This window comes from Adlercreutzia sp., assembly GCF_056795635.1.
On record NZ_JBQIIT010000012.1, the window covers coordinates 1 to 82,610 of the forward strand.

Annotated in this window: 53 protein-coding genes, 6 tRNA genes and 1 pseudogene; 14 read left to right on the forward strand and 46 right to left on the reverse strand. The window is 67.3% G+C overall.

What is annotated here, in order from left to right; all coding sequences use genetic code 11:
* Positions 1–108: 108 nt before the first annotated feature.
* The 3 genes from ACTOXK_RS08140 to ACTOXK_RS08150 all read right to left on the reverse strand — a co-directional run bounded on the left by ACTOXK_RS08140 (position 109) and on the right by ACTOXK_RS08150 (position 3,349).
* Positions 109–1,326, reverse strand: coding sequence for an LL-diaminopimelate aminotransferase (locus tag ACTOXK_RS08140; protein ID WP_482277757.1), 1,218 nt, complete (start codon positions 1,324–1,326; stop codon positions 109–111).
* Between the two features lie 279 nt (positions 1,327–1,605).
* Positions 1,606–1,682 (reverse strand) — tRNA-Pro (locus ACTOXK_RS08145).
* Positions 1,683–1,843: 161 nt separating this feature from the next.
* Entirely contained in the window at positions 1,844–3,349 is a 1,506-nt protein-coding gene (locus tag ACTOXK_RS08150; protein WP_482279893.1) for a helix-turn-helix transcriptional regulator, read from the reverse strand.
* A 310-nt stretch (positions 3,350–3,659) separates the two neighbouring features.
* On the opposite strand from ACTOXK_RS08150, the gene ACTOXK_RS08155 reads away from it, so the two are divergent.
* Positions 3,660–5,438 carry an FAD-dependent oxidoreductase gene (locus ACTOXK_RS08155; protein WP_482277759.1) on the forward strand — a complete coding sequence of 593 codons (1,779 nt, stop codon included), beginning with the start codon at positions 3,660–3,662 and terminating at the stop codon, positions 5,436–5,438.
* Between the two features lie 419 nt (positions 5,439–5,857).
* On the opposite strand, the gene ACTOXK_RS08160 is transcribed toward ACTOXK_RS08155, so the two are convergent.
* Both ACTOXK_RS08160 and ACTOXK_RS08165 read right to left on the reverse strand, forming a co-directional pair.
* Positions 5,858–7,183: a coproporphyrinogen III oxidase family protein gene (locus tag ACTOXK_RS08160; protein ID WP_482277760.1), complete on the reverse strand. Its 1,326-nt coding sequence runs from the start codon at positions 7,181–7,183 to the stop codon at positions 5,858–5,860.
* Between the two features lie 281 nt (positions 7,184–7,464).
* Positions 7,465–9,045, reverse strand: a complete 1,581-nt coding sequence (locus tag ACTOXK_RS08165; RefSeq protein WP_482277761.1) for an FAD-dependent oxidoreductase — start codon at positions 9,043–9,045, stop codon at positions 7,465–7,467.
* A gap of 287 nt (positions 9,046–9,332) precedes the next feature.
* Between ACTOXK_RS08165 and ACTOXK_RS08170 the strand changes: the two genes are divergently transcribed.
* Positions 9,333–10,274: a LysR family transcriptional regulator gene (locus tag ACTOXK_RS08170; protein ID WP_482277762.1), complete on the forward strand. Its 942-nt coding sequence runs from the start codon at positions 9,333–9,335 to the stop codon at positions 10,272–10,274.
* On the opposite strand, the gene hemH is transcribed toward ACTOXK_RS08170, so the two are convergent.
* The 4 genes from hemH to ileS are packed head-to-tail and all read right to left on the reverse strand — an operon-like array spanning position 10,232 to position 15,864.
* Entirely contained in the window at positions 10,232–11,440 is a 1,209-nt protein-coding gene (gene hemH / locus ACTOXK_RS08175; protein WP_482277763.1) for a ferrochelatase, read from the reverse strand. The two genes, ACTOXK_RS08170 and hemH, sit on opposite strands and share 43 nt — an antisense overlap.
* Positions 11,433–12,491: an RluA family pseudouridine synthase gene (locus tag ACTOXK_RS08180; RefSeq protein ID WP_482277764.1), complete on the reverse strand. Its 1,059-nt coding sequence runs from the start codon at positions 12,489–12,491 to the stop codon at positions 11,433–11,435. The genes hemH and ACTOXK_RS08180 overlap by 8 nt, the downstream gene beginning before the upstream one ends.
* A gap of 1 nt (position 12,492) precedes the next feature.
* A complete protein-coding gene (lspA, locus tag ACTOXK_RS08185) occupies positions 12,493–13,023 on the reverse strand; it encodes a signal peptidase II (RefSeq protein WP_482277765.1) in 531 nt (176 codons plus the stop codon).
* Complete coding sequence (gene ileS, locus ACTOXK_RS08190) at positions 13,024–15,864, reverse strand: isoleucine--tRNA ligase (protein WP_482279894.1); 2,841 nt, start codon at positions 15,862–15,864, stop codon at positions 13,024–13,026.
* 398 nt (positions 15,865–16,262) lie between these two features.
* Between ileS and ACTOXK_RS08195 the strand changes: the two genes are divergently transcribed.
* Positions 16,263–17,135 (forward strand): DegV family protein, encoded by an 873-nt coding sequence (locus ACTOXK_RS08195; protein ID WP_482278488.1) that lies wholly within the window; start codon positions 16,263–16,265, stop codon positions 17,133–17,135.
* A gap of 127 nt (positions 17,136–17,262) precedes the next feature.
* On the forward strand, positions 17,263–18,549 hold the full coding sequence (dinB, locus tag ACTOXK_RS08200; RefSeq protein ID WP_482278489.1) for a DNA polymerase IV: 1,287 nt from the start codon (positions 17,263–17,265) through the stop codon (positions 18,547–18,549).
* Between the two features lie 10 nt (positions 18,550–18,559).
* Here dinB and ACTOXK_RS08205 read toward each other — a convergent pair whose 3' ends face one another.
* From ACTOXK_RS08205 to glf, 3 genes are all read right to left on the reverse strand, one after another.
* Entirely contained in the window at positions 18,560–19,387 is an 828-nt protein-coding gene (locus ACTOXK_RS08205) for a type III pantothenate kinase (RefSeq protein ID WP_482278490.1), read from the reverse strand.
* 200 nt (positions 19,388–19,587) lie between these two features.
* Positions 19,588–20,607, reverse strand: a complete 1,020-nt coding sequence (locus ACTOXK_RS08210; RefSeq protein WP_482278491.1) for a glycosyltransferase family 2 protein — start codon at positions 20,605–20,607, stop codon at positions 19,588–19,590.
* A gap of 11 nt (positions 20,608–20,618) precedes the next feature.
* Positions 20,619–21,893, reverse strand: a complete 1,275-nt coding sequence (gene glf, locus ACTOXK_RS08215; protein WP_482278492.1) for a UDP-galactopyranose mutase — start codon at positions 21,891–21,893, stop codon at positions 20,619–20,621.
* A 224-nt stretch (positions 21,894–22,117) separates the two neighbouring features.
* Between glf and pta the strand changes: the two genes are divergently transcribed.
* The gene (gene pta / locus ACTOXK_RS08220) at positions 22,118–23,110 is read left to right on the forward strand and encodes a phosphate acetyltransferase (RefSeq protein WP_482278493.1); all 993 of its coding nucleotides are present in this window, start codon (positions 22,118–22,120) and stop codon (positions 23,108–23,110) included.
* 109 nt (positions 23,111–23,219) lie between these two features.
* Here the strand turns inward: pta and ACTOXK_RS08225 are convergent, their stop codons facing one another.
* Positions 23,220–24,668: a helix-turn-helix transcriptional regulator gene (locus tag ACTOXK_RS08225; RefSeq protein WP_482278494.1), complete on the reverse strand. Its 1,449-nt coding sequence runs from the start codon at positions 24,666–24,668 to the stop codon at positions 23,220–23,222.
* 256 nt (positions 24,669–24,924) lie between these two features.
* Between ACTOXK_RS08225 and ACTOXK_RS08230 the strand changes: the two genes are divergently transcribed.
* Positions 24,925–26,880, forward strand: coding sequence for an FAD-binding protein (locus tag ACTOXK_RS08230; protein WP_482278495.1), 1,956 nt, complete (start codon positions 24,925–24,927; stop codon positions 26,878–26,880).
* A gap of 297 nt (positions 26,881–27,177) precedes the next feature.
* Here ACTOXK_RS08230 and ACTOXK_RS08235 read toward each other — a convergent pair whose 3' ends face one another.
* The 5 genes from ACTOXK_RS08235 to rnd all read right to left on the reverse strand — a co-directional run bounded on the left by ACTOXK_RS08235 (position 27,178) and on the right by rnd (position 32,436).
* Positions 27,178–28,395: an acetate/propionate family kinase gene (locus tag ACTOXK_RS08235; protein ID WP_482278496.1), complete on the reverse strand. Its 1,218-nt coding sequence runs from the start codon at positions 28,393–28,395 to the stop codon at positions 27,178–27,180.
* Between the two features lie 108 nt (positions 28,396–28,503).
* Positions 28,504–28,779: an exodeoxyribonuclease VII small subunit gene (xseB, locus tag ACTOXK_RS08240; protein WP_482278497.1), complete on the reverse strand. Its 276-nt coding sequence runs from the start codon at positions 28,777–28,779 to the stop codon at positions 28,504–28,506.
* A gap of 81 nt (positions 28,780–28,860) precedes the next feature.
* Positions 28,861–30,297 carry an exodeoxyribonuclease VII large subunit gene (gene xseA / locus ACTOXK_RS08245; protein ID WP_482278498.1) on the reverse strand — a complete coding sequence of 479 codons (1,437 nt, stop codon included), beginning with the start codon at positions 30,295–30,297 and terminating at the stop codon, positions 28,861–28,863.
* 19 nt (positions 30,298–30,316) lie between these two features.
* Positions 30,317–31,000 (reverse strand): zinc metallopeptidase, encoded by a 684-nt coding sequence (locus tag ACTOXK_RS08250; protein ID WP_482278499.1) that lies wholly within the window; start codon positions 30,998–31,000, stop codon positions 30,317–30,319.
* A 284-nt stretch (positions 31,001–31,284) separates the two neighbouring features.
* On the reverse strand, positions 31,285–32,436 hold the full coding sequence (gene rnd, locus ACTOXK_RS08255) for a ribonuclease D (protein WP_482278500.1): 1,152 nt from the start codon (positions 32,434–32,436) through the stop codon (positions 31,285–31,287).
* 67 nt (positions 32,437–32,503) lie between these two features.
* Here rnd and ACTOXK_RS08260 point away from each other — a divergent pair, with 67 nt between their 5' ends.
* The gene (locus ACTOXK_RS08260) at positions 32,504–33,445 is read left to right on the forward strand and encodes a diacylglycerol/lipid kinase family protein (RefSeq protein ID WP_482278501.1); all 942 of its coding nucleotides are present in this window, start codon (positions 32,504–32,506) and stop codon (positions 33,443–33,445) included.
* Positions 33,446–33,591: 146 nt separating this feature from the next.
* On the opposite strand, the gene ACTOXK_RS08265 is transcribed toward ACTOXK_RS08260, so the two are convergent.
* The 7 genes from ACTOXK_RS08265 to ACTOXK_RS08295 form a co-directional block, all read right to left on the reverse strand.
* On the reverse strand, positions 33,592–35,088 hold the full coding sequence (locus ACTOXK_RS08265) for a basic amino acid/polyamine antiporter (protein ID WP_482278502.1): 1,497 nt from the start codon (positions 35,086–35,088) through the stop codon (positions 33,592–33,594).
* Positions 35,089–35,269: 181 nt separating this feature from the next.
* Positions 35,270–35,344: transfer RNA gene (locus ACTOXK_RS08270), tRNA-Val, on the reverse strand.
* Between the two features lie 88 nt (positions 35,345–35,432).
* Complete coding sequence (locus tag ACTOXK_RS08275) at positions 35,433–35,855, reverse strand: hypothetical protein (protein ID WP_482278503.1); 423 nt, start codon at positions 35,853–35,855, stop codon at positions 35,433–35,435.
* Between the two features lie 166 nt (positions 35,856–36,021).
* Positions 36,022–36,097 (reverse strand) — tRNA-Gly (locus ACTOXK_RS08280).
* 14 nt (positions 36,098–36,111) lie between these two features.
* Positions 36,112–36,185, reverse strand: a tRNA-Cys gene (locus ACTOXK_RS08285).
* 66 nt (positions 36,186–36,251) lie between these two features.
* A tRNA-Gly gene (locus ACTOXK_RS08290) sits at positions 36,252–36,327 on the reverse strand.
* 84 nt (positions 36,328–36,411) lie between these two features.
* Positions 36,412–37,320 (reverse strand): TerC family protein, encoded by a 909-nt coding sequence (locus ACTOXK_RS08295; protein WP_482278504.1) that lies wholly within the window; start codon positions 37,318–37,320, stop codon positions 36,412–36,414.
* Positions 37,321–37,639: 319 nt separating this feature from the next.
* Here ACTOXK_RS08295 and ACTOXK_RS08300 point away from each other — a divergent pair, with 319 nt between their 5' ends.
* Positions 37,640–38,575 carry a teichoic acid transporter gene (locus tag ACTOXK_RS08300; protein ID WP_482278505.1) on the forward strand — a complete coding sequence of 312 codons (936 nt, stop codon included), beginning with the start codon at positions 37,640–37,642 and terminating at the stop codon, positions 38,573–38,575.
* Between the two features lie 133 nt (positions 38,576–38,708).
* Here the strand turns inward: ACTOXK_RS08300 and ACTOXK_RS08305 are convergent, their stop codons facing one another.
* The 13 genes from ACTOXK_RS08305 to uvrC all read right to left on the reverse strand — a co-directional run bounded on the left by ACTOXK_RS08305 (position 38,709) and on the right by uvrC (position 52,031).
* Complete coding sequence (locus ACTOXK_RS08305) at positions 38,709–39,647, reverse strand: cation diffusion facilitator family transporter (protein WP_482279312.1); 939 nt, start codon at positions 39,645–39,647, stop codon at positions 38,709–38,711.
* A gap of 205 nt (positions 39,648–39,852) precedes the next feature.
* Positions 39,853–39,941, reverse strand: a tRNA-Leu gene (locus ACTOXK_RS08310).
* A gap of 63 nt (positions 39,942–40,004) precedes the next feature.
* Positions 40,005–40,259, reverse strand: coding sequence for a preprotein translocase subunit SecG (secG, locus tag ACTOXK_RS08315; protein WP_482278507.1), 255 nt, complete (start codon positions 40,257–40,259; stop codon positions 40,005–40,007).
* A 114-nt stretch (positions 40,260–40,373) separates the two neighbouring features.
* Positions 40,374–41,960, reverse strand: coding sequence for a 2,3-bisphosphoglycerate-independent phosphoglycerate mutase (gene gpmI, locus ACTOXK_RS08320; protein ID WP_482278508.1), 1,587 nt, complete (start codon positions 41,958–41,960; stop codon positions 40,374–40,376).
* Positions 41,961–42,731 (reverse strand): triose-phosphate isomerase, encoded by a 771-nt coding sequence (gene tpiA, locus ACTOXK_RS08325; RefSeq protein WP_482278509.1) that lies wholly within the window; start codon positions 42,729–42,731, stop codon positions 41,961–41,963.
* Positions 42,732–42,751: 20 nt separating this feature from the next.
* Positions 42,752–43,939 (reverse strand): phosphoglycerate kinase, encoded by a 1,188-nt coding sequence (locus tag ACTOXK_RS08330; protein WP_482278510.1) that lies wholly within the window; start codon positions 43,937–43,939, stop codon positions 42,752–42,754.
* 228 nt (positions 43,940–44,167) lie between these two features.
* Entirely contained in the window at positions 44,168–45,172 is a 1,005-nt protein-coding gene (gap, locus tag ACTOXK_RS08335) for a type I glyceraldehyde-3-phosphate dehydrogenase (protein ID WP_482278511.1), read from the reverse strand.
* 300 nt (positions 45,173–45,472) lie between these two features.
* Entirely contained in the window at positions 45,473–46,339 is an 867-nt protein-coding gene (locus tag ACTOXK_RS08340) for a nucleotidyl transferase AbiEii/AbiGii toxin family protein (protein ID WP_482278512.1), read from the reverse strand.
* Complete coding sequence (locus tag ACTOXK_RS08345; protein ID WP_482278513.1) at positions 46,332–46,925, reverse strand: type IV toxin-antitoxin system AbiEi family antitoxin domain-containing protein; 594 nt, start codon at positions 46,923–46,925, stop codon at positions 46,332–46,334. Before ACTOXK_RS08345 ends, ACTOXK_RS08340 begins: the two co-directional genes overlap by 8 nt.
* Positions 46,926–46,975: 50 nt before the next feature.
* Positions 46,976–47,917 (reverse strand): DNA-binding protein WhiA, encoded by a 942-nt coding sequence (gene whiA, locus ACTOXK_RS08350; protein WP_482278514.1) that lies wholly within the window; start codon positions 47,915–47,917, stop codon positions 46,976–46,978.
* Between the two features lie 9 nt (positions 47,918–47,926).
* Entirely contained in the window at positions 47,927–49,078 is a 1,152-nt protein-coding gene (locus ACTOXK_RS08355; protein WP_482278515.1) for a gluconeogenesis factor YvcK family protein, read from the reverse strand.
* A gap of 6 nt (positions 49,079–49,084) precedes the next feature.
* The gene (gene rapZ / locus ACTOXK_RS08360) at positions 49,085–50,026 is read right to left on the reverse strand and encodes an RNase adapter RapZ (RefSeq protein ID WP_482278516.1); all 942 of its coding nucleotides are present in this window, start codon (positions 50,024–50,026) and stop codon (positions 49,085–49,087) included.
* Positions 50,007–52,031 (reverse strand): excinuclease ABC subunit UvrC, encoded by a 2,025-nt coding sequence (uvrC, locus tag ACTOXK_RS08365; RefSeq protein ID WP_482278517.1) that lies wholly within the window; start codon positions 52,029–52,031, stop codon positions 50,007–50,009. The genes rapZ and uvrC overlap by 20 nt, the downstream gene beginning before the upstream one ends.
* A 264-nt stretch (positions 52,032–52,295) precedes the next feature.
* On the opposite strand from uvrC, the gene ACTOXK_RS08370 reads away from it, so the two are divergent.
* Positions 52,296–54,383, forward strand: a complete 2,088-nt coding sequence (locus ACTOXK_RS08370; RefSeq protein ID WP_482278518.1) for an LTA synthase family protein — start codon at positions 52,296–52,298, stop codon at positions 54,381–54,383.
* 98 nt (positions 54,384–54,481) lie between these two features.
* Here the strand turns inward: ACTOXK_RS08370 and ribF are convergent, their stop codons facing one another.
* From ribF to rimP, 8 genes are all read right to left on the reverse strand, one after another.
* The gene (gene ribF, locus ACTOXK_RS08375; RefSeq protein WP_482278519.1) at positions 54,482–55,408 is read right to left on the reverse strand and encodes a riboflavin biosynthesis protein RibF; all 927 of its coding nucleotides are present in this window, start codon (positions 55,406–55,408) and stop codon (positions 54,482–54,484) included.
* Positions 55,389–56,408 carry a tRNA pseudouridine(55) synthase TruB gene (gene truB, locus ACTOXK_RS08380; RefSeq protein ID WP_482278520.1) on the reverse strand — a complete coding sequence of 340 codons (1,020 nt, stop codon included), beginning with the start codon at positions 56,406–56,408 and terminating at the stop codon, positions 55,389–55,391. The genes ribF and truB overlap by 20 nt, the downstream gene beginning before the upstream one ends.
* Positions 56,409–57,422 carry a DHH family phosphoesterase gene (locus ACTOXK_RS08385; protein ID WP_482278521.1) on the reverse strand — a complete coding sequence of 338 codons (1,014 nt, stop codon included), beginning with the start codon at positions 57,420–57,422 and terminating at the stop codon, positions 56,409–56,411. It abuts the gene before it with no gap.
* A 4-nt stretch (positions 57,423–57,426) separates the two neighbouring features.
* On the reverse strand, positions 57,427–57,816 hold the full coding sequence (rbfA, locus tag ACTOXK_RS08390; protein ID WP_482278522.1) for a 30S ribosome-binding factor RbfA: 390 nt from the start codon (positions 57,814–57,816) through the stop codon (positions 57,427–57,429).
* Positions 57,817–58,047: 231 nt separating this feature from the next.
* The gene (gene infB, locus ACTOXK_RS08395) at positions 58,048–60,786 is read right to left on the reverse strand and encodes a translation initiation factor IF-2 (RefSeq protein WP_482279895.1); all 2,739 of its coding nucleotides are present in this window, start codon (positions 60,784–60,786) and stop codon (positions 58,048–58,050) included.
* A 3-nt stretch (positions 60,787–60,789) separates the two neighbouring features.
* Entirely contained in the window at positions 60,790–61,080 is a 291-nt protein-coding gene (rnpM, locus tag ACTOXK_RS08400; protein WP_482278305.1) for an RNase P modulator RnpM, read from the reverse strand.
* Between the two features lie 26 nt (positions 61,081–61,106).
* Positions 61,107–62,306, reverse strand: coding sequence for a transcription termination factor NusA (gene nusA, locus ACTOXK_RS08405; protein WP_482278304.1), 1,200 nt, complete (start codon positions 62,304–62,306; stop codon positions 61,107–61,109).
* Between the two features lie 19 nt (positions 62,307–62,325).
* The gene (gene rimP, locus ACTOXK_RS08410) at positions 62,326–62,796 is read right to left on the reverse strand and encodes a ribosome maturation factor RimP (RefSeq protein WP_135971719.1); all 471 of its coding nucleotides are present in this window, start codon (positions 62,794–62,796) and stop codon (positions 62,326–62,328) included.
* A 567-nt stretch (positions 62,797–63,363) separates the two neighbouring features.
* On the opposite strand from rimP, the gene ACTOXK_RS08415 reads away from it, so the two are divergent.
* From ACTOXK_RS08415 to ACTOXK_RS08435, 5 genes and pseudogenes are all read left to right on the forward strand, one after another.
* Positions 63,364–68,475 carry a hypothetical protein gene (locus ACTOXK_RS08415; protein WP_482278303.1) on the forward strand — a complete coding sequence of 1,704 codons (5,112 nt, stop codon included), beginning with the start codon at positions 63,364–63,366 and terminating at the stop codon, positions 68,473–68,475.
* A 75-nt stretch (positions 68,476–68,550) separates the two neighbouring features.
* Complete coding sequence (locus ACTOXK_RS08420) at positions 68,551–73,263, forward strand: hypothetical protein (protein ID WP_482278302.1); 4,713 nt, start codon at positions 68,551–68,553, stop codon at positions 73,261–73,263.
* 54 nt (positions 73,264–73,317) lie between these two features.
* On the forward strand, positions 73,318–78,213 hold the full coding sequence (locus ACTOXK_RS08425; protein WP_482278301.1) for an isopeptide-forming domain-containing fimbrial protein: 4,896 nt from the start codon (positions 73,318–73,320) through the stop codon (positions 78,211–78,213).
* 202 nt (positions 78,214–78,415) lie between these two features.
* Positions 78,416–78,745: a nucleotidyltransferase domain-containing protein gene (locus ACTOXK_RS08430; RefSeq protein WP_482278300.1), complete on the forward strand. Its 330-nt coding sequence runs from the start codon at positions 78,416–78,418 to the stop codon at positions 78,743–78,745.
* A 236-nt stretch (positions 78,746–78,981) separates the two neighbouring features.
* Positions 78,982–82,610 (forward strand): annotated as a pseudogene (locus ACTOXK_RS08435) (isopeptide-forming domain-containing fimbrial protein); the annotation flags it as partial.

Consider the following 82,610-nt stretch of genomic DNA (forward strand, 5'->3'; position numbering starts at 1 on the left):
GCAATCATGGCGAAAGCCACGGTTGCGGGGCCGCTTCAGGATACCGGGCCAACCTTGAGGGGACGAGCCGGGACAGGGCGTGCGCCCGAAGGGTTGCCGCCGGCACCCCTATCCCAGGGCGCCAATCCGCTCCATAGCGCGCTCGGCATCGGCCCGCTCGCCGAAGGCGGTCAGGCGCACGTACCCCTCGCCGGCCGGGCCGAATCCGGCCCCGGGCGTGGTGACGATGGCCGCCTCGCTCAAAAGCCGGTCGAAGAACTCCCACGAACCCATGCCCTCAGGGGTCTTGCACCATATATAGGGGCTGTTCACCGCCCCGTACACCGTGTAGCCCGCCGCCTCCAGGCCCGCTTTGACAAGGCGCGCGTTGGCCCGGTAGTAGGCGATGGTCTCGTCCACCTGGCGAGCGCCCTCGGGCGTGTAAATCGCCTCGGCTCCCCGTTGGATAACATAGGAGGCGCCGTTGAACTTGGTGCACTGGCGGCGGTTCCACATATCGCGAAGGCTCGCCCCCTCGCGCACGAGCGCGCGGGGCACGACGGTGTAGCCGCAGCGGGCCCCGGTGAAGCCGGCGGTCTTCGAGAAGGAGCGGAACTCGATGGCGCAGGTTTCGGCGCCGGGCACCTCGAAGATGGAGTGCGGCACATCCGCGTCCACGATGAAGCGCTCGTAGGCCGCATCGAACATGATAACGGCATCGCAGCCGTTGGCGTAGTCCACCCAGGCCTTAAGCTGGTCGCGGGTGAGCACTGTGCCGGTGGGGTTGTTCGGGCTGCACAGGTAGATGATGTCGACGGGCGTCTCGGGCAGCGCAGGGCAGAAGCCGTTCTCGGCCGTGGTGGGCATGTAGACGATGCGATCCCAGCGCTGGGCATCTCCGTCGTAATCGCCGGCGCGCCCGGCCATGGCGTTGGCGTCCACGTACACCGGGTACACCGGATCGCACACGGCGATGACGTTGCCGGCGGAGAAGATGTCGCCGATGTTGCCGCAATCCGACTTGGCGCCGTCTGAGATGAAGATCTCGTCGGTGCTGATATCCACGCCCCGCGCTGCGAAGTCGCCTCGGGCGATGGCCTCGCGCAGGAAGGCGTAGCCCTGCTCGGGCCCATATCCGCGAAACGTCTCGGATGCGGCCAGATCGTCGACGGCGCGGTGCATGGCCTCGGTGACGGCGGGCACGAGCGGCTGCGTCACATCGCCGATTCCCATGCGGATCAGCTCGGCGTCGGGATGCTCGGCGACAAACGCCGCCGTGCGCCGCGCGATCTCCGAGAAGAGATAGCTTCCCGGCAATTTAGCGTAGTTCTCGTTGACATGGGCCATGGCCGTACCTTTCTCGCGGTTTCGCCCATTGTAGGCGCGCCATGTTACCCGCAGGTTTCGATCATCTGGAACAGGTCGGAGACTGTCCCCGCGAGCAGCCCGCCGGGCAATGCGAGGTGACGCGGCCGCGGTGGGCACCAACGGGGCCGGCCCGCACGCAGCCAAGCGGCAGCGAGGCTCCTGCCAGGCCGCAGCGTGCAGCCTCCCCGCGCGGCCAAGGAGAAGCTGTAAAAGCAAACAGGCTCCGACATCATGCGATGTCGGAGCCTGATTCCAAGCTGGTCGGGTTGACAGGATTTGAACCTGCGGCCCCTTGACCCCCAGTCAAGTGCGCTACCAAACTGCGCCACAACCCGTTGGTGCTTTTGGGCTCGTGCCCAAACAGCTTGATTATAATAACCTTACCCCTTGAAGTTTGCAAGAAGAATTTTTCAAATTTGTCCCAACGGCGCATCCGGCGCGCATGACGCCGGGAGTCCCCTCACAGCCCCAGCCGTTCAGCCAAAGCGCGAAGGGCCTACGCCCCCGATTGGTTCACCAGGTCGATGAGCTCGCCGCGGGTGTGGATGTCCAGCTTCTGGTAGATGCGCTTGGCATGGGACTTCACCGTGTTCTCCGAGACGAACAGACGCTCCGAGATGGCGGGCATGGTATGGCCCTGGGCCAGCAGCAGGAAAATGTCGCGCTCCCGCAGGGTGAAGCCGTAGCGCTCGGCCACGGCGGCGCACCGGGCCGCGAGGGCCTCCTCGGGACTTGTTCCCGCGCCGGCGCCGCCCTCCCCCGCCGACCCGCTCGCCGGCGCTTCCCCGTCCCGCGCCGCGCCGTCACGGTTGCGGAACAGCAGGAGGGCGGCCAGGAGCAGCAGGTACACCGACACGAGGGCCACCGTGGTCAGAGTCAGGTCCCCGGGGCGGATGCTCGCGGCGTTGGCGAAGCCCACGAGCGTGCCCCCGAGGGAGGCGGCCGTGGTGATGATCTGGGCCAGGGAGAACAGCAGCACCGGCGAGATGCGGGTGCACCGAGCCCCGTCGGCCATCATGCACCAGAGGATCAGGGCCGCCACCATGGAGCCCACCTGGGCGAAGGCGTTCACGATGCCGCCGGCGGCGTTCCAGATGAGGGGCAGCAGCAGAAAGCCCGCGGCCGACAGGGGCAGGGCCACCGCGTACAGGCGCCCGAGGTTCAGCGGCTTGCGCACCAGAAGGGCCGGCACGAGCAAACAGCCGATGGCCACCGCGCTCGCCCCCAGCGACGTCTGTTGGAACGCCCCGAGCGAGAGGTCCTGCTGGCCGGATATCTGGAGCATGAGGCCGCCCATGAAACAGAGGATGGCCGTACCGAGAAGCGGGTGCCACAGGCTGCGCCCGAGATCGCGGAAGGCCGGGGCCGAAAAGCCGAAGTCCTCCTCGGCCGCGCGCCCGTCCAGGGCCCGCTTGGCGCAGAGGACGGCCACGAGGAAGATGAGGGCCGACAGGGGCAGCACCGCTGCCGGTGCCACAAAGGTGAACACCCCGTAGAGCACCAGACTCGCCCCATTGCAGACCGTCACGTATATGTAGACGGCCCGCAGGCTCAGCGTCGCCGAGAAACGGGCCCACAGAAGCAGCGCCATCAGATCGGCCGCACCGAGCAGCGCTCCGGCCAGGGCGAGCCAGGGGCCCGTGGTGGCGGCGGCCACCGCGCCGGCCACTTGGAAGACCATGGCCAGCACGAGAAAGCCCACAAGAGCCAAGATCGCGCAGGTGCCCACGAGCACCCAGGTCACAGCCTGTGCGCCCAGAGAGCGGCCGCGGCGCAGCATCCCGTAGACGACCGGGGCCGCCACGGCAGCTGCGGCCATGCGCCCGCCCATGGCGGCACCGGAGAACAGCACGCCCCCGTCGTGGCCGATGGCAACCGCCGGCGACAGCAGCGTGGCGGAGTGGAAGGCCACGAAGCTGAACACGAGGTACAGCCCGTAGCCCGCGGCGAACAGCGCCTCGCGGCCGGAAAGGCCGCCTACCATGTCTCTGATTCGTTGCACAAGTATTTCCTCCCGGGGCCAGTATAGAGGTTTCGCGGGAACGGCCCGGCGGAAACATCGCAGTTTCCGATGATTTTCCCCGAGGCCGCGCGAGAGGCGCCGACACATCTGTTCGGCACTATCGTCCCTGTTCAAGACTATGTTTCATCCCCGCTTCACCTGAATCGTGTGAGGCCTGCGCCACCAGTTCGCGCCAGATTTCACCCGCTGCCTGGTGAAGATGGGCGCCCCGTTTTCCCGTAGAGTGCCTCTCGTCAACGGACGCGGAGAGGCCGCGTCCCCCACGAGACCCTTAAGGGAGGGAATCATCATGGATCAGAATCTCAGCCGTCGCGCTTTTTTGGGACTGGGCGCCACCGCCGCTGCCGCGGCCGGCGCCATGGGGCTTGCCGGGTGCAGCCAGCCGCAGGGCGCCACATCGACGCCCGCCACGGGGGAAGCCGCCACGGCCCCTACGGCCCCGGCCGATTTCGTGCCCAACTTCATGACCGCGCCGGCCGTACCCGAGAACATCGCTGAGACGAAGGACTGCGACGTGCTCGTCATCGGATTGGGCCTGTCGGGCTGCGCGGCCGCCAAGGCTGCGGCCGAGGCCGGCGCGAAGGTCATCGCCGTGGAGAAGTCCCCGGAGCTGGCCGCCGTGTCCATGGCCGGCGACTTCGGCGTCGTGGGCTCGCAGATCCAGAAGGATCTGGGTATCGAGTGGGCCGGCAAGGACGTCATCGTCAACCAGCTCATGAAGGACATGTGCTACCGCCCCACCCCCGACTTCCTCGGCTACTGGTACGACCATTCCGGCGAGGACTTCGACTGGTTCGTGGAGGGGGCCGACTTCGAGGTGCTGAAGAGCACGGCCGCCAACCAGGAGACCGACAAGCCCTGCTACATCCGCCCGAAGTGCTTCCCGGCCCTGGAAGGCTACGACTACACCACTGAGTACTACCCCTACTTCCACGGCACCATCACCACCAACCCCAACATGCAGTGGACCCTCGAGGCCGCCGTGGCCGCAGCCGAGGCCATGGGCGCCGAGATGATCTACGGCACCTGGGGCGAGCAGCTCATCACCGATGAGAGCGGCAAGGTCACCGGCGCCTACGTGCACGACGCCGACGGCGCCTACACCCAGATCAACGCCAACGCCGTGGTGCTCGCTACCGGCGACTGGGGCAACAACCAGGATATGCGCGACTACTACATCCCCTGGGCCAACGAGTTCATGAGCTTCTACACCACCATGGACGCGGCCGGCCAGGTGGGCAACACCGGCGACGGGCACCTCATGGGCCTGTGGGCCGGCGCCCACATGGAGCTGGGGCCCCACGCGCCGATGACCCACCACATGGGCGGCCCCCTGGGCGTGGATGGCTACCTCCAGCTCAATATCAACGGTGAGCGCTTCATGAACGAGGACATCCCCGGCCAGAACATCGCCGACCAGCTCTCCCGCGTGCCGGCCGGCCCGAACCCCATGAGCGGCGCCAACGACCTGCGCTCCTGGCAGATCTTCGATGCCAAGTGGCCCACCGAGATCGACAAGATGCCCGACGGCCACGGCTACGTGAACCACTTCATTCCCGCCGAGGAGGTGGACGCCTACGCCACCGTGCTCTCCGGTTTCGGCCTGGGCTACACCACTAAGGCCATGGTGGAGGGCACCGAGGGCCTCATCGTGGCCGACACCATCGAGGAACTCGCCGAGAAGTGCGGGCTGCCCGTCGAGACCGTCGTGGCCTCCGTCAACCGCTACAACGAACTGTGCGCCGCCGGCCACGATGCCGACTTCGGCAAGGATCCGCGCCGTCTGTTCCCCGTGAGCGAGGCCCCCTTCTACGCCTACCCCTTCGGCAGCGCCGGCATGCTCGTGCTCATGGGCGGCCTGGAAGTGAACAAGAAGCTCCAGCCCCTGAACGCCGAGGGCGCCCCCATCGAGGGCCTGTATGCCACCGGCAACGTCCAGGGCGGCCGCTACCTCGTGGAGTACCCGGTCACCGTGGCCGGCATCTCGCTGGGCACCGCCCTGTCCTTCGGGCGTTTGGCCGGCATGAACGCCGCCGGCGCCGACATCGAGGCGAAGAGCCAGGCTTAGGGCCCTGCCGCAGGCGGGAGCGCGCAACCGCCCCACTCGCCCCAAAGCGCCATCCCCGCAAGCGCCCGCTGCTCCCCTCCCGCAGCGGGCACTTTTCCGTTTCCCAATGGCAGTAGCCGAATGCCCCTATTTGAGTACGTTCCAAAAAAGTGGACAAAAACGGCTCGAGTGAGCTCTGCGCCGACGCTTTTCTCGCTATGAATGCGATCTGGGATGGCCTTCTGGCTACGCGAGGCGCATTTTTTACTGAAAAACTAGGTGAGGCAGCCCTCTGCGAGCTCACTCGAGCCGTTTTTGTCCACAATATCGAAAAATGCTCGCATTGAACCGCCGGCCCCTTGCAAACGAGGGCGCACCCGGGCGCCCTCGTACAACATCAGTTATGAATAGCGCGAGGCCGTACCGCCCGCGCCCGCCGCCTAGCGCTCAGTGCCGTCGCCGAACAGCAGGTCGTGCTCCAGGCCCGTGAGCTCGCTGCGCGCCTGCTCCCGCAGGTTGTTCAGGCCGGCCAGGTACTGGCGGTAGAGCACCACGGTAAGGTAGCGCCCCTCCCGGGTGAGCGTCAGCTCGTCAGCGTTGTCGGTGGCAAAGGCGCCGTTGGCCCGCATGAAGGCCATCTCCACGGGCAGGCCCCGCTCCACCGATACGCCGAAGTCGCGCTTGAACTCGTGCTTATCGAAGCGCAGGCTGTACAGCTGCAGCAGGAACTTGTAGCGCATGAGATCGCGGCGCGGCAGGTCGGTGCAGCCCATGAGCGGCAGGCGCCCCTCCCCTACGATCTGCGCGTACTCCTCTAGGTTGAAGGTGTTCACGAACAGGTTGTCGCCCAAATGGGTGATGGAGCCGCTTCCCACGCCCACGCACTCCTCGTAGGCCACAGCGTACTCGTCCACCTCCAGGTTCTGACGGCGGCGCAGGTTCTCGTCGAGCCGGTTGAAGGTCCACAGGGTGCGGCGCTCGAAGAAGGGCGCCTCGCCCTCGTTCAGAATCTCGTCCAGAATATAGTAGAAGCGGCGCTCCTTGTCGTAGTCCATCTTGCCGAGGACGTTCTCCATCTTCCGCGTGGTGGCGTTGGACTGGTACAGGGGCGAGAAGGTGGTCTGGTGGCACCCGCAGGTGGCGATCTTCTCGCAGTCGTTGATGAGGATGTCCTCGGTCTGGGACGGGAAGTTGAAGATCATGTCCACATTGAGCGACTCGAAGTACGGGGCCGCCTCGCCGATGCGCTCGAAGATCTCCTCGGCGCTACCGTACTTCTCGTAGCGGTCCATCTGGCGCAAGAGCTCGTTGTCGAAGGACTGCACGCCCACCGACAAACGCTGGATGCGACCCTTGAGCTTATCTAGATACGAGGGGATGAGGTGGTTCGGATTCGTCTCGGAGTTCACCTCGCGGATGGAGAACAGGTCGCGGGCGTAGTCGATGGTCTCGCACAGCTCGTCGATATCCACCGTGGGCGTGCCGCCGCCGATGTACGCGCTCTCGAAGTCGTACCCCTTCTCTTTCAGAAGGCGCATCTCCTCCCGCAGGGCCTTGAAGTAGGCCCGGGCCCGCTCCTCCCGGTAGGGGAAGCGGTTGAAGGAGCAGTAGGGGCACAAACGCTCGCAGAAGGGCACGTGCACGTAGAGCGTGTAGGCACGGCCGGGCACCGGATCGGGCAAGGTGCCCGAAGGCACCGGGTGCAGCGCCAGGGTCTTGTCGGTCATGGAACGAACCACCGTGGTGAGCAAGCGCTCTGAGAGCATGGGGAAACCTCCTGGTTGGTACAAGCGTAAGGGGCATTGTAGCACGACCGGGAAGGTAAGGCTTGACCTGGCGGGAGAGGTTGTAGGGAATGTCCACGGGCAGCGCGCGACAGTCAGGGCGGCCGCGGGGCGCACGGGGACGCACCGTACCGCCGGCAGTCGGCGCGGGCGGGGCGCAATGGGGCGGGAGGATTCCAACAAGGGCTCCGGGAAAAGCCGCCGGCCCTCTTTCCGGGGAAGGGCCGAGGGCCGGCGGCAGAACGGGGAGGCTCGAGGGGTGCCTAGAGGTAGGCGTCGACGTCGGTCTTCTCCCAGGTGGCCAGCACTGCCTCGCCCCGGGTCTCGGTGGCAGCCGCCGCGCCGGCGATCTTGCCGAACACGAGGGCCTGGATGAGGCCGTTGCCGCTCATGTAGGCCGCGCCACCGCGGGAGGAGAAGCCCTCGGTGCAGCCGCCGGCGGCGTAGAGCCCCTCGATGAGGCTCTTGTCGGCCCGCAGCACATGGCCGGCGACGTCGGTGGCCATGCCGCCCTGGGTGTGGCGGATCTCGCCGGTGAGCTTCACCGCATAGAAGGGGGGCTCGAAGGCAGCGGGCAGATGGGAGCGGTTGAACTTGTCCATGCCCGCGGGAATGGCCTCTTGGTAGGCGGCAATCGTCCGCTCCAGCTTGGCGGGATCGGCGCCGATGGCCGCGGCCAGTTCGACGGCCGAGGCGGCCGTGGCCACGATGCCCTCCTCTTCCCATTCCGCGAACTTCGCGCTCTTCTCGCGCTGGATGTCGGTGAAGACAAGGTACCCGATACCGTCGGGCTGGGCGAGCACGTGGGGCGACAGCTCGGAGTAGCCGCCGTACTCGTTCATGAAGCGGTTGCCGTCCCGGTTCACGATGATGCCGCCGTTGTTGGCCACGCCCTGTTCCAGGGTCTTGTCGTTGTCCACCCCGTGGAAGGCGTGGCCCTGGTAGGCACCCATGTTCTGCAAGTCGGCGCCGAGCTCGGCGGCCCAGAGGATGCCCTCGCCGGTGGCGCCGGGGGCGACCACCTTCACGGCGGGAACGGCCTCGGGGCAGTACTGCTCGAGCATGTCCGGGTTGTTGGCGAAGCCGCTCGTGGCGAGCACGGTGTTGCCGGCGAAGATGGCCACGGCCTCGCTTCCCCGCTTGCCCCAGGCGCCCACGACCGCATCGCTCTCGTCGTCGAGCACGAGCCCCTGCATCTCACAGGAGAGCAGCGTCTCGATGGCGCTCTCGGCCTCCATGCTGGCAATGAGCGCGTCGGTCAGCCCCGCGCCGGCGCCCTCGGTGGTGTGCATGCGGTAGGCGGTCTGGCCGAAGTAGAGCGCGTCGTCCACGGACCAGACGGCCCCATGGCCCTCGGTCCATTCCACGATGTCGCGGGACTGCTCCACCACGGTGTACACCAAATCGGGACGGACGCTGTAGTTGCTCGGCCGCATGATGTCCATGACGCAGGCGCCGATGCTGTCGCCATCCTCCTTCGCGAGCTGCTGGGCGGTGCCCACGGCCGGAATCTTGCCGCTGGAAAGCGTCGTCGCGCCCCCGAGGGCGGAGGTCTTCTCGCACAGGATGACGCCCGCCCCCTGCTCGGCCGCGGCCAGGGCCGCGCACAGCCCCGCCCCGCCGCCGCCGATGACGAGCACATCGGTCTCCAGGGCGGTGCGGTCGGCCACCTCCGCCGCGCGCTTGGCGTAGCGCAGCGCCAGGGCTTCCCCCGCCGGTGCGCCCTCGGCGGGGGCGGCTCCCCCGGCGGCCGGAGCGCAAGCGGCCAGGGCGCCGCCCGAGGCCAGTGCCATCGATCCGAATGCCAGGCCCTTCAGTACGTCTCTACGGGTGAAGTTTCCCATTGTCTCCCCTTCTCTTCCAAGCCGGGCCCTCTGCCCGGCGACGGAGAAGACTATACGGGGCAATCCCTGGCGGCGAAAAGAAACACTTTCGGGCCGTCATGCGCAACGCCGCCCATTGCGCTTCCCCATCTTCCCTGGTCAAGGCCCTGCTGCCCTTCCGTCTTCCCGGGCCTGGCCGCCCGAGAGAACGGGCAATCGCTTGCGCAGCCGGGACACTTCTCCTATATTTGGGCCCCGAGGGGACCCGCATGGGCCCGGCATCCGCCATGAGCCGAGGGAGGAAGACCATGGCACTGTTTCGCCTGAGCGCCGAGCAGCGGCGCTACTTCTACGCACTGTGCGCGACGCGCAACATCACCAAGGCCGCTGAGAGCCTCTATCTGTCGCGCCAAGGACTCTCCCGCAGCATGCGCGGGCTCGAGCGAGCCGTGGGGGTGACGCTCTTCGCCCGGGGCAAGCACGGCGTGGAGCTGACCCCGGCCGGCCAGATGCTCCTGCGCCACTTGCAAGAGGAGGACCGGGCCTGGGAGGCGTGCCTGGAGACCATCCGCGCCCTGGAGGGCGACGGGTGCGAGACGGTGCGGGTGGGGCTGCTCAGCATGTTCGTTGGCTACGATCAGAAGCGGCTGCTGCTCTCGCGCTTCGAGGAGGACGAGGGGCTGCGCCTCGAGATCGTCGACGGGGACCACGACGCCTTCTGGGAGGCCATCGCCGTGGGGGACCTGGAGTGCGCCATCACCATCCGGCCGCCGGACCATCTGGGACTGCCCTCCATCAAGCTCGCCGACGACACGCTCTCGGTGCTGCTGAGCTGCGACGACCCCCTCGCCCGCAAGACGGCGGTGGACTTCGCCCGCGACCTGCGCGGCAAGACCGTCGTGCAGACGAGCCCCTACAAGGGGCGGCTCTACGAGACCATCTTCCGGAACCACGGCATCTTGAGCGAGTCCATCCTCCATGACCGCAATCTCATGCTGGCCCAGGTGTCCTGCCGCCACCAGTGCTTCATCATCCAGACCGCCTACGCCCGCGAGCTGACGACCGACGAGGTGTGCCGCCGGCCCCTCGTGAACGCGCCGCTGGCCATGGCGTCCCACTTCGTCTTCCGGCCCGACCTGTCCGAGCGGGCCCTGCGGGTGGCCCGGGAGCTGCTCAGCGGCTTCTCCAAGGCGGAGGAGCTCGATGCCTACCTGGCCGCCCGCTCCCCCGCCGAGCCGTCGCCCACGTAGGGGGCGAGCACCGAGGCCAGCACCTTCAGATGGGCTCGGGACTTGTTGAGGCAGGGCACGTAGACGAAGGCCTCGTCCTCGCCGATCTGACGGTGAGCCCCCCGACGGAAGCCCTCGGCCGCTCGCTTCATCGACGCAGTCCGGGCAACGTCGCGGTGCGCCTCCAAGTGCGCGTCGCAGTGGGCGGCGCGCTTGCCGGTGTTCTCCAGAGCGCCGGGTTCCTCGTCGGCATCCACGATCTCGCCAGCCAGGGCCGCGCGGTAGATCGGCTCCAACTCGTGAGGCACGTCATAGAGGGTCTCCAGACAGTCCACGGCGAAGTTCGGGCACACCATGAACAGGCGCCCGTCCCCTTCGGCGGCCTGGGCCAGACGCACGAGGGTCGGCCGCGTGAAGGGGGAAAGCCAGGTGCGGCCCTTGTCGAAGCGGCTCTGGTAGCTGATGGTCCAGCTGCGACGATCGAGCCCCAGCTCGCCGGCGACGGCCAGGGAAGTGGCCCCGGTCTGCAGCTCGTAGGTATCCCCCGCCTCGATATCCTTCAGCGGAATGGAGTGGTAGGAGAACAGCAGTCGGTCGCCCCGCTCCTCGGAAAAGCCCGCGTTGCGGATGGAGGCGGCAATGGCCCGCACATAGACGGGATTCTCACCATAGTTGTCGACGAAGTCCACCTCGCCCTTGAAGTGGGCGCGGCGCACGGCCCGGGCCAACCCGTCGGCTACCGAGGCCGTAGTGGACAGGGCCGACTGCGGGTACATGGGCAGGGCCACGATGCGGGTGCACCCGGCCTCCTTCAACTCGCGCACCGCCTGCTTCAAGGTGGGCTTCCCGTAGCTCATGGCCGCGCGCACCTCCACGGGCATACCCTGCTCGCCGTAGTAGTCGGCCAGGCCCTGTTCCAGGGCCCCGTAGGCCACGGCCATGGGCGATCCGGCGGCCGTCCAGATGGCGCGGTACTTCTCCGCTGAGGCCCGGGAGCGCTTGCCCAGGATGACCGTGTGCAGCAGCAGCCACCACACGGGCCGCGGCATGGGGCAGATGCGCGGGTCCATGAGGAACTGCCCCAGGTACTTGCGCACCGCCTTGGGGGTGGGGGCGGCGGGGGTGCCCGTGTTCGCGATGATGACGCCCACCTTGGGGGTGGCCGGAACGGCCTTCTTCTTAGGCACGGGGCACCTCTCCTTCCACCGAGGGTACGGGCGCCGCCTCCATGAGGGCGGCCACCTCCCGCCCGGCCTCGGTCTTGCCGAGGGAGCGGGGCGCGAGCGCATCCAGAGCCTCCCGCAGATCGCGGGGCAGCTGGTCCGCGAAGGCGAGGGGCTCGCCGGTCACGGGATGCTCGAAGCCGATGCTGTAGGAATGGAGGAACTGGCGGCGCAAGCCCAGCTGGGCCCGCTCATCGCGGGGCCCGTGGGCGTTGTAGACCGGATCCCCCACGATGGGGTGGCGCGTGTACTGCATGTGCACGCGGATCTGGTGGGTGCGGCCCGTGAACAGCTTGCACTCGATAAGGCTGTAGCCGTCGTCCTTGGGCCCGTGCTCGAAGCGCTCCAGCACACGGAACGTGGTGATGGCCTCCCGAGCGCTCGGCACGTCCCGCACGGCCATGCGGCAGCGCTCGTCGGCCGACCGGGCGATGGGGGCGTCGATCATGCCCGTGTCGTGGGCCATGATGCCGTGGACGAGGGCGAGGTAGTGGCGGTCCACGGCGCGGTCCTGGATCTGGGCCATGAGCTCACGGCCGGCCTCGTCGCTCTTGGCCGCCAGCATGAGCCCGCTCGTATCGCGGTCGAGACGGTGCACGATGCCGAGGCGGTCGGCCTCCTCCCCTTGCACGTTGCAGAGGTTCTCCTCTCCGCAGTGCCAGATAAGGGCGTTCACCAGAGTGCCGTGGCTATGATCCACCGAGGGGTGGCACACGAGCCCCACCTGCTTGGACAGCACAAGCATGTCATCATCCTCGTAGCGGATGTCCAGATCGATGGGCTCGCCGTAGACCACGACGGACTCCGGCTCGTCGTCGGCCTCGTAGACGACGGTGTCGCCGGCGGCCACGGCGTGCTTCTTGGAAACCGTCGCGCCGTTCACGAAGACCCGGCCGTCCTCGATGGCCCGGGCCGCAGCCGAGCGAGAGCCGTAGAGCCCCCGGGCGGCGCAGAGCGCGTCCAGACGCGAGCCCGCGTCGTCAGCGCCGACGATATGGCAGAGGGAACGGGCCATGTCACTCACCATCCTCGGGGCGGGCGGGAGCCGGGCCACCCTCGCGGCGCGCAGACCACAGCATGCCGCCGAAGAACAGGACGAAACCGCAGGTGACGCCGATGTCGGCCACGTTGAAGGTAGGGAAGCTAATGAAGGTGGTGTCGATGAAGTCCACCACATAGCCCAAGGTGAAGCGATCGAGGGCGTTGCCGAGGCCGCCGGCCACGATGAGAGCGCAGCCCAGCACCTCGGCCCCGTTCGCCCGCCGGGCCACGAGAACAAGGTAGGCGGTCAGGGCCGCGCACACCGCCAGGGAGAGCACTCCCAGAGCGAAGGTGGAGTCGCCGAACATGCCCCAGGCGGCGCCGGTGTTGTGGGCCACGCGGAACTGGACGAGCCCCAGGAAGGGCCCGGCCACGACCGAGCCCACGGGAAAGCCGTTGAAGTAGGCCTTGGTGGCGATGTCGGTGCCGAGCCACAGCACCGCCACCGCGGCGAACAGTATCAGGTTGCGGCCCCGCAGCGACCGCTTGTCCGTGCCGACCGCCACTTACTCGACCCCGTAGCCCAGAACGTCCAGGGCATCGCCGCAGCGCTCGCACACGTCGGGGTGCACCGGGTTGCCGCCCAGGGTGCGGATGTTCCAGCAGCGCGGGCACTTCTCGCCCGCGGCCACGGTCACCGTGGCGGACACCTCGTCGTCGGCGCCTTCCTCGAAGGCCACCGAGGCCACGATGAACAGCTCCTCGAACACGGCGGCATCGAAGGTGCGGGCCGTGGCCACCACAGCAGCCGGAGCGCACACCACGACGGCGGCCTCCTGGCTCTTGCCGATGATCTTCGCCGCGCGCGCGTCCTCCAGGGCCTTGGTGACCACCTCGCGCACGGCCATCATCTCCTCGAAGGCGGCCACAGTCGCAGCGGCCCCGCCGGGCACGGCCGGCGTGAAGTCGGTCGGGCGCGGCCAGCCGGCCAGCTGCACGGAGGCGGGACGGCCCTCCTCGGCGCGGAACGCCGGCGGGAAGTGGTCCCACACCTCGTCGGTGGTAAACGACAGGATGGGGCTCATCACGCGCACGAGCACCTCGAGGATGTTCATGAGCACGGTCTGCACGGCGCGGCGGCGCACCGACGCGGGCGCCTCGGCGTAGAGGCGGTCCTTGGTCACGTCCATGTACACGGCCGACAGGTCGTTCACGTAGTCGTAGAGCGCACGGTATACGCCGTTGAACTTCAGGGCCTCGTAGGACGCCTCCACGTCGGCCAGCAGCTGCACGGTGCGCACCATCTGCCACTGGTCGATGGGCTCAAGCTCGTCCCAGGCCACGAAGTCGGCGGGACCGAAGTCGTCCAGGTTGCCCAGCAGGAAGCGGAAGGTGTTGCGGAAGCGGCGGTAGGCATCGGACACCTGCTTCAGGATGCTGTCGGAGATGGACACGTCCTGGGAGTAGTCGCAGGAGGACACCCACAGACGCAGCACATCGGCGCCGAACTTGTCGCAGACCTCGGCCGGGTCGATGCCGTTACCGAGCGACTTCGACATCTTGCGGCCCTCTTCATCTACCGTGAAGCCGCAGTGCATGACCGAGCGGTAGGGCGGCACGCCGTAGGCGCCGATGGAGGTGAGCAGCGACGACTGGAACCAGCCGCGGTGCTGGTCGGAGCCCTCCAGGTACAGATCGGCCGGGAAGCGCAGGCCCTCACTCTCGCGGTGGCGGCACACGCTCGTGTGGGACACGCCGGACTCCCACCACACGTCCAGGATGTCCTTCTCGGGCACCAGCTCGGTGCAGCCGCAGGCCTCGCATTTGGTGCCCCGGGGCAGGTACTCGGACGGCTCCATGGTGAACCAGGCATCGGCCCCCTTGGTGTTGAACAGCTCGATGACCGCGTCGAAGGTGGCCTCGGTGGCTACCGTGCTGTTGCACTTGGCGCACTTGAACACGGGGATGGGCACGCCCCAGCTGCGCTGGCGGGAGATGCACCAGTCGGGACGCTCGGCCACCATGGACCCGATGCGGTTCTTCGCCCAGGCGGGCACCCAGTTCACCTCGGAGTTGATGGCCCGCAGGGCGTCCTCGCGCAGGGCGTTCTTGTCCATGGACACGAACCACTGGTCCGTGGCGCGGAAGATGACCGGCTGGTGGCAGCGCCAGCAGTGCGGGTAGGAGTGGTTGATCTTCTTCTCGGCCACGAGGGTACCCTGCTCGCGCAGCCAGTCGATGATGACCGGGTTGGCCTCGTCAGTGGACAGGCCCGCGAACTGGCCGGCCTCGTCGGTGAACACGCCGTTGTCGTCCACGGGCATGAGCAGCGGGATGTCGAACTCCAGGGCCACCAGGTAGTCGTCCTGGCCGTGGCCGGGGGCCGTGTGCACCGCACCGGTGCCGGTGTCCAGAGTGACGTGGTCGCCGTAGATGACCGTGCCCTGAATGTCGTGGCGCACCGGCGCCGTGTAGGTGAGGCCGAACAGCTGCTTGCCCTTCAGGGCCACGGGCTCGCCCGCGCTATCGCGCACGAAGTCGTAGCCCTCCCAGCCGGCCACCTCGGCCACGGTCTCCACCAGCTCCCGGGCCATGATGAGGTTGCCGTCGGGGGTGGTCACCATGACGTAGTCGGCCTCGGGGGCCAAGGACACGGCGGTGTTGGCCGGCAGCGTCCAGGGGGTGGTGGTCCAGATGAGGAGGAAGGCGTCGCCGGCGGCCCCGTTGGCCTCGAAGATGCCGGGCATGGCGTCCAGCTTGAACTTCACGTAGATGGAGGGGGACACCTCATCACCGTACTCGATCTCGGCCTCGGCCAGAGCGGTGTGGCAATTCGTGCACCAGTGGATGGGCTTGCGGCCGCGGTAGACCGAGCCTTTCAGGTACAGGTCCTTGAACACCTCCACGTTGCCGGCCTCGTAGTTCGGGATGAAGGTGAGGTAGGGGTGCTCCCAATCGGCGTTCACGCCGAGGCGCTTGAAGCCCTCGCGCTGGATGTCCACGTACTTCTCGGCCCACTCGCGGCAGAGCTGGCGCAGCTCGGGCTGGCTGATCTCGGCCATGCGCTCGGGGCCGATGGTCACCTCCACCATGTGCTCGATGGGCTGGCCGTGGCAGTCCCAACCGGGGATGTAGGGAGTGAAGTACCCGCGCTGGGCATGGCTCTTCACCACGAAGTCCTTGAGGATCTTGTTGAAGGCGTGGCCGATGTGGATGGGGCCGTTGGCGTAGGGCGGCCCGTCGTGAAGGATGAAGGGCTTGCCGTCGGCGTTCTTCTCGAGCACGCGGCGGTAGATGTCCATCTCGCGCCAGGTTTCCAGGCGCTTGGGCTCCTTCTCGGGCAGATTGCCGCGCATGGCGAAATCAGTCTGCGGCAGGTTCATCGTGTCCTTGTAGTTGTTTGCCACCTTGACTCCCTATCCTTCTCGTCCGGGTTCCAGCGTATCGGTCAGGGCCCGCACGCAGGGCCCGTATGGGTAACTGGTCAAGTATACGGCAACGAGACGCGCCCGTGAACAGCCGCGTCCCTCCCCTGCGCGGAAAAACCGCGGGCGGGGCCGGGACGCAGCCGATCCGAGCACCGGCCGAGCGGGGCCGCACCCCCCGATCCGGGAAGGCGGCGGGCCGCGCCGCGCGCCCACGGCCGCAGACCGGCCGTGCGCCCCAACAAGGAGCAGGAAGGTTACCGTTTCAATTCCCGCCTCTTTCCCCTATCACGACAGGGTATCCATGGGCTAGAATAGCGCCAGCGACAAAACGGGCCGCGCAGGAGACAGCGGAACCGAAACCCCTGATAGGAGCATCCATGAGCTTTGCCATCGTCACCGACTCGTCGAGTAATCTCACCGAGGAGATCATCGACCGGTTCGACCTGTCCGTCCTGCCCCTCACCTTCATGGTGGACGGCGAGGAGTACCGCAGCTACCTCAAGGGCGAGAAGACCGACCTCGCCCAGTTCTACACCATGATGCGCGAGGGGAAGGTCATCACCACGTCGCTGCCGAACCTGCAGGAGTCCCGCGAGACCATCGAGGCCCTGCTGAAGGCGGGCACCGACGTGCTCTATCTCGGCTTCTCCAGCGGACTTTCCGGTACCTACCAGGCCATCGAGCTGCTCCTGTCGGAGCTGGCCGGGCTCTACCCCGAGCGCACCGTGGCCTCGGTGGACACCCTGGCGGCCTCCGGCGGCCAGGGACTGCTCGTCACCTACGCCGCGAAGATGCGCGAGCAGGGCGCTTCCCTGACCGCGGTGCGCGACTGGGTGGAGGATCACAAGCTGCACCTGGCCCACTGGTTCACCGTGGACGATCTCATGTTCCTGTTCCGCGGCGGGCGGGTGTCCCGCACGGCGGCCTGGGCCGGCACCATGCTCAACATCAAGCCGGTCATGCACGTCGACGACGAGGGGCACCTCATTCCCCTGGAGAAGGTGCGCGGCCGTAGGAAGTCCCTCAAGGCCCTCGTGGACCACATGGAGCAGACCGCCGATGCGCCCGTGGCCGGCCAGACCGTCTACATCACCCACGGCGACTGCCTGGAGGACGCCGAGTACGTGGCCGGCCTGGTGCGCGAGCGCTTCGGGGTGACCGACATCATGATCAACTGGGTGGACCCGGTCATCGGCGCCCATTCGGGCCCGGGCACCATGGCCCTGTTCTTCCTGGCCAGTGAGCGCTAGCCTCCCCTCCCCCCCGCTCGCTTTCGCCGGCCCCGATTCGCCTCCCCCCCCCGGAGCCGCGGATCGGAGCCGTTTCTTTTTCGCCGTCCCCTTCACTAGAACGGTTGTTCGATGCTACAATGGGGCCATGGAAGATTTCGACGACATTCCCCTGCCGCCCTGGGAGGGCCCGGCCATCCTGCTCGTGGATCTGGACGCCTTCTTCGCCTCGGTGGAGCAGCTCGACCATCCCGGCTGGCGGGGCAAGCCCGTCATCGTGGGCGGTGATCCGCACGCCCACGGGGTGGTGTCCACCTGCTCCTACGAGGCCCGGGCCTTCGGCGTGCGCTCGGCCATGGCCGCCTCGCTCGCGCGGTCGCTGTGCCCCGACGCCATCTGGACCCACGGCAGCTTCCACCGCTACCGGGAGGTGTCGGCGGCCATCATGGCCATCCTGCGCGACGAGACGCCCCACGTGCAGCAGGTGTCCATCGACGAGGCCTTCATGGACGTCTCCCCCACCGCCGTGAACACCGAGCATCCCGTCGCCATCGCCCGCCGCATCCAAAAGCGGGTGGCGGCCCTCGGGGTCACCTGCTCCATCGGGGTGGGGGCCACCAAGTCCGTGGCGAAGATCGCCTCGGACCGCGACAAGCCCCGGGGACTCACCGTGGTGTACCCGGGCACCGAACGGGCTTTCCTGGGGCCCTTGCCCGTGCGCACCATGAGCGGCGTGGGGGCCGCGGCCGAGCAGGCCCTCCTCGCCGCCGGCGTGCGCACCCTGGAGGAGATGGGAGCCGCCGAGGCGGCCCTGCTGCGGCGGGTGTTCGGGAAGAACGGCGAGATGATGCGCGATCGGGCCCTCGGGCGCGACCGCTCGGCCGTGGAAGAGGACGACACGGTGAAGTCGGTCTCCAACGAGGTCACCTTCGCCGAGGATCTCACCGAGCGCGCCGATATCGAGGCGGCCCTGTCCACCATCGCCGCCAAGGTGGGGCGCCGTCTGCGGCGCAAGGGGCTCGCCGGGCGCACCGTGGCCATCAAGGTGCGCTTCTCCGACCGCACCACCCACTCGGTGCACCGGTCGCTGGCCGCCCCCACCGACGACGACATCGCCCTCATCCCCCTGCTCCACGCCATGATCGACGACCTCTGGCTGCCCGGGGCCCGGGTGCGGCTGCTCGGCGTGGCCGTGAGCAACTTCCGCGAGGACGCGGTGGTGCAGGAGAGCCTCTTCGACGGGGGCGCCTTCGAGGAGGACCGGGCCGAGGCCGCGCCGCTCATCGGGGACGCGGCCAAGCGCCGCGATCTTCTGCGGGCCACCGATGCCCTGCGCGACCGCTTCGGGGACGACACGGTGCGCTTCGGCTTCGAGCTGCGCAACGCCGGCAACACCACGGGCAGCTCGTCGAAGAACGTGGAAGATTACAAGTAGCGAGGGCTCCCTAGGAGCGGTTCAGACCGTAGAGCTCCACGAGGCCGCGCAGGCCCAGGCTCTGATCCACGGCCGCCTCGTGGGTCATGAGGGCGGCGATGGCCTCGGCACCCCGCCCCGTGAGCACCACCGACGTTGAGTAGCCGACCTCGGCCCAGATCATGGCGATGAGCCTGTCGATGCGGGCCACCTCCCCCATGACGATGCCCGACCGCATGGCCGTCTCGGTGGTGCGGCCCAGCAGGGTGCGGGGCGCGCGCAGCCCCACAGCGGGCAGTTGGGCCGCCCCCTCGGCCAGGGCCGCGGCCCCCAGGCCCATGCCCGGCGCGATGATGCCGCCCTTGAAGGACCCCTCCCGGTCGAGCAGCTCGAAGGTGGTGGCGGTGCCCATATCCACCACGAGCACCGGCGCGCCCCAGGTGGACTTCGCGGCCACCATCTCGGCCACGCGGTCGGCCCCCACCGAGGCCGGATCGGCGAAATCCATCTTCAGGCCGCTCTTCAGCCCCGGTCCCACGGTAAGCGGGCGTGTGCCCGTCAGGCGCCGGGCCGCCTCCACCCATACCTCGGTGAGGGCCGGGAACACCGAGGCGATGATGGCGCCCTCGGCCAGGGGCGCCCGCTGCGGCAGGGCCGTTCCATCGAGAACTGCCCCCGGCTCCACGGTCGCCAGGCCACGGGTCGCGGCATCGTAGAAGGTCATCACGGCGGCCACGGCCTCATCGGGTGTGCAGCCCGCATCGGTGCCGACCGACCACTGGGCCGCCAGCACGCCATCCACGGCCAGACCGAGCCGCGTGCGAGTGTTGCGAATGTCGATGGCCAAGAGCAAACTCATCTTTTCCCCTATCCCCCATGTTCCGATATCACTGGTTCGCCCCAGGAAGTCAGCGAGGTTCCGACAGGTGCCTGGAATTGTGCTGAACCGCGGCTGAGCGGCCTTCGGGCCGTGAGGGAAAGCGGTGAAGCGCAAGGCCGGGTGCCTGTCGGAACCGCAGCGTCGGCGTTCCCGTCGTTGCGTCAGCAACGACGGAACAATTAGTTGAATTTGAAAATCTTCTGGGCGATCTGGTAGCCCTTGAGTCCAATCTCCTCGCCGGCCTTCGTGGGCAGGTTCGTGGCCAGGTTCAGAGCGTTGGAGCGCACCCGCCGGTACAGCGAGGGGTTCTGCTCCTTCAGGTAGGCCCAAATGCCCTTCAGATCCTCCTCGTCCTGCTCGCCGCCGCGCATGCGCAGAAACACCGAGCAGATGCACATCATCATGGACAGGTAGTTGCGCAGGTAGTGGCGCAGATGGCGCTCGCGCACGGCCTGGGGATCCACGTTGTCGATCATCTGGCGCGTGACGCGCAGCTGCTGGTCCATGCGGCCCATCATCACTTTCTCGTTGACCGACTGGTCCTCGCGCCCGATGAAGTAGCGATAGGCGTCCACGTTGAAGTAGCGGATGGTGCGCACGTGCACGAGGGGCTCGTAGACGAAGATGTTGTCCACGTAGAACGTGTGCTCGGGCAGGGTGAGGCCCATCTTGCGCAGCATGTCGGCGCGGTAGTACACCGAGTGCATGAGCAGGTACTGGGAGGGCAGGAAGGTGCCCACCTCGTGCCAGCCGAACTCATAGCCCTCGGGCAGCACGTTGGCGTAGCCCATGACCTTCTGCACGCCCTCATCCACCTTCTCGTAGACGTAGTTGGCCACCACCATGTCGCAGGGCACCGGCGCCTCCACCTGGCTGCGCATGTACTCCATGAGCGGCTGCATGGCGGCCTCATCGAGCCAGTCGTCGGAATCCACCACCTTGAAGTAGAACCCCGTGGCGTTGGCAAGGCCCGTGTTCACCGCGCCGCCGTGGCCCTTGTTGGGCTGGTGGATGGCCCGCACGATGCCGGGGTGCTCCGCCTCCCAGCGATCGGCGATCTGGGCGGTGTCGTCCTTCGTGGAGCCGTCGTCCACCAGCAGAATCTCGATGTCCTCGCCGCAGGTCAGAAGCGTTTCCACGCAATGGTCCATGTAGGCGGCGGAGTTGTAGCAGGGAACGGCGAAGGTGATGGTCTTCACGGCGAAACCTCCTAGAGGGCGGGCGTGGCGGACGAGACGGCGTCGGGAGCGGCCGCATCGGGATGATCGAGGGACCACAGGATGCGGTCGGCGGCGGCCAGGGCGTCCACGACCACCTTGTCCATGTTGAAGTAGCGGTACTCGGCCAGACGGCCCAGCGGGTAGAAGTTCGGCAGGGCGTCGGTCAGGCGGCGGTAGCGCTCGTAGAGGTCGGCGTTGTCGCTGTTAATGATAGCGTAATAGGGAATCTGAGTCGCGGGATCCTCGTAGGCCCGGGAGTACTCCTTCATGATGGTGGTCTTCGAGCCCTTCTGCTCGGTGAGCCACTTGAACTCCGTGACCCGGGTGTAGTCCTCGGTCACCGTGTAGTTCACGGTGCCGGCGGGCAGATGGTAGTCCTCCTCAAAGGTCTCGTAGACGAAGTCCAGGGAGCGGTAGGGCAACCGGCCGAAGCGGGCCAGGAACAGCTCGTCGAGCGGCCCGGTGTACACGATGGGGCCCTCGAAGGCCTCGCCCTTGATGCGGATGGCGGTCAGGGGCGCGTCTTCCGCCCCGCTCTCGAACACGAGCTCGAACACGGACTCGGCCTCGGTACCCAAGCACACAGTAATGAGATCGTGGCCGAGCATCGCCTCGAACAGGCGCGTGTAGCCGTCCACGGGCATGCCCTGGTAGGTGTCCTGGAAGTAGCGGTCGTCCCGGGAGATGAACACGGGCACCCGCGCCGTCACCGACGGATCCACTTCCTCGGGGGTGAGGCCCCACTGCTTCTGGGTGTAGTAGAGGAACACGTTCTCGTACACGAAGTCGGCCACTTCCGCCAGCTCCGGGTCCTCTTGCGCCCGCAGCTCGTTGATGGTCACCTTCCGCTCGTCGCCGAAGGTGGCGATGAGCTTCTCGATGAGGCGGGCGGCCTTCTCGGCGCCGAAGGCGATCTCCATGGAGTTCTTGTTGAAGGGCACCGGCATGTAGGTGCCAAACCAGTCGGCGAGCACCTTGTGCTGGTAGCCCGACCACTCCGTGAAGCGGGCCAGGTACTCGTAGGCCTCTTGGCTGTTGGTATGGAAGATATGCGGCCCATAGCGGTGCACGAGGATGCCGGCCTGGTCGTACTCGTCGTAGGCGTTGCCGGCGATGTGATCGCGCTTCTCGATGACGAGCACCCGCAGCCCCCCTTGCTCGGCCAGCTGACGGGCCGTCACGGCTCCGGCGAACCCGGAACCGACGACCACCGCGTCGAAGTCGGCGATGTCGATGGCGCGAAAATCGGCGTAGGTCACTGCCATGGGGGTAACTCCTCGCTCTGGATCGGTGGATGATGGCGCACCCGGCGCCCCATAGATTAGTTCGCCCGTTATTGTACTCAACCCCCCGCCATCGGCGGAAAGGTTCACATACAAACCGAATATATGAACCTCACGCCGGCCGGGCCGGGCCGCGGGCCCAGGCGCGGGGCCGGCGGTGCCCTATGATGGGAGCCGTCACATTCCCCGGGGAGAAAGGACCCGCCGTGAGCGCATTCCTCGATACCATGATCGCCCAGGCCAAATCCGACAAGAAGACCATCGTGCTGCCCGAGGGCAACGATATCCGCACCCTGAAGGCCGCCGAGGCCATCCTCGCCGACGATATCGCCGCCGTGGTCATCCTCGGGGACCCGGCCGAGATCGCCGCGGCCGGCTGCGCCCTCGACGGCGCCCGCATCGTGGACTTCCGCACCTCCGAGCTGCGGGCCCCCTACGCCGAGAAGCTCGCCGAGCTGCGGGCCAAGAAGGGCATGACCGTGGAGCAGGCTCTCGAGCTCATGGACAACGAGCTGTACTTCGGCATGATGATGGTGAAGACGGGCGAGGCCGACGGGCTGGTGTCCGGCGCCTGCCACTCCACCGGCGACGTGCTGCGCCCGGCCCTCCAGATCCTGAAGACCGCCCCCGGGGCGCAGATGGTCAGCTCGTTCTTCATCATGAACGTGCCCGACTGCGATTTGGGCCACGAGGGCACCTTCCTGTTCTCCGACTGCGGCCTGGAGGTGCAGCCCGATGCCGAGCGCCTCGCCCAGATCGCCATCAACGCTGAGGCCGCCTGGCGTTCGCTCATCGACGGCGCCGAGCCGGTGGTGGCCATGCTCTCCCACTCCTCCTACGGGTCGGCCAAGAACGACGACGCCGACAAAGTGGTGCGGGCCACGGCGCTCGTGAAGGAGCTGGCACCGGAGCTGGCCGTGGACGGCGAGCTGCAGCTGGACGCCGCCATCGTTCCCGAGATCGGTGCGGCGAAGGCCCCCGCCTCGCCCGTGGCCGGCCGCGCCAACGTGCTCGTCTTCCCCGACATCGACGCCGGCAACATCGGTTACAAGCTCGTGCAGCGCCTGGCCAAGGCCGAGGCCTACGGCCCCATCCTCCAGGGCATCGCCGCCCCGGTGAACGACCTGTCCCGCGGGTGCTCCGCCGAGGACATCGTGGGCGTGGTGGCCATCACCGCCGTCCAGGCCCAGGGCCGCTAGCCGCTGCCCCCCACCCCGCCGCCGTTCCGACATCGGAAGGTGCCTGGCTTTCTTGCGCCCCTTTTCTGCGCTGCGCCCGGTCAAAGCGTAAAAAAGGGGCGCCTCGCCTCTAGCGGCCCCCATCCGCGTCAATGCCGAACAGGGTGAACAGCTCGGCGCGGCTGTGGACGTCGAGCTTCTTGTAGACGTGGCGGATATGGGACTTCGCCGTGCCGTTGGCAATGACGAGCTCGGCGGCCACGGCGCTGGCCGACTTGCGCTGGAGCAGCAGGACGAGCACCTCCTTCTCCCGCTCCCCCAAGTTCCGCGCAGCTGCCATGGCATCCACAGCATCGCGGTAGGAGGCCCCCGGATCCCCGTCGGGACACCCCTCGTCACCGGTTCCGAACAGCTCCTCGGAGCGGCGGGGCGTTGCGCCCCGGCGCATGAGGATGACCGCAGCGCCATTGGCCACGAGAACGGCGGCCAGCACGAGGGCGTCGGACGTGAAGCCATCGATGAGCGAGCAGGCAGCCATGACGCACCGTCCCACGATGCAACCGGCGGCGAAGGCAACCATGAGTCGCAGGAAGGCCAGGGCCCCGGCCCGATCGTCTCTCGGGGTGGCGGCGCAAAGCAGCACTACAGCATAGGCTAGGAACAGAAACATGCCCAGGGCCGCCAGATCGAAGGACAGCGCCGGATCCACCTGCAGCGACGATGCCGTAATGGTGGCCATGACGATGGCAGGCACCGCGATATTGGTGAGCGGGAAGGCCGCGACGTTCACGAGGAGCACGATGGCGCATACGAGCAGCAGCGGCGCCAGAAAGGCGCCGGCGGCAAAAGAGGCATCCGCACCGCCCTTCCCAGCAAAGGAGATAGCGATAATAAAGGCGAGGCTGAACAGGAACACCGCCGACACCGGATAGCGAAAAGGCACCGTCGAGGGCGATGGGGCGCCTCCTTCGGGGTCCGCGACCGGGCTGTTGCCAAGGTCTCGCAAACGCCGGCTCAGCACAAGGGTAGCAACAAGGAGCAGCACCCCCATGCAAACGCAGATCTTGACGCCGGCCAGCCCCGTGAACACCCAGATGACAAACGACGCAAAGGCCGCCGCTAGCATAATGTTCCACACCACGGCCGAGGGCGGCAGACCCGCATGCGCCCGCAGCCAGGAGACCATGGACAACGGCAGGTAGATACCAAAGATGGCCCCGCAGACCCAGTCCATCACCGCCGGCGATTGAAATCCCAGACCGAATATGACGCAGTAGAGCACGAGGGTGACCTGCACGAGGAGGGCCAGCACCCCCAGGGCCCGGGGGCCGGGAAGCGACCCCCGCCGCCGCAGCCGGAAAAGGAGCAAGACAGCCGTGAGCAGCTCGGCGCCGTAGGCGGCATCGGTGTAGGAGACCATGAGGGCCGAGGTGTGCCACATCGCCGGCCAGAAGTACACCTGCCCCACAAAGGCCAGGTTGCAGGCTAGACCCACGAACAGGCCCACGGCGCTCACCGTCTGAAATTGCTGCTCGAATCCCCGGCGCAGGGCCGCGCCCGTCTTTCGCAATGGTCCCATCGCTCCCCTCCTCAATCAGCGCTCCCATGAAACCACAAGACGCCCGTTCGCACCAGCGGCAAATCGCTAACCCACCGGTGGGTTAGTAGGGTGGGTTAGCGACCCGGGCCAGCAAGTTCCACCCTCGCTGACCCCCTCTTTACCCATCACGGTAACCCCGATAAAGCCGCTATGGTAGCACTGCGGCTCGGGGAACGGCTCCCCTGGCCATCGGAATCCCCAAGAGTCCTAAGCCGAAAAGTAAGGGAGTGGAAATATGGGAAAGTTCACCCGTAGGCAATTCATCACCGGTGCCGGCATGGCTGCCATCGCTGGCCTCGGTCTGGCCGGCTGCGCGCCCCAAGGCAAGGGCGGCTCGGCCATGACCGCCACCGGCGAGGGCACCACCTTCGCCGACACCATCGCCTGGGACGGCGAGTACGACGTCGTGGTCATCGGCTTCGGCGGTGCCGGTGCCGTATCCGCCTGCTACGCCGCTGATGCCGGCGCGAAGGTGCTGCTCGTGGAGAAGGCCCCACTCGGCATGGAGGGCGGCAACACGCGCTTCTGCGGGCAGATCATCCTGAGCTCCGACAACAAGGAGGCCATGGTCGCCTACAATAAAGCCATGGCCGGCGACTTCGCCGTGGACGAGGAGCTCCTGGACGTCTACGCCGAGGGCCTCACCCGCACCCACGACATGCTGCGCGACTTCTTCGGCGTGCCCGAGGAGAACTTCCTCGATTGGAAGTACGACTCCTCCGCCCAGCCCCTCATCGGCATGTTCGCCCCCGAGTACCCCGAGTTCGAGGGCGGCGACGACCTGCACGTGCTGACCGTGAGCGACAACGTGTGCAACTCCGCCCTGTGGAAGACCTACCGCAACAAGGTCATGGCCATGGGCGACAGCATCGACGTGTGGTACGCTTCGCCGGCCGTGAGCCTGTTCCAGGATCCGGTCAGCAAGGCCGTCATCGGCGTCGAGGTCGACAAGAACGGCGAGACCGTGAACGTGCGCGCCAAGAACGGCGTCGTCATGACCATGGGTGGCTTCGAGAACAACCCGCAGATGGTCGAGGACTTCCTGGGCCTGACCAAGAGCGCCCCGGCCGGCACCTTGTTCAACACCGGCGACGGCGTGAAGATGGCCATGGGTGTCGGCGCCGATTTGTGGCACATGGAGGCCTTCGAGGGCAACTGCTTCGCCTTGGGCGGCATCTCCTTCGCCGTGGAGCGCGACCACCATGCCAAGACCTTCAACGACCTGCGCAACCTCTCGGGCAGCATCATCGTGGTGGGCAACGGCGGCGAGCGCTACCTGCGCGAGGACGTGTACAACCGCCATGGCCACGTGCCGAGCAACGGTGACTGGGTGAGCGTGAAGCGCCCCCGCAACACCTACATGGTGTGGGACGCGGCCCAGAACAAGGCCATCACCGAGGAGTACCACGGCATTCCCGCCGAGTTCGCCGACCAGGTGGTGAGCGCGAACACCCTGGCGGAGCTGGCCGAGGCCCTGAGCATCCCCGCCGACAAGCTCGAACAGACCGTGGCCGACTTCAACAAGATGGCCATCGACGGCTACGATCCGGCCTTCTACCGCGCCGCCGAGACCATGCGCGCCTTCTCCGAATCGGGCCCCTACTATGCCATCGAGATGATACAGGCCTTCCTGAACACCCAGGGCGGCGCTCGCCGCAACGCCGCGGCCGAAGTCGTCGGCACCGACGGCGAGCCCATTCCGCACCTGTACTCGGCCGGCGAGTTCGGCGGCATGACCCCCTACCAGTACAACGGCGGCGGCAATATGGCCGAGTGCCTCATCTTCGGCCAACTGGCCGGCGTGAACGCCGCGGCCGAGAAGGATCCGCTGCCCGCCCTGCCCATGGGCGTGGCCTCCGAGATCGTCTACACCGCCGGTTCCGGCAGCCACGAGACAGATCCCGATCTGACCCAGACCGTGACCCTCGGCGAGGGCGAGTACCTGGGCACCTCCACCCTGTGCATGGGCAACGAGCTGGGCGTCAAGGTGAAGATGGACGGCGGCAAGATCGCGGCCATCGACGTGGTGCACCAGCAGGAGACCGCCGGCGTCGGCAGCAAGGCCATCGAGGCCCTGCCGGCCCAGATCATCGAGGCCCAGTCCACCGAGGTGGACGCCGTGGCCGGCGCCACGGTGACGAGCACGGCCATCAAGGACGCCGTGCAGAAGGCTATCGACCAGGCGAAGTAGCCTGAGACGATACGGTGCGGCGCGGGGCCTCGAACATCACCGCGTCGCACCTCAATCCCTCCCCGCGGAAAGGACCCTGCCACTGGCGGGGTCCTTTCCCGTTGACGGCCCGGCGACGGCCAGCGAAACGGCCCCGCGCTCCTCGCTGCCGTCGAGCGCCCGGTTCGGCGGTTGGCGCCGCGAACGGGCACCGTGGTCGATCGGGGCGCCCCCGCGAAAGAATTCGCGCCCACGAAAACGCCCCGCCAAGCCTGGGCCTGACGGGGCGCGGGGGTCGAGCTTCTAGATGGCACCGAACTACATCTCGGTGATCTCGAGGGAGCCTTCCTTCACGAGCTGGTAGGTATCGCGCGCGATCATGTACTCCTCGTTGGTGGGGATGACCACGATGCGCACGGCCGAGTCGTCGGTGGAGATCTCGCGCTCGTGGCCGCGCAGCTTGTTCTTCTCCGGGTCGATCTTGATGCCGAGCGGCTGCAGCCCCGCGAAGATCATGCGGCGCATCTTCTCGCAATTCTCCCCCACACCGGCCGTGAGCACGATGGCATCCACGCCGCCCATGACGGCGATGTACTGGCCGATGTACTTCTTCGCGGAGTTCGAATACATCTCGTAGGCCAGCTGGGCCCGCTCGTCGCCGGCCTCGGAGGCCTCCTTCACGCTGCGCAGGTCGTTGGAAATGCCCGAGATGCCCAACAGCCCGCTCTTCTTGTTCATGAGGTCGTTCACCTCTTGGGTGGAAAGACCCTCCTTCTCCATGATGAAGGGCACGATGGCCGGGTCGATGGCGCCGCAGCGGGTGCCCATCATAAGGCCGTCCAGGGGGGTGAGCCCCATGGAGGTATCCACGGCCACGCCGTGGTCGATGGCGGAAATGGAGCAGCCGTTGCCAAGGTGGCAGGTGATGAGCTTCAAATCCTCGATGGGCTCGTCCATGAAGGCGGCGGCCCGCTCGGAGATGTAGCGGTGGGAGGTGCCGTGGGCCCCGTACTTGCGGATGGCGTACTTCTCGTACAGCTCGTAGGGCAAGGGGTACATGTAGGCCTTCGGCGGGATGGACTGGAAGAACGAGGTGTCGAACACGGCCACCATGGGCTTGCCGGGCATCTGGGTGCGGCAGGCCTCGATGCCCATGAGGGCCGCCTTGTTGTGCAGGGGCGCCAGCTCGGCCAGCTCGTCGATCTTGGCGATGACGTCGTCGTCGATAACGACGGAGCGATCGAAGTACTTGCCGCCCTGCACCACGCGGTGCCCGATGGCGTCGATGTCGTCGAGGGAGTCGATGGCCGCATTGGGGCCCGTGGTGAGGGCCTGAAGGACCACCGCCATGGCGGCGTTGTGGTCGTCCATGGGCTCGTCGATGACGAGCTCGTTGTCATCGATGCCGTGCTTGTGGAAGGCCTCGGCGGAGCCGACCCGCTCGCAGATGCCCTTGGCGAGCACCTCTTGGGTCTCGACATTGACGAGCTGGTACTTCAGCGATGAGGAACCAGCGTTGATAACGAGGACGTTCAAGACTTACCTCCTAATCAATGGGTATTGACCTATTCTAGGAGTACGGAAAGGGCGGCCCGAGCGCGGGCGGAACCTCATCGGCGAGCGGGCTGCCGCTGACCGATTGCCCTAGGACAGGGTGGTGTCGCGCTCCTCGTCGGTGGGAGCGGCCACAAGCTCGCCCATGAGCACCTCCACCTGCTGCTCGGCCCCGGCCAAGCGCTTCTGGAGCGATCCCAAGAGCGCCACGCCGCGCTCGTAGGCGGCCAGGCTGTCCTCCAATTCCAGGGTGTTGCTCTCCAGCACGGCCACGATGGACTCCAGCTCCGCCAAGGCCTCGCGGAACGTCAGCGCCTCGACGGCGCGGGGAGCGCCCTCCTCGGCGATCTTCTCGGTATCGGTCATCGTTCTTCCTTTCTGAGCGAAGGTTCTCGTCTCATCGCGGCCCCGGGGCGCGGCCCGGGGCCGGCGCGTCGGCACCGGGTATCAGCGGGTGCCCTCCACCACGCAGTCGATGGCGCCGTCGGCCACGGTCACCGTGAGGGGGGCTCCGGGCTCCACCTGGGCCGTCGAGCGCACGACGGCCCCCTCCCCGTCCCGGGCGATGGCGTAGCCGCGGGCGAGCACCGTGAGCGGCGACAGGTCGTGCAGACGGGCGGCGTTCACCGACAGGGCGCTGCGGAAGGGGTCGGCCATGTGCTCGGCTGCCCCCAGCAGGCGCTGGCGATCCGCCGCGATCTGCCCGGCGAAGCGGTCGGTCAGGGTGGCGCCCCGCACGGCGAGACGGTCGCGGGAAGCGGCCACCGCGGCCGCAGGGCCGGCCAGGGCGCCGGGGAGCATGCGCCCAAGCCCCGCGGCCAGAAGGCCCACCCGGTGGCGGTCCTCCCGCAGCATCGCGGGCAGCGCCCGGGAGAGGCGGCCGGCCAGGTCGTCCAAGGCCAGGGCCTCGCCGTCGAACAGCCGCTCCGGCTCGCGGAACAGCGACAGGGCGGCGATGCGCTCCACCGAGCGGGCGGCACCGGTCAGCCGCAGCTCCATGCTGCGGCCGAGGCGCTGGCCGAGGCTCGCGAGCCGGCCATCGGTCTCCTGACGGGTGGGGGCCACGGCCTCGGCCGCTGCCGTGGGCGTGCTCGCCCGCACGTCGGCCACCAAGTCGGCGATGGTGGTATCCGGCTCATGGCCGATGCCCGTGACCACGGGCACGGGACAGGCGGCGATGGTGCGGGCGAGGCGGCGGTCGTTGAAGGGCATGAGATCCTCGAAGGAGCCACCGCCGCGGCCCAGAAGCACCACCTCGGCGCCTCCGAACACCACCTTCGCCAGGCCGTCCACCATGGCATCGGCGGCACCGGGCCCCTCCACGGGCACGCCGGCCACGAGCACCTTCGCCAGCGGGTAGCGGCGGCGCAGGGTGCGCAGCATGTCGTGGATGACGCTGCCCCGTGGCGAGGTGACGATGCCCACGGTCTGGGGATAGGGCGGCAGCGGCCGCTTGCGCTCGGCGGCCATGAGCCCCATGGCCTCCAGCTCCCGGGCCAAGTTCGCCACCTGGAGGCGCAGCTGCCCCTCCCCGGCCAGGGCGATGGTGAACACGTCGAAGTTCATGCGCCCCTTGGCCGCGTACAGCGAGAAGCGCCCCGTCATCTCCACGAGCGAGCCCACGGCCAGGGGCACACCGGCGGCCTGGTAGCGATTCATCCACATCATGCAGGGCAGCGAGGCCTTCTCGTCCTTCACCGTGAAGTAGACGGCCTTGTAGCCGGGCTTGTCGCTCAGCTCGGAGACCTCGCCCACCAGGCGCACGACGACCGACTCCAGGGCACCCTTGGCAAGCCCCATGGCCGCCGATACCGACAGGGCGGCCGGAGCCTCCTCGTCCGGGCCCTCGGAGCCCTCGGAGCCCGTCATATTCCGCTCGCCCATGACGACTCCCCCAGGCCCGCTAGTCCTCGCGCTGGTTCAGCAGCCACAGCAGCTGGAGCACCGAGGTGAGGGCGGCGGCCAGGTAGGTGAAGGCGCAGGCGCGCAGCACGTCGAAGGCACCCTTGCGCTCTTGCGCCGGCAGGCCGATCTGGCCCATGTACACCATGGCCCGCTGAGAGGCGTTGAACTCCACCGGCAGCGTGACCAGCTGGAAGAGCACCACCACGGCGTACATGATGATGGCGGCCGTGGTGAGCCCCGCGATGTTCAAGAAGATGCCGGCCATGAGCAGGAATATCCACGCGTTGGAGGCCAGGTTCACTGCCGGCACGATGGCGCCGCGGATCTTCATGGGGGTGTAGTCCTGGGCGAACTGGCAGGCATGGCCCACCTCGTGGCAGGCCGTGGCCGTGGCCGTGATGGTGCGGCCGTCGTAGGCCTCCGGCGACAGGGTCACGGAATTGCTGCGCGGGTCGAAGTAGTCCTGGCCCGGGCCGCCGCGGAACACCTGCACATTGCTGATGCCGTAGTAGGCGAGCATCTGCCGGGCCGCTTCAGAGCCCGTGAGCCCCGTGGAATTGGCCACGTGACTGTAGGTTTTCAGCTTGTGGTTCACGTACCACTGGGCCCCCAGGCCGATGATGAGGGTGACCACCACCAGCATAAGGTAGCTGCTGTTCATGGGCATCATAGGTACCATCATAGTTCTCTCACTCCTTGGGAACATGTGTCCGAATTATTTGGAGGCTATTATAGGGAAGGAAGCGGCGGCCGGGGCCCCTCGCGCCGAAATATGTGAAACCTTCGTAACCGATGGCGCAAGTGGGAAGCCCCGTCCGGGAGCGGCGGGGAGACCCCGTGCTCAAACAAGTCCTCGCTTTCGGAAAAAGGGTGTGGGGATTTTACACCCCTTTTTTCCGAGACTGCGGAATCTGCGCGCGGGGCCTCCCCGCCGCTCCCCTCGCCAGTCACTGCCGCGAAGCGCCCCTACTCCCCTACGCGAGTCACGATGAGGCCGTCGGGGCCCAGGGAGAGGGCGAGCTTGCCAGCAAGCAGATCGAGCAGCTCCTCCCCGATGATGGCCCGGCGCCAGCCCTTGAGCACGTCGATGTCGGTCCGGTAGCCCCGGGCCACGCGGGCGAGCTCGCCGTGGCTCGCCAGGGTCTGCATGGCTATGTCGTTCTCGCGGGCCCGCAGGCGCACGAGGGCCTCCATGAGATCCAGCTCGGCATCCACATTGGGCTCGCTCTTCAGGGACTTGTCCAGCTCGGGCCACTGCTCGGGCGGCGCGTCCAGGCCGCGCACGAGGGCGGCCACCACGGCCCGGGCATCGCGGGTGCACAGCTTCTCGCGCATGCCGCGCACCATGAACAGCTCGTCGATGGTGCGGGCCTCGCGGCGGCAGGCCTCCACCACCTGCTCATCGGTGAGCACCCACTTGCGGGGCAGATCGCGGGCCTGAGCCGTCAGCTCGCGCCAGGAGGCCACCTCCCGGGCGGCCGACAACTGGCGGCGGTTGAGCTGCCCCACCCGCTTGAGCCGCTTGAAGCGGGAGGCGACATCGCAGACGTAGTTGGCTGGGTCGGACAGGGCGGCGAAATCGTTGTCGAGCCAATCGAGGCGCCCCTTCGCCTCGAGGCGCTCCCGCATGATGCGGTACATCTTCGGCAGGTAGATCACGTCATCGGCCGCGTAATCCAGCTGGGAGTCGGACAGGGGCCGGCGCGACCAGTCGGTGAACGAGTCGCTCTTCTTCAGGCTCACCCCGCACACACTGTGCACGAGGGGCCCGTAGCCGATCTGCTGGGTGTGGCCGAGCAGCGCCGCGGCCACCTGGGTGTCGAACACGGGGCTCGGCAGCACGCCGAGCTCGCGGTAGATGATCTCCAGATCCTGGCCGGCTGCATGGAAGAGCTTCACGATGGAGGGATCCTCCATGAGGGGCACGAGCACCGAGAGGTCCTCGATGGCGAAGGGGTCCACCACGGCCACCTCGGTGTCGGTGGCCAGCTGCAGTAGGCACAGGTTCGCGTAGTAGGTCTTCTCGCGCAAGAATTCCGTATCGACGGCCAGCACCGCCGAGGAGCGGGCGCGGCGGACGAAGGCCTCGAGGTTTTCTTGGTTCGCAATGTATTCCACGTCGGTCCTTGTTCCTTGGGGTCTGCGTTGTAGTACCATCCCATGATAGCAAAGGGAAAGGAATTGTGTGAAACTGCTCATCGTTAACAATCTGTCCTCGGGCTTCCGCGACGGTGCCATCTACGACTTCATGCGCGCCTTCAGCGAGGACGGCGACGAGATCTGCGTGCGCTGCACGAGCGGCTGCACCGATCTGGCCGGGTTCCTCCACGATGCCGAGGACTTCGACGCCGTCGTGGCCGCCGGCGGCGATGGCACCGTGGCCACCGCTGCCTACCTCTTGGCCGAGACGGGCATTCCCCTTCTGCCCTTCCCCGCCGGCACCGCGAACCTGCTGGCGCTGAACCTCGCCTCGCCGGCCGAGCCCCATGCCCTGGCGAAGCTCATGCGCGAGAGCCTGCTCATGGACTTCGACATCGGCGAGATCGAGCTGGCCGACGGCGAGCACTTCGGCTTCACCATGATCGCCGGGGCCGGCTACGACGCCACCATCATGCAGGGGGCCGAGGCCTCCAAGAAGCTCTTGGGACCCATGGCCTACTTCACCTCGGCCGTCGCCAACCCGGCCCCGCAATTCTCCCAAATCACGCTGACTATCGACGGCGAGACTGTCGAGACCCAGGGCGTGGGCGTGCTCGTGGTGAACTTCTCGAAGCTCCAGTTCGACATCTCCCTTATCCATGAGAACAAGCCCCGGGACGGCATGTTCGACATCGTGGTCATGAACACCCACGATGCCGTAGGGCTCATCCCCGCCCTGCTCAGCTGCATGCTCGACCGCGGCGGCGAGTTCCCCGCCCGGCCCGGGAGCCTGGAGGTGCACCGCGGGCGTGAGGTGACCGTGGTCGCCGACCCTCCCCTGGCCGTGCAGTTCGACGGCGAGGTGACCGGCACCACAACCCCCTTCACCGCCCGGATGCTTCCCGAGGCCGCCCGCTTCGTCGTGAGCGAAGAGTGCCTCGCCCTCTACGGAGAGGAGAGTGCCGAGCCCCTGCGCCTGGACGACTAGGATCGGCGGCCCCGGCCTCCCGGACCCCGCGGCCGCGCCACCGCCCGACCCCCGCAACCCCCTTCCGCAACCGATACCGAACGCAGAAGCGGCCCCGACAAACGTCGGGGCCGCTGTTCGTTGCGCGCTGGAAGATGAATCGGAGGCTACACGAGGCCCGGCGTGGTCACGAGCAGGTAGATGGACAGGCAGGCGGCCAGCACCATGATGGCGAGCACCACCTTGTCGAGCGTGCTCTGGAAGTACTTCTCGCCGCGCTCCCGCTTCCCCCAGATGTACATGACAACGCCGGGAACGTAGAGCAGGCACATGAGGATGACGCCGAGCACGCCGGCGGCCCAGGAGAGGAACAGGCTATAGACCACGCCCACGCATCCCAGGATGCGCCACAGGAGCAAAGGACCGCTCAGACGACCGCGGAAGGCCTCGGGCTCCTTGAAGGCCACCTTCGCGAAGTAGGCCGCCGACAGCAGATACGGCAGAAGAATCATGCCGGCCGAGAGCGTGTAGAAGAACTGGTAGGTGGAATCGGTGAACAGCCAGGTGATGAGGAAGAGCTCGATGATGATGTTCGTCACCACGAGGGTCACCACCGGGGCGCCCTTCTTGTTGGTCTTGGTGAAGGCCTTGATGAACACGCCCTCCTCGGCCGCCTCGAAGGGCGACTCGCTGGCCAGCACGGTATAGCCGAGCATGGCGCCGATGAGCGACAGGGACACAGCGAAGTTGATGAGGATGGCGCCCCAGTCGCCCACAGCCGCCTGCATCACGTAGGCCAGGGCCGGGTTCTCCAGCGTGGCCAGCTCCGAGAGGGGCATGACGCCCATGGAGAGGATGGAGACGGTCAGGTACAGGGCGAGCACGCAGCAGAAGGCGATGATGGTGGCCTTGCCCACGTCCTTGGCCTTCTTGGCGCGGCCGGAGATGGCCACGGCGCCCTCGATGCCGATGAACACCCAGATGGTGACCATCATGGCCGTCTGCACCTGATCGACGAAGGCCAGCGACGGGTCGGCGCCGGTCGTGAGGTTCGCGATGAAGATATCGGGGTTGAAGGCGCCGATGAAGATGATGGCGACGATGCCCACCAGCAGCGGCACGAACTTCGAGATGGTGATGACCGCGTTGATGAGGGTCACCTCGCTGATGCCGCGGCTCACGAGGAAGGCGTAGAACCAGATGATGCACGAGGCGCCGATGACGGCGTAGATGTTCGTGCCGTTGCCGAAGATGGGGAAGAAGTAGGACAGGGCCCCGAACAGCAGGGCCGAGAAGCTCACGGTGCACAGCAGAGCCGAGATCCAGTAGCCCCAGGCGCTGCTGAAGCCGAGGAAGTCGCCGAATCCCGTGGCAGCGTAGGTGTAGATGCCGCCCTTCAGATCGGGCTTCACGCGGGACAGCGCGAAGAACGTGAGGACGAGGCAGAGCACGCCGACGGCGGAGATGCCCCAGGCCGTGAGAATGGCCCAGCCGCTCGCGCCACCGGCCGCCGCATCGCCGGACAGCGAGAACACGCCGGCGCCGACGATGAGGGTGATAACGGTGGTGACCATGCGGAACAGGCCGATGCCGTTCGGATTGGTCACGCCATCCTGGGATTGGGGCGCCTCGGCCCCGGCGGATACCACTGCTTCCTTGCTCATGGTGATGCAGCTCCTTGATAGGGGTAATCAGCATTGCCATCCATAATACCCGACCCCTCTCGCCAAACGGCGGGGAATTTCCCTCCGAAACAGCTGCGTTACAAATTAGGCAGCGAAAGGTGCCCACGAGCCCATCCGAACAAAAAAGCCGGAGGCGCTGTGCCTCCGGCTTCTACATACATGGTGCGCGATACAAGATTTGAACTTGTGACCCCTACCGTGTCAAGGTAGTGCTCTCCCCCTGAGCTAATCGCGCATTCAGGGTGTGCTGCCCGTCTCCGTTGCAGCGAGTTAGTAGTTTAACAGAAATCACTGGGCTGTCAAAGGAAATTTGCGGCGAATTCTCAGCGGCCGTCCGTCTCCACAACTTCCCCAGCTTCCTCCCCCTCCTCCAACGCGGGGGCGGAAGGAGCGATCTTGTCGTAGTTCCACCCCTTCAGGTACGACGGCATCTTCCCCACATTGTAGCGGGCCCCGCAATGGGAACACGCTGCCACCGTGCCCTGCTTGGGGCGGAACATCCACACGAGCAGCCCGATGGTGGCCGCCGTGACGAGAACCGCCACCACGAGCAGCAGGTCCATCATGCCCGCCTCTGCCGGATCGCTCACGGCCATGGCGGCCAGGCCGCTGAGCACCCAGATGCCCGCCACGTAGATGGCGATGCCGGCCAACAGCACCGTGGCCACTCCCCGCGTCGGGAGCAAGCCCGTATACTGCGTGGCCTTCCGACCGCACTCGCGGCACTTCACCTGCTTCGTCTCCATGGGCCCTCCTCGCCCTCGGGCGCACTGCGCGTTGGATGATGGCAGCATAGCACAGCACGCCCCATCGCACAGCGTCATTTGTGCACCCGCACAACATGAGAACTGCGCGAGCGGGAACAGGACCTCCGGGCAAAAGAAAAGCTCCCCGCAGGGAGCTTGGAAGTTCTGGAGCGGACAACGGGATTCGAACCCGCGACCCTCACCTTGGCAAGGTGATGCTCTACCAGCTGAGCCATGTCCGCATTTGGTGCAAGGTTGGAGGCGACGCCCGGATTCGAACCGGGGGTGAAGGCTTTGCAGGCCTCTGCCTTACCACTTGGCCACGTCGCCATTTCCTTGGCGGCTGTCATTGAAAAGGCCGGTCAAACAAGTGCCTGACCGGCCTTCTGATGACAATGGAGCGGACAACGGGATTCGAACCCGCGACCCTCACCTTGGCAAGGTGATGCTCTACCAGCTGAGCCATGTCCGCATCGCGAGGAGATACTATACGGTATCGCGCCAAAGGATGCAAGCCCTTTTTTGAAAAAAATTTCAAGCGGGGCTCAGAAGGCGCCTATTCCACGCGCTCTCCCGTCTCGATGGCGGCATCCACGCAGCGCTTCGCCCGCTCGCCCACCTCGGCCGGGGCCTCTCCGGCCTCGGCTCGGGCCACGGCCGTATCGATGGCGGCGTCGGCGAGCTCCCTCTTCCAGCGGTTCAGGTTGGAATTGAACCGCATTTGAATGAACTCCAGCGCGACGGCGAAGATCATGGCGAAGTACACCATGAGCTTCTCCATGTGCATGTCGAGCACCTCGATGCTCGTGTGGATGCCGGCGGAATCGAGGACGAGCAGCACGCCGATGGCGCAGATGAACACCAGGGCGAGGATCTTCATCTCGGGATGGGCGTTGATGAAGTTGGAGATGGGGTCGATGAACACCATCATGATGATGACGGCGATCATCACGGCCAGGATCATGATGATGAGGTGCTCGGCCAGACCCACGGCGGTGATGACCGAGTCGATGGAGAAGACGAGATCCATGACCATGATGGTGCCCACGGCCTGGGGCAGCGAGATGAGGTGGCGCGCCTTGTGCTCCTCGGACGTCTCGGCCTTGATCTCGGTGAGGGCGAGCACGTCGACGAGCTCGCGGATGCCCTTGTAGATGAGATAGGCGCCGCCGACGAGCATCACGATGTCGCGCACGGAGAAGCCGTGGCTGAAGAAGCCCCAATCCACGGTGAACAGCGGCGTGGTCATGTGCACGAGGTACGAGGCGAAGCAGAGGAACAGGATGCGCATCACCAGAGCGCCGGCCAAACCGAGCTTGCGGCCGATATGGCGCTTCTCCTCGGGCAGGCGGTTCGTGGTGATGGAGATGAACACCAGGTTGTCCACTCCCAGCACGATCTCCAGAAAGATCAGGGTCAGAAGGCTGATCCAAGCCTCCGGGGTGGCGAAAATCGACAGGTCCACAGACACTCTCCTCGTCTCGTCGGGGCCGCAGGGCCCGCTCTCGTCTCGGCGGGGAGCGCAAGGCGGCAACAAAAAAGACTCATGGTGCAGCCGACTCCCTAACGGGCCAGTCTGCACCATGAGTCTCGCTATTTAAGGCTCGCCAGGCCACCGTTGCCGCCTGCGCGTAAAACTGTGACCACGATGTTGAACGAGCCGCGCACCGCGCCAGCTACTCCCCCATGGGGTTTCCCTATCCTATCAAAGGGCACAGGGCAGGGCAATGGTATAATCGGCAACGATACCGTGACTGCTCAGAAGCACCATAGGAGTACCATTCATGACTCGTGAATCCGCGAACCACGCGCTGCCCCCCGCCGATGGGCCCGAACAGGCCCCTCGCCCCAGCTCGCCAGGCACCGGCCGTCGCTCCCACGCCCGCGCCGACGCGAGCCACTCGCGCTTGAATGCGGAAGACGTGTGGGAGAGCATCAAAAGCTCGCTGTTCCACCGCGAGAAGAGCACCGTGCGCATCGGGGATGTGCGCTACCACGATGGCGCCGAGCTCTCGCGCCCCCTGGAGATGCCGGCGCGCGTGAAGGCGGTCATGCTCGCGGCCATGGCCGTGGCGGCCGTGGCCGGCGGCCTGTTCCTGTCGAAGTACTTCGACCAGGTGATGAACGAGCCTCTACGCCAGCAGGAGGCCCTCCAAGAGAACCTCACCCGCGAGGTGTCCTACGATCTGCCCTCCCTGGCCGCGCTCATGCCGCTAGACGACGAGGCCATGATGGCGTCCCTCACCGAAGCCGGCTACACCCTCTACGAGCGCACTCCCGTGGGCACCAACCCCGAGGGCGGCTTCGAGGTCATCAAGCTGCCGGCCGACCTCACCGTGGAGGAAGCGGGCCTTATGTACATGACCGGCATCGACAAGCTGTCGGCCGCCGACGCCGTGCGCTTGCTCAAGGGCGCCTGGACCTTGGACGTGTCGCGCAAGGCCGGCGAGAGCATCCGTTTGCGCTACGCCGATTTCGATTCCGGCACCATCGAAAAGGCCATTCAGGGCGCCATGCAGGCCGAGGGCCTCGAGAGCGCCGAGATCACCGACAACGGCGTGGACGATTCCGGCAACACCTACCAGGCCGGCACCGTGACCACCGACAACGGCACCTACAACTGGCGCGTGTCGGCCATCGAGCTGTCCGAGATGTACGACATCTCGGGCCTGCCCAACACCGCCTTCTTCGTCGGCATCCGCTTCGGCGCCTCAGCCTGAGCCAGCGTCCAGCCCCTCGAACGACCAGGGACGCCCGCAGGCGTCCCTTTCTTTTACGGGGAAGGCATCGCTGGAAGGCGCGAAAACCGGAGCTCGGAAGCGCCTGAGAGATGACCCGCCAGGGCCCCGGACCCTAGGAGGCCTCGGGCTCCTCCCCTGCCGCGCTCTGTTCCCCCGCCGCGCTTTCATCGGCCCCGGCGGGCTCGATGTGCACGAGCATTTCCTTCAGCTCCGGGAAGGCCTCCCGAAGGCGACGCTCGATCTCATCCCCGAGGCGATGGGCCTGAAGCACCGTCATGGCCGGGTCCACGAGGGCGTGCATGTCGCCGTACACCTCCCCCTCGGTACCGCGGGTGCGCACGCAGTGCACCTCCACGATGCCGGGAACCGCCTCGGCCACGGCCACGATATCGGCGACCGGGATGCGGGCGTGGTCGGACAGGGTGCGCAGCCCCGTGCGGAAGACCCCGGCGGCCGAGGCCAGAATGGCCACGGTCACGAGCAGGGCCATGATGGGATCGGCCATGGGGAAACCCGCGGCCACCAGGCCAAGACCGATAATGACGCCGATGGACACGAAGGCGTCCGACAGGGTATGAGCGGCATCGGCGGCCAAAATCTCGCTCTTGAGGCGCCGGGCGGCACGGCGCTCGTAGAGGGTCACGCCGAGGTTCACCATCAACGTGCCCACCATGACCACGAAGGAGACGGGTGTGACCTGAGCGGTGTAGTGCTGGCTCGCGAGTTTCTCCACGGCCCCGGAGCCCACCTCGAAGGCGGCCAAAAGCAGCAGCACCCCGATGGCGAGCGACCCGTAGGTCTCGAACTTCGAGTGGCCGTAGGGGTGCCCCACGTCGGCCGGCCGCGCCGCCAGGGAGATGCCGATAAGGCCGATGACGTTGCCGAGGGAATCGAAGACCGAGTGGATGCCGTCGGCCTGCATGGAGGCCGATCCCGAGGCCAGGCCGTAGAAGTACTTCGCCGCGGCCACCATCAAATTCAAAACGAGGACGATCCACAGGACCCGCTCCACCTGCCGCCCGTGGGTTATCTTGTTGCCCGTCGTCATCATTCACTCCTTAATAAGATCAAGTGAAACTTCCTCGAACGCCCAAGGAAGTCAGCGAGGGGCCGACAGGTGCCTGATATGGCCCCGCCTTCGCACCAAGCGGCCTTCGTGCCGCGCCGCGCGTGAAACCAGGGATCAGATCAGGTGCATGTCGGAACCGCAGCATTGACGAAATGAAAAGAGCCCTTGCGGGCTCTTTTGATTTCGATGGTGTCGGAGGCGGGATTTGAACCCGCACACCCGGTAAATGGGCACTAGCACCTCAAGCTAGCGTGTCTGCCGTTCCACCACTCCGACATGCGATTTGCAGCGACGATTATTCTAGCAGAACCAGCCGTCGATGCAAGGGGTAATTTTCCCTTATTGGGAAATGGTCCCGTGGGGGTACACGATCATGAGCACGACCAGGGAAAGGAGGAACACGACGGCGCAGCCGATGGTGATGCGGTCCAGGTTCTTCTCGATGATGCTCGTGCCCGTCTGGGTGGAGTACATGGAGCTAGCGATCATATCGGAGATGCCGGTTCCCTTGCCCGAGTGCATGAGGATGAAGATGATGAGGCCGATGCCCGAGAGCACCAGCAGGACCAAAAAGACGATTGCCAAAGGACTCACTATGTCACGCTTCTTTCGTAGGTGTGTCTGTGTACGCAAGTTGCTTAGTATACCGTTCCCGCCCCCCTCGCGCAAGAAGGTTGCGGGAACGGCTCTCCCAGGACCCCAGAAACCTTAGGCCAGCAGGCTCTCGCCAGTCATTTCCGCAGGCTGGGCCACGCCGATCATGGCCAGCAGCGTGGGGGCAATGTCGGCCAGACGACCCTCGGCCCCTGACAGGCGCAAGGTCGTCCCCGATGCGTCCACCAGCGCGAGGGGCACCGGGGCGGTCGTGTGGGCCGTGAAGGCGCCGCCGTCCTCGGCGATCATCTTGTCGGCATTGCCATGGTCGGCGGTCACGAGGGCCACGCCGCCCTTGGCCGCGATGGCCCCGAGCACCGCGCCCACGCCGGCGTCCACCGCTTCCACGGCGGCCCGGGCGGCATCCACCACGCCGGTGTGGCCCACCATGTCGCAGTTGGCGAAGTTCACGATGTACACGTCGGCCTCGTCGGCCTCGATGGCCGCCACCAGCGCGGCGGCCACCTCGGGCTCGCTCATCTCGGGTTGCAGGTCGTAGGTGGCCACCTTCGGGCTCGGGATGAGTTTGCGGCTCTCCCCCGGCCGCGGCGCCTCGACGCCGCCGTTGAAGAAGAACGTCACATGGGCGTACTTCTCCGTCTCGGCGATATGGTACTGGGAAAGCCCCGCCTCGGCCAGCACGTCGGCCAGCACGTGATCGGGGAACTCCTTGGCGAAGGCCACCGGGGCGGGAATGGCCGGGTCGTACTCCGTGAGGCACACGAAGTGCACCTCCGGGAAGCGCGGCCGCTCGAAGCCGTCGAAAGCGGGGTCCACCACAGCCCGGGTCAATTCGCGAGCGCGGTCGGGGCGGAAGTTGAAGAACACCACCGCGTCCCCGTCCCGCACGCCGCGCGGGCGCAGGGCCACGGGCTCCACGAACTCGTCGGTGACCCCGTCGGCATAGGAGGACTCCATGGCGGCCACGGCCCCCAGATCGCGGTAGGGCTCGGCGTTTACGACCGCTTCCCAGGCGCGGCTCACACGCTCCCAGCGGTTGTCGCGGTCCATGGCGTAGTAGCGGCCGCACACCGAGGCCACCTCGATGGTGGCCGGCGCCCCCGCCGCGCGGCCGGCAGCGCGCTCGATGTAGTCCACGAGCTCGGCCATGTAGCCAGCACCGCTTGCGGGGGGCACGTCGCGGCCGTCCATGAAGCAGTGGATCATGATATGGTCCACGCCGGCAGCCACGGCCGCGTCCACCAGGGCGTAGAGGTGCCCGTTGGAAGAATGCACGCCGCCGTCGGACAGAAGTCCCATGAGGTGCAGGGCGCGTCCCGGCTCCCGGGCCGCCGCGAAGGCCTCGGCCAGCACGGGGTTGGCGGCCAGCTCGCCAGTGCGGCAGGCGCGGTTGATGCGGGTGAGCTCCTGGAACACCACGCGGCCGGCGCCGATGTTCAGGTGCCCCACCTCGGAGTTGCCCATCTGCCCTTCGGGCAGGCCCACGGCCTCGCCGGAGGCGGCCAGGCGCGTCGTGGAGGCCTCGGCGAACAGGCGGTCGAGGTTCGGGGTGTCGGCCAGGGAGATGGCGTTGCCCGCGCCGGGCGCCTCCAGGCCGAAGCCGTCCATGATGATGAGGCAGGCCGGCAGCCGCAGGGCCGCCTTCTCCGCCGCGCTGGCGGCGCGAAACGTCGCGGTCATCTACAGGGCCGCCTTCACGATCTCGGTGAAGGAGCCGGCCTTCAGGGCGGCGCCCCCGATGAGGCCGCCGTCGATGTCGGCCTCGGCCAGCAGGAGCTCCGCATTGCCCTCGTTCATGGAGCCGCCGTAGAGCACGCGCACCGCCTCGGCCACATCGGCGTCGAACAGCTCGGCCAGGGTGGCGCGGATGGCGGCGCACACCTCCTCGGCCTGCTCCGGCGTGGCCGTGCGGCCCGTGCCGATGGCCCACACCGGCTCGTAGGCCACCACCGTGGCCAGGGCGTCGTCGCCGTCGATGCCGGCATAGGCGGCCCGCACCTGGGCGCAGACGAAGTCGAGGTAGGCCCCCTCGTCGCGCACGGCCAGCGACTCGCCCACGCAGATGATGGGGGTGATGGCGGCCTCGATGAGGGCGCGGGCCTTGCGGTTCACGTCCTCGTTGGTCTCGCCGAAGATATTCCGGCGCTCGGAATGGCCCACGATGCAGTAGGCGCAGCCGATCTCCTTGATCATGGGGATGGAGATCTCGCCGGTGAAGGCGCCGGCCGGCTCCCAGTACACGTTCTGGGCGCCCAGGGCGATATCGACGCGGTCGAACTCGAGGACGGTCTTCACCGGCTTCAGGTCCACGAAGGGCGGGCACACGGCCACGTCCACCATCTCCAGCCAGTCGCGCTCCATGAGGTTGGAGATCTCCTGGGCCAGCACCACGGCCTCGGGGATGGTCTCGTTCATCTTCCAGTTGCCGGCAATCAGATGCTTTCGGGTCATGGGGTCTTCCTTTCTTCCCGTTAGCGCAGGGCCTCGACGCCGGGCAGGGCCTCGCCCTGGACCAGCTCCATGGAGGCGCCGCCGCCCGTGGAGATGAAGGTCATGGCATCCGCCAAATCGAACTTGTTCACCGCGGCCACGGAATCGCCGCCGCCGATGATGGTGTCGGCCGCCTCGTTGGCCGCCACGGCCTCGGCCACGGTGCGCGTGCCGGCCTCGAAGGAGGGCATCTCGAAGACGCCCATGGGGCCGTTCCAGAACACGCTGGCGGCCTCGCCGATGGCCTGGGCGTAGGCAGCCGCAGTCTCGGGGCCGATGTCGAGGCCCATCATATCGGCCGGTATCTCGTCCACAGACACGATGGCGGTGCGGGCGTCGTTGGAGAAGGCGTCGGCGGCCACCACGTCGGTGGGCAGCAGCAGGGTCACACCGCGCTCGCGGGCCTTCTCGATCATGGCCGCCGCGCGCTCCACCCAGTCCTCTTCCTTGAGGGAGGCGCCCACGGCCTTGCCCTGGGCCAGCAGGAAGGTGAAGCACATGCCGCCGCCGATGATGAGGGTGTCGGCCTTGTCGAGCAGGGCGTCGATCACCTTGATCTTGTCGGAGACCTTCGAGCCGCCGAGGATGGCGACGAAGGGGCGGCGCGGCTCGTCGAGCATGCCGGTGAGGGTGGCCACCTCCTTCTCCATGAGGTAGCCGGCATAAGAGGGCAGGTAGGCTGCCACGCCGGCCGTGGAGGCGTGGGCGCGGTGGGCCGTGCCGAAGGCGTCGTTCACATAGGCGTCGGCCAGATCGGCCAGGGCGCGGGCGAACTCGGGGTCGTTCTTCTTCTCGCGCTTATCAAAGCGGATGTTCTCCAGCAGCAGCACATCGCCGTCTTCCAGCGCGTCCACGACCTCCTGGGCATCGGGGCCGACGAGCGCGCGGGAGAGCACGATGTCACGACCGAGCAGCTCCTGCAAGCGGCGAGCGATGGGGCCGAGGCTGAAGGGTTCCTCGAAGCCCTCCCCCGCCGGACGGCCGCGGTGGCTCGTGAGGATCACCCGGGCACCGTCGCCGATGAGCTTGTTGATGGTGGGCAGCGCCGCGCGAATGCGCGTATCGTCGGTCACATTGCCCTCGCCGTCCACCGGCGCGTTCAGGTCGACGCGCACGAGCACGCGCTTGCCCGCGAAGTTCTCGTCATCGATGGTCTTGATATCAGCCATATCGCTCCTTTCAAAAGAGAAAACCCGGCTCAGAGCAGGCAACCGGGTTTTCTTAAATAATTACTCGTTTTGTCGCACTAGTTCGCCCAAGGAAGTCAGCGAGGACCCGACCGGTGCCTGGAATTGCCCCGCCTTCGCACCAAGCGGCCTTTGCGCCGCGCCGCGTGCGAAACAAGGGGCAAGGCCAGGTGCCCGTCGGATCCGCAGCGTCGGGATCTGGTTACGATTCTACGGCAGTAGAATCTTAACCAGATCTTTAACGCGGTTGGAATAGCCCCACTCGTTATCGTACCAGCTGATGCACTTGACGAAGTTGCCCTCGCCGCCGAGCACCATGGTCAGCTGGGAGTCGAAGATGGAGGAGTGATCGTTGCCCACGATGTCGATGGACACGATGGGATCCTCGGTGTACTCCAGGATGCCCTTCAAGGGGCCCTCGGCCGCGGCCTTCATGGCGGCGTTGATCTCCTCGGCGGTCACCGACTTCTCCAGCTCCACCGTGAGGTCCACCATGGAACCGTCGGGGGTGGGAACGCGGGTGGCGAAGCCGTCGAGACGGCCCTGCAGCTCGGGGAGCACGAGCGACACCGCGCGGGCGGCACCGGTGGTGGTGGGGATCATGGACACGGCGGCAGCGCGGGCGCGGCGCAGGTCCTTGTGGGGAAGATCGAGGATCTTCTGGTCATTCGTGTAGGAATGGATGGTGTTCATGTAGCCGCGCTTGATGCCGAAGTTCTCCAGCAGCACCTTGGCGAAGGGAGCCAGGCAGTTGGTGGTGCAGGAGGCGTTGGAGATGATGTTGTGCACCGCCGGATCGTACTGATCGTCGTTCACGCCCATGACGATGGTGATGTCCTCGTCCTTGGCCGGGCAGGTGATGACGACCTTCTTCGCACCGGAATCGAGGTGCTTCTGGGCCAGCTCGCCGGTCTTGAAGATACCGGTGGCCTCGACGACCACGTCCACACCCAAGTCGCCCCAGGGCAGGTTCGCCGGATCGCGGTCGGAGAGCATGGTCACATGCTTGCCGTCCACCACCAGGCCGTCGTCCACCACTTCGATGTCGAAGTTGCGGATGCCGTGGATGGAGTCGTACTTCAGCAGGTGAGCAGCGGTGGCCTTCTCGCCCAGGTCGTTAACGGCGATCACCTCGATCTCGGGATCGTCGGCCATGGCGCGGAACACGAGGCGGCCGATGCGGCCGAATCCGTTGATGCCTACCTTGGTTGTCACGGGTATCTCCTTTCACAAGATGCCACAGATGCCGGAAAACTGGCGTTGGTATGCCGTAAGGCCCTGCCAGTGTACTACGAACGTCATCCTTCCGTAACGATTCTCGGTCAGACGGCCCCTAAAAGCGTCGTACCTGCACAAAGCGAAAAGCCTCATCGTCATTGGCGGATTGGGCGTTCACGGGAAGGGGCGCGTCCCAAGCCCGGGACGCGTCCCTTTGCTTCTCCGCATCCGCTCTGAGAGTCCCCCGCACGCAGCGCGAGCAAGACCGCACTCTCGGAAAATCGTCCCGCCCCGGCGCTACGCCCCCTTCAACCCCTCGGTCACCGCGATGAAGAAATCACGGGACCACAGATCGAGCGGGCGGTGATCGGCAACAAAGGGCTCCACGTCTCGACGGGCATCGCGGAAGTCTATGTGCGAGAACCGCTCCCCCAAAAGCTTCCTCACCTTGGCGATATCGAGCCGCTCACGCTCTTCGAGAAAGCCCGTCTGCACGAGCCGGGCCTCAAGGTGCTCCATATTGACAGACGCACCGCGACCGAGGTAGAAGAGGTAATCGTACAGATCGCGCCCCTTCACGCGATTTTTCCAACTCCGGCACAGCACCGCGTGAATCTTGCCCGCAAACAGGGATGGCTCGTCGTAGAGACAGATCTCGTAGGGTGAGGGCGCGAGGCGAAAGGTACGGCGAAAGCGGGCTTTCGCCGGCGGATTCACATCCACCTCGAACTTGATTTTCAGTTTCTCATCGGATGGAATGCCCGCCAAGGTGCCCTCTTCGGGATAAAAGTACAGGAGGTGCTCGCGGGTATTCCCCTTGAGAAATGCCGATTGAATATCCGAGGCACGCCTCTTCTCCCGCATCGCTATAGCGATATTCAACCCGAACGAGCGCGCCTCCAACTCGACAGCCTCGAAATAGCGCGAGAGATCGAAATCGGCATCGGGGTCGAAAAGCGAAAAGTCGAGATCTTCCGAGAACCGATCGAGACCATAGAAGATGCGCAGGGCCGTCCCGCCGTAGAAGGCCGCCCTGCCAAAAAAGCCGCCCCGGGAAAGCCCGCAGAGCACGACCTCCTGAATGACCTCCTTCGCGGCGTTCTTCCTATCTATCGTCGAAGCCGGTTGATAGGAGGCAATCATGGACTCGATGGCGCTATGCATCCTCCCACCCCTTCCTCAGGTACCTCGCGAGCCTGCGCACATTGCGGGACCGATATCGCTCCGAGAGAAAGTCAATGTCGTCGATGTTCAAGGCGGCCAAATCTTCCATGTCGAGCCGCAAATGGTCGTACAAAAGCGCCTCCAACTCGCCTCGGTTGGCAATGGGCGCTTCAGTGTAGAGCTTATCGCACAGCGCCTTCTCCGGCGTTGCAATGCGGAAAGAGGCGTCTCCCTCCCTTCGCGTCGCTATGCCAAAGGGAAATGCCGAGGCGGGAACATCTCGATAGAGGAACACCCCGAAGGGGGTTTCGTAGCTTTTCGCCCGTCCCTTCCGAAAGGTCGCGCTCGTGATGCTCCTTCCGGCCTCCGGAATGAGATCGTAGTAGGATAAGGCACTGTCGAAGGAAATATAGGACGGCCCGTATATACACCCTGCCAGGGGCCACGGGGAGGCGCCTGCATCGGTCTCGTACAATCCGCGCACCACGGGCACCAGCGCGCCGCTGCGCACCATGCGCGCGATCTTGTTCGGTCGATCCCGATAGCCATCGAGCTCTTCACAAAGCATTTTCGTTGTCTTTATCATATTTCCTCCAGTAGTTTGCATTATACACAACGTACTGGAGAAAAAAAGCCTTAGGACTTCCCCGCCTCGATCTCGGCGGCGAGCTGCTCGATGCGGCGCACGCGGTGGTAGACGGCGCTCTTCGAGAGCGGCGGGTTCGCCCGCTCTCCCAGCTCCTTCAGGGAGGCCTCCGGGTAGGTGACGCGCAGGCGGATGAAGTCCTGCAGGGCCGGGGGCAGCTCCTCCATGCCGTAGTGCTCCACCACAGTGCGGATGGTGTGGATCTGGCCCACGGCGGCCCCGGCGGCCTTGGCCTGGTTGGCCATCTCGGCGTTTATCATGCGGTTCACGTCGTTGCGCACGGACTTCACCACCCGCTCCTCCTCCATGGACAGGGCCGCCTGGTGCGCCCCGGTCCAGGCGAGGAACTCCAGGATGGCCGCGCCGCTCTTGAGGTAGACCATGTAGGAGTTGCGCCGCTGCATGATGCGGGCGCCGATATCCTTGCGGGCCAGAAGCTCCACGATGCCCTCGGCCAGAGACTCCGACTCCACGGTGATCTCGAAGTGGAAGTCGCTCTTGGGGTTCGAGATGAAGCCGCTACCGAGGAACGCCCCCCGCAGGTAGGCCGCCGCGCAGCAGGGCCGGGCCACGAGGGCCGGCTTGATGCCCATTTCCAGGCCGCCCTCGGCCGAGAGCACCCCCATATCCCGCAGGGCATCGGCCAGATGGGCCTGGGCCGGCACCTCAATGAGGTAGTTCGGGGTCTTGTGCAGCACGCTGCGGCGCATGGTGAGGTTCGTCTTGAGGCGGTAGATGCTGTGCAGCAGGCGCACCACGAGCCGGGCAGCGGCCGGCGCGTCGGTGGCGATCTCCACCCGGTAGCGGTCCGGGCCACTCACGAACAGCGTGCCCTCGATGCGCACGAGGGCCGCCAGCGTGGCCTTCTCGCAGACCGGGCATGCCGGCACCACCCGGGCAAGCTCGTCTTTCACCTCGGCCGTGAACGACATGGCGCTCCCCTACCCCCGCCGGGCCCGCGAGAGCTTGATGACGCTTTGGAAGGCATCGCGCAGGGCGAAGGGCGAATGCCACGTGGGGCGCTCGCCGTCCACCAGGTTGCGGCTGATGACGATGGGGCCGCGGGACTGGATGGCCAGCATGTCGCCGTAGTTGATGGAGATGGGCCGCACGCCGCAGGTGAGCTGGCTGTCGTTCAAGTCCGATGTGGAGGCGTGCTCCAGCTCGGCCCCCGACAGGGCCGCGAAGCTGCCCGTGGCGGGGCTCTCGGCCCGCAGGGGCACCTTCGAGTGCACGAGCATGTAGTCGACGAGCCCCTCCATACCGTGGGCGGCCAGGGCCTCGAAGTGCTCCCGAGCCGTGAGCCCCCAGGTCTCCCCCTGCACGTCGGCCAGGGCGCACACGAACAGCACCCGGCCCCGGCTGGCGCGGATGGCGTCCACGATGCCGGGAATGAGCAGGTTCGGGATGATGGAGGTGAACAGCGACCCCGGCCCCAGCACGATGAGGTCGGCCTCGCGGATGGCCTTGCAGGCCGGCTCGTAGGGGGCCGGGGGCCGGCCGTCCTCGGCGGCGAGCCACACCGATTCCAGGGCCGTCTTGGAATGGCAGGCCACGGCCTGGCCGTCGAGCACGCGCCCGTCCCGGGTGCGGGCCGACAGCACCACGTGGTCCAGGGTGGAGGGGTACACGTGCCCCTGGGCGTTCACGAGCCGCTCGCAGATGGCGATGGCCTCGGGGAACGACCCGCAGGCATCTTCCAAAGCCGTGAGCAGCAGGTTTCCCAGGGCATGGTCGCGGGCCACGGCGAAGCGGTACTTCAGCGCCCGCACGAGGGGATCGGCCGGATCCTTGGCGAAGGCCACGAGGCACTTGCGGATGTCGCCGGGAGGCGTGGCATCGGCCTCCTCCCGCAGCACGCCAGTGCTTCCGCCGTCGTCGGCCATGGCCACCACGGCGCTCGTCTGCACCCCGAGCGATAGCAGGGTGCGGATGGACACCGGGGCCCCGGTACCGCCGCCGATGACCACGGCGCGCAGGGCCCGGTCGTCCTCGTCGAGGCCCCGCAGGTTCGGCAGGGCGCTCTTCAGGGCCGAGAAGGCCGCCGTGGCCGCCGGGTCCACGCGGAAGGCGTCGGTCTTGCGAATGCCCATCGCGACCTACGCTTCCTTCCCTGCGGCAGCCGGAGCGCCGTCGCCGCGCTCGGCCAGGCGCAGATCGCGATGGGCCACACTCACGCGGTAGCCCTTGGACTTCAGGTAGTCGCCCGTGGCCTCGGCCAGGGCGACGCTGCGGTGCTGGCCGCCGGTGCAGCCCACGCCGATGGCCAGCTGCTGCTTGCCCTCGGCCACATACCCCGGCATCACCACGTCCAGCAGGTCGTGCCAGCGCCGCTCGAACTCGATGGTCTCCTCGCGCAGGCGCACGAAATCGCGCACCGGGGCGTCGAGCCCCGTCAGGGGCCGCAGCTCCGGGTCGTAATAGGGGTTCGGCAGAAAGCGCACGTCCATTACCAGATCGGCGTCGTAGGGCGCCCCGTGCTTGAAGCCGAAGGAGTACACGGTGACGGCCAGGCCCTTCCGCTCGCTGCCCGTGGAGAACAGGCCGCGGATGGTGCTGCGCAGCTTCTGGGGCAGCATATCCGTGGTGTCGATGACGAAATCGGCCCTATCGCGCAGGCCCATGAGCAGGTGGCGCTCCCGTTGGATGCCCTGCCAAATGGTGGTGCCGTCGGTGCACAGGGGATGCCGGCGCCGGCTCGACTTGTAGCGGGCGATGAGCTTGTCGTCGGCCGCATCCAGGAAGAGCGTCTTGTAGGAGATGCCCCGGGCCGCCATGGCGGACAGCTCGGTGTCCAAGTCGCCGAAGAAGTCGCCGTTGCGCGAGTCGCACACTACGGCCAGACGGCGCCGGCCGCCCGCAGCGTCGGTCTCGTCGTTCACGCGCACGAGCTCGCCCAGCAGGCTCGAGGGCAGGTTGTCCACGCAGAAGTAGCCCAAGTCCTCGAAGACATGCATGGCCTCGGTGCGCCCCGCCCCGGACATGCCGGTGACGATGACGAAGTCGGGCATCTGGTCGATCTCAGTTGATTCCTCGGCCATCTTCGCTCCCTTCCGCGGCATCGGCGCCGGGCGCCTCCGCGTTCTCGTCGGTTCGGGCGGCCCGGGCGAGCCGCGCCTCCTTGGCTTCCTTCTGCCCATTATACTGCGCCAGCACGGCCACGAGCTCCTCGGCCACCTCGTCGGGAACCACCCGGGCCGCCTTGATCTCATCCAGGGTGGCCTCCTTCAGGTTCCGGAAGGACTTGAAGTGCTTCAGGAGGGCCTTCTTGCGCACGGGCCCCAGGCCAGCCACCTCGTCCAAGATGCTCGCCGTCATGCCCTTGCCGCGCAGCTCGCGGTGGAAGGTGATGGCGAAGCGGTGGGCCTCGTCGCGCACCTGCTTCACCAGGTACAGCGAGGCCGAGCCGGAAGGCAGCACCACCGGGCCCGTGTCCTGCCAGGGCACGAACAGCTCCTCGTCGCGTTTCGCGAGGCCGCAGATGGCGATGTCGTCGATGCCCATCTCCTCGAACATGGCCAGAGCCGCCGTGAGCTGGGGCTTGCCGCCGTCCAAGATGATGAGGTCGGGCTTGCTTCCGAAGCGCTCGTCGGCCATGCGCTCGGGGGCGTAGCGCCGCTGCATCACCTCCTGCATGGAGAGGAAGTCGTTGGCCTCGTCGAGCGGCGTCTTGATCTTGAAGCGGCGGTACTGGTTCTTGTCCGGCTTGCCGCCGGTGAACACCACCATGGAGGCCACGGTGTAGGATCCGTGGATGGTGGAGATGTCGAAGCACTCGATGCGCATGGGCGGCGCGTCGAGGGCCAGGGCGCTCTCCAGCTGCAGAAGGGCGTTGTTGATGCGCTTGTCGTCGTAGTTGGTGCGCACCTTGTAGCGCATGAGGGCGTGGCGGGCGTTGGTCTCGGCCATGGCCACCAGGTCGGCCTTCTCCCCCTTCTGGGGCGCCGTGAAACGGACCTTGGCCCCGTGGGCGGAATCCAGCTTGGCCGTGAGCCACTCCCCCATGGCCTCGGCGTCCTCCGGCAGGGTGCGCACGATGACCTCGCGGGGAATGGTGGTGGTGGCGTCGTAGTAGCGCATGAGGAAGTTGCGCAGCAGGTCCTGGTCGGGCACGTCGGTTCCGCGGTTCAGCACGAACTCGTTGGAGTTCACGATGCGCCCCTCGCGGATGACGAGCACGTGCACCCCGGCCACGGTCTCCTCGCGGAAGAAGCCCACCACGTCGGCGTTCAGGTCGCGGCAGCACACGGCGTGCTGCTTGTCGGTGAGCGAGTTGATGGTGTCGATGCGCCCCTTGATGCGCCCGGCCCGCTCGAAGTCGAGCTCGGCGGCCGCGGCGGTCATCTCCTCGGTGAGCTCGTCGATGAACTCCCGGTGGTTGCCCGAGAGGAAGCGGCTGATGCGGCGCACGTTGACGGCGTACTCCTCCGGCGTGATGGCCCCGCAGCAGGCCCCCGGCCCCAGGCCCACGTGGGCGTCGAAGCAGGGGCGGACGTCGCGCTTCATGAAGGCGAGGGGGTCCTTCTCCAGGGCGCGGGTCAGCTGGCGCCAGTCGGCGCAGGAGGCGGCGCACAGGGGCACCACCCGCCGGGCGATGTCGATCATCTCCCGGGCGGCCCGGGCGTCGGTGAAGGGGCCGAAGTACTTGGTGTCGGAGCGGTGCTTCTCCCGGGTGTACTTGATGGCCGGGAACACGTCACCCTTGGTGAGCGCGATGAAGGGGTAGGACTTGCCGTCCTTGAAGTCGGCGTTGAAGAAGGGGCTGTACTGGTTGATGAGGTTCTTCTCCAGCACGAGCGCCTCGTGCTCGTTGTCCACCACGATATAGTCGAAGCTGTGGATGGCCTCCACGAGCAGGGGGATCTTCGCGCGGTCGTCCTGGAAGTTCACGTACTGGCGCATGCGGGCCCGCAGCTGCTTGGCCTTGCCCACGTAGATGACCTCGCCGGCCGCGTCCTTCCACAGGTACACGCCCGGCTCGGCGGGCACGGCCGCCAGCTCCCGCTTGATGCGCTCGATTTTCTCCTGTTGGGTCTCTTTTTCCATGGGAACAGTATAGCGAGCCTGCCCCGCCGACGCGACGCGGGGCCGGGGCCGTCCCCCAATCTACACGGGCGCGGGCGCCTTTCAGGCCGGGATGATCGAGCTGCGCGTTCGCGACCGCGACTCGAGCGCCGAAGGTCCGCGATGCAGACGCCTTCATCTTCTTGGAGAAATGGCGAGTTATGCGGGGAATTGCCGCGAAGGGGCCGCACGCGGGGCCCTTTGATGGTACGTTGTGCAACTGCACAACCCATCGGGAGGGAATCATTGACTGACTTGCAACCCATCGCGGCCACAAAGCCGCCTACTGCCGCCGACCGCAAGGCGCCCTGCGGTGCGGCCGGCGACGGCGCCGTCCGGGCCGAGGCCGCCCCGTCGGCAGCGGCCGAGAACGCGCCCGGCGCCGATGCGCGCGCAGACCGCGGCATCGCCCCTCGGCTGCGCCGGCGCTTGGCCGGGCCGCGCCTTGCCGGCGCGGGAGCGTCCCTCCTGCGCCTCGCATTCTTCATGGCGGCGGTGCTGCTGGGCTTCTGCCTGCTGGAGGCCCCCTGGAACGGCAGCCTGCTCGCCATGGATGTCGCCTATGTGATACCCAATCTGGCCGTCCTGGCCCTCGGTTGCGCCATCGTCTTCCTCGTCGGCCAGCGCACCCGCGCCGCCCTGGCGGTGTTCGTCGGGCTGTGCCTGTTCGCCGGCGCGGCCAACTTCTTCCTCATCGAGTTCAAGGGCCAGCCCATCGTGCCGGCCGACCTGTTCGCCCTGTCCACGGCCGCCTCGGTGGCCGGCGGCTACAGCCTGTTCCTCACCCCGAGCCTGGCCGCCTGCCTGGGGGCCTTCGCCGCCTTCTCCGTCGCGCTCGCCCTGGGCTGCCCCCGGCGCAAGGTGACGCGGTGGGACGCGGCGGTGAACTGCCTCGGCGCCGTGCTGCTCGTCGCGGCGGGGGCGCTCCAGTTCAACGCCGTGGACATCCGCGAGGAATGCGCCGTGAAGGTGGACGTGTGGGACGTGCGGGGTTCCTATGGCACCCAGGGCACCGCGCTGTGCTTCCTGTCCCGGGCCCAAGAGCTCACTCCCAAGCCGCCGGAGGGCTACTCGGCCGAGGCCGTGGACGCCATCCTCGCCCCCTTCGCCGACGGGCCCGTGGGAGCCCCCTCCGACACGGCGGCCCCGAACAGGGGCGCCTCTGCGCTCCCCGGAGCGGCCGACGACGGGGAGACCGCGGCGGTCGAGGGCACGCTCCCCTACGACGGCCCCAACGTCATCGCCATCATGAACGAGACCTTCTCGGATCTGTCCAGCTACCCCGGCCTGGAAGACGCCAACGCCGCCCCTCCCTTCTTCCGCGAGGTGGCCGCCGATGCCCTGGTCAGCGGCGACGTGTACGTGTCGGCCATGGGCGGGGGCACCTGCAACAGCGAGTTCGAGTTCCTCACCGGCGCCTCCATGGGCAACATGGGCGGCGGCGTGTACCCCTACGTGCTCTACGATCTGGAAGGGGTGGACAACCTGGCCGCCGCCTTCCGGGCCCTCGGCTACGGCACCCACGCCATCCACCCGGCCGAGGCGTCGAACTGGCGGCGCGACCGCATCTACGAGCAGCTCGGCTTCGACGATTTCGACGACATCACCACTATGGAGGGGGCCGACACCTTCCGCGATCTCGTGACCGATCGGGTCACCTACGAGCGGGCGCTCCAAAAGATCGATGAGGGCGAGGCGCCCCAGTTCGTCTTCGACGTGACCATCCAGAACCATGGCGGCTACGACACCGGCCTCGTGCCCCCGGCCGACGCGGTGCACCTGGAGTCCGAGCAGGTGCAGAGCGCCGAAGTGGACGAATTTTTGGCCGCCATCCGCCAGTCCGACGAGGACCTGCGCTGGCTCGTGGACGAGCTGAACGCCCGGGACGAGCCCACCGTCGTCGTGTTCTTCGGCGACCACCAGCCCGGCTTCGCCGACTGGCTGTTCCGGCAGACCTACGGGCACAGCGTGGACGGATCGCCCCTGGAAGAGGTGCAGCAGCGCTACCGCACCCCCTACTTCATCTGGGCGAACGAGGCTGCGCGGACGCAGTACGGCAACCGGCTCGCGAAGATAGCGGATGCCGACGTCACGAGCCTGAACTACCTGCGCAGTCTGCTCACCGAGGCGGCCGGCCTGCCCGAGACCCCGCAGGACCGCTACCAGCGGGCCCTGCGCAGGGCCCTGCCGGCCATCAATTTGAACGGCTACCGGGACGGCAACGGAACCTGGCACTGGTTCGGCGAGGCCGTCGAGAGCGACGTCCAGCAGCGGGCCGAAGATGCCCTCAAGAGCTACCGCATCATCCAGCACGCCCAGTTATTCGGAGAGTAAGCCGAGAGACGTATCACGGGCCGCGCCGTTGCCCTGCGGGTTGCACGGCGCGACCCGGAACTGGGACGGTCGGCAGGCAGGCTGTTGATGCAGGTAGGCTACAGATTCTCGCGCACCCAGGCGATGTTGCCCATGGTGGTTTCGATGAGCTCGTCCACCGTGGGAAAATCGATCATGGGGCGCAGCCATTCGATGAACTCCACCTCGATGGGCTGACCGTAGATATCCCGGTCGAAATCGAGGATATGCACCTCGATATTGGCAGTGGTGCGATCGGCGAACATGGGGGCGATGCCCGTGGACACCGCGGCCTTGTAGCGGGCGCCATCCACCACGGCATAGCAGGCGTAGACCCCCTCCCCGATGACGTCGAGCATCGGCGGGATCTCCAGGTTCGCCGTGGCGAAGCCGAAGTCGCGGCCGTCGCCGCGGCCCGGGCGCACGGTGCCGACCACGCTGTAGGGGCGCCCCAAAAGCTCGGCGGCCGCGGCCACGCGGCCCTGCGCCAGCTCCCCGCGGATACGGGTGGCCGTCACCGGCTCGCCGCCCTCGGCCACCAGATCGTGGCCGTGCACCTCCATGCCGCGCTCGGCGCCCCACGCCCGCAGATCGGCCACGTTGCCCGAGGCGCGGTTGCCGAAGCGGAAGTCGTGGCCGATGTGGATGTGGCTCGGCACCCCTTTGCCGAAGCACGCTTCCAGAAAATCGGCCGGCGCCTGGGCCGCGAACTCGCGGGAGAACGGCAGCAGCACCACCGCGTCCACATCCAGCTCGGCGAGCTTGGCAATACGGGCCTCGTTGGTCATGAGCTTCTTCAGCCGATCCGGGGCGAACATCTCGTCCGGGTCGATGTCGAAGGTGATGACGGCGCTTCGGGCGCTCTCCTCCCGGGCCGAGGCCGCAGCCTCGCCGATGATGAAGCGGTGCCCCTCGTGCACGCCATCGAACACGCCGAAGGCCACGGAGGCTCCGGCGAGCAATGCCTCGTCGTAGGCGGGATCGTTCCTAAAGATCACTATGGCCACGGATAACTCCTATCGGAAAGACGCAGCGCGGCGCCAGGCGATGGCGGGCAGCGTCGTATGCGTACAGGGCGATGACCCGGTTATCGTACACCAAGGCGATGGTCTCGTCGCTGGCCAGGGGCTCGCAGCTCTCGCGCACCCCAGCCGTGCAGGCGCACAGCTCCGAGGCGGCATCGGCGCAGCGGCGCTCGCAGATCGTGAGGCCGCCAACGGCCACAGGGTTGCCGTTGCGCACCTTGGCGGCCAGCTCGTCGTCCACATAGGCGAAGCGGCAGCCGAGGGCCCGCAGCGGATCGAGGGCCGCCCGCAGACCGATGTCCTCAAGGGTTTCCAGGCTCACGCACTCGTCCAGGGCGATGGCTCCCACGGCCGTGCGACGCAGGGCCCCCACGTGGGCCGGGCAGCCAAGGGCGTTGCCCGCATCGCGGGCCAGGGAGCGGATATAGGTGCCCGCCGACACGGTGAAGGCCACGTCCCAGCGGGGCGCCTCGGTGCCGTCGGCCCCCCAGATGCCGAGCAGCTCGGCGGAGAACACCTCGATGTCGCGAGGCGTCAGATCGATGACGCGGCCACGGCGCGCCTCGTCGCAGGCCTTCTTGCCGCCCACCTTGATGGCAGAGTACACCGGGGGCAGCTGCTTGGACTTCCCCACCAAGCTGGCCACGAAGGTGGTGGCGAAGAAGGGGTCGAACACCTCCTCGGGCACCTCTCCCGTGCGGATGACCTCGCCCTCGGCGTCGTCGGTATCGGTGGCGGCGCCGAAGACGATGGACACCACGTAGGACTTCTCGTGACCCACGAGGTAGTGGTCGAGGCGCGTGGCCGGCCCGATGCACACGGGCAGCACGCCCGAGGCGAGCGGATCCAGGGTGCCGGTGTGCCCCACCCGGCGCTCGCCGAAGATGCGGCGCACCCGGTTGATCACGTCGTGGGACGTAAGCCCCGAGGGCTTGTCCACGGCCACCATGAGCGACAGATCGGTCGTTCCGCGCTTGGCCATCTAGCGCACCCCTTCGCCGGGACGCACGGGATCTTCGATGCCGAGCCGCTCCGCCAGGGCATCGACGGCCTGGGCGAGCGTTCCGGCGAACGTGAAGCCGGCCGCTGCGGTGTGCCCTCCCCCGCCGAAGGCGCGGGCGATGGCGGCCACATCGGCGTCGCCCTTGGCCCGCAGGCTGCCGCGAATCTCGCCGCCGGCCTGCTCCCGCAGCATGCAGGCCACTTCCACCCCGTCGATGGCCCGCAGCACGTCCACCATGGGCTCGGCGTCGGCCTTGCAGGCGCCGCACGCCTCGAAGTCGGCCCAGGACAGCCAGGAGAGAGCCGCCGACCCGTCGGCCGACAAGGCCATGTGGTCGACGTTGCGGCCTTCCAATTGCACCGAGGCCAATGACCGGCTCTGGAAGAGGAACCGGGCCACCAAGGGCGGCTCGGTTCCGGCGGCCACCATCTCGGCGGCGCCGGCGAAGGCGGCCTCCGTCGCGTTCTGGTGCTGGAAGCGGCCCGTATCGGTCACGAGGCCCGTGTAGCAGCAGGTGGCGATAAGGCGCTCCCGATCGGCGCCCAGCAGTGCCGCCAACTCCCAGATGAGCAGCGACGTGGAGGGAGCGTCGGGATCAGTGTAGCTGAGATCGCTCATGGCCTGGGGCACGGCGTGGTGGTCGATGGTCACCGTGAGGTCGGCCGCGGCCATGAGCGCCGCGCCGTCGCCCAGACGCTCGGGGGTGGGCACGTCCACGGCGATGAACACCTCGCAGGGGCCCGTGAAGCGGGCTGCGGGCACGAGGCGCTCGGCCCCGGGCATGAATGTAAGATCGCGCGGCGGCTCCTCGTCGCGGGCCAGCACGCAGGCGACGTACTTCCCCATCTGGCGCAAGGCCCAGGCCAGGCCCAGCTGGGAACCGAGGCAGTCGCCGTCAGGACTCACGTGGCCGCAGATCACGAAATGGTCCCGGCCGCGCAGCGCCTCGGCGATGGCGGCCAGGGTCGTATTGGTCTGAGGGGTCACCGCCATGGGCCTAGAACTCCCGATCCTCGCCGATGGTCTCCTCCACGATACGCTGCTGCTGGTGCTCGCGCTCGGTGGCCAGGGCGGCCCCGATGGCCTCGGCAGCGTCCACGGACTTGTCGCGGTGGAAGCGCAGCTCGGGCGCCACGCGCCAGGAGAGCTTCTTGGCCATGAGCGAGCGGATATGGCCGGCGGCCTGCTCGAAGGCGGCCTGGGCATCGGCGTAGCGGTCGGGATCGGTGGTGTAGTACACGTTGCAGGCCGAGCGATCGTAGCTGACCTCGCACCCGGTGATGGTCACCAGATGCAGCCGCGGGTCGGACACGTCGAACAGCAGGATGCTCGCGATGACCTCGCGGGCCTGCTCGTTCACCTTGCGATTGGAAGCACTCTGCTTCATAACGCCATCTCCTTAAGTAGTGGCGGACAGATAGTTCAAGTATAGGGAAAGCCCCGTCTTCGCACCCTCCGACAGCTCAACGTATGCGAAACCGTAAGAGTAGGCAACGGACAGAGGGTGTGCCTCCACGCGCAGTTCCGCAGCGAACGGAACAGTCCTGTGGACTGTTCCGCCGAGCGAGGACTGTCTGAGCATGGAGGTATGCCCTCTGTCCGTTGCCGGACAGCCGAGTTACTCGGTGCGCTCGACTTCCTTCACCTGGTAGCCCTCGATGGTATCTCCCACCTTGAGGTCCTGGAACTTCTCGATGCCGATACCGCACTCGTAGCCCTGCTTCACGCTCTTCACGTCGTCCTTGAAGCGGCGCAAGCTGGCCATGTGGCCCTCGAAGATGACCGTGCCGTCGCGCACGATGCGCACCTTGTCGTCGCGGTTGATCTCGCCCTCGATGATGTAGCAGCCGGCGATGGTGCCCACCTTCGGCACCTTGAAGGTGTCGCGGACCTCGGCGATACCGGTGTCCACCTCCACGATGTCGGGCGAGAGCAGGCCCACGCGGGCCGCGTTGATGTCCTCGATGGCCTGGTAGATGACGCGGTACAGGCGGATGTCCACCTTCTCCTTCTCGGCCTGGACGCGGGACTTGCCCGTGGGGCGCACGTTGAAGCCGATGATGATGGCATCGGAGGCGGCGGCCAAGGTGACGTCGGTCTCGGTGATGCCGCCCACGGCCGAGTGCACGATGTTGATGCGCACCTCGGACTGGTCCATCTTGTCAAAGGCGTCGCGCAAAGCCTCGATGGAGCCCTGGACGTCGGCCTTCACGATGAGGTTCAGATCAGTCTGCTTGCCCTCCTCGATGCGGCTGAACAGGTCGTCCAGGCTCATGTGGCTCTTGGTCTCCTGGGCGGCCAGGCGGGCGCGCAGGGCGCGCTCCTCGGCCAGCTTGCGGGCATCGCGCTCGTCCTCGAACACGCGGAACTCGTCGCCGGCGGTGGGCACCGAGTTCAGGCCCAGAATCTCCACCGGGTCGGCGGGCTTGGCCTCGCTCACGTGCTCGCCACGGGGGTTCACCAGGGCGCGCACGCGGCCGTAGCTCGTGCCGGCCACCACCACATCGCCGGTGTGCAAGGTGCCGCGCTGGATGAGCACCGTGGCCACAGGACCGCGGCCCTTGTCCAGGTTCGCCTCGATGACGAAGCCGGAGGCCTCGGCATCGGGGTTGGCCTTCAGCTCAAGCACGTCGGCCTGGAGGATGATGGTCTCCAGCAAATCGTCGATGTGCAGCTTCTTCTTGGCCGACACCTCCACGAACATGTTGGAGCCGCCCCACTCCTCGGGGATGACGCCGTACTCGGTGAGCTCCTGGCGCACGCGGTCGGGGTTGGCGCCGGGCTTGTCGATCTTGTTCACGGCCACCACGATGGGCACTTCGGCGGCCTTGGCGTGGTTGATGGCCTCGATGGTCTGGGGCATCACGCCGTCGTCGGCGGCCACCACGAGCACGATGACGTCGGTGACCTGGGCGCCGCGGGCGCGCATGGCGGTGAAGGCCTCGTGGCCCGGGGTGTCGATGAAGGTGATCTGGCGGTTGCCGATGTTCACCACGGAGGCGCCGATGTGCTGGGTGATGCCGCCGGCCTCGGAGGCCACCACACCAGTATCGCGGATGGCGTCCAGCAGCGAAGTCTTGCCGTGGTCGACATGGCCCATGACGGTGACCACCGGCGGGCGCGGCTTCAGATCGGCCTCGGAATCGTTGTACACCACGGCGTACTCCTCCTCCGGCGACACGACGCGCACCTTGCGGCCCATGTCGTCGGCGATGAGCTCCATGGTCTCGTCGTTCATGGACTGGGTGAGCGTGAGCACCTGGCCCAGCATGAACAGGCGCTTGATGACGTCGTTAGGCTGCACGCCGAGCAGCTCGGCGAACTTGGCCACGGTCGCGCCCTGGGGAATCTCCACCACGGAGTCGTCCAGCACGAGCGAGGGATCCAAGCCGCGCTCGATGGCCTCGGCCTCGGCGCGCTCGCGGGCCTCGGCCTCGCGCTTCTCCTTGCGCTTCTTGCGGCGCCCCTCCCCCTCGTGGGTGGTGGCGGCGGCCACGGCGGCGCGGGCCTCGGCGAGCACCTTGTCGCGCTGGAGCTTCTCGGCCTGGACGGCCATCTGGGCGTAGCGGTCCTCGGGCGTGGCGGCCTGCTGGGCCTCCAGCTCGGGCACTATCTGATGCCCCGAGCCCTTCTTGCCCTTCTTGCCCCCGGCGCGGCCGGAGCGACGGGCCTCGGCCTCGGCGCTCTTCTGGGCCTCCATGCGCTGCTTCTCGGCCTCGATCTGCGACAACAGCGAGTCGAAGTTGGCTTTGCGGGCCGCAGGGGCAGGGGCAGGAGCAGCCTTGGGAGCCTCGGCGACCGGAGCGGCCTTCGCGGGCTTCTTGTGACCGCGGCGCAGGGCCTCTTCCACGGCGCGCTTCTTGGCCACCTCGGCGGCGGCCTTCTCGGCCCGGGCCCGGGCCCGGGCGGCCTCGCGCTCGCGCTCCACGCGCTCCTTCTCGGAGGCGATCTGCTGCTCGAGGCTCGCGAAGGCGGAGCTGGGCGCCGGGGCCTTGCGCACGGGCTGCTCCTCGGCGGCCGGCTCGTCAGCGCGGGCGCTCTCGCGCTGGGCGCGGGCGGCCTCGCGCTCGGCGAGCTCCTTCTCGCGGGCGGCCTTGCGGGCGGCCTCTTCCTCGGCGCGCTTGCGCTCGGCCTCTTCCTGCTCGGCCGCGAGCGCCGCGGCCTCCTCGGCGGCCAGGGCGCCGGCGCGAGCGCGGATCTCCGGCTCCAGGTTCTTGCGAATCTTGTCCACGTAGGCCTCGTTGAGCATGCTCGCGTGGGACTTCGCGGGGATCTTCATATCTTTCAGGCGGTCGAGCAGATCCGCGCTCGACATATCGAATTCCTTCGCCAACTCATGGACACGCATGCTGGCCATATATCACTCCTCATTCTGTTCCGACGCCTCGGCGAGAGCAAGCTCGCGAAGAACGCGATCGTAATCCTCATCGGTCACTTTACAGCGCAGGGCGCGCTCAAGCTTCCTGGTCTTCCTCGCGGTGGCGAGGCATGCTCCCGAGCAGACGTAGGCGCCGCGGCCGGAACGGCGGCCCGAGCCGTCGAAGGCCACGGGGCCCTCGGCCGGGCGCACGATGCGGAAGAGGCCGCCCTTTTCCCGGGTGGCTCCGCAGCTGATGCAGGTGCGCTGGCGCTTGTTCGTCTGGATGGGCATCGGTCGTGCTACTCTCCCGCTTGCGGCTACTCGTCGCCGTCGGCATGCACGCCGCAGTACTGGCTGCCCGGACGGGCGTGGTTGCGGCAACGGGTGCCGTCCTCGCCGACGAAGATGCAGAAGTCGTCGTCTTCCTCCACCTCGTCGATGAGAGCGTCGTCCACCAGCGACGCGCCCTCGAAGCTGGCGGGCTTGATGTCGATGTGCCAGCCGGTCAGGCGGGCGGCCAGGCGGGCGTTCTGGCCCTCCTTGCCGATAGCCAGGGACAGCTGGTCGTCCGGCACGATGACCGTGGCGTAATTGTTATCCTCGTCGATGGTGACACGGGTCACCTTAGCCGGGGACAGGGCATTGGCCACGTAGACGGCCGGGTCGGCATCCCACTGAATGACGTCGACGCGCTCGTTGCGCAGCTCTTCCACCACCATGCGCACGCGGGAGCCCTTCGGGCCCACGCAGGCGCCCACCGGATCCAGGTTCGGCTCGCGGGAGGCCACGGCCACCTTGGAGCGGGCGCCGGGCTCGCGGGCCACGGACTTCACTTCCACCACGCCGTCGTAGATCTCGGGAACCTCGATCTCGAAGAGGCGGCGGATGAGATCCGGGTGGGTGCGGGACACCACGATGGCCGGACGGGCCTGCTCGCCGCGGGCGCGGGGGCTGTCGGCGTTGGGATCGCGCACCTCGATGATGAGCACCTTCAGGCGCTGGTTGTGGCGGTAGTGCTCGTTGGCCGGGCGCTCGTTGCGCTCGCCGGGGTTGCGCTTGGCGTCGTAGTGGGGCAGCTCGGCCTCCACGCCGTCGCGGATCTTGATGATGGTGAAGTCGGGGGTGCCCTGGAGCACGGTGCCGGTCACCAGATCGCCCACGCGGTTGCGGAACTCGTCGTAGATGGACTGGCGGCCCGCCTCGCGCACGAGGGAGGAGATGACGCCCTTGGCGTTCTGGGCGGCGATGCGGCTCACGTCGGCCGGGGTCACGTCGCGTTCCTCGAACTCGCTGTACTCGCCGGTCTCCTCATCGGGCTCGCCCACGGGCACCAGCTCGTAGACGTAGATCTTGCCGGTCTGGCGGTCGATGGTCACGCGCGCGTCCCACTCCAGGTCGAGAATGCGCTCGTAGCTCTTGGCGAGCGACTGCTCCAAGCGCTCGATGAGGTAGAACTCGTCGATCTTGCGCTCATGGGCCAGCGCCTGCAATGCCTCGATCAACTCTGAACTTGCCACTTTCTCTGTCTTCCTTTCCCTAAGAGCTGAAATCAACGGAGCCCTTGAGCCGGGCTCGTTTGATCTGGTCGTGCGGAATGGCCACGGTCTCGCCCTCCACGATGAGGCGCACGGCCCCGTCGGAGAAGCCGGCCAGCTCGCCGGTGAACGAGCTGCGCCCCTCGATGGGCCCGCGGGTCTTCACGTTGGCGGTCTGCCCCGCAAAGCGGTTGAAGTGCTCGGCCGTGCGCAGGGGCCGGTCGATGCCCGGGGAGGACACCTCCAGCATGTAGGCGCCCGGAAACGGGTCCAGCTCGTCCATGAGATCGCCGATCCACGACTGGGTGCGGGCCAGCTCGTCGAAGCTCACGCCGCCCTCCGCGTCGATGTACACGCGGATGGTGGGAGCCTTCTTCGACCCCACGATCTCCACGGTGACGATCTCGACGCCCTCGGAGGCGGCGCGCGGCTCCATGGCATCCAGAAGCATCTGTTCCTTACCGGTCAGCATGGGGCCTCCTTTCGCCTTCCGTTGCCTCTGCTGTCGGCTTTCGCGCCGGCCGTTTGGGGCCTAACAACAAAAGAAAGCGGGACATGCCCACTTTCTCGAACGCGAAAGTATGTCTGCGCGGCTCTTTGCGCAGTGTGCATTGTTTATACCACACCGGGCCAACCTTGGCCAGTGTCGCCCGCAATTTCCCCATCCAAGGCCCAAAACTGCCGCCAGCGGGTGCAGGATGGAAGGCGACGGGGCAGCAGGCGGCGCAGCGCGGGGGGCAGCGGGCGGCGCAGCGCGGGGGACGTCCAGAGACCGGGCACCGCCGTGGCGCGGTGGCACGCGGGAGGCCGTCCGCTCGCAGCGCGGAACACCGGGGCTGCTGGTCGTAGGCGCACTACTATATATAGTAAGGGAGCCGCCCCATCCATGGCGGGCAGACCGCTCCTCTTGGGATGGCGGCTTTTTCTTGCGATGAGGTGGCCGAAGGTGTACACTCGGCCACAGTATGCTGACAGATCGGCAACGCTTCGCGTATCCAAGTGCGGGCGGGGCTGTGCTCACCGAGAGAAGGAGCAGGATATGAAGGCGAATCCGAAAGGACGTTTGCTGCGAGGAGTCCTCGCAGCCGTGCTCGCCTGGGGTTTGATGATGCCCACGGCGGCCCTGGCCGCGGGTAGCGAGAACAGCGAGACCCCCCCCCATGACGCCGTAACTGAATTCTCCGAGGCTCCCCGCGAGGCCGTCATTCCCGACGGAAGCCCGGACGACCCGTCGGCTGCGGCCGATGCGGCCCCCTCCCCCGCTCTTGCCACCCCCGCGAGCGCCCTTCCCGCCGCCGATGTGGCCCCTGCGGCCGACTCGACTGACCGCCATCAGTTCGGCATCACCGTCACCGGGGGCACCCCCGGCGTCGACTTCGAGTTCGTAAGCGAATCCTACACCCGCCATGCGCGCACCGGCACCAAAACACTGACGGACACCTTGAACAAACTCGTCGTCAAAGGGTCGGCCGAGCTCACGCTGACCACCGACGATTTCCCCACCGCCACGCAGAACGTCACCATCTGGGTGAACCCGGGCGTGCAGGCGAACATCACGTTGGATAACGTGAACATCGACTCCCCTATCCCCGTGCACATCGAGCGCAACCGCAACGATGACGGCACCACTGCCGAGCCCCGAACGCGCCTGCATATCACCCTTGCCGAGAATTCCGACAACACCATTACCGCCACCACTGGCCGCTGGGCCCCGGCCATCCACTGCGGCGAGGGCACCGAACTGGTCATCGACGACCACATCCCCAACGTCACTGCCACCGGCGAGCCCATCAAGATGGACGCCGCCAACTACCCGGGCAAGATTCCCGCTGGCACCACCTTCGTCGGCAACGACGGCGTGACCCGCACCGCCGGCACCAAAGACGGCGACGACCGCCTGTCGCTCCTGGACAACGCCGAGCGCGACGCCGACGGCACCCTCACTACGGGAAAGCTCACGGTCATCGGCGACCTCCACGTCTCCGGCATCGGCAGCGTGCAGTACGAAAACGGCGGAGACATGACCTTCAACGGGGGCATTATCACGGCCACGGCCCGGGGCAAGGGCGACGGTACCAACGGCTACGGCGCGGCCATCGGAGGCGGAGGCGGCGGCAACGGTGGCAACCTCACCTTCAACGGCGGCTACGTGGAAACCTGGACCTCCTACCACGCCGCTTCCATCGGCGGCGGTGCCTGGGCCCACTACACGCAGAACGCCGAGGCCACCTCCTATCAGTTCGACGACACGCTGGACAACGGCATTCCCACCACGACCAACGGATCCCCCAACACGGTAGAGCCCGCCAGCAAGACCTGCGCCGGCAACATCTACATCAACGGCGGCACCATCATTCCCCACAGCGACGCTCACGGCAACGCCATCGGCCAAGGCTGCTGCTCTTGGAACAAGGATCACGAGATCGTCATCGCCGGCGGCACGGTGCTCCCCGACACGAGCCGCGCCGAGGCGAAGGGCGGCGATCCCCTCACCTCCTGCGTCTCCATGGCCATCGGCGCCCAGGGCGGTGCCGTCAGCGTCATCGGCGGCTCCGTGCGCATCGGCGATGTCAACGGCAGCAAGGAACTGTTCCAGGCCTTCATCAACGGCGATCACAGCTACGATTCCGCCTTCGGCGTGTGGCCCGTGGACACCGACCGCACAGACAACCCCGCCGTGTCCATGATCGCCATCGACCTGTCGGCCGAGGTCATCAAGAAGGATGAGAGCGGCAAGCCCCTCACCGACGGCAACAACGCCATCATCGACTGGGAGCTCACCGTGGCCGGCGTTCCCTACGAGTACGGCGCCCCCACCCAGTTCACCGACGGCAAGCTGTACCTGTGGCTGCCGCCCTCGGCCACCGACAAGCAGGTATCGGTCACCCTCTCCTACCTGGACGAGAACGGCAAGGTGCAGAAGGTGAACCCCTTGTTCCGCAACCCCGGCGAGGGCGACATCCTGAAGCGCTACATCGATTTCGAGCTGCCCGCCAGCTACACCGACAAGCTGACGAAGTACTACGACGGCGAGCCCTTCAAGGCCTACGATCTGGACGACAAGGACAACTGGATCACCACCGACGAGGAGCCGCCCAAACAGCTGACCGACAAGAACGCCGTCACCTACAAGTACCAGCGCTTCACCAAGCGCCCCGCCTTTGCCGACGACCCCTCCTCCGTGGCCATCGGACCCGAGGTGAGCACGGGCAGCGATATGCCGTCGGACGTGGGCACCATGAAGTTCACCATGATCTCCACCCAGTATTCCGCCTCCGACAAGCCGGAGCTGGCCGGGTTCAAGGAGAGCTACTGGGGCCACCGGGCCTTCGGCTGGTGCGACATCACGCCCATCGGCTCGAAGGTGTCCCTCATTAACGCCGAGTGGGTCGACGACAAGGCCCCCGGCGGCGAGCACCACAACTCCGATCTGGAGCTGGCCCTGCACGCCACCATCGACCGCGCCGACACCCAGCCCGACGGCAAGCCCACCGCGCCCACCTGCAAGGCCCCCGAGGGCTATGTGCAGCTGTACATGGATGGCGCCAAGGTGGGCGACCCCATCGAGATCGTCTTCCCCGATGCGGCCACCCCGAGCACCCGGGCGGCCTTGGCGAGCGCCGTGGCAACACTCGCGGCCGGCGACGGGGCCGACAGCGGCGATGCCGACGGCGACAAGCCCGTTCCCAACGCCCGCCGCGTGGACAACGGCAAGGGCGGCTCCTATACCGACTTCACCTACACCTTCAAGCCCTCCGACGCCGACTTCCTCGTGCCGGACGCCACCACCGACGGCAAGCACGTGGTGTCGGTGCAGTACCTGCCGCCCGACCACGAGGACGTGGCCGATCTGGGCAGCGCGGCGCCGGCCAACTACCTGGAGAGCGTGAACCCCGCCGACAACCCCGACGACGCCCCCAAGGCCGAGGTGGCCATCGACCCCATCGACCCGAATCCCACCGTGGACCTGCCCGCCGACCCCGATGCCGATCCGGACAAGTCGCAGCCCTCCCTGGACACCGACTACGACAAGCCCGAGGCCGACAAGCCCGGGGCCGACCCCACCAAGCCCGGCGACAAGACCTACCACGGCACCCTGAACCTCGTCTACGAGAAGCCCGCCCCCGGCGCCGACGAGAACCCCGGGGCCGTGGACATCAAGATCAAGACGCCCTCTTCCGGTGCCATCACCGTCACCACCGCCGACGGCACCATCCTTGAGGCCGAGGTCGTGACCGACGAAGACGGCAATCCCGTGCGCGACGACGACGGCAATATCACCGTGCGCGTGAACCCCGAGGGCGTGGGCAAGACCGAGCTCGTCATCAAGCAGGAGCCCAACGGCGCCTACACGGGCACCACCTTCGAGTACGACGTGACCGTGAAGGCCGACCCCTCCATCGCCCCAGCCCCGGCCGTGGCCAAGACCGCCGAGAACCTCACGCACCCGAACGGCCCCACCCAGCCCGGCGATCGCATCCGCTACACCGTCACCGCATCGAACAGCGCCGCCGGCTCCGCTTGGAACAACGTGGTGGTCACCGACGACTTACCCGCCTGCCTTGATCTGGTAGAGGACACCGTGTTCCTGAAGAATGCCGCCGACGGCTTCAACAAGAAGCTCTCCGCCGCCACGAGCGCTCCCAAACTTGGCGAGTACGGGCTCGGCACGGCGGGTGCCGACGGCAAGCGCACCCTCACCGCCCCCGCCGGCACCGTCTGGGGCGCCGCGAACGCCGTTCTCACCTTCGAGTGCACGGTCAAGCAGGGCATAACCGGCCGCGACGAGGCGGCAGCGCCCCTGGCCAACATCGCCGAGGCCGAGGGCACCCGCGACCACCCCACCGACCCCAAGGGCGACCAGCAGCCGGTGGATCCGGTGGAATCGAAGCCGGCTGTGCCCGAGGGCGGCGATGCCGTGGCCCCGGCCGATCCGGACGCGGGAGCCCTCGCCCTGGACAAGACCGTGGAGAACACGACGAGTCCCGATGCCAAGGTCACGCGCCTCGGCGACGTGCTGCGCTACACCATCGCCGTCAAGAACACCGGCGATGCGGGCAGCTGCCTCGTGAACGCCGTCATATCCGACCCGCTGCCCGCGGGCCTTCAGCCCGTGGCCGGCAGCTGGCGGCTGACGCTGCCCGGCTCCGACGAGGCCGTCGAGCTGACGGACGATCTCTACGACAGCACGTCCCGCACTGTGGCCGTCTACGCCGGCAACCTCTGGGGCGGCGAGGAGGCCCGTCTCACCTTCGACGTGACCGTGACCGCCGACGCCCTCGGCGCGGCCATCGGCAACGTGGCCGCTCTCACGGGCACCGTGCCCTCCCAGAAGCCGGATGTGGACGTCTCCGAGGAAACTCCCGGCGAGCCGGCGCCCGCGCCCGAAGCGGACGAGCCCGTGCAGGCCGACAACCCGCCCGTGGAACCGGCCGTGGTCATTCCCGACGACCCGAACGACGGCGACGTGAGCGTGGACAAGACCGCCGAGAACACCACGAGCACCGACGGCAAGACCCGGGTGGGCGACACCGTGCGCTACCGCATCGTGCTCGCGAACGACGGCCCCGGCACCGGCTGGATGGACGCCGTCATCCGCGACGACGTGCCCGCAGGGCTGGAGCCCGTAAGCGGGAGCATACGCATGACGCTGCCCGACGGCAGCGAGATCGAGGTATCCGACGACGCCTACGACGACAAGACGCGGCGCCTGTCGGTGTCGGCCGGGCGCCTCTACGGGGGCCAGGAGATCGTGCTGACCTTCGACGCCCTCGTGACCGAGGAGGCCGTGGGGGCCGACATCGGCAACGTGGCCGTGGCCCTCGGCACCCTGCCGAGCCAGTGGGACCCCGACACCGACGGGGAGTTCCCCGCGGCCGGCGAGCCCTTCGACCCGCCGGCGGGCTGGGAGGCCTTCGACCGCGAGAGCGAGCGCGTTGAATCCGCGGCTGCCTACCCGCCCGGCACCAATGAGAAGGGCGGCGTGATCCCGGCTGAGAGCGATCCCGACGAGGGCAGTACCATCCGCCTCAAGCGCCTCGCCCAGACCGGCGATGACCTGGCGGCCGGCTTCGCCCTCGGGGCCGGGGCGGCCCTCGTGGCGGCCCTTGCCCTCCTCCTCGCTCGCCGCCGCCTGCGCCGCACCCGCTAAACGTTCCCTCGGGGCTGCCGCCGACCACCACGGATTCGGCGGCAGCCCGTCGCTCTACCCACCGAAGGAGCCGTCATGACGAGAAAAGCCCTGAAACCCCTGCGAGCGGCCCTGGCCGCCGTGCTCGCTTGCGGCCTCATGCTTCCTACGGGTGCCCTGGCCGCCGGCCCTACGGCCGGAGAAGCCGCCGCGTCGGCCACAGCCGCTTTGGCTGAGAGCGCCGCGACCCTTGCCGCCGAAGAAGGGGTCGGAGCAGCCCCGCTCGCTGCGACAGCGCCTACGAGGGTTGCCCCGGGGTCCGGTTCGTTCACCATCGCCGACTTCACCATCTGGGGCGTGGACGGCGGCAGCGTGACCGCCGGTGACTTCGTCTACAACGAGGCAGCGAAGACCCTCACAGTGAACACCGACGAGCCCTTCGCTATCCAGAACACCGACCAGACCACCGATTCCGAAGGCTGGCCAGCGACGAAATCGGCGGTAGGCATCTTCATTCCCGCCGAGCGCGATGCGCGCATCACTTTGGCCGGCGTCGGGATCCTCGGGAAGGAGCCCCTCGATCTGGAAACGGGAGCCTCCTGCTCCTTGGTGCTCGCCGACGGGACGAAGAACATCTTCCAGGCCAATTACCCCGCCGGCGATTCTTCCACGGACAATCGCGCCGTGCTTCATTGCGGCACTGGATCGTCCCTCTCCATCGATGACGCCGTGGCCAATCGCACGGACAAGGGCACCCTCATCACCCCCGCCGAGGGCCTCATGCCGAAAAATCCTGACCTCGACCCTGACGACCCCGCCGCCCTTGAGCCCTATCACCTCGAGAACGGTACGGAGGTACAGGTGGGCGACCCGCTCACGAAGATGGACGGCGCCGACCCCGGCGAGCTGCATGCTGAGCACGTCGGCAACGGCATGGGGGCGGCCATCGGCTCTCCCTATGGCGAGGCGGGCGGCAACATCACCATCAACGGAGGAGTCATCACCGCCATCGGGGGCCGCAACAGCGGCGCGGGATCGGGCACTCACGACTGGGCGGCCGGCATAGGGTCGGCGGGCCCCGCAGGCGCCGACGGCACCGGTCTTAACGAGTGGATTACCATTAACGGAGGCCGCGTCACCGCCCAGGGCGCCTACCACGGCCCAGGCATCGGGGGCGGCCCGGTGAAAGCGAAGACCGGCAACATCCGCATCAACGGAGGCTACGTCATCTCCACCGGCGGCGCCCACGGCCGCGGCTTCGGCACCGGCTGCGAGGGAGACGACAGCTCCGAGTACGAGATCATCCTCACGGGCGGCACGCTCCTGCCCACCGGCGGCCGAGCCTTCGACCCCGCCGACATCGGGGCTCCCGGCGCCAAGGTGACCATCACCGGTGGCTCTATCGGCAACAGCCTGGGAGTGGGCTCCTTCATCTTCGACGGCACCGCCACCAACGACCGGGGCGAGCCCATCAAGATGGTGGAGATCGATCTCACGAGCGACGTGGGAACCAAAGCCTACGCGCTCACCGACTGGCAGCTGAAGGTAGATGGCAAGGAGTACGACTACGGCGCCCCGGCCGAGTTCGACAAGGGCCACCTGTACCTGTGGCTGCCCGAGCAGGTCATCCAAAACAGCGAGGTCACCGTCGACTTCACCTATCTGAATACCGACAAGCTGGACGAGAACGGCAAGCCCACCGAGATCACTCCCCTGCCGCTGTTCCGACCGCCGGGAACCGGAACCGACGGCAAGCTGCGCCGCTACGCCGACTTCGAGCTGCCCCAGGAATACCTGGACAAACTGAGGAAGTACTACGACGGCAAGGAGTTCAAGGCCTACACCATCGATGCTGACAACACCCTGCCCACCCTGGAGGAGATCGGCAAGGACCCGGACACGGGCAAACCGATCTACCGCGAGCTCACCGACGGCGACGCCGTCACCTACAAATACCAGCTGTTCGACCGCCTGCCCGGCGGCGACGCCGAGCCCCAGGCCATCGGGCCCGAGGTGGACAGCGGCAAGACTATGCCCACGGATGTGGGCACCATGAAGTTCACCATGACCTCTACGGAGTTCTCGAACACCACGGGCTTCAAGGAGAGTTACTGGGGCCACCGAGCCACGGGCTGGTGCGTCATCGAGCCCACGAACTCCGCCGTGGCCCTCGTGGATGCCCAGTGGGTGGAAGATGCCGCCCCCGGCTCCGAGCACCACGACTCCGACAAGGAGCTTCGCGTGAACGCCCAGATCAGCCGTGGCAAGACCGACCCGGCCGGCGTGGCAACCAAGCCCACCTGCGCCGCACCGGAGGGCTACGTGCAGCTGTTCGTGGACGGCGAGGCCGTGGGAGAGCCCATCGAGATCCTCTTCGAGGACAAGCCCGCCACTACCCGGGCGGCCACCGAAGCGGGCAAGAAGAACGCCGAGCGCAAGGGCGACGACACCACCGGCCATTACACCGATTTCACCTACGTGTTCAAGCCCGCCGACGCCGACTTCCTCGTGCCGGATGCCACCAGCGACGGCAAGCACGAGGTGTCGGTGCAGTACCTGCCGCCGAAGAGCGGCGACGCGGCCCCGGCCAACTACCTGGAGAGCGTGAACCCCGCCGAGGATCCGGAGCAGGCCCCGAGCGATACCGTGGCCATCAACCCCATCGACCCGAAGCCGTCGATCACCCCCGACGATCCCTCCAACCCCGCCGGCACCGAGATCGAGGTGGATCTCGACCCGAAGCCCGCCGACCCCTCCAAGCCGAACACCACGGTGTATACCGGCACCATCGAGGCCACCTACCAGGAGCACGGCGAGGACGAGCCGAACCCCGGCCGCGTGACCCTGAAGCTGGACACCCCCTCTTCCGGCCCCATCACCGTGACCACCGAGGACGGCCGCATCATCGAGGCCGACGTGGTGCGGGACGACGAGGGCAACCCCGTGCGCGACGCCGATGGCAAGATCACCCTGGTCGTGGATCCGGAGGCCATCGGCGACACGAAGCTCACCGTGAGCCAGGCCCCCAACGGCGCCTACACCGGCACCGTGTTCGAGTTCGACGTGACCGTGAAGCCGAACCCGCAGATCGCTCCCGAGACGGCCGTGACCAAGGTGGCCGAGAACCTCACGCACCCGAACGGCCCCACCCAGCCCGGCGACCGCATCCGCTACACCGTGAAGGCCGCGAACAGCGCCGCGGGCTCCGCCTGGAACGACGTGGTGCTGGCCGATCCCCTGCCGGGCTGTCTGGAGCTGGACGAGGCCACCGTGCGCCTAGCCAATCCCTCGCAGGGCTTCGATAAGAAGATCGCGAGCACCACCGGCACCCCGAAGCTCGGCGAGTACAGGCTGGAAGCCGCCGACGCGGACGGCAAGCGCACCCTCACGGCGCCCGCCGGCGCGGTCTACGGCGAAGGCGAGGCGACCCTCACCTTCGAGTGCACCGTGAGCGCCGATGCCGCCGGGCGCGACATCGCCTCCGATCTCGCGAACATCGCCAGTGCCACGGGCGCGCGCCCCGACCCGGACAAGCCGAGCCAGGAGCTGCCCGAGAACCCCGATCCCTCCGATCCGGCGCTGCCGGCCGGACCGGCCACGGTGGTGCCGGCCGACCCCTCCACCACGCTGTCCAAGACGGTGGAGAACGTCGCGAACCCCGACGCCAAGGTGACGAAGCCCGGCGACGTGCTGCGCTACACCGTGTCCCTCAAGAATACCGGCGCCGCGAATAGCTGTCTCATCGCCGCCGTCATCGCCGACCCGCTGCCGATGGGTATGGAACCCGTGGCGAGGTCGCTCAAGCTGACCCTCTCCGACGGCCGCGAGATCGCCGTGGACGACAGCGCCTACGACAGGGCCTCCCGCACCATCGCGGTGACCGCAGGCGATCTATGGGGCGGCGAGGAAGCGCGGCTCACCTTCGAGGTGACCGTCGGCGCCGACGCCCTGGGCGCCGACAACGCCAACGTGGCCTTCACCCATGGCACCGTGCCCTCAATCGGGCCCGACAGCGTGCCTTCCAACCCCGAGCCGGGAAAGCCGACCGCGCCCCCGGCCGACGAGCCAACCGAAGGCACCGAGCCGGTAGAGCCGCCCGTCCTCGTGGGCACCGATCCCGCCGAGGGCGACATCACCGTGGCCAAGGAGGCCGAGAACACCACCCGCGACGACGGGAAGACCTCCGTGGGCGACGTCGTGCGCTACACCGTGACGCTTAAGAACGACGGCCCGGCCACCAGTTGGATGGACGCCGTTATCCGCGACGACGTGCCCGCAGGGCTGGAGCCGGTGAGCGAGAGCATCCGGATGACCTTGGCCGACGGCAGCGAGGTCGAGGTGTCCGACGACGCCTACAACGACCGGACCCGCATCCTGGCCGTGGCCGCGGGGCACCTCTACGGCGGCCAGGCGGTCACGCTCGTCTTCGACGCGCTGGTGACCGAGGAGGCCCTGGGGGCCGATATCGGCAACACGGCCGTGGCCCTGGGCGTGCCGCCCTCAGCCTGGGATCCGGACGGGACGCACCCCGAGCCGGGACAGCCCTTCGACCCGCCAGCGGGCTGGTCGTCCTTCGAGCGCGAGAGCGAGCGCGTGGTAAGCCCCACCGCCTACGCCCCCGGCACCGATAAGGACGGCGGCGTGTTGCCGGCCGAGGACGGGCCCGATGAGAGCACCACGATCCGGGCCAAGCGCCTCGCCCAGACCGGCGACGATCTGGCGGCCGGTTTCCTCCTCGGCGCAGGTCTCGCCATGACGGCGGCCATCGCCCTCTTCCTCAGCCGCCGGCGCCTGCGCCGCAGCCGATAAGTCCCTGCGGGGCGTCCCATCCGGGCCGCGCCCCTCGACATAAAAGGAGCAATTATGACGAGAAAAGCCCTGAGACCCCTGCGAGCGGCCCTGGCCGCCGTGCTCGCCTGCGGGCTCATGACGCCCGTGCCGGCCCTGGCGGCGGTGCCCGACGGGTACACCCACCCCGCCGACGCCTGCGCCATCACCGTCACTGGCGGCACCGAGGGCGTCGACTACTATTACGAGAACGTCGATTACGTACGCGAGCACCCGGCCAACGGCAACCCGGCCGCCTCGACAGGGCCCCTGACTTCGCATCTCAAGAAGCTCGTCATCTGCTCCGATACGCCCCTGACCCTCTCTACCTCGGGCGCTCCCACAGATGGCACCATCTGGATTGCCCCCGGCACCCAGGCCGACCTCACCTTCGATAACGTGAACATCAACTCGGACGTTCCCGTCCATATCGAACGCAACCGCAACGCCGCCGGTGAAACTATCTCCCCCGAGACGAGCCTTCATATCACGCTGAAGGACAACTCGACCAACACGCTTCAAGGCACTCCCGGCGGCTACTCCCCCGGCATCCACTGCGGCGAGGGCACTCATCTCGTCATCGACGATGCGGTGCGCAACGTCGATACCAGCGGCAATCCCATCACACCCCAGGACGGCCGTATTCCCGCCGGCACCACGTTCGTAGACAACGAGGGAATCCAGCGCACTGCCGCCTACAACAGCTACGATAGCCTCACCCTCCTGGAAACTAAGGAGGTAGGCGGCAAAACCGCCGGCAGCCTCACCGTACGAGCCGGGCACCAGGCCGCCGGCATCGGCAGTACGAGCTTTGAGAATTCCGGTGCCATGACTTTCAACGGCGGCGTTATCGACACCAAGGGCTTCGTAGTAACCGGCTCGAGCGCCGATGACGACCATTACGGCGTCGGCGCCGGCATCGGTTCCGGCGAGGGCGGCGGCGGCACGTACACCACCATCAATGGCGGCCGCATTACTGCCCAGGGCGCCTACCACGGCGCTGCCATCGGCACGGGCCTGGCCGCCTGGTACAACACCAGCTGGTGGGGCCGCAAGCAGGCCTACCTCTTCCAAGATTCTATTGACAGCGGGCGGGTGGAGAGCAACGCCAGCGCCCCCGATTCCCAGCTGAGCACCGGCATCATACGCATCAACGGCGGTTGGATCAGCGCCATTGCCCCCGTGCACGGCAACGCCATCGGCCACGGCTGCGCCACCGACAACCGCAATGGCGCCATCATCATCTCCGGCGGCACCATTCTGCCCGACAGCACGAAGAGCGAGGCCAGCTTTGTGGATATCGGTGGCCGCAACGGGTACGTCATCGTCACCGGCGGCTCGGTGCAAACGGTGGAGGACGGCTCCAAGTTCGAGAACAAGGACGCCTACGGTTACGCCTACGGCAGCTTCTCCCACGGCGATGACGGCAGCCTCATCGTGGACGAGAGCGACGACAACAAGGTGTTCATGATCACCATCGACCTGGGCAGCGAGATCGCGAAGCGCAACACCGAGGCCGGCATCACCGACAGCAACCTGGACGAGCACGTCACCGACTGGAACTTGAAGGTGGGCGGCAAGGACTATCCTTACGGAGCCCCGGCCCGATTCAACAACGGGAAGCTGTTCCTGTGGCTTCCCAAGACGGCCACCGAGAAGGAGATCACCGTCAACCTCTCCTACACCGACAAGAACGGCGCGGTACAGAAGATCGAGCCTCTGTTCCGCGACCCCGATACCGGCCAGGGCGGCACCACCCTCAAGCGCTACATCGACTTCGAGCTGCCCGAGGACTACCTCGCCAAGCTCACGAAGTACTACGACGGCACCCCCTTCGGCGCCTTCGAGCTGAGCAAGCAGGAACCGCCGCTGACGGGCCTGGTCACCGACAGCAACGGCAACCGCGTGAGCGACGGCAAGGAACTCACCGACGAGGATGCCGTCAGCTACAAGTACCAGCTCTACGACAAGCGCGGCGGCACCCCGCTCGGCACCGAGAGCGAGATCGTGGACAAGATGCCCTCGGACGTGGGCGTCATGAAGTTCACCATGGACTCCACCCAGTACGCCACCCCCGGCTCTGACTTCGCCGTCAGCTACTGGGGCCACCGCGCCACGGGCTGGTGGGAGATCAAGCCCACCACCTCCTCGGTGGAGATCGTGGAGGCGAAGTGGGTGAACGGCCAGGCCGGCAGCGTGCAGCACCCCTCCGACATGGAGCTCGCCGTGACCGCCCGCATCAACCACGGCGAGAAGGATCCCGACGGCAAGGCCAACAAGGACAGCTGCAAGCCGCCCGAGGGCCGCGTGCAGCTGTATATGGACGGCAAGAAGGTGGGCGAGCCCATCGAGATCCTCTTCGAGGACAAGGCCACCGCGCCCATCACCCGCGCCCTGGAGGACGACCCCATCCGCGCGGCCTCCCGCGCCGTGACCCAGCCCGGCCAGAAGAACGCGGACCGCGTCGTGAACGGCGACGGTGCCGGCCACACGCTGTTCACCTACACCTTCAAACCCTCCGATGCCGACTTCCTCGTGCCGGACGCCACCACCGATGGCAAGCACGTGGTGTCGGTGCAGTACCTGCCGCCCGCTGAGGGCAGCGCCGCTCCGGCCAACTACCTGGAGAGCGTGAACCCCGCCGACGATCCCGAGGAAGCCCCCAAGGCCGACGTGGCCATCGAGCCCATCGACCCGAAGACCGACATCGGGGCCGCCGGCGAGCCCGGGGCCGACCCCACCTTGCCGCCGCCCTCGGCCACGTTGGATCCCGATCCCACCCCCGACGATCCCGACGCCGACCCCACCAAGCCGGGCGATAAGACCTACGGGGGCGACATTGCCACCACCTGGGACAAGCCCACCGACGACAACCCGCACCCCGGTCGCGTGACCCTGACCATCAAGACCGATTCCTCCGGCCCCATCAGCATCGTCGGCGAGGATGGCAGCCTGTTCGACGCCGACTTCGTCCGCGACGAGAAGACCGGCGAGCCGGTGCGCAACCCCGACGGCACCTATACCATCGTGCTGGATCCGAAGGCCGTGGGCGAGGGCAAGCTGACCATCCAGCAGAAGCCCAACGGCGCCTATACGGGCACCACGTGGGACCTGGACGTGACCGTGAAGGCGAACCCGAAGGTGGCTCCCGCCCCCAAGCTCGCCAAGAAGGCCGTGAACCTCACGCACCCGGACGGCCCCACCCAGCCCGGGGACCGCATCCGCTACACCGTGACGGCCTCCAACGGGGCGGCGGGGTCGGCCTGGACCCAGGTGGTGCTGACCGATCCGCTGCCGGCCTGCATGGAGCTGGACGAGGCCACGGTGGAGCTGGACAACCCGCGGGACGGCCTCGCGGAGAAGAGCCTCAAGCGGGCCGACGCCGTGACCGCCGCCGACACGGGGCGGTTCTCCCTCTCGGAGCCGGGCGCCGGCGGCCGGCGCACCCTCGCGGTGCCGGCGGGCACCGTCTGGGGCGGCGCGAGCGCCACGCTCACCTTCGAGTGCACCGTGGCCGCCGGCCTCGACTTCTCCGATGCCGACGCCGTGGACCTGGGCAACGCGGCCTCGGCCGCGGGCAAGCGCCCGAACCCGACCGATCCGGCCGGCCCCGACGTGGACCTGGACCCCGACCCGGGCGCGAAGCCCGGCGAGGGCCCGGAGCCCGTCACTCCCCCGGCCTACCCGGCCGGCCCCGAGACGGTGGCCCCGGCCGACCCGGACGCGGGGACCATCGACACGGCCAAGGCCGTGGAGAACCTCACGGACCCGAGCGCCAAGGTCACGCGCATCGGCGACCGCCTGCGCTACACCGTCACGGTCGCGAACCGCGGCAGCGCCGAATCGGCCCTCTACGACGCCATCATCGCCGACCCGCTACCGAAGGGCATCGAACTGGTGGCCGGCACCATCGAGCTGGCCCTCGACGGGGGCGATCCTGCGAAGGTGGACGACGCCGCCTACGACAAGGCCACGCGCACCCTCTCCGTCGCTGTGGGCGACCTGTGGGGCGGCCACAAGGCCCAGCTTACCTTCGAGTGCACCGTGGGCACCGACGCCGCGGGGGCCGACAACACGAACGTCGCCTTCGTGCACGGCACTCCCCCCTCCGAGGATCCCGAGCGCGATCCGAGCACCCCCGGGGCCCAGCCCGGCGATCCGGCACCCGTGCCCGAGGGAGAGCCCGAGGGAACCACGCCCGGCGCCACGCCGCCCACGCTGCTGCCCAACGACCCGGCCGACGGCGACGTGAGCGTGGTCAAAACCGCCGAGAACACCACGAGCACCGACGGCAAGACCCGCGTGGGCGACACCGTGCGCTACACCGTGACGCTTACGAACGACGGACCGGGCACCGGCTGGATGGACGCCGTCATCCGCGACGACGTGCCCGCCGGGCTGGAGCCCGTGAGCGGGAGCATCCGCATGACCCTGCCCGACGGCAGCGAGGTCACAGTGCCCGATGACGCCTACGACGACCGGACGCGCCGCCTGTCGGTGTCGACCGGGCGCCTCTACGGGGGCCAGACGATCACCCTCGTGTTCGACGCCCTCGTGACCGAGGAGGCCCTGGGGGCCGATATCGGCAACGTGGCCCAGGCCCTGGGCACCCTGCCGAGCCAGTGGGACCCGGATACCGACGGGGACTTCCCCGCGGCCGGCGAGCCCTTCGACCCGCCCGCAGGCTGGGAGGCCTTCGACCGCGCGAGCGAGAAGGTGGAGAGCCCGGCGGCCTACCCGCCCGGCACCAATGAGAAGGGCGGCGTGCTGCCGGCGGAGGGCGACCCCGACGAGGGCAGCACCATCCGCCTCAAGCGCCTCGCCCAAACCGGCGACGACCTGGCGGCCGGCTTCGCCCTGGGCGGAGCGGTCGCCCTGGCGGCGGCCCTGGCCCTCTTCCTCGCCCGCCGGCGTCTGCGCCGCGCCCGCTAGAACCGGAACGGGTGCCGGGCACCCGCACCGCGACCGCCCGGCACCATGCCCCTCGCGAAGCCACCCGCATCTCCGTGAAGCCGCCCTCGGGCGGCTTCGCCCGTCTATCCGCCTTCGCGACGACGCCCCGCCAAAACCCATCCACAGTCGCCAACGGCCCGAGCCGTTGGTATAATGGAACCGATAAGAAAGGAGCCGCACCATGACGCAGAAGATCAATCTTCCCGCTCGTTATCTTGAGCGTGTGGTCTCCAGCATCGTCGATACCGTGCCAACCGAGGCGGTGTACGTGTTCGGCTCCTATGCCCGCGGCGAGGAGAGCTGCAGCAGTGACCTCGACTTGTACATTGTCACTAAGGACGACGAAGAGGGTCGCTTCGCTCGCACGAGCCGCGTCGGCCGTGCCCTGCTCTGGATGGGCATGCCCAAAGACATTCTCCTCAGCTCGAAGGAGCGGTTTGCAAGCCGTCGCGACGATATGGCCCACATCGAGTACACCGTGTTCCGCGAAGGGGTGAAAGTTTATGGCTGACAACAACTGCGATCATATTTTGATCACGCTTCCCTAAGTATTCCCATCTCGCACCCATCCCGCACCTCCGCGAAGCCGCCCTCGGGCGGCTTCGCCCTTTTCGGAGGCTCTTTTCCTTGCGGCACCGTGGCCGAAGGTGTACACTCGGCTTCAGTATGCTGACAGATCGGCAACGCTTTGCGTACCCTGGTCCCACGCATCGCGATGCCTCTTTGCACCGAGAGAAGGAGCACGATATGAAGGCGAACCCGCTGGGCACGTTTACCCGCGCCGCCCTGGCCGCCGTCCTGGCCTGCGGACTCATGCTGCCCGCTCCTGCCCTGGGCGATACGGGCAGCGAGTACCCCCCCCCCGAAGCATTGACCTCCTTCCCGCAGGAGGATCCGGCACCTGCCAACTCTCCTGAGGAAACCGGCATCGCGCCGGGCGCCGTCGAGGCCGACGCTGCCCGGGAGGACACCGAGACGGTCGCCGCGGCCATCGCCGCCGCCCTCTCGGCCCCGGCAAGCCCCCCGGCGAAAACCTCGGCATCCCTCAACTGGTCCTCTGCGACGGCGGCGGGCGACTTCCTCATTCTCGGCGGCACTCAAGGCACCGATTGGCGCGTCGAAGAGGTGACCTACACCCGTGCCGCCGTCAAGGGCAATGGCGGTCAGCCCCTCGGCTCGCAGCAAACCAATGCCCACCAGGACGTCACCGACTCCCTCTCCTCTCTCGTTATCCTGTCCGACGAGCCCCTCACCATTCGCAACACCGATCCCGACGCGCCCTCCGCCATGGGCATCCGCATCGAGAAGGGCGTTCACGCGAACCTCGCCTTCGACGGCGTGAACATCCACAGCTTCGCCCCGCTGAACATCGCGACCAACTCCACCCCCTCGGTCTCGGCCGGCGGCGTTCCCAGCGCCCAGGAGACCGACGGCGGCAGCATCGCGAACCGCACGAGCCTGCGCCTCACCCTCGTCTCGGGCAGCGAGAACGTCCTCAACGCCGATCTGCGGGATCAGGACACCTACAACGAGCGCGACGACGCGAAACACGACTTCTTCCGCTTCCAATTCGCCGGCATCCGCTGCGGCGAGGGCTCCACCCTCGTCATCGACGACGATGTCGCCAACATCGACGTGAACGGCAGCCCCATCGCACCGCAGGACGGCCGCATTCCCGAGAACACCACCTACGTGAACAACCTGGGGCAGACCGTTACCGCCGAAGCGGGCAAGAACGACGCCCTCGAACTCCTGGACAGCAAGAACCCCGGCACGCTCACCGCCATGGGCGGCCCCCGCGCGGCCGGCATCGGCGGAGCCGCCTTCGAGAACTCCGGAATCATCACCGTGGACGGCGGTGTCATCGACACCTCCCCCTTCACGCCGGGCACGGAGTTCTACGGTGGCGGCGGCACGGGCATCGGCGGCGGCCACTGCGGCGGCGTGGAGAGCCTCACCTTCAACGGCGGCACGGTGCGGGCCACGGGCAGCTACCACGGCTCGGCCGTGGCCGGCGGCTGCATCATCCACGGCGGCATGCACGAGGTCAACACCTATATCCTCGACGACACCATTCTGCCCCGCAACGTGAACGGCCCCATCGCCGGCGAGATCTACGTCAACGGCGGCACCCTGTACGCCACGGCCCTGCAGCACGGCAACGCCGTCGGCAAGGGCTGCGGCGGCACCAACAACGGGGGCCGCATCATCGTCACCGGCGGCACCGTCGTGCCCGATTCCACCCGCAGCATCGGCGGTTTCGTCGACATCGGCGGCGCGGGCGGCTACGTCATCGTCACCGGCGGCTCGGTGAAGACCGCAGAGGGCGGCGCGAAGTTCGAGAACAAGACGGGCACCGGCTACGCCTACTGCTCCTACGGCTACGACGAGAAGGGCAACCTCGTCGTAGACGAATCGCGCACCGTGACCATGTGCACCATCAACCTCGTGTCCGACCTGGCGGCCGAGGAGATGAACAACCCCATCGTCGACTGGGAGCTGCTCATCGACGGCGAGCCTTTGGACTACGGCGCGCCGGCCCGCTTCACCGACGGCCACCTCTACCTCTGGCTTCCCCCCGAGGCCGATACGGGGCAGGTCACCGTGAACCTCTCCTACATCAACAAGAACGGCAAGGTTCAGGAGATCGAGCCCCTGTTCCGCAACCCCGGCGACGCCAACCTGCTCAAGCGCTACGTGGAATTCGAGCTGGACTACCTCAAGGACATGCACAAGTACTACAACGGCAAGCCCTTCAATTCCTTCGAGCTGAGCGAGAAGAACTTCATCCTCACCAAGGAGAAGGACGGCTCCGAGAAGAAGCTGACCGACCCCGACGCCGTCACCTACACCTACCAGCTCTACACCGAGAAGGACGGGAAGCCCATCGGCGCCGAGGTGAACGACAAGGGCCAGCTCCCCACCAACGTGGGCACCATGAAGCTCACCATGACCTCCACCCAGTTCTCCACCACCGAGGGCTTCAAGGAGAACTACTGGGGGCACCGCGCCTACGGATGGGGTCGCATCGACCCCATCGGCTCCCAGGTGAAGATCACCAGCGCCACCTGGGCGAACAACCAGGCGAGCACCGAGCAGAACAAGTCGAGCATGGAGCTGACGCTCACGTGCACGGTGAAGCGCGGCGAGCAGGATCCGGAGGGCAAGCCCACCGAGGCCACCTGCGCGGCGCCCGAGGGCTACATCCAGCTGTTCGTGGACGGTCAGAAAGTGGGAGACCCCATCGAGATCCTCTTCGCCGACAAGCCCGTCACGCGGGCCATCGGCGACGATCCCGTGCGCGGTCGCGCCACCCAGGACGGCAAGCAGAACGCCACGGCCAACGGCGACACCACAACGTTCACCTACACCGCCGCCCCCGCGACCATGGACCACCTCGTACCCGTGGCCACCCCCAACGGCGAGCACGTGATTTCCGTGCAGTACCTGCCCCCTGGGAAGGAAGATGCCGCCCCGGCCAACTATCTGGCCAGCACCAACCCCCAGGAGGATCCCGACAATGCCCCGCAGGTAACCGTGGCCATCGAGCCCATCGACCCTAACCCCACGGTGGAGCTTGAGCCCGGCAGCCCCGGCTCGGCCTCCATCACCAAGGGCCCCATTCCCGATGACCCCGACGCCGATCCGACCAAGCCGGGCGACAAGACCTACGAGGGAACCATCGAGGCCACGTACCAGGAGCACGAGGAGGGCACGCCCAACCCGGGCCGCGTCACCTTGGTCGTGGAGACGCCCTCATCCGGCAAGATCACCGTGGAGACCGCCGACGGCGACATCATCGAGGCCACGGCGGTACCCAACGAGGACGGCACCACGACGCTCTATATCGATCCCGAGAACGTCGGGAAGACGACCCTCGTCGTGAAGCAGGAGCCCAACGGCGCCTACACGGGCACCACGTTCAAGTACGATGTCACCGTGAAGCCCGATGCGAAGATCGCCCCGGCCCCGACGCTGTCGAAGAAGGCCGAGAACCTCACGCACCCGGACGGCCCCACCCAGCCCGGGGACCGCGTCCTCTACACCGTGACGGCTTCCAACGGAGCCGCGGGCTCGGCCTGGACCCAGGTGGTGCTGACCGATCCCCTGCCGGCCTGCCTGGAGTTGGACGAGGCCACGATGGAGCTGGACAACCCGCGGGACGGCCTCGCGGAGAAGAGCCTCAAGCGGGCCGACGCCGTGACCGCCGCGGACGCGGGGCGGTTCTCCCTCTCGGAGCCGGGCGCTGACGGCCGGCGCACCCTCACCGTGCCTGCGGGCACCGTCTGGGGCGGCGCGAGCGCCACGCTCACCTTCGAGTGCACCGTGGCCGCCGGCCTCGACTTCTCCGATGCCGACGCCGTGGACCTGGGCAA

What these genes read in the sequence shown, in the direction of transcription:
- ACTOXK_RS08140 (WP_482277757.1), bottom strand. Translation starts at nt 1,326, where the DNA reads ATGGCCCATGTCAACGAGAACTACGCTAAATTGCCGGGAAGCTATCTC.
- ACTOXK_RS08155 (WP_482277759.1), top strand. Translation starts at nt 3,660, where the DNA reads ATGGATCAGAATCTCAGCCGTCGCGCTTTTTTGGGACTGGGCGCCACC.
- ACTOXK_RS08160 (WP_482277760.1), bottom strand. Translation starts at nt 7,183, where the DNA reads ATGCTCTCAGAGCGCTTGCTCACCACGGTGGTTCGTTCCATGACCGAC.
- ACTOXK_RS08165 (WP_482277761.1), bottom strand. Translation starts at nt 9,045, where the DNA reads ATGGGAAACTTCACCCGTAGAGACGTACTGAAGGGCCTGGCATTCGGA.
- ACTOXK_RS08170 (WP_482277762.1), top strand. Translation starts at nt 9,333, where the DNA reads ATGGCACTGTTTCGCCTGAGCGCCGAGCAGCGGCGCTACTTCTACGCA.
- ACTOXK_RS08180 (WP_482277764.1), bottom strand. Translation starts at nt 12,491, where the DNA reads ATGGCCCGTTCCCTCTGCCATATCGTCGGCGCTGACGACGCGGGCTCG.
- ACTOXK_RS08195 (WP_482278488.1), top strand. Translation starts at nt 16,263, where the DNA reads ATGAGCTTTGCCATCGTCACCGACTCGTCGAGTAATCTCACCGAGGAG.
- dinB (WP_482278489.1), top strand. Translation starts at nt 17,263, where the DNA reads ATGGAAGATTTCGACGACATTCCCCTGCCGCCCTGGGAGGGCCCGGCC.
- ACTOXK_RS08205 (WP_482278490.1), bottom strand. Translation starts at nt 19,387, where the DNA reads ATGAGTTTGCTCTTGGCCATCGACATTCGCAACACTCGCACGCGGCTC.
- glf (WP_482278492.1), bottom strand. Translation starts at nt 21,893, where the DNA reads ATGGCAGTGACCTACGCCGATTTTCGCGCCATCGACATCGCCGACTTC.
- ACTOXK_RS08225 (WP_482278494.1), bottom strand. Translation starts at nt 24,668, where the DNA reads ATGGGACCATTGCGAAAGACGGGCGCGGCCCTGCGCCGGGGATTCGAG.
- ACTOXK_RS08230 (WP_482278495.1), top strand. Translation starts at nt 24,925, where the DNA reads ATGGGAAAGTTCACCCGTAGGCAATTCATCACCGGTGCCGGCATGGCT.
- xseB (WP_482278497.1), bottom strand. Translation starts at nt 28,779, where the DNA reads ATGACCGATACCGAGAAGATCGCCGAGGAGGGCGCTCCCCGCGCCGTC.
- xseA (WP_482278498.1), bottom strand. Translation starts at nt 30,297, where the DNA reads ATGGGCGAGCGGAATATGACGGGCTCCGAGGGCTCCGAGGGCCCGGAC.
- ACTOXK_RS08250 (WP_482278499.1), bottom strand. Translation starts at nt 31,000, where the DNA reads ATGATGGTACCTATGATGCCCATGAACAGCAGCTACCTTATGCTGGTG.
- ACTOXK_RS08265 (WP_482278502.1), bottom strand. Translation starts at nt 35,088, where the DNA reads ATGAGCAAGGAAGCAGTGGTATCCGCCGGGGCCGAGGCGCCCCAATCC.
- ACTOXK_RS08275 (WP_482278503.1), bottom strand. Translation starts at nt 35,855, where the DNA reads ATGGAGACGAAGCAGGTGAAGTGCCGCGAGTGCGGTCGGAAGGCCACG.
- ACTOXK_RS08300 (WP_482278505.1), top strand. Translation starts at nt 37,640, where the DNA reads ATGACTCGTGAATCCGCGAACCACGCGCTGCCCCCCGCCGATGGGCCC.
- ACTOXK_RS08305 (WP_482279312.1), bottom strand. Translation starts at nt 39,647, where the DNA reads ATGATGACGACGGGCAACAAGATAACCCACGGGCGGCAGGTGGAGCGG.
- gpmI (WP_482278508.1), bottom strand. Translation starts at nt 41,960, where the DNA reads ATGACCGCGACGTTTCGCGCCGCCAGCGCGGCGGAGAAGGCGGCCCTG.
- tpiA (WP_482278509.1), bottom strand. Translation starts at nt 42,731, where the DNA reads ATGACCCGAAAGCATCTGATTGCCGGCAACTGGAAGATGAACGAGACC.
- ACTOXK_RS08330 (WP_482278510.1), bottom strand. Translation starts at nt 43,939, where the DNA reads ATGGCTGATATCAAGACCATCGATGACGAGAACTTCGCGGGCAAGCGC.
- ACTOXK_RS08340 (WP_482278512.1), bottom strand. Translation starts at nt 46,339, where the DNA reads ATGCATAGCGCCATCGAGTCCATGATTGCCTCCTATCAACCGGCTTCG.
- ACTOXK_RS08345 (WP_482278513.1), bottom strand. Translation starts at nt 46,925, where the DNA reads ATGATAAAGACAACGAAAATGCTTTGTGAAGAGCTCGATGGCTATCGG.
- whiA (WP_482278514.1), bottom strand. Translation starts at nt 47,917, where the DNA reads ATGTCGTTCACGGCCGAGGTGAAAGACGAGCTTGCCCGGGTGGTGCCG.
- ACTOXK_RS08355 (WP_482278515.1), bottom strand. Translation starts at nt 49,078, where the DNA reads ATGGGCATTCGCAAGACCGACGCCTTCCGCGTGGACCCGGCGGCCACG.
- rapZ (WP_482278516.1), bottom strand. Translation starts at nt 50,026, where the DNA reads ATGGCCGAGGAATCAACTGAGATCGACCAGATGCCCGACTTCGTCATC.
- uvrC (WP_482278517.1), bottom strand. Translation starts at nt 52,031, where the DNA reads ATGGAAAAAGAGACCCAACAGGAGAAAATCGAGCGCATCAAGCGGGAG.
- truB (WP_482278520.1), bottom strand. Translation starts at nt 56,408, where the DNA reads ATGGCCAAGCGCGGAACGACCGATCTGTCGCTCATGGTGGCCGTGGAC.
- ACTOXK_RS08385 (WP_482278521.1), bottom strand. Translation starts at nt 57,422, where the DNA reads ATGGCGGTGACCCCTCAGACCAATACGACCCTGGCCGCCATCGCCGAG.
- rbfA (WP_482278522.1), bottom strand. Translation starts at nt 57,816, where the DNA reads ATGAAGCAGAGTGCTTCCAATCGCAAGGTGAACGAGCAGGCCCGCGAG.
- infB (WP_482279895.1), bottom strand. Translation starts at nt 60,786, where the DNA reads ATGGCCAGCATGCGTGTCCATGAGTTGGCGAAGGAATTCGATATGTCG.
- rnpM (WP_482278305.1), bottom strand. Translation starts at nt 61,080, where the DNA reads ATGCCCATCCAGACGAACAAGCGCCAGCGCACCTGCATCAGCTGCGGA.
- rimP (WP_135971719.1), bottom strand. Translation starts at nt 62,796, where the DNA reads ATGCTGACCGGTAAGGAACAGATGCTTCTGGATGCCATGGAGCCGCGC.
- ACTOXK_RS08415 (WP_482278303.1), top strand. Translation starts at nt 63,364, where the DNA reads ATGAAGGCGAATCCGAAAGGACGTTTGCTGCGAGGAGTCCTCGCAGCC.
- ACTOXK_RS08420 (WP_482278302.1), top strand. Translation starts at nt 68,551, where the DNA reads ATGACGAGAAAAGCCCTGAAACCCCTGCGAGCGGCCCTGGCCGCCGTG.
- ACTOXK_RS08425 (WP_482278301.1), top strand. Translation starts at nt 73,318, where the DNA reads ATGACGAGAAAAGCCCTGAGACCCCTGCGAGCGGCCCTGGCCGCCGTG.
- ACTOXK_RS08430 (WP_482278300.1), top strand. Translation starts at nt 78,416, where the DNA reads ATGACGCAGAAGATCAATCTTCCCGCTCGTTATCTTGAGCGTGTGGTC.